The sequence below is a fragment of the Cellulomonas sp. NS3 genome (assembly GCF_024757985.1).
Taxonomy (GTDB): domain Bacteria; phylum Actinomycetota; class Actinomycetes; order Actinomycetales; family Cellulomonadaceae; genus Cellulomonas_A.
Map to the genome: position 1 here is coordinate 1,761,128 of NZ_CP103289.1, position 115,343 is coordinate 1,876,470.

The 115,343-nt window shown below is 74.6% G+C and carries 103 protein-coding genes, 2 tRNA genes and 1 riboswitch (2 of these 106 running past the window's edge); of the genes, 67 read left to right on the top strand and 38 right to left on the bottom strand.

The genetic code is table 11. The features are described from left to right. The 3 genes from NXY84_RS08115 to NXY84_RS08125 all read left to right on the top strand — a co-directional run. Positions 1-1,123: the 3' portion of a GTP-binding protein HSR1 gene (locus tag NXY84_RS08115; RefSeq protein WP_258726587.1), read on the top strand. Its footprint begins 701 nt before the window's first position; only the last 1,123 of its 1,824 coding nucleotides appear in the window; its start codon lies beyond the left edge, outside the window; it ends in the stop codon at positions 1,121-1,123. 235 nt (positions 1,124-1,358) lie between these two features. Further along, positions 1,359-1,844: an acyl-CoA thioesterase gene (locus tag NXY84_RS08120; RefSeq protein ID WP_258726588.1), complete on the top strand. Its 486-nt coding sequence runs from the start codon at positions 1,359-1,361 to the stop codon at positions 1,842-1,844. A 97-nt stretch (positions 1,845-1,941) separates the two neighbouring features. Then, positions 1,942-2,619 (top strand): DUF4190 domain-containing protein, encoded by a 678-nt coding sequence (locus NXY84_RS08125; RefSeq protein ID WP_258726589.1) that lies wholly within the window; start codon positions 1,942-1,944, stop codon positions 2,617-2,619. Positions 2,620-2,669: 50 nt separating this feature from the next. Here NXY84_RS08125 and NXY84_RS08130 read toward each other — a convergent pair whose 3' ends face one another. The 4 genes from NXY84_RS08130 to NXY84_RS08145 all read right to left on the bottom strand — a co-directional run bounded on the left by NXY84_RS08130 (position 2,670) and on the right by NXY84_RS08145 (position 6,775). Beyond that, a complete protein-coding gene (locus NXY84_RS08130; RefSeq protein WP_258726590.1) occupies positions 2,670-4,295 on the bottom strand; it encodes an SDR family oxidoreductase in 1,626 nt (541 codons plus the stop codon). Positions 4,296-4,334: 39 nt separating this feature from the next. Then, positions 4,335-5,333 (bottom strand): DNA topoisomerase IB, encoded by a 999-nt coding sequence (locus NXY84_RS08135; protein WP_258726591.1) that lies wholly within the window; start codon positions 5,331-5,333, stop codon positions 4,335-4,337. Between the two features lie 145 nt (positions 5,334-5,478). Further along, positions 5,479-6,354 carry an acyl-CoA thioesterase gene (locus NXY84_RS08140; protein ID WP_258726592.1) on the bottom strand — a complete coding sequence of 292 codons (876 nt, stop codon included), beginning with the start codon at positions 6,352-6,354 and terminating at the stop codon, positions 5,479-5,481. Between the two features lie 4 nt (positions 6,355-6,358). Next, on the bottom strand, positions 6,359-6,775 hold the full coding sequence (locus NXY84_RS08145) for a globin (protein ID WP_258726593.1): 417 nt from the start codon (positions 6,773-6,775) through the stop codon (positions 6,359-6,361). A gap of 143 nt (positions 6,776-6,918) precedes the next feature. Here NXY84_RS08145 and NXY84_RS08150 point away from each other — a divergent pair, with 143 nt between their 5' ends. After that, positions 6,919-7,149 carry a glucose PTS transporter subunit EIIB gene (locus NXY84_RS08150; protein WP_034624861.1) on the top strand — a complete coding sequence of 77 codons (231 nt, stop codon included), beginning with the start codon at positions 6,919-6,921 and terminating at the stop codon, positions 7,147-7,149. 57 nt (positions 7,150-7,206) lie between these two features. Here the strand turns inward: NXY84_RS08150 and NXY84_RS08155 are convergent, their stop codons facing one another. The 4 genes from NXY84_RS08155 to NXY84_RS08170 are packed head-to-tail and all read right to left on the bottom strand — an operon-like array spanning position 7,207 to position 12,500. Beyond that, positions 7,207-8,358 (bottom strand): mechanosensitive ion channel family protein, encoded by a 1,152-nt coding sequence (locus NXY84_RS08155; RefSeq protein WP_258726594.1) that lies wholly within the window; start codon positions 8,356-8,358, stop codon positions 7,207-7,209. Further along, on the bottom strand, positions 8,355-10,610 hold the full coding sequence (locus tag NXY84_RS08160; protein ID WP_258726595.1) for a prolyl oligopeptidase family serine peptidase: 2,256 nt from the start codon (positions 10,608-10,610) through the stop codon (positions 8,355-8,357). Before NXY84_RS08160 ends, NXY84_RS08155 begins: the two co-directional genes overlap by 4 nt. Positions 10,611-10,647: 37 nt before the next feature. Continuing rightward, complete coding sequence (locus tag NXY84_RS08165; RefSeq protein ID WP_258726596.1) at positions 10,648-11,397, bottom strand: hypothetical protein; 750 nt, start codon at positions 11,395-11,397, stop codon at positions 10,648-10,650. Between the two features lie 29 nt (positions 11,398-11,426). Then, entirely contained in the window at positions 11,427-12,500 is a 1,074-nt protein-coding gene (locus NXY84_RS08170) for a hypothetical protein (RefSeq protein ID WP_258726597.1), read from the bottom strand. A 141-nt stretch (positions 12,501-12,641) separates the two neighbouring features. Between NXY84_RS08170 and malQ the strand changes: the two genes are divergently transcribed. Then, on the top strand, positions 12,642-14,783 hold the full coding sequence (gene malQ / locus NXY84_RS08175; protein ID WP_258726598.1) for a 4-alpha-glucanotransferase: 2,142 nt from the start codon (positions 12,642-12,644) through the stop codon (positions 14,781-14,783). Between the two features lie 146 nt (positions 14,784-14,929). Here the strand turns inward: malQ and pepN are convergent, their stop codons facing one another. Then, a complete protein-coding gene (gene pepN / locus NXY84_RS08180; RefSeq protein ID WP_258726599.1) occupies positions 14,930-17,551 on the bottom strand; it encodes an aminopeptidase N in 2,622 nt (873 codons plus the stop codon). Between the two features lie 192 nt (positions 17,552-17,743). Between pepN and NXY84_RS08185 the strand changes: the two genes are divergently transcribed. Then, the gene (locus tag NXY84_RS08185) at positions 17,744-18,334 is read left to right on the top strand and encodes a DsbA family protein (protein ID WP_258727153.1); all 591 of its coding nucleotides are present in this window, start codon (positions 17,744-17,746) and stop codon (positions 18,332-18,334) included. A 168-nt stretch (positions 18,335-18,502) separates the two neighbouring features. Further along, complete coding sequence (locus tag NXY84_RS08190; protein WP_258726600.1) at positions 18,503-19,060, top strand: DUF6636 domain-containing protein; 558 nt, start codon at positions 18,503-18,505, stop codon at positions 19,058-19,060. 112 nt (positions 19,061-19,172) lie between these two features. Here NXY84_RS08190 and NXY84_RS08195 read toward each other — a convergent pair whose 3' ends face one another. Then, the gene (locus NXY84_RS08195; RefSeq protein WP_258726601.1) at positions 19,173-21,158 is read right to left on the bottom strand and encodes a M13 family metallopeptidase; all 1,986 of its coding nucleotides are present in this window, start codon (positions 21,156-21,158) and stop codon (positions 19,173-19,175) included. A 203-nt stretch (positions 21,159-21,361) separates the two neighbouring features. Between NXY84_RS08195 and NXY84_RS08200 the strand changes: the two genes are divergently transcribed. Continuing rightward, on the top strand, positions 21,362-21,811 hold the full coding sequence (locus NXY84_RS08200) for a ribose-5-phosphate isomerase (protein ID WP_258726602.1): 450 nt from the start codon (positions 21,362-21,364) through the stop codon (positions 21,809-21,811). Positions 21,812-21,883: 72 nt separating this feature from the next. Here NXY84_RS08200 and NXY84_RS08205 read toward each other — a convergent pair whose 3' ends face one another. Then, positions 21,884-23,149, bottom strand: a complete 1,266-nt coding sequence (locus tag NXY84_RS08205) for a GNAT family N-acetyltransferase (RefSeq protein ID WP_258726603.1) — start codon at positions 23,147-23,149, stop codon at positions 21,884-21,886. Positions 23,150-23,243: 94 nt separating this feature from the next. On the opposite strand from NXY84_RS08205, the gene NXY84_RS08210 reads away from it, so the two are divergent. Beyond that, entirely contained in the window at positions 23,244-24,341 is a 1,098-nt protein-coding gene (locus tag NXY84_RS08210; RefSeq protein ID WP_258726604.1) for a PP2C family protein-serine/threonine phosphatase, read from the top strand. A gap of 16 nt (positions 24,342-24,357) precedes the next feature. After that, positions 24,358-24,693: an MGMT family protein gene (locus NXY84_RS08215; RefSeq protein WP_258726605.1), complete on the top strand. Its 336-nt coding sequence runs from the start codon at positions 24,358-24,360 to the stop codon at positions 24,691-24,693. A 92-nt stretch (positions 24,694-24,785) separates the two neighbouring features. Here the strand turns inward: NXY84_RS08215 and NXY84_RS08220 are convergent, their stop codons facing one another. The 12 genes from NXY84_RS08220 to NXY84_RS08275 all read right to left on the bottom strand — a co-directional run bounded on the left by NXY84_RS08220 (position 24,786) and on the right by NXY84_RS08275 (position 38,281). Continuing rightward, entirely contained in the window at positions 24,786-25,367 is a 582-nt protein-coding gene (locus NXY84_RS08220; RefSeq protein WP_258726606.1) for a CoA-binding protein, read from the bottom strand. Continuing rightward, on the bottom strand, positions 25,364-26,674 hold the full coding sequence (locus NXY84_RS08225) for an O-acetylhomoserine aminocarboxypropyltransferase/cysteine synthase family protein (RefSeq protein WP_258726607.1): 1,311 nt from the start codon (positions 26,672-26,674) through the stop codon (positions 25,364-25,366). Before NXY84_RS08225 ends, NXY84_RS08220 begins: the two co-directional genes overlap by 4 nt. After that, positions 26,671-28,782, bottom strand: a complete 2,112-nt coding sequence (gene acs / locus NXY84_RS08230) for an acetate--CoA ligase (protein ID WP_258726608.1) — start codon at positions 28,780-28,782, stop codon at positions 26,671-26,673. Before acs ends, NXY84_RS08225 begins: the two co-directional genes overlap by 4 nt. After that, on the bottom strand, positions 28,779-29,726 hold the full coding sequence (locus NXY84_RS08235; RefSeq protein WP_258726609.1) for an ABC transporter permease: 948 nt from the start codon (positions 29,724-29,726) through the stop codon (positions 28,779-28,781). The genes acs and NXY84_RS08235 overlap by 4 nt, the downstream gene beginning before the upstream one ends. Before the next feature lie 107 nt (positions 29,727-29,833). Then, the gene (locus NXY84_RS08240; protein WP_258726610.1) at positions 29,834-30,883 is read right to left on the bottom strand and encodes an aliphatic sulfonate ABC transporter substrate-binding protein; all 1,050 of its coding nucleotides are present in this window, start codon (positions 30,881-30,883) and stop codon (positions 29,834-29,836) included. A 55-nt stretch (positions 30,884-30,938) separates the two neighbouring features. Continuing rightward, a complete protein-coding gene (locus NXY84_RS08245) occupies positions 30,939-31,793 on the bottom strand; it encodes an ABC transporter ATP-binding protein (RefSeq protein WP_258726611.1) in 855 nt (284 codons plus the stop codon). 524 nt (positions 31,794-32,317) lie between these two features. Beyond that, on the bottom strand, positions 32,318-33,346 hold the full coding sequence (locus NXY84_RS08250; protein WP_258726612.1) for an LLM class F420-dependent oxidoreductase: 1,029 nt from the start codon (positions 33,344-33,346) through the stop codon (positions 32,318-32,320). 107 nt (positions 33,347-33,453) lie between these two features. Beyond that, entirely contained in the window at positions 33,454-34,038 is a 585-nt protein-coding gene (epsC, locus tag NXY84_RS08255) for a serine O-acetyltransferase EpsC (RefSeq protein WP_258726613.1), read from the bottom strand. Between the two features lie 2 nt (positions 34,039-34,040). Further along, a complete protein-coding gene (gene cysK, locus NXY84_RS08260; RefSeq protein WP_258726614.1) occupies positions 34,041-34,976 on the bottom strand; it encodes a cysteine synthase A in 936 nt (311 codons plus the stop codon). Positions 34,977-35,599: 623 nt separating this feature from the next. Further along, entirely contained in the window at positions 35,600-36,562 is a 963-nt protein-coding gene (locus tag NXY84_RS08265; RefSeq protein ID WP_258726615.1) for a hypothetical protein, read from the bottom strand. Positions 36,563-36,576: 14 nt separating this feature from the next. After that, positions 36,577-36,651: riboswitch (cyclic di-GMP riboswitch) on the bottom strand. Positions 36,652-36,973: 322 nt separating this feature from the next. After that, on the bottom strand, positions 36,974-37,603 hold the full coding sequence (locus NXY84_RS08270) for an SGNH/GDSL hydrolase family protein (protein WP_258726616.1): 630 nt from the start codon (positions 37,601-37,603) through the stop codon (positions 36,974-36,976). A gap of 63 nt (positions 37,604-37,666) precedes the next feature. Then, complete coding sequence (locus tag NXY84_RS08275; protein ID WP_258726617.1) at positions 37,667-38,281, bottom strand: LysE/ArgO family amino acid transporter; 615 nt, start codon at positions 38,279-38,281, stop codon at positions 37,667-37,669. A gap of 98 nt (positions 38,282-38,379) precedes the next feature. Between NXY84_RS08275 and NXY84_RS08280 the strand changes: the two genes are divergently transcribed. Then, positions 38,380-39,264 carry a LysR family transcriptional regulator ArgP gene (locus NXY84_RS08280; RefSeq protein ID WP_258726618.1) on the top strand — a complete coding sequence of 295 codons (885 nt, stop codon included), beginning with the start codon at positions 38,380-38,382 and terminating at the stop codon, positions 39,262-39,264. A gap of 7 nt (positions 39,265-39,271) precedes the next feature. On the opposite strand, the gene NXY84_RS08285 is transcribed toward NXY84_RS08280, so the two are convergent. Beyond that, positions 39,272-39,345 (bottom strand) — tRNA-Gly (locus NXY84_RS08285). A gap of 125 nt (positions 39,346-39,470) precedes the next feature. Between NXY84_RS08285 and NXY84_RS08290 the strand changes: the two genes are divergently transcribed. From NXY84_RS08290 to NXY84_RS08320, 7 genes are all read left to right on the top strand, one after another. Beyond that, positions 39,471-39,544 (top strand) — tRNA-Pro (locus NXY84_RS08290). 211 nt (positions 39,545-39,755) lie between these two features. Further along, positions 39,756-41,147, top strand: a complete 1,392-nt coding sequence (tig, locus tag NXY84_RS08295; RefSeq protein WP_258726619.1) for a trigger factor — start codon at positions 39,756-39,758, stop codon at positions 41,145-41,147. A gap of 207 nt (positions 41,148-41,354) precedes the next feature. Beyond that, a complete protein-coding gene (locus NXY84_RS08300) occupies positions 41,355-41,978 on the top strand; it encodes an ATP-dependent Clp protease proteolytic subunit (RefSeq protein ID WP_309485068.1) in 624 nt (207 codons plus the stop codon). Between the two features lie 39 nt (positions 41,979-42,017). Then, complete coding sequence (locus NXY84_RS08305) at positions 42,018-42,734, top strand: ATP-dependent Clp protease proteolytic subunit (RefSeq protein ID WP_309485069.1); 717 nt, start codon at positions 42,018-42,020, stop codon at positions 42,732-42,734. 199 nt (positions 42,735-42,933) lie between these two features. Continuing rightward, positions 42,934-44,223: an ATP-dependent Clp protease ATP-binding subunit ClpX gene (clpX, locus tag NXY84_RS08310; RefSeq protein WP_258726620.1), complete on the top strand. Its 1,290-nt coding sequence runs from the start codon at positions 42,934-42,936 to the stop codon at positions 44,221-44,223. A gap of 159 nt (positions 44,224-44,382) precedes the next feature. Further along, on the top strand, positions 44,383-44,697 hold the full coding sequence (locus NXY84_RS08315) for a chorismate mutase (RefSeq protein WP_258727155.1): 315 nt from the start codon (positions 44,383-44,385) through the stop codon (positions 44,695-44,697). 357 nt (positions 44,698-45,054) lie between these two features. After that, a complete protein-coding gene (locus tag NXY84_RS08320; protein ID WP_258726621.1) occupies positions 45,055-46,257 on the top strand; it encodes a hypothetical protein in 1,203 nt (400 codons plus the stop codon). Positions 46,258-46,343: 86 nt separating this feature from the next. On the opposite strand, the gene NXY84_RS08325 is transcribed toward NXY84_RS08320, so the two are convergent. The 5 genes from NXY84_RS08325 to valS form a co-directional block, all read right to left on the bottom strand. Continuing rightward, entirely contained in the window at positions 46,344-48,164 is a 1,821-nt protein-coding gene (locus NXY84_RS08325) for an AMP-dependent synthetase/ligase (RefSeq protein WP_258726622.1), read from the bottom strand. 45 nt (positions 48,165-48,209) lie between these two features. Further along, complete coding sequence (locus tag NXY84_RS08330; protein WP_258726623.1) at positions 48,210-49,049, bottom strand: amino acid ABC transporter ATP-binding protein; 840 nt, start codon at positions 49,047-49,049, stop codon at positions 48,210-48,212. Beyond that, positions 49,046-49,888, bottom strand: coding sequence for an amino acid ABC transporter permease (locus NXY84_RS08335; RefSeq protein WP_258727156.1), 843 nt, complete (start codon positions 49,886-49,888; stop codon positions 49,046-49,048). The genes NXY84_RS08330 and NXY84_RS08335 overlap by 4 nt, the downstream gene beginning before the upstream one ends. A 10-nt stretch (positions 49,889-49,898) precedes the next feature. Then, positions 49,899-50,708: a transporter substrate-binding domain-containing protein gene (locus NXY84_RS08340; protein WP_258726624.1), complete on the bottom strand. Its 810-nt coding sequence runs from the start codon at positions 50,706-50,708 to the stop codon at positions 49,899-49,901. Positions 50,709-50,848: 140 nt separating this feature from the next. After that, the gene (valS, locus tag NXY84_RS08345) at positions 50,849-53,557 is read right to left on the bottom strand and encodes a valine--tRNA ligase (protein WP_258726625.1); all 2,709 of its coding nucleotides are present in this window, start codon (positions 53,555-53,557) and stop codon (positions 50,849-50,851) included. Between the two features lie 192 nt (positions 53,558-53,749). On the opposite strand from valS, the gene NXY84_RS08350 reads away from it, so the two are divergent. The 3 genes from NXY84_RS08350 to cofC are packed head-to-tail and all read left to right on the top strand — an operon-like array spanning position 53,750 to position 56,300. After that, positions 53,750-54,769: a TIGR03557 family F420-dependent LLM class oxidoreductase gene (locus NXY84_RS08350; RefSeq protein ID WP_396126378.1), complete on the top strand. Its 1,020-nt coding sequence runs from the start codon at positions 53,750-53,752 to the stop codon at positions 54,767-54,769. Then, positions 54,766-55,569, top strand: a complete 804-nt coding sequence (locus NXY84_RS08355) for a coenzyme F420-0:L-glutamate ligase (protein WP_258726626.1) — start codon at positions 54,766-54,768, stop codon at positions 55,567-55,569. Before NXY84_RS08350 ends, NXY84_RS08355 begins: the two co-directional genes overlap by 4 nt. Before the next feature lie 32 nt (positions 55,570-55,601). Continuing rightward, positions 55,602-56,300: a 2-phospho-L-lactate guanylyltransferase gene (gene cofC / locus NXY84_RS08360; protein ID WP_258726627.1), complete on the top strand. Its 699-nt coding sequence runs from the start codon at positions 55,602-55,604 to the stop codon at positions 56,298-56,300. Positions 56,301-56,387: 87 nt separating this feature from the next. Here cofC and cofD read toward each other — a convergent pair whose 3' ends face one another. The 6 genes from cofD to NXY84_RS08390 all read right to left on the bottom strand — a co-directional run bounded on the left by cofD (position 56,388) and on the right by NXY84_RS08390 (position 63,770). Next, positions 56,388-57,389, bottom strand: a complete 1,002-nt coding sequence (gene cofD / locus NXY84_RS08365; protein WP_258726628.1) for a 2-phospho-L-lactate transferase — start codon at positions 57,387-57,389, stop codon at positions 56,388-56,390. Then, a complete protein-coding gene (locus tag NXY84_RS08370) occupies positions 57,386-58,282 on the bottom strand; it encodes an ABC transporter ATP-binding protein (protein ID WP_258726629.1) in 897 nt (298 codons plus the stop codon). Before NXY84_RS08370 ends, cofD begins: the two co-directional genes overlap by 4 nt. Next, a complete protein-coding gene (locus NXY84_RS08375; protein WP_258726630.1) occupies positions 58,273-59,304 on the bottom strand; it encodes a putative F420-0 ABC transporter permease subunit in 1,032 nt (343 codons plus the stop codon). The genes NXY84_RS08370 and NXY84_RS08375 overlap by 10 nt, the downstream gene beginning before the upstream one ends. A 19-nt stretch (positions 59,305-59,323) precedes the next feature. After that, positions 59,324-60,385: a putative F420-0 ABC transporter substrate-binding protein gene (locus NXY84_RS08380; protein ID WP_258726631.1), complete on the bottom strand. Its 1,062-nt coding sequence runs from the start codon at positions 60,383-60,385 to the stop codon at positions 59,324-59,326. Between the two features lie 194 nt (positions 60,386-60,579). Then, positions 60,580-62,232: a GGDEF domain-containing protein gene (locus tag NXY84_RS08385; protein ID WP_258726632.1), complete on the bottom strand. Its 1,653-nt coding sequence runs from the start codon at positions 62,230-62,232 to the stop codon at positions 60,580-60,582. 131 nt (positions 62,233-62,363) lie between these two features. After that, the gene (locus NXY84_RS08390; protein WP_258726633.1) at positions 62,364-63,770 is read right to left on the bottom strand and encodes an aminotransferase class I/II-fold pyridoxal phosphate-dependent enzyme; all 1,407 of its coding nucleotides are present in this window, start codon (positions 63,768-63,770) and stop codon (positions 62,364-62,366) included. 266 nt (positions 63,771-64,036) lie between these two features. Between NXY84_RS08390 and NXY84_RS08395 the strand changes: the two genes are divergently transcribed. From NXY84_RS08395 to NXY84_RS08435, 9 genes are all read left to right on the top strand, one after another. Beyond that, a complete protein-coding gene (locus NXY84_RS08395; protein WP_258726634.1) occupies positions 64,037-64,885 on the top strand; it encodes a nitrilase-related carbon-nitrogen hydrolase in 849 nt (282 codons plus the stop codon). A 52-nt stretch (positions 64,886-64,937) separates the two neighbouring features. Continuing rightward, positions 64,938-66,356: a dihydropyrimidinase gene (hydA, locus tag NXY84_RS08400; protein ID WP_258726635.1), complete on the top strand. Its 1,419-nt coding sequence runs from the start codon at positions 64,938-64,940 to the stop codon at positions 66,354-66,356. A gap of 17 nt (positions 66,357-66,373) precedes the next feature. Next, positions 66,374-67,405: a TIGR03842 family LLM class F420-dependent oxidoreductase gene (locus NXY84_RS08405; protein ID WP_258726636.1), complete on the top strand. Its 1,032-nt coding sequence runs from the start codon at positions 66,374-66,376 to the stop codon at positions 67,403-67,405. Beyond that, the gene (locus NXY84_RS08410) at positions 67,402-68,316 is read left to right on the top strand and encodes an ABC transporter permease (RefSeq protein WP_309485070.1); all 915 of its coding nucleotides are present in this window, start codon (positions 67,402-67,404) and stop codon (positions 68,314-68,316) included. The genes NXY84_RS08405 and NXY84_RS08410 overlap by 4 nt, the downstream gene beginning before the upstream one ends. Continuing rightward, the gene (locus NXY84_RS08415) at positions 68,313-69,122 is read left to right on the top strand and encodes an ABC transporter ATP-binding protein (protein WP_258726637.1); all 810 of its coding nucleotides are present in this window, start codon (positions 68,313-68,315) and stop codon (positions 69,120-69,122) included. Before NXY84_RS08410 ends, NXY84_RS08415 begins: the two co-directional genes overlap by 4 nt. After that, on the top strand, positions 69,119-69,913 hold the full coding sequence (locus NXY84_RS08420; RefSeq protein WP_258726638.1) for an ABC transporter permease: 795 nt from the start codon (positions 69,119-69,121) through the stop codon (positions 69,911-69,913). Before NXY84_RS08415 ends, NXY84_RS08420 begins: the two co-directional genes overlap by 4 nt. 123 nt (positions 69,914-70,036) lie before the next feature. After that, positions 70,037-71,176, top strand: coding sequence for an ABC transporter substrate-binding protein (locus NXY84_RS08425; protein WP_258726639.1), 1,140 nt, complete (start codon positions 70,037-70,039; stop codon positions 71,174-71,176). Between the two features lie 147 nt (positions 71,177-71,323). After that, positions 71,324-72,673, top strand: coding sequence for an aspartate aminotransferase family protein (locus NXY84_RS08430; RefSeq protein ID WP_258726640.1), 1,350 nt, complete (start codon positions 71,324-71,326; stop codon positions 72,671-72,673). Positions 72,674-72,747: 74 nt separating this feature from the next. Next, positions 72,748-73,494, top strand: coding sequence for an SDR family oxidoreductase (locus tag NXY84_RS08435; protein ID WP_258727159.1), 747 nt, complete (start codon positions 72,748-72,750; stop codon positions 73,492-73,494). 25 nt (positions 73,495-73,519) lie between these two features. Here the strand turns inward: NXY84_RS08435 and NXY84_RS08440 are convergent, their stop codons facing one another. Further along, positions 73,520-74,167 (bottom strand): hypothetical protein, encoded by a 648-nt coding sequence (locus NXY84_RS08440; protein ID WP_258726641.1) that lies wholly within the window; start codon positions 74,165-74,167, stop codon positions 73,520-73,522. Beyond that, entirely contained in the window at positions 74,164-74,853 is a 690-nt protein-coding gene (locus NXY84_RS08445; RefSeq protein ID WP_258726642.1) for an HAD family hydrolase, read from the bottom strand. Before NXY84_RS08445 ends, NXY84_RS08440 begins: the two co-directional genes overlap by 4 nt. A 100-nt stretch (positions 74,854-74,953) precedes the next feature. Between NXY84_RS08445 and NXY84_RS08450 the strand changes: the two genes are divergently transcribed. The 31 genes from NXY84_RS08450 to whiG all read left to right on the top strand — a co-directional run bounded on the left by NXY84_RS08450 (position 74,954) and on the right by whiG (position 109,330). Further along, positions 74,954-75,217: a hypothetical protein gene (locus tag NXY84_RS08450; protein ID WP_258726643.1), complete on the top strand. Its 264-nt coding sequence runs from the start codon at positions 74,954-74,956 to the stop codon at positions 75,215-75,217. A 333-nt stretch (positions 75,218-75,550) separates the two neighbouring features. Beyond that, positions 75,551-78,772 (top strand): isoleucine--tRNA ligase, encoded by a 3,222-nt coding sequence (gene ileS / locus NXY84_RS08455; protein WP_258726644.1) that lies wholly within the window; start codon positions 75,551-75,553, stop codon positions 78,770-78,772. Next, positions 78,769-80,190 carry a bifunctional folylpolyglutamate synthase/dihydrofolate synthase gene (locus NXY84_RS08460; RefSeq protein WP_258726645.1) on the top strand — a complete coding sequence of 474 codons (1,422 nt, stop codon included), beginning with the start codon at positions 78,769-78,771 and terminating at the stop codon, positions 80,188-80,190. Before ileS ends, NXY84_RS08460 begins: the two co-directional genes overlap by 4 nt. A 169-nt stretch (positions 80,191-80,359) precedes the next feature. Continuing rightward, entirely contained in the window at positions 80,360-81,355 is a 996-nt protein-coding gene (gene dhaK, locus NXY84_RS08465; protein ID WP_258726646.1) for a dihydroxyacetone kinase subunit DhaK, read from the top strand. A 34-nt stretch (positions 81,356-81,389) separates the two neighbouring features. Further along, positions 81,390-82,067, top strand: coding sequence for a dihydroxyacetone kinase subunit DhaL (gene dhaL / locus NXY84_RS08470; RefSeq protein ID WP_258726647.1), 678 nt, complete (start codon positions 81,390-81,392; stop codon positions 82,065-82,067). Next, on the top strand, positions 82,064-82,813 hold the full coding sequence (dhaM, locus tag NXY84_RS08475) for a dihydroxyacetone kinase phosphoryl donor subunit DhaM (RefSeq protein WP_258726648.1): 750 nt from the start codon (positions 82,064-82,066) through the stop codon (positions 82,811-82,813). Before dhaL ends, dhaM begins: the two co-directional genes overlap by 4 nt. 58 nt (positions 82,814-82,871) lie before the next feature. Continuing rightward, a complete protein-coding gene (locus NXY84_RS08480; protein WP_258726649.1) occupies positions 82,872-83,510 on the top strand; it encodes a TetR/AcrR family transcriptional regulator in 639 nt (212 codons plus the stop codon). Positions 83,511-83,586: 76 nt separating this feature from the next. After that, complete coding sequence (locus NXY84_RS08485) at positions 83,587-85,335, top strand: MDR family MFS transporter (RefSeq protein WP_258726650.1); 1,749 nt, start codon at positions 83,587-83,589, stop codon at positions 85,333-85,335. After that, the gene (locus NXY84_RS08490) at positions 85,332-85,781 is read left to right on the top strand and encodes a DUF4233 domain-containing protein (protein ID WP_258726651.1); all 450 of its coding nucleotides are present in this window, start codon (positions 85,332-85,334) and stop codon (positions 85,779-85,781) included. The genes NXY84_RS08485 and NXY84_RS08490 overlap by 4 nt, the downstream gene beginning before the upstream one ends. A 32-nt stretch (positions 85,782-85,813) precedes the next feature. Next, positions 85,814-86,266 carry a nucleoside-diphosphate kinase gene (ndk, locus tag NXY84_RS08495; protein ID WP_258726652.1) on the top strand — a complete coding sequence of 151 codons (453 nt, stop codon included), beginning with the start codon at positions 85,814-85,816 and terminating at the stop codon, positions 86,264-86,266. 147 nt (positions 86,267-86,413) lie between these two features. Continuing rightward, positions 86,414-89,986: a chromosome segregation protein SMC gene (gene smc, locus NXY84_RS08500; RefSeq protein ID WP_258726653.1), complete on the top strand. Its 3,573-nt coding sequence runs from the start codon at positions 86,414-86,416 to the stop codon at positions 89,984-89,986. A 233-nt stretch (positions 89,987-90,219) separates the two neighbouring features. Then, positions 90,220-90,549 carry a hypothetical protein gene (locus tag NXY84_RS08505; RefSeq protein ID WP_258726654.1) on the top strand — a complete coding sequence of 110 codons (330 nt, stop codon included), beginning with the start codon at positions 90,220-90,222 and terminating at the stop codon, positions 90,547-90,549. A gap of 93 nt (positions 90,550-90,642) precedes the next feature. After that, positions 90,643-91,902: a signal recognition particle-docking protein FtsY gene (gene ftsY, locus NXY84_RS08510; protein WP_258726655.1), complete on the top strand. Its 1,260-nt coding sequence runs from the start codon at positions 90,643-90,645 to the stop codon at positions 91,900-91,902. 156 nt (positions 91,903-92,058) lie between these two features. Then, the gene (locus tag NXY84_RS08515; RefSeq protein ID WP_258726656.1) at positions 92,059-93,360 is read left to right on the top strand and encodes an ammonium transporter; all 1,302 of its coding nucleotides are present in this window, start codon (positions 92,059-92,061) and stop codon (positions 93,358-93,360) included. Beyond that, the gene (locus tag NXY84_RS08520) at positions 93,360-93,701 is read left to right on the top strand and encodes a P-II family nitrogen regulator (protein WP_258726657.1); all 342 of its coding nucleotides are present in this window, start codon (positions 93,360-93,362) and stop codon (positions 93,699-93,701) included. The genes NXY84_RS08515 and NXY84_RS08520 overlap by 1 nt, the downstream gene beginning before the upstream one ends. 22 nt (positions 93,702-93,723) lie before the next feature. After that, positions 93,724-95,523: a [protein-PII] uridylyltransferase gene (locus NXY84_RS08525; protein WP_258726658.1), complete on the top strand. Its 1,800-nt coding sequence runs from the start codon at positions 93,724-93,726 to the stop codon at positions 95,521-95,523. A 28-nt stretch (positions 95,524-95,551) separates the two neighbouring features. Beyond that, on the top strand, positions 95,552-97,159 hold the full coding sequence (gene ffh, locus NXY84_RS08530; protein WP_258726659.1) for a signal recognition particle protein: 1,608 nt from the start codon (positions 95,552-95,554) through the stop codon (positions 97,157-97,159). A gap of 33 nt (positions 97,160-97,192) precedes the next feature. Then, positions 97,193-98,290, top strand: coding sequence for an amidohydrolase family protein (locus NXY84_RS08535; protein ID WP_258726660.1), 1,098 nt, complete (start codon positions 97,193-97,195; stop codon positions 98,288-98,290). A gap of 190 nt (positions 98,291-98,480) precedes the next feature. Next, the gene (gene rpsP / locus NXY84_RS08540; RefSeq protein ID WP_258726661.1) at positions 98,481-98,909 is read left to right on the top strand and encodes a 30S ribosomal protein S16; all 429 of its coding nucleotides are present in this window, start codon (positions 98,481-98,483) and stop codon (positions 98,907-98,909) included. Beyond that, entirely contained in the window at positions 98,909-99,148 is a 240-nt protein-coding gene (locus tag NXY84_RS08545) for an RNA-binding protein (RefSeq protein ID WP_034628495.1), read from the top strand. Before rpsP ends, NXY84_RS08545 begins: the two co-directional genes overlap by 1 nt. A 150-nt stretch (positions 99,149-99,298) precedes the next feature. Beyond that, entirely contained in the window at positions 99,299-99,865 is a 567-nt protein-coding gene (gene rimM, locus NXY84_RS08550; RefSeq protein ID WP_258726663.1) for a ribosome maturation factor RimM, read from the top strand. A gap of 1 nt (position 99,866) precedes the next feature. Beyond that, a complete protein-coding gene (gene trmD, locus NXY84_RS08555) occupies positions 99,867-100,727 on the top strand; it encodes a tRNA (guanosine(37)-N1)-methyltransferase TrmD (RefSeq protein ID WP_258726664.1) in 861 nt (286 codons plus the stop codon). Between the two features lie 239 nt (positions 100,728-100,966). Then, positions 100,967-101,332 carry a 50S ribosomal protein L19 gene (rplS, locus tag NXY84_RS08560; protein WP_258726665.1) on the top strand — a complete coding sequence of 122 codons (366 nt, stop codon included), beginning with the start codon at positions 100,967-100,969 and terminating at the stop codon, positions 101,330-101,332. Between the two features lie 197 nt (positions 101,333-101,529). After that, complete coding sequence (gene lepB / locus NXY84_RS08565; protein ID WP_258726666.1) at positions 101,530-102,294, top strand: signal peptidase I; 765 nt, start codon at positions 101,530-101,532, stop codon at positions 102,292-102,294. Further along, complete coding sequence (locus tag NXY84_RS08570) at positions 102,291-103,265, top strand: ribonuclease HII (protein WP_309485071.1); 975 nt, start codon at positions 102,291-102,293, stop codon at positions 103,263-103,265. The genes lepB and NXY84_RS08570 overlap by 4 nt, the downstream gene beginning before the upstream one ends. Before the next feature lie 73 nt (positions 103,266-103,338). After that, entirely contained in the window at positions 103,339-103,662 is a 324-nt protein-coding gene (locus tag NXY84_RS08575; RefSeq protein ID WP_034628486.1) for a DUF2469 domain-containing protein, read from the top strand. Between the two features lie 194 nt (positions 103,663-103,856). After that, positions 103,857-104,216: a YraN family protein gene (locus NXY84_RS08580; protein ID WP_258726667.1), complete on the top strand. Its 360-nt coding sequence runs from the start codon at positions 103,857-103,859 to the stop codon at positions 104,214-104,216. Further along, the gene (locus NXY84_RS08585; protein WP_258726668.1) at positions 104,213-105,751 is read left to right on the top strand and encodes a YifB family Mg chelatase-like AAA ATPase; all 1,539 of its coding nucleotides are present in this window, start codon (positions 104,213-104,215) and stop codon (positions 105,749-105,751) included. Before NXY84_RS08580 ends, NXY84_RS08585 begins: the two co-directional genes overlap by 4 nt. Continuing rightward, a complete protein-coding gene (gene dprA, locus NXY84_RS08590; protein WP_258726669.1) occupies positions 105,748-106,947 on the top strand; it encodes a DNA-processing protein DprA in 1,200 nt (399 codons plus the stop codon). Before NXY84_RS08585 ends, dprA begins: the two co-directional genes overlap by 4 nt. A gap of 488 nt (positions 106,948-107,435) precedes the next feature. Further along, positions 107,436-108,368: a tyrosine recombinase XerC gene (locus NXY84_RS08595; RefSeq protein WP_258726670.1), complete on the top strand. Its 933-nt coding sequence runs from the start codon at positions 107,436-107,438 to the stop codon at positions 108,366-108,368. Then, the gene (gene whiG / locus NXY84_RS08600; RefSeq protein WP_258726671.1) at positions 108,365-109,330 is read left to right on the top strand and encodes an RNA polymerase sigma factor WhiG; all 966 of its coding nucleotides are present in this window, start codon (positions 108,365-108,367) and stop codon (positions 109,328-109,330) included. The genes NXY84_RS08595 and whiG overlap by 4 nt, the downstream gene beginning before the upstream one ends. A gap of 186 nt (positions 109,331-109,516) precedes the next feature. On the opposite strand, the gene NXY84_RS08605 is transcribed toward whiG, so the two are convergent. Then, entirely contained in the window at positions 109,517-110,146 is a 630-nt protein-coding gene (locus tag NXY84_RS08605) for a M23 family metallopeptidase (RefSeq protein WP_258726672.1), read from the bottom strand. A gap of 400 nt (positions 110,147-110,546) precedes the next feature. On the opposite strand from NXY84_RS08605, the gene rpsB reads away from it, so the two are divergent. The 6 genes from rpsB to rlmN all read left to right on the top strand — a co-directional run. Continuing rightward, the gene (gene rpsB, locus NXY84_RS08610) at positions 110,547-111,563 is read left to right on the top strand and encodes a 30S ribosomal protein S2 (RefSeq protein WP_258726673.1); all 1,017 of its coding nucleotides are present in this window, start codon (positions 110,547-110,549) and stop codon (positions 111,561-111,563) included. Positions 111,564-111,606: 43 nt separating this feature from the next. Further along, the gene (tsf, locus tag NXY84_RS08615) at positions 111,607-112,446 is read left to right on the top strand and encodes a translation elongation factor Ts (RefSeq protein ID WP_258726674.1); all 840 of its coding nucleotides are present in this window, start codon (positions 111,607-111,609) and stop codon (positions 112,444-112,446) included. A gap of 98 nt (positions 112,447-112,544) precedes the next feature. Then, complete coding sequence (gene pyrH, locus NXY84_RS08620; protein ID WP_258726675.1) at positions 112,545-113,288, top strand: UMP kinase; 744 nt, start codon at positions 112,545-112,547, stop codon at positions 113,286-113,288. A 64-nt stretch (positions 113,289-113,352) separates the two neighbouring features. Further along, positions 113,353-113,910, top strand: coding sequence for a ribosome recycling factor (gene frr, locus NXY84_RS08625; protein ID WP_258726676.1), 558 nt, complete (start codon positions 113,353-113,355; stop codon positions 113,908-113,910). Next, a complete protein-coding gene (locus NXY84_RS08630) occupies positions 113,910-114,779 on the top strand; it encodes a phosphatidate cytidylyltransferase (protein ID WP_258726677.1) in 870 nt (289 codons plus the stop codon). The genes frr and NXY84_RS08630 overlap by 1 nt, the downstream gene beginning before the upstream one ends. Positions 114,780-114,818: 39 nt before the next feature. Then, positions 114,819-115,343, top strand: partial view of a 23S rRNA (adenine(2503)-C(2))-methyltransferase RlmN gene (gene rlmN, locus NXY84_RS08635; RefSeq protein ID WP_183297783.1) — the 5' portion only. Its footprint extends 603 nt past the window's final position; the window shows 525 of its 1,128 coding nt (coding positions 1-525); its start codon is at positions 114,819-114,821; its stop codon lies beyond the right edge, outside the window.

Sequence of the window (115,343 nt, forward strand, 5' to 3'; positions counted from 1 at the left end):
CCCGCAGAAGTACGCCGACGCCGCGCTGCACGTGCGCTACCTCCGCCCGCTCGCGGGGCACTCCTCGGTCGTCGTGCTCGTGCTCAACCACGCGGACCGGCTGACGCCCGACGAGCGCGAGCGCTGCCTGGCCGACCTGCGCCGGCTCGCCGCCGAGGACGGCCTCCGCGACGTCCCCGTGCTCGCCGTCAGCGCGCGCACGGGCAACGGTGTCCCTGACCTCCAGGCGCTGCTCGCCGAGGCGGCGCGGCGGCGTGAGGCCGCGACCGAACGCGTCCGGGCCGACGTCCGCCGTGCTGCGCGCGAGCTGCTCGCCGCCTGCGGCGAGGCCCCCGCGAACCGCGCGGCCAAGCAGGCGCGCGCCGAGCTCGTCTCGGCGCTCGAGGAGGCGGCCGCCGTCCCGACGGTCGTGGCGGCGGTGCGGCGCTCGGCGGCGCGGCAGGCCCGCGCTGCGACGGGGTGGCCCGCCACGCGCTGGCTCGCGCGCTTCCGGCCGGACCCGCTGCGGCGGCTCGGCCTCGGCTCCGGGCGCTCGGACGAGCAACGCCCCGACCTCGCCCGCACGTCGCTCCCGACGCCGGGACCCGCCGCACGCGCCCGCGCGGCGACCGCGGTGCGGACCTACGCGGACGCGGCCACGGCCGGGGCGCCCGACGACTGGGTCCTCGCGGCGCGCCGGCGGGCCACGACCGACGGTCTGCCGGACGCGCTCGACCAGGCGGTGGCCGGGACGCGGCTCGAGGCGGAGCGTCGTCCGGTGTGGTGGGGGGTGCTCGGTGCCCTGCAGTGGGTGCTGTTCGCGGCCCTCGTCGCGGGGCTGCTGTGGCTCGCGCTGCTCGCCGGTGCGGCGTACCTCCAGCTGCCCGCACCCCCCACGCCCGTCTGGTGGGAGCTGCCCGCGCCGACGGTGCTCGCGGTCGGCGGCGCGCTCGCCGGGCTGCTCGTGGCGCTGCTCGGGCGGGTCGCCGGGGGAGTCGGAGCCCGGCGGAGGGCGACTCGGGTGCGGCGACGGCTGCGCGAGGCGATCGACGCGGTCGCGGGACGGCTCGTCGTCGAACCCGTCACGTCGGAGCTCGCCGCGCTCGAGCGGTGCCGCGACGGAGCACGCCGCGCCGCTCGCTGACCCCGTCCGCCCCGTGCCGTGACGGTGGGCGAGCCGTCGGCCGTCCAGCCCCGTCCTCCGTGCGGCCCCGTCCTCCGTCCGGCTCCGTCGGCCGCCTGGTCAGTCGGCCGTCCGGTCCCGTCCGCTGCCCCGCCCTGTCCGCCGCCTGCGCGCACGAAGTGCACGTCCCCGGTTCCCGACTTCCGACCCCCACCCCCGACCCCACCCCCGACCCCGCTCGTCGAAGGAGATCCCCGTGACCCGACTCGTGGTCCCGGTCCAGCTGCGCTGGTCCGACATGGACGCGTACGCGCACGTCAACAACGTCGCCATGCTGACGCTGCTCGAGGAGGCGCGGATCCAGGCGTTCTGGCGCCAGGTGCCGTCCGCCGACGTCCCCGAGGGGACGTGGCCCACGGCGGTGCTCGACGCGGGACCGGGCGCCGAGCTGTCGACGCTCGTCGCGCGCCAGGAGATCGAGTACCTGCGGCCGCTGGGCTACCGGCGCACGCCGGTCCTCGTCGAGATGTGGATCGGGCACCTCGGCGGCGCGAGCCTCGACGTCTGCTACGAGGTGCGGGACGCACCCGCGGACGACGGCGGCACGGTGTTCGCCCGCGCGCTCACGACCGTGGTCCTCGTCGACGCTGCGACCGGGGGGCCGCGGCGCATCGGCCCCGAGGTGCGCGCCGCCTGGGAGGTCTACCTCGAGGCGCCCGTCCAGCTGCGTCGCCGCCGCTGAGCCGTCCGGGGGCCGGTCGGGTATTCCCCGCCGGGCAGACCGGGCGGAACGCGACAGCCGCAGGACGGCCGCCCGGTCCGCTCACTACCGTGCCCGCGTGACGATCCCGCCCACGTGGCCGACCGATGACGACGCTCGACCGCCCGTGGCGTGGACCCCTGACCCGGCCGCGCTGCCCGACAGCGCGTCCGTGCCCGCGGCCTCGGTGCCGGCCCCCGCCGGGCTGCCGTACGCACCGGCGGTCCAGGAGCCCGCGGCGTCGGGCCACGCCCCGACCGGCGAGAGCCCGGCGGTCCGCGGTGGGTACGCCGCGTACCCCACGCAGGGCGGGTTCGACGGGCAGTCGGTGCAGGGCGGGTTCGACGGGCAGTCGGTGCAGGGCGGCTTCGCCGGGCAGCCGGTGCCGGGCGGGTTCGCCGGGCAGCCGGTGCCGGGCGGGTTCGGCGGGCAGCCGGTGCAGGGCGGGTTCGGCGGGTACCCCGCGCAGGGCGGGTTCGCCGGCTACCCCGCGCAGGGCGGGTACGCCGGGCACCCTGCGTACGGCGCGCCGGACGCGCGGGTCCGCGCCCGGAAGAAGGCGAGCTGGTCGCTGGTCTGGGGTGCCGTGAGCCTGCTCCTCGGCGCGGTCCTGGCCGCGGTCGCGGCGCTGTGGCTCGGGATCGAGGCGCGGCGGCTCCAGCGGGCGAACGGTGAGACGGCGACCGGGGTCGCGACCGCGGGCATCGTGACGGGTGCGCTCGGGCTCGTCTCGCTGCGGGCGACCGGGACGCTCTGAGCACGACGTACGCGCCCGCCGCAATGAGGAGCGTCGCGGCGGGTCCGGGTTCAGCTGCGCGAGCGGACGTCCTCGCCGGCCGGCCGGCGGTCAGTGCGCGCGCGCTCGGCGGTCTCGGCGGCGCGGGCGATGTTGCGCTGCATCCCGCCGAACACGACGCCGTGGAACGGGTAGACCGCACCCCAGTAGAGCTGGCCGGCGAGCCCGTGCGGGTGGAACAGCGCGCGCTGCGCGAAGACCGTGCGGTGGTCGTCGCCCTCGACCGGCTCGACCCGCAGCTCGAGCCACGCGAGGCCGGGCACCCGCATCTCGGCGCGCAGCCGCAGCAGCGCGCCCGGCTCGACCTCCTCGACGCGCCACCAGTCGACCGCGTCGTCCACGAGCAGCCGCCCCGGCCGGCGCCCACGACGCAGGCCCGGGCCGCCGACGAGCTTGTCCGCGAGCCCGCGCAGCTGCCACGCCAGGGGCCAGGAGTACCAGCCGCTCTCGCCGCCGATCGTCTCGATGACGCGCCACAGCGACTCGGGCGAGGCGTCCACCTCGACGCGCCGCTCGTCGACGTACATCGAGCCGCCCGCCCAGTCGGGGTCGCCCGGCAGCGGGTCGCTCGGCGCTCCCGTGACCGACGCCGAGGACCAGCGCGTCGTGACGTCGGCGTCCTGGATGCGCTGGAGCGCGAGGCGCACGGCCCGGTCGAAGCCGATGAGCCCGCCGGGCGGGTCGGGGACGTGCTCGGCGATGTCGTGCTCGTCGCACACGACCTCGTGCACGAGCGACTCGACGAGCGGGCGGGCGAGGCCCGACGGCACCGGGGTGACGAGCGAGACCCACAGGCTCGACAGCCGCGGGGTGAGCACGCCCACGCCGACGATGATCCGGCGGGGGAGCCCGGCGGCCTGCGCGTAGCGCTGCATCATCTCGCGGTAGGTGAGGACGTCGGGGCCGCCGATGTCGAAGCCGCGGCTCACGTCGGGCGGCATCGCGGCGGAGCCGACCAGGTAGCGCAGCACGTCGCGGATCGCGATCGGCTGGATGCGGTTCTCGACCCAGCGCGGCACGGTCATCGCGGGGAGCCGCTCGGTCAGGTAGCGCATCATCTCGAACGACGCCGAGCCCGAGCCGAGGATCACTGCGGCGCGCAGCACGGTCGTCGGGACGCCCGACGCGAGCAGGATCTCGCCGACCTCGGTGCGCGACGCGAGGTGCGGCGACAGCTCCTCGCCCTCGGGATAGAGCCCGCCGAGGTAGACGATGCGCTCGACGCCGGCCTCGCGCGCGGCCTGCGCGAACGTCAGCGCGGTGCGCCGGTCGCGGGCCTCGAACGTCGGGCCGGTCCCGAGCGCGTGGATCAGGTAGTAGGCGATCCGCACGCCGCGCAGCGCGGCCCGGATCTCCTCGAGCTCGCCCGCGTCGGCCTGCGCGACCTCGACGTCGGCGTACCAGGACCTCCCGCGCAGCCGCTCGGGGTTGCGGGCGAGCGCACGCACGCGGTACCCCGCGGCGAGCAGCTCGGGGACGAGCCGACCGCCGACGTAGCCGGTCACGCCGGTCACGGCCACGAGAGGCGCGTCGGGCGCCGGTCGACCGTCGGCGTCCAGCCCTGGCACGAGCCCCGGGAGGGAGGGCGCGACGGGCTCGGGCAGCAGGTCGGGCGAGGGCCGGGGGTCGTCGGTCATGTCGCAGTCTGAGCCCGGCGGGGTCCGGTCCGCATCCGCTCAGGCGAGCAGCGCGAGCGTCTCCTTCTCGGCGACGAGCCGGGAGCGCGTCGGGCGGATGGTGTGCCCCCGCTCCCAGAGGTCGATCACGCGCGGGTCGATGTACGACGCGCGGCACACGGCCGGGGTGTTCCCGAGCTCTCCCGAGACGTCGCGGACCACCTCGGTGACGACCTTGCGGCGCGCGCGCTCGGACCGGGGTGGCGGGCCGGCGTCGGCCAGGGCGCGCGCGGCGAGCACCGTCGCGTGCCACGTGCGGAAGTCCTTGGGGCTCGCGTCGGACCCGAGCCGGTCCTTGACGTAGGCGACGACGTCGGCGCTCGTGACGTCGTGCCACGTGTCGCCGTCGTCCTGCCAGGCGAGCAGGTCGCCCGCGTCGTCGCGGCGGCGCACGAGCCGGCGCAGGAGCGTCGCGACCTCGTCGTCCTCGATCACGACGTCACGGACCTGGCCGGACTTCGCGGGGTAGTGGAAGTGCACGCGTCCCTCGCCGTCGGGGGTCTCGGGGCGCAGGATCCGCACGTGCTCCTTCTGGAGCGTCGCGAGCCCGTACGAGCCGTTCTTCGCGGCGTACCCCTCCCCGCCGGCGCGGAAGTAGGCGAGGTCGAGCAGCCGGAACGCGAGGGCGAGCACCTTCTCGCGCGGCATGCCGTCGAGGTCGAGGTCCTTGCGCACCCGGCGCCGTGCCGCGGGCAGGCTGCGGGCGACCTGGAGCACCTTGTCGTGCTTGAGGCGGTCCCGGCGCAGCCGCCACTGCGCGTGGTACAGGTACTGGCGCCGCCCGGCGTCGTCCATCCCCGTCGCCTGGATGTGCGCGTTCGCGTGCGGGCTGATCCACACGTCGCGCCACGCGGGCGGGATCGCGAGCGAGGCGATCCGGTCGAGGTCGTCCTCGTCGGTGATCCGCTCGCCGTGGGCGTCCAGGTAGAAGAAGCCCCGGCCGGCGCGGCGACGCGTCCAGCCGGGACCGTCGACACGTGCGCGGCGCAGCCTGGGCATGCCGGAAGTCTCACCCCGCGACGCGCCGACCGCGCGGCGAGCCGCCGAGCGGTGGAACGGCACCACTCGGGCGCGCCCGTCGGACGGGTGCCCGGGCTGCCGGCGAGCCGGTCGGTCCGGGACCGCGACCGTGCCGGAGAGCCCGTCAGTCGGGGACCCGGACCATGCCCTCCTGCGCGATCGACGCGACGTGCGTCCCGTCGCGCGTGAACACCCGGGCCGCCCCGAGGCCGCGGCCGCCCTGCGCGCTCGGCGCCGTCTGCGTGTAGAGCAGCCAGTCGTCGACGCGCACGTCCCGGTGCCACCACATCGCGTGGTCGAGGCTCGCGATCGACAGCCCGCGCGTCGCCCAGCTGTGCCCGCTCCGGCGCAGGACCGGCTCGAGCATCACCTGGTCGCACGCGAAGGCGAGCAGCGCGCGGTGCAGGAGCTGGTCGTCGGGGAGGGCCTCGCGCGAGCGGACCCACACCATCTGCTGGCCCGCCGGCTCGCCCGAGCCGCCGAGGTAGATCGCGCCCTCGACGTGCCGGACGTCGAACGCGCTCTCCTGGCTCCAGAACCGCGCGACGGGGTGGTCGATGCCGGCGAGGTGGGTGTCCGCGGAGACGACGTCCTCCGGGTCGGGGGCGTCCGGCATCGGCTCGGCGTAGTCGAGGCCGGGCTGCTCCTCCTGGAACGACGCGATCATCGACAGGATCGGGGCCCCGCCCTGGAGCGCGTGCGTGCGCCGTGCGGTGAACGACCGCCCGTCGCGCAGCCGCTCGACCGCGAACGAGATCGGCTCGCGGACGTCGCCCGCCCGCAGGAAGTAGCCGTGCAGCGAGTGCGGCAGCCGCGTCACCGGCACGGTGCGCCCGGCGGCGAGCAGGGCCTGCGCGAGCACCTGGCCGCCGAAGACGCGACCGCTGGGCTGGGGGAGGCTCGTGCCGGTGAAGGCGTCGGGGTCCGCGGCGTCCGGGCCCAGGTCGAGCACGTCGAGCAGGGCCCGCGTGGGGGTCACGGCGGTGGGTTCGGTCGTCATGGGCTCAGTCCTCGAACGTGTTGAGCATCGAGTGGGCGGCGCGCTCGAGGTAGTCCCACAGCTGCGCCTCGTGCAGCGGGGCCAGCCCGAGCTCCATGACCGCCTCGCGCATGTGCGCGAGCCAGCGGTCGCGGGCGTCGGGGTTGACCTTGAACGGCGCGTGCCGCATGCGCAGGCGCGGGTGCCCGCGCTGGTCCGAGTACGTCGTCGGGCCGCCCCAGTACTGCTCGAGGAACAGCGTGAGGCGCTCGGCCGCGGGGCCGAGGTCCTCCTCGGGGTACATCGGCCGCAGCACCGGGTCGTCGGCGACTCCGCGGTAGAACGCGTCGACGAGCCGGACGAACGTGTCGTGGCCGCCGATCACGGCGTAGAACGAGTCGGCGCGGTGGGCCGGGCCGGGCTCGGGAGCGGGGGAGGTCACGCGCCCCAGTCTCGCACCGCCACGCACCAACACGGCTGTCCACGCCGCGACCTGGGCGCGCCGGGCGGCACGGCCGGGACTAGGCTGGACGCCTGTGCGCCTCCACCAGCGCACGACGGCGCAGGGACGAGCTGAGGAGTTCGATGAGCAAGGCAGAGCAGATCCTCGCGGCGCTGGGCGGCGACGCGAACGTCGTCGATCTGGAGCCGTGCATCACCCGTCTGCGCGTCGAGGTGACGGACCCGCAGCTCGTCGACGAGACGGCGCTCAAGGCGACCGGCGCGTTCGGCGTGGTCCGGTCCGGTCGCGTCGTGCAGGTCATCGTCGGCCCCGAGGCCGACAACCTCGCCGCGGAGCTCGACACCCTCCGCTGAGCGGACCCACGCGACTGCCCAGGGCCCGCACCGCCAGGCGCGGGCCCTGGGACCGCGTCAGCGCCCCGCGCGGCCCGGGTCGGCGGGCGGCGCCGTCGTGTCGAGCGAGTCCGACTCCCGCCGCGTGTCCGTGACCGGCGCCGGCTTGCCGCCCTCCCCGGTCGCCTCCGGGGCAGCGGCGCCCTCGTCGGGCACGCGCACCGCCGCGTCGAGCTGCGCCCGGTAGGCCTCCAGCAGGTCGCGCTGACCGCCGAGCGGGATGCCGGCCTCCTCGAGCGCGCGGCGCACCGCGGCGCGCAGGGCCCGGGCGACCTCCCACTGCATCGCGGGCGCGGTCTTGACGGTCACCTGGAGCGTCACGGCGTCGAACGCCAGGTCCTCGATCCCGGTGACCGACGGCTCGCCCTCGAGGTACGTGCCGAGCACCGGGTCGGCGGCGACGCGCCCGACGGCCTCCTCGAGCACGTGCCGCACCTCGTCGAGGTCCGCGAAGTAGTCGACCTTGACCTCGACGACCGCCTTGGCCCATCCCTGGGTCTTGTTGCCGACGCGGACCATCGTCCCGTTGGGGACGTACCAGAGCGTGCCCGAGCTGTCGCGGATCTTGGTCACGCGCAGCGCGACGGCCTCGACGGTCCCGGTCGCGTGCCCCACGTCGACGACGTCGCCGACGCCGTACTGGTCCTCGAGGAGCATGAACATGCCCGAGAGGAAGTCCTTGACGAGGCTCTGGGCGCCGAAGCCCAGCGCGACGCCGACGATCCCCGCGGACGCGATGAACGGCGCGATGTTGGCGCCGAGCGCGTCGAGCACCATGAGCACCGCGAGCGTCCCGACGACGATCGTCGCGGTCGAGCGCAGGACCGAGCCGATGGTGCGCGCGCGCTGCGCCCGGCGGGCCGTGACGATCGGGCTCGCCCGCCGCAGGGCCGCTGCGACCTCGGAGTCCCCGAGCCGGCCGCGCTCGAGCAGCGGGGTGCCCTCGGCGATGTGGTTGGTGACGGTGCGGATGACCCGCCGCAGCGCGAGCAGCACCAGGCCGGCGACCGTGAGGATCACGGCGACGCGGAGGCCGGTGCTGAGCAACCACGGGAGCCCGGTCTCGAGCAGCCAGCGCATCGCGGCGTTCGCCTCGCGCACGACGTCGGCGGGCGTCGTCTCGGTGGGCTCCGGCGTGGCCCCGGCCGCCAGCAGCGTCCGGGCGCTCACCGCTCACCGCCCGCCGCGCGCAGCCCCGTCCGGTCGGCGACGAACTGCAGCTGCTCGACCGTGAGCCCGACGGTCCGGGAGAGCGCCCGCCCGCCGTGCCCGACGCCGGTCTCGCGGCGGACCAGCACGGGTGCCGCCTCGGGGTCGGCGCTCGTGGCGGCCTGGAGCGCCGCCGCGAGCTTGCGCGCGTGCAGCGGGTCGACGCGCGAGTCGCCCTCGAACACCGTGAAGAGCGTCGCGGGGTAGGCCGTGCCGTGCGTGACGCGGTGGTACGGCGAGTACCCGAGCAGCCAGTCGAGCTCGCGCGGGTTGTCGGCGTCGCCGTACTCCTCGGTCCACGTCACGCCGAGCCCGAACCGCTGGTAGCGCACCATGTCGAGCAGCGGCGCGGAGCACACGACGGCCGCGAACAGGTCGGGCCGCTGCGTGAGCGCGGCGCCGACCAGCAGGCCGCCGTTCGAGCCGCCCCAGCACGCGAGCCGGTCGGGGGTGGTCCACCCGTCCGCGACGAGTCGCTCGCCGACCGCGTGGAAGTCGTCGAAGACGTTCTGCTTGGCCCCGCGCATGCCGCTGCGGTGCCACTCCTCGCCCTCCTCGCCGCCGCCCCGCAGGTTGGTCACGACGTAGACCCCGCCGGCCTCGACCCACGCGAGCGTCGTCGCGGAGTAGGCCGGGTCGAGCGAGATCTGGAAGCCGCCGTAGCCGTAGAGGATCGTCGGCGCCGGTGCGAGCGGGCGCCCGTCCGCGTCGAGCGCGTCGGCCCGTGCGACGACGAACGCCCGCACGGTCGTCCCGTCGGCGCTCGGGGTCGCGAGCTGCTGCACCCGCACGTCGGGCAGGTCGGCGAGGAGCCCGGGCGGTGCGGCCCACACGGACGTGGTGCGGGTCCGGGCGTCGAAGCGGTGGACCGTCGAGACCGTCGTGTGGTCGGTGTAGGAGAACCACAGCTCCGGGCCGCCCTCGGGCCGCGTCGCGAGGCCGCCGATCGAGCCGAGCCCGGGCAGCACGAGCGTGCCGTCGTCGCCGGGGAGCCGCTCGCCCGTGCGCGGGTCGTGCAGCGTCACCTCGCTCACGGCGTGCCGGCGCCACGCGGCCACGAGCAGCTCGGGCTCGACGACGTCCCCGGGACCGCCGCCGGCGTCGGTGAACGCCACGTCCTCGAGCACCGCCTCGGGGTCCTCGGCGAGCAGCGTGCGCCAGTGCGGGACCCCCGGCGACGTCGGGTCGGTGACCGCGACGCGGCCGCGCGGGGCGTCGAGGTCGGTGTGCAGGTAGAGCCGCCCGTCGCGCCCGACCCACGCGTGCGTCTGCGCGTCGACGCCGACGACGACCGGGACGAGCTCCGGCGCCTCGACGCCCGCGGTCAGGTCGGCGATCCACACGTCGGAGCGCGGTGCGGTGCCCGCGGACGCCGAGACGACGAGCCAGCGCCCGTCGCGCGAGACGGTGACGCCGTAGTAGCTCGTGCGGTCCAGGCCCGCGCCGAACACCTCGACGTCCTGCGCGGCGTCGGTGCCGAGCCGGTGCAGCCAGACGCGCCGGTGGTACTGCTGCTCGCCCTCGGGCAGCTCCTCGGGCGGGAGCCGGCGCACGTAGTAGAACGCCTCACCGCCCGGCAGCCACGCGACGGGCGAGTAGCGCGCGCGGTCGATCGGGCCGTCGACCAGGGCGCCGGTCGCGACGTCGAGCACGTGCAGGACGCTCTCCTCGGTGCCGCCCGAGGACACCTGGTACGCGAGCAGGTCGCCCTCCTTGCTCGGCTGCCACGCGTCGAGCGTCGTGGTTCCGGCGGGGTCGAGCGCGACGGGGTCGAGCAGCACGCGCTCGACCGTGCCGCCGTCGGGTCCCGGCTCGGCGACGACGACGACCGCGTGCTCCTGGTCGCCCGAGCGACGCGAGAAGAACCGGCGCTCGCCGCGCCACGCGGGGGTCCCGACGAAGCCCGCGCCGAGCAGCTCGCGCAGCCGCGCGGTGAGCCGGGCGGTGGACAGGGCGCCGTCCGCGGGAGCCCCGGGGGTCGGGCCGTCGCCCGCCGGGTCGCGGTGCACGAGCCGAGCACGGTAGGCGGCGTAGAGCGCGTCCTGCGCGTCCGACCACGCCTGCGTGCGCGGGTCGTGCGGGTCCTCGAGCCAGCGGTACGGGTCGGCCACCCGGCGCCCGTGCAGGTCCTCGACGAGGTCCAGCCGCTCGGCGGGCGGGTAGGGCGGCAGCGCGGTGCCGTGCGGGGTCGGGAGGGGAACGGAGGAGCTCATGGTCGGCAAGGCTACGTCGCCCGCACGGCCGCCATGCTCAGGGCGAGACGGGCACCGGGAGGTCGCTCGCCTCGACCGTCGGGGAGTCCGTGACGGTGAGGTCGCTGCCGATCCGCACGACGTGCCGGACGAGCGTCGAGCCGTCGACCGTCCAGGCCTCGACGGCCCACGCCGAGCCGTCCGGCGCCGCCACCGGGGGACCGACGCGCTCGCGGAAGCCCGTGAGCACCGCATCCCGTGCGGCCGTCCCCGCCTCGTCGAGGGTCGGCAGCCAGCGGATGTCGTCGACCGAGCGGACCGGGTACGAGAGCTGCCGGAACGTGCGCGTGGTGTCGAGGAACGCCGCCGCGACCGCCTCGGCCGTCGCCTCGTCCGCGACGTCGACCCTGTCGTCCTCGAGCACCGCGGAGAACTCCTCGGGGCGCCCGGTGAGCACACGGACCTCGCCGTCGGCCGTCCACGCGACGAACAGCCGCGTCGGGTGCGCCCCGTGTCCGAGGACGTCCGCCACGCGCCACCGGTCGAGGAAGTCGAGCTCGACCTCGGTCACGTCGGTGGTGGGGTCCGCCACGAGCCTCGCCGTCGCCGCGCTGAGCGGCTCGAGGCCGCGGGCCAGGATGTCGCGCACGTCCGGCTCACCTTCGTCCGTCGTCGTCGGCGCCGAGGTGGCGCTCGCCGTGGGGTCGGGCTCCGTGCCCGGGTCGCTGCACGCCGTGAGGGTCAGGGCGCCGAGCGTGACGCCCGCGGCGAGGGACAGCAGCCGTCGCCGGGCGCGGTTCGTGGTCATGGGATGAAGTCTCCCCTGCTCGGTGCCCATCAGTTGTTGTCCTCCCACGAGTCGCCGTAGTAGTCCTCGTAGCTCTCGCCCGTCGTCGAGGTGACGAACGTCCCGTCCGTGAACATCTCGCGCACCGCGGCGAAGCCCGCGTCCTCGGCCTGCGCCCTCGACCGCCCTGCGGCGATCGCGGCGTCGTACGCGGCGCCGTACCGGGACTCCGCGGCCGACACCGGCACCTCCGTGCCGGTGTCGCGGAGCTCCCGGGCGCCGAGGACCTCCTGGACGACGCCGTCGGTCTCCTCGTCGAGCATCCCGCCCACGTACTCGTCCCTCGGGAGGTCGCCGATGTCGTCGCCGACCGAGCGGCCCTCGCGGTCGTACCTCGCGTGGTTCGCCTCGTGCAGGATCGTGAGCGCCGCCTGGACCGGGTCGTCGTAGCCGGTGCCCAGCGTGACGGAGGTGCCGTCCCACCACGCGCCACCGGCGACGGAGTCGAACACGACGGGGATCCCGTGGTCGGCGAGCCACTGCAGCGTCTGGCGCCCGCGCTCCGTCGCGAGCAGCGTCTGCACCGTCTCCGAGCTCGGGATCAGCCCTTCGGGGATCGTGACGCCGTCGACGACGTAGGTGCCGTCGCTCGGCTCGTCGGCGCCCGAGTCCTCGGTCTCCTCCTCGTCCTCGTCCTCGCCCTGCGTCCCGTCGTCGTCGCACCCGATGCCGAACCAGTCGCAGTGCCACGGCTGGTCCTCGTCGTCGCCGCCCTCGTCTGCGCTGTCACCCTCGTCGTCCGAGCTGCCGCCCTCGTCGTCCGACCCGGTGTCCTCGCAGCCGATCCCGAACCAGCTGCAGTGCCACGGGTCGTCGCGGTCCTCCTCGCCGTCCGGCGCCGGGAGCGTGCAGTCGCCGCCGCCGAACGTCGAGATCGTGCACAGGGCCGAGCGCAGCGTGCTGTGGAACCTCGGGTTGGCCGCGGCGACCGCGGCGACGACGCCGAGCACGAGGACGGCGGCGAGGCAGACGATGCCGAGGTACTCGAGCGTGCCCTGGCCCGCGTCACGGGACGGGCGCCAGGTGCCCCGGCGAGGGGCGCCGGCCGAGGTGCGGGAGGACATGGGAGGAGCCTCGCGCACGCCCGGTTCGTCCCGCTGGGTCCGTGGACCCGCTCCTGGGCCCACCGTGCCCGGGCGGCGGGACGCCGTCGTGTCCCCCTTCTCGTCCTGCGGTCCTCCGGGGGGCTCTGGCAGGATCGACGCGTGGCAGCCGATACCCTTGAACCCTCCCCGGACCTGCTACGTCTCGCCGCCGCCTACGGGATCGTGCCCGACTACTGGGCGCACGACGGCACGCAGCACCGGGTCACCGCGTCGACGCTCGTCGGCGTGCTGCGCGCGCTCGGCGTCGACGCGTCGTCGCCCGAGCGGGTCGCGCTCGCGATCGCCCACGTCGAGGACATGCCGTGGCGGCGCACCCTCCCGCCCGTCACGGTGGTCCGCGAGGGCCGGAACGCGCACGTGGCGGTGCACGTCACGCACGGAGACCCGGTGCGCGTGTGGCTCGAGCTCGACCCCGAGGCGGGCGGGGGGCGGCGCGACCTGCCGCAGGCGGACGTCGTGATCGACCCGCGCAGCGTCGACGGCCGGCTCGTCGGGCGCGCGACGTTCACGCTCCCGACGGACCTGCCCCTCGGCTGGCACGAGCTGCACGCGGACGGGCCCAGCGCCCGCGCCCGCTCGACCGTGGTCGTGACCCCGAACGCCCTCGAGCTCCCGGAGCAGCTGCGCGACGGCCGCGCGTGGGGCTTCATGACGCAGCTCTACTCGGTGCGCTCGCGGGCGTCCTGGGGCGTCGGGGACCTCGCCGACCTCGCCGACCTCGGCTGGCTCGCGGGCCGCACGTGCGGCGCCGACTTCCTGCTCATCAACCCGCTGCACGCGGCCGAGCCGGTCACCCCGCTGACGCCGTCGCCGTACCTGCCGACGACGCGCCGGTTCGTGAACCCGGTCTACATCCGCGTGGAGGACGTCCGCGAGACGGCGTACCTCTCGGCGGCGGACCGCGCGCTCGTCGAGTGGGCGTCCGAGCCGGCCCGGGCCCTCGACACCGACGCCGGCCCGATCGACCGCGACGTGGCGTGGGACGCGAAGCGCTCGGCGCTCGAGGTCGTGTTCGCCGCACCCCGCTCGGCGGCGCGTCAGGCGGCGTTCGAGGACTACCGCGAGGACGAGGGGCAGGGCCTCGAGGACTTCGCGCTGTGGTGCGCGCTCGTGGAGAAGTACGCCGGGGAGCCGTGGCCGCCCGGCGCGCAGGACCTGTCCTCCGCTTTCGTCGAGCGGGCACGGACGGAGCTCGCGGACCGCGTCGACTTCTACTGCTGGCTGCAGTGGGTCGCGGACTCCCAGCTCGCAGACGCCCAGCGCGCCGCGCACGAGGGCGGCATGACGATCGGGATCATGCATGACCTCGCCGTGGGCGTGCACCCCGAGGGCGCGGACGTCTGGGCGCTCGGCGACGTGCTCGCGACCGGCGCGACCGTCGGCGCGCCGCCCGACATGTACAACCAGCAGGGCCAGAACTGGTCGCAGCCACCGTGGCACCCCGAGCGGCTCGCGCGCGTCGGCTACCGGCCCTACCGGGACATGCTGCGCACGGTGCTGCGGCACGCGGGCGCCATCCGGATCGACCACGTCATCGGCCTGTTCCGGCTGTGGTGGATCCCGGAGGGCGCGCCCGCGGACCAGGGCGCGTACGTGCGCTACGACCACGAGGCGCTCGTGGGCATCCTCGCGCTCGAGGCCCACCGCGCGGGCGCGGTCGTGATCGGGGAGGACCTCGGCACGTTCGAGCCGTGGGTCCGCGACTACCTGAGCGACCGCGGCGTGCTCGGCACGTCGGTGCTGTGGTTCGAGAAGGACCACGCCGGCAAGCCCCTGGCGCCCGAGGAGTACCGCCGCCTCACGCTCGCGAGCGTCACGACGCACGACCTGCCACCGACCGCCGGCTACCTCGCCGAGGAGCACGTGACGATCCGCGACCGCCTCGGGCTGCTCTCGGAGCCGGTCGAGCAGGTCCGCCGGGCCGCGCGCGCCGAGCGCGAGCAGATGGTCGAGGCGCTGCGCGGACGCGGGCTCGTCGGCCCGCAGCCGTCCGAGCGCGAGACCGTCGAGGCGCTGCACGCGTGGGTGCTCGAGAGCCCGGCCGCGCTCGTCGGGGTCTCGCTCGCGGACGCCGTGGGGGAGCGGCGCGCGCAGAACCAGCCGGGCACCGACCAGGAGTACCCGAACTGGAAGGTCCCGCTGGCGGACGGCGCCGGGCAGGTCGTGCTTGTCGAGGAGCTCTTCGACAACGCGCGCCTGCGGTCCCTCGCCGCGGTGCTGAACCGCCTCGACCGCGGCTGACGCCGCAGGGCGCCGGGACCGGCCGGCCGAGCCCGTCAGGTCCGGGCCGGCCCTCGGTGCGCACGGACGACGACGCGCCGCCCCGCACGGACGACGACGGCCCGGTCCCCACGCGGGGTCCGGGCCGTCGCCGTCGTACCCGGTCGTCAGCCGCGGGCGCGGTCCGCCTCCTGCGCGGCCAGCGAGCGACGCACGCCGTCGCGGGACTCCACCACGAGCCGGCGCAGCGCGGGGGCCGCGTCGGGGTGGGCCGCGAGCCACGCGTCCGTGGCGCCGAGCACGTCGACGCGCGTGTCGTCGGCGAGGTCCGTCGGGTAGAGGCCGAGCACGATGTTCTGTGCGATCTCGTTGGTCCGGTTCTCCCAGACGTCTTCGATCGCCGCGAAGTACGGCTCGACGTAGGGCACGAGCAGGCCGCGGTCGTGCACGCGCCCGAAGCCGCCGATCGTGGCCGCCTGCAGGGCGTTGGCGAGCTCGTCGCTCTCGACCGCCGAGCGCCACGCCGCCGCCTTCGCCTCGGGCGTCGGGATCGCGGCGCGCGCGGCGGCAGCCGCCCGGTGACCGGTGGCGGTCGGGTCGGCCTCGAGCTGACGGGCGATCTCCGGCTCCCCGGCGCGCCCGCCCGTGACGAGCGCGGTCAGGAGCTCCCAGCGCAGGTCGGTGTCGATGGTCAGGCCGTCGAGCGTGCGCGAGCCGTCGAGCAGCGCGGCGACGACGTCGAGGTGCTCCGCGGTCACGGAGCGGCCCGCGAACGCCTTGAGGAGCTGCAGCTGGGTGTCGGAGCCGTCCGTCGCCTGCTCGGCGAGCACGAGCAGGCGGTCCGCCGCGGCGACCTCGGTGGCCTGGCGGTGCTCGGGTGCGACGTAGAGGTCGAGCGCGGTCGAGAGCTGGCGCAGCAGCACCTGGACGACCGACGAGTCGGACTCGCGCGCGAGGTTGCCGAGCACGAGGTCGACGAAGTCGCGTGCCGGGGTCTCACCGTCGCGGGTCGCGTCCCACATCGCCGTCCACACGAGGGTGCGCGGGAGGGAGTCGGTGAACGCGCCGAGGTGCTCGAGCGCGGTCGCGTGCGAGCGGCCGTCGAGCCGGACCTTCGCGTAGGCGAGGTCGCCGTCGTTGACCAGGACGAGGTCCGGTCGCTGCTCCCCGACGAGCTGCGGCACCTCGGTGCGCGGGCCGTCGACGTCGAGCTCGACGTGCAGGGTGCGCTCGAGGGCCGTGCTGCCGTCGGGCTGCTCGACGACGTCGTAGCCACCGATCGCGAGGCGGTGCGGGCGCTGCACGGGGTGCTCGGCGGGCACCTCCTGCAGGACGGCGAACGACGTGATCGTCTCGACGCCGTCCTCGCCGGGCGCGGACTCGATCGCGGGCCGCAGGAGCGTCACGCCCGAGCGCTCCAGCCACAGCCCGGACCAGGCCGACAGGTCGCGCCCGCTCGTCGCCTCGAGCTCGCGCAGCAGGTCGGCGAGCTCGGTGTTGCCCCACGCGTGCTTGGCGAAGTAGCTCCGCACGCCCGCGAAGAACTCGTCCTTCCCGACCCACGCGACGAGCTGCTTGAGGACGCTCGCGCCCTTCGCGTACGTGATGCCGTCGAAGTTGACCTCGACGTCCTCGAGGTCGCGCATGTCCGCGACGATCGGGTGCGTCGAGGGCAGCTGGTCCTGGCGGTACGCCCAGTTCTTCTCCATCGAGGAGAACGTGCTCCAGGCGCTCGTCCAGCGCGTCGCCTCGGCGGTCGCGAGCGTCGAGACGTACTCGGCGAACGACTCGTTGAGCCAGAGGTCGTCCCACCAGCGCATCGTGACGAGGTCGCCGAACCACATGTGCGCGAGCTCGTGCAGGATCGTGACGGCGCGGCGCTCGACGGTCGCGTCGGGCACCTTGGAGCGGAAGACGTAGTTCTCGAGGAACGTCACCGCCCCCGCGTTCTCCATGGCGCCGGCGTTGAACTCGGGCACGAAGAGCTGGTCGTACTTCGCGAACGGGTACGGGACGCCGAACGCCTCCTCGTAGAACGCGAAGCCGGCACGCGTGATGTCGAGGATGTTCTCGGTGTCGAGGTGCTGCGCGAGCGAGCCGCGGCAGTACACCCCGAGCGGCACGGTGCGCCCGTCGCTGCTCGTGAGCTCGCCGTGCTCCGCGTGGTACGGGCCCGCCACGACCGCGGTGATGTAGCTCGAGATGCGCGGGGTGCGCTCGAACGTCCACGTCGCGGTGCCGGCGTCGCGGCCGCCGTTGCGGTTCGTCCCGCCCTCGACGGCGACGGGCTCCCCGGCGGCGGGGTAGTTCGACACCACGGTCCAGTGCGCCGGCGCGGTCACGGTGAACGCGAACGTGGCCTTGAGGTCGGGCTGCTCGAACACCGCGAAGACGCGGCGCGAGTCGGCGACCTCGAACTGCGAGTACAGGTAGACCTCGTCGTCGACCGGGTCGACGAACCGGTGCAGGCCCTCGCCGGTGTTCATGTAGGCGCAGTCGGCGAGCACGACGACCTCGTTCTCGGCGGCGAGGTCGTCGAGCCGGATGCGGGACTCGGCGACGACGTCCGCGACGTCGAGCGCGCGGCCGTTGAGAGTCACCTCGTGGACCGTCGGGGCGATCAGGTCGAGGAACGTGCCGGCGCCGGGCGTCGCGGTGAACCGCACGACGGTGCGCGAGGAGAACGTGGCCGGGCCCGTGGTGAGGTCGAGCGCGACGTCGTACGACTCGACGGCGACGACGCCCGCGCGCTCGCGCGCCTCGTCACGGGTGAGGTTCTCAGCAGGCACGCGGTGTCTCCTTCAGGCGCGGGGGCGGCTCGTGGCCGACCCGATCATTTCACGGGCGGAATGCCCGCGCGGCTGATGTGGTTGCCCCGAAGAACCTGATTCGACCCTCGAGGAGACGACGTGCCGCAGACCGCCGAGACGACCGCGACCGAGACCGCCGCGACGGCCGCCGACGGGGCGACCCGCACGACCGTGGACTTCTGGTTCGACCCGGCGTGCCCGTGGGCGTGGATGACCTCGCGCTGGATGGTCGAGGTCGAGAAGGTGCGCGACGTCGACGTGCGCTGGCACGTCATGAGCCTGTCCGTGCTGAACGAGGGCCGCGACCTCCCGGAGAGCTACCGGACGCTCATGGACGACTCGTGGGCGGCGGTCCGTGTGCTGGTCGCCGCCGCGGAGCAGCACGGCCCGCAGGTGCTGCGGCCGCTGTACGACGCGCTGGGCTCGCGCCGGCACCCGGGCGGCCGGCGCGACACGGCCGAGATCATCGCGGAGTCGCTCGCCGAGGTCGGCCTGCCCGCGGAGCTCGCGGAGGCCGGCTCGACCGACGCCCACGACGCGCAGCTGCGTGCGTCGCACCAGCGCGCGATCGACCTCGTGGGCGACGAGGTCGGCACGCCCGTCGTCGCGATCGACGAGACCGCGTTCTTCGGCCCGGTCATGACCCCGGCGCCCAAGGGCGAGGCCGCGGGCCGGCTCTTCGACGGCTTCGTGCTCGTGACCAGCGTGCCCGGCTTCTACGAGATCAAGCGCACCCGCACCCAGGGGCCCGTCTTCGACTGACGGGACGCGGCTGCCGGCCCCCCCGCGCCCTCGCCGCCCGCCTCGCCCCGCGGCACCCGACCCCGCGCCCCGTCCGACCGGCGGGTGCGCGGGGTCACCCGTGTGGAGCAGCACGCCCGGCTCGTGTGATGCTGGGCGCCGCACGCACGGCCGACGGAAGGGTGCGAGGTGGGTCTGTCGTCACGCATGGCGGGGCTGAGCCGGGGGATGAGGGCGTTCCTGCTGATCGACCTCGTGCTCGTGCTCGCCCTGGTCGTCGTCGCCGCCGTCGTCCTGAGCGGCGTGCTCCGCGGCTCGGGCCCACGTGACGCCGCGCCGGGCACGGAGCCGGGCGCGTCGGCGTCCGCCTCGCCCGGGACCCCGTCCGCCCGACCGACGGGCGTCGAGACGTTCGCGAGCCCGACGGGGAACATCTCCTGCGCCATGGCGGACGACGGCGTGACCTGCTCGATCGCGAGCATCACGTTCACCCCGCCGGGCGCGGAGGCGTGCGCCGCGGGAACCCTCGGCCATGTCGTGGTCGCGGGTGCCGACGGGGTCGAGCTGCCGTGCGCCGACGGGCCGGTGCCGGCCGTGGCCGCGGACGACGTCCCGCGGCTCGAGTACGGGGCGACGTCGACCGTGGGCGGGTGGACGTGCACGAGCGCCACGAACGGCGTGACGTGCGTCGACGAGTCCGGGACCGGCTTCAGGCTCGCGCGCGCGGAGCTCGTCGAGCTCGGCTGACCGCGGAGCTCGTCGAGCTCGGCTGACCGCACCGTCGCCCGCCGCGGCTCCTCGCACGGCCCGCGCGGCCGAGCCGGGCCCCTGCGTCGCGGCAGGGGCCCGGCTCGTCGCCTCACCAGATGCGCACGCGCTCCTCCGGCGCGAGGTACAGCGCGTCGCCGGGCTGCACGTCGTACGCCGTGTAGAACTCGTCGAGGTTGCGCAGCACGCCGTTGCAGCGGAACTCCGCGGGCGCGTGCGGGTCGACCGCGAGGCGACGGACCGCCTCCTCGTCGCGCGCCTTGGTCTGCCAGACCTGCGCCCAGCCGAGCAGCACGCGCTGCACGCCGGTCAGCCCGTCGATCACCGGGGCCTTGTCGAGCGGGCGCCCGAGCGCGAGGCGGTACGCCTTGAGCGCGATCGTGAGCCCGCCGAGGTCGCCGATGTTCTCGCCGACCGTCAGGGCGCCGTTGACGCGGTGCTCGTCGCCGAGCTGGGCCGGGGAGAACGCCGAGTACTGCGCGACGAGCGCGGCCGCCCGCTCCTCGAACTCGGCGCGGTCCTCGGCCGTCCACCAGTCCTCGAGCCGGCCGTCGCCGTCGTACTTCGAGCCCTGGTCGTCGAACCCGTGCCCGATCTCGTGCCCGATGACCGCGCCGATCCCGCCGAAGTTCACCGCGTCGTCGGCCTCGGCGTCGAAGAACGGCGGCTGGAGGATCGCGGCCGGGAACACGATCTCGTTCATGCCCGGGTTGTAGTACGCGTTGACGGTCTGCGGCGTCATGAACCACTCGTCGCGGTCGATCGGCTTCCCGATCTTCGCGAGCTCGCGGTCCTGCTCGAACGCGTTGGCGCGCCGCACGTTCCCGAGGAGGTCGTCGGGCTCGACGACGAGCGCCGAGTAGTCGCGCCACCGCGCCGGGAAGCCGATCTTGGGCGTGAACGCGTCGAGCTTCGCGAGCGCCTTGACCCGCGTCTCCTCGCCCATCCAGTCGAGCTCGCCGATCGACTCGCGGTACGCCTCGACGAGGTGCCCGACGAGCACCTCCATGCGCTGCTTGTGCTCCGCGGGGAAGTGCCGCTCGACGTAGACCTTGCCGACGGCCTCGCCGAGGGCCGCCTGGACGAGCGCGACGCCGCGCTTCCAGCGGTCCCGCAGCTCCTGGGCGCCGGTCAGCGTGCGGCCGTAGAAGTCGAAGTTCGCCTCGACCACCTCGGCCGGCAGGTACGGCGCGCGGGCGGAGACGAGGTGGTACGCCAGCCAGGCCTTCCAGTCCTCGAGCGGCAGCTCGGTCCACAGGCGCGCGAACACCTCGGCGAACGACGGCTCACGCACGACGAGCTGCTCCATCGCCGCCTCGGGCGCGCCGAGCGCGCGGGCCCACGCGTGCCAGTCGAAGCCCGGCGCCGCCGCCGCGAGCGCGTCGAGCGTCGTCGGGTTGTAGGTCAGGTCCGCGTCGCGGTCCTTGACGACGTCCCAGTGGCCGGCGGCGAGCTGTGTCTCGAGCGCGACGACCCGGCCCGCGAGCTCGTCGGCCCGGTCCGCGTCGGCCACCGCGCCCCCGAGGCGCAGCATCCGGGCGACGTGGGGGCGGTACGCCGTGAGCACCTCGGCGTACTGCGCGTCCCGGTAGTACGACTCGTCGGGCAGCCCCAGGCCCGACTGCACGAGGTAGACGACGTACCGCGTCGGGTCCTTGGCGTCGTTGTCGACCCAGAAGCCGACCGCGCCCGCGCCGCCCGTGCGCTGGAGCGCGCCGAGGGCCTCCGTGAGCTCGGCCGCGGTGGTCGCGCCGTCGACGAGCGCGAGGTCCGCGCGCAGCGGCTCGACGCCGGCGGCCTCCACCCGGTCCTCGTCCATGAAGCTCGCGTACAGCGCGCCGACCTGGGCCTCGACACCCTCGCCCTCGCCCGCGGCGGCCCGCGCCGCGGCCTCCTCGATGATGACGCGGACCTGCTCCTCGGCGCGGTCGTGCAGCGCGCGGAACGCGCCGTCCGTCGCCCGGTCCGCCGGGATCTCGTGCGACGCGACCCACCGGCCGTTGACGTGCGCGTAGAGGTCGTCCTGGGGGCGGACGTCGGTGTCGAGCGCGGTCAGGTCGATGCCGCTGCGTGCCATGCGTTCTCTCGCTCTCCTCGGGCGTCCCACGAGCTCTCCTCGTGCGGGGCGCACCCAGCGTAGGCGTGGGGTGCTCACCGGCGACGGGCCGCGCCGCGGTGTTCGCTGGAGGCGTGCAGCCCGCCGGGCGTCCGCGGGCGTGGGCGCGGACCGGGCCCGGACGGCTCCCGCGCGGCCGGTCCGGGATGCGGCAGAATCGCCCCATGCGCATCCACGTCGCCGCCGACCACGCCGGTTTCGAGCTCAAGTCCGCCCTCACCGAGCACCTCCGGGCCGCGGGGCACGAGGTCGTGGACCACGGTGCGCACGAGTACGACGCGCAGGACGACTACCCCCCGGTGTGCTTCGCGGCGGGCGAGGCCGTCGTCGCGGAGCCGGGCTCGCTCGGCATCGTGATCGGCGGGTCGGGCAACGGCGAGCAGATCGCTGCGAACAAGGTGCCCGGCGTGCGTGCGGTGCTCGCGTGGAGCACCGAGACCGCGCAGCTGGGCCGCCAGCACAACGACGCCAACGTGATCGCGATCGGTGCGCGGCAGCACCCGGTCGACGACGCCGTCGCGCTCGTCGAGGCCTTCGTCGCCGAGCCCTTCAGCGGCGACCCGCGCCACCAGCGCCGCATCGACCTGCTCACGGCGTACGAGGCCGCTCGCTGACCCTCGGGCGACCGAGCCTCCGTCGACCGGCGGCGCGCCCGCAGCTCGACCCGCGTCGCGACCGGCCGCGGGTCAGAACGCCCAGCTGCACACCGGTGCGAGCGGCCACGCGAACGCGGTCGACGCCCGGTGCAGCGTCCCGGGCACGAGCTCGGTGACCAGGCCGGCCTGGCCCAGCGCACCGAGCGCGCGGCCTCCGAGGTAGGCGGCCCCGAGCTCGCGCACGTCGAGCGCGAGATCGGCCGGGTCGTCCGTCGGCTCGACACGGGCGTCCCAGGTGCCGTCGGTGCCGACCTCGCCGGTGGTCACCCGCCACCGCCCGGCGTTCGCGGGCAGCCGGGCGTCCTGCACGTCGAGCACGACGTCGACCGGAGCGCTCCACCGGCGGGCGGTGAGGGCCGCGCGCACGTCGAGGACGCGCAGCCACAGGTTGTCGGCGACGCGCGGTCGCGCGCCCCGCGGGTCGAGGAGCAGCTGCACGAGCGCGTCGTCCACCGCGAGCATCGGGGTCTCCACGACCGAGGTCAGGTCCAGGTCGAGCACGACCGACCACAGGCGGTGCGCGGCGGCCGCGTCGAGCGCGGCGAGGTCGTGCATCCGCACGACCATCGAGGGCTGCCCGTCCGTCCAGACCTCCTTCCGGCGCAGGAGCGCGTAGCCGCGGGGCTCGTCGCCGTCGAGGGCCGTGACGACGCGCAGCGGCTCGGCGCCGTCGCGCCACGCGGGCGGGTCCGCCAGGTGCTTGCGCCGCAGGGCGTCGGTGTCCCGGGTGATCCAGCCCGGCCGGCCCGCGCCCGCGGCGACGTGCACGCGCTGCACGAGCGGTCCGTGCACGTCCGGGTCGAGCTTCTCGTACCGCACGCCCAGGGCGTCCGAGCCCGGGACGGGGCGCAGCGCGGCGCCGCGCGGGACGTTCAGCCGCACGTTCTGGGCGGCGCTGCCGTAGCCGAACCGGCCGTAGATCGCCGACTCCGCGGCGTACAGCGCGGACACCGGCTCGCCGCGGGCCAGCGACCGCGCGAAGTGGGCGTCGACCATCGTGGACAGCAGCCCGCGCCGGCGCTGGTCCGGCCGCGTGCCGACCCACGTCAGCCCCGCGCACGGGACGGAGCCGCCCGGCACGGGCAGGACGAGGCGGAACGAGCCGTGCACGGCGGCGAGCGAGCCGTCCGGTGCCTCGACGCCGACGGTCCGGTCCCACTCGAGGGTCATCGGGACCTGCGCGGACGTCTCGGCGTCGGGCTCGAACGCGAACGCGAGGTGGTCGACCTCGAGGAGCTCGTCCTTGCGCGACTCCGGGATCTCGACGACGCGGTAACCAGCGGGAGCAGACGTCATGCCCCCATCCTCGGGTGGAGCGGCGGCGCAGGTCACGTGCAATTCCGGCCGCGTCCGCCTGTCCCTGGACGTGCGCCCTGGATACCCTCACGACGTGACGACATCGGGGGGCCGCGTCCGGGGCCGCGCGCCCGCCCGGGCCCGGTTCAGCGCGCTGCAGCGCCGGCTCGGGCTGCAGTCGCAGGTGGTCCTGACCGCTGCGCTCAGCGGCGTCAGCATCCTCGTCGTGCTGGGCGCGCTCACGTTCCCCGACTGGGTGCCGCCCGCGACGTTCCTGCTGCTCCTGCTCGTGAGCGCGTTCCTGCTGCGCTTCGGCGGGATGGCCGTGCTGTGCGGCTTCGTCCTCGCGGAGATCGTGCTGCTGTGGTCGAGCGGTCTGCGGACCCTCGTCCCGGGGGTGCTCGTGGTGCTCGCGATCTCGGTGGTCGCGGTGCTGTCGTTCGCGCGGGCCCGGGCGCGGCTCGGCCTCCAGGGCGCGCCGGGCGAGCTCATGCTCGTCGACCTGCGCGACCGCCTCGCGGCGCACGGCCGCATCCCGCCGCTCCCGCCGGGCTGGCGCGTCGACACCGCGCTCCGGTCGGCGCACGCCGAGGCGTTCTCCGGGGACTTCATGGTCGCCACGAAGCGCGAGCGCGGGGACCAGCTCGAGATCGTGCTCGTCGACGTCTCCGGCAAGGGGCAGGACGCGGGGGTGCGGTCGCTGCTGCTGTCCGGCGCGTTCGGCGGGCTGCTCGGCTCGATGCCGCGCACGGAGTTCCTCGGGGCAGCCAACGAGTACCTGCTCTCCCAGGAGTGGGACGAGGGGTTCGCGACCGCGGTGCACGTCGCGGTGCACCTCGGGACGGGCGAGTACTGGATCGCGTCGGCGGGGCACCCGCCCGCGGTGCACCTGCACGCCGGCTCGGGGCGCATCGAGGTCGTCGACACGGTCGGCAGCCCGGCTCTGGGGGTCGTCGGCAGCGTGACCTACACGGCACGGTCGGGCCGGCTCGACCACGGGGACGTCCTGCTGCTGTACACCGACGGCCTCGTCGAGATGCCCGGCTACGACCTCGACCTGGGCATCGACCGGCTCATGGGCGCCGCGGAGCAGCTCCTCGCGACCCGGCGCGGAGGCGCGGAGGCCGTGCTCGCCGAGGTGCGCGCGGGCGAGAACGACGACCGGGCCCTCGTGCTCGTGCACCGCGACTGAGCGGGGGAGGCGCACCGTGGACGAGGAGTACCTCGAGGCCGTCCTCGACCTGGTGGAGCGGATCCCGGCCGGCCGGGCGATGACCTACGGCACGATCGCCGAGGTCGTCGCCGACGGGCTCGTGGCGTCGGGCGGCACGGCGCGCGGCGGTCCGCGCCAGGTCGGTCAGGTGCTCGCGCGCGCGGGCAGCGGCGTGCCGTGGTGGCGCGTCGTGAACGCCGCGGGCCGGCCGCCCGTGCACGCGACCCGGCGGGCGCTCGACCAGCTCGGCGCCGAGGGCACGCCCCTCACGGCCGACGGCACCCGCGTCGCGCTGCGCCGGGCGATCTGGTTCCCCGATGACGACGACTGACGCCCGCGCCTCTGCGGCGCGGGCGTCGGTCGAGGGGTCGGGCCGTGTCGTGCGCGCGGTCGTCGAACCCGCCCGCCGCCGGACGTCGACCGTCAGGACGTGGCGCGCCGCGAGCTGATGACGCCCGTGTCGAAGCCCGCGAGGTGCAGGCCGCCGTGGAAACGCGCGTGCTCGATCTTCAGGCACCGGTCCATGACGACCTGGACCCCGGCGGCCTCGCCCCGCCGCGCGACGTCCTCGTGCCACGAGCCGAGCTGGAGCCACAGGGCCTTCACGCCGACTGCGAGCGTCTCGTCGAGCACGCTCGGGAGGTCGTCGTGGCGGCGGAACACGTCGACGAGGTCGGGCACGACCGGCAGCGCCGCGAGCGACGGGTAGACCGGGCGGCCGAGGATCTCGCTCGCGCGCGGGTTGACGAAGTACACCTCGTACGGCGAGCTCGACAGCAGGTATGTCGAGACGAAGTAGCTCGCGCGCGCCGGGTTCGTCGACGCCCCGACGATCGCGACCGTACGCGTGCGCCGCAGGAGCGCGAGCCGCTCCTGCGCGCCCGGACCCGTCCACGTGCGGGCCGGCTGCGCGGGCGCTCCGGCGTCGGCGGGCGCGGCTGTCGCGGTGGTGGACGGCACCGCGCAGGCGTCGCCGCCCCCGGCCGGGGGGATCACGGTGCTCATCGGGTCGCTCCGCTCGCCTCGGTGAGGGCCTGGTCGAGGTCCCACAGGATGTCCTCGACGTCCTCGATGCCGACGCTGAGCCGCACGAGGTCCACGGGGATGCCCGCGGCGACGAGCTGCTCGGCGCTCAGCTGCTGGTGCGTCGTGGACGCGGGGTGGATGACGAGCGTGCGCGCGTCGCCGATGTTCGCGAGGTGGCTCGCGAGCTGCAGGGCCTCGATGAACCGGCGGCCGACCTCGCGGCCGTCCCGCTCGGGCGTCGCGGCCAGCCCGAAGGCGAAGACCGAGCCCGGTCCCTGGGGCAGGTAGTGCGCGGCGCGCTCGTGGTGCGGGTGGCTCGGCAGCCCCGCCCAGTTCACGTAGGACACGCGAGGGTCCTCCTCGAGCCACCGGGCGACCGCGTGGGCGTTCGCGAGGTGCGCGTCGAGGCGCTGCGGCAGGGTCTCGACGCCCTGGAGCAGCTGGAACGCGGACTGCGCGGACAGCGCGGGGCCGATGTCGCGGAGCTGCTCGCTGCGCAGCTTGGTGAGGAAGCCGTACTCCCCGAAGTTCTCCCACCAGCTCACGCCGCCGTACGACGGCACGGGCTCGGTCATCTGCGGGAAGCGCCCGTTGCCCCAGTCGAACCGCCCCGACTCGACCACGACGCCGCCGAGCGTCGTGCCGTGCCCGCCGAGGAACTTGGTCGCGGAGTGGATGACGATGTCCGCGCCGTGCTCGATCGGCCGCAGGAGGTACGGCGTCGCGAGCGTCGAGTCGACGACGAGCGGGACCCCGGCGGCGTGCGCGACCTCGGCGAGCCCGGCGAGGTCGGCGATCTCGCCCGACGGGTTCGCGATGGACTCGACGTACACGACCTTGGTCTCGGGGCGGATCGCCGCGGCGAAGTCCGCGGGGTCGGTGCCGGGCACGAACGTCGTTTCGACGCCGAACCGGCGCAGCGTCACGTCGAGCTGCGTGACGGTGCCGCCGTAGAGCTGGGCCGCCGCGACGACGTGGTCGCCGGCCCCGACGAGCGCCGCGAAGACGATGAACTCGGCGGCCATGCCGGACGCGGTCGCCACGGCGCCGATCCCGCCCTCGAGCGAGGCGATGCGCTCCTCGAACGCGGCGACCGTGGGGTTGCCGATGCGGGAGTAGATGTTGCCGTACTTCTGCAGCGCGAACAGCGTCGCGGCGTCGGTCGTGTCCTGGAACACGAACGACGTCGACTGGTAGATCGGCACGGCGCGCGCGCCGGTCGCGGCGTCGGGGATGGCCCCGGCGTGCAGCGCGCGCGTGCGGAACCCGAAGCGGTGGTCGGTCATGCGGTGCGGGCCTCCTCGGCCTCGGTCGTGCGGGGGTGGGTCGCGTCGTCAGCCGGCGTGCCCGGCTGCACGGTACCCAGGATCCGGGCGATGTCCTCGACGGCCCACGGGTTCTGCAGCGACGTGGTGTCGCCCAGTGTCTCGCCGTCCCACAGCTGGGCGAGCAGGCGGCGCAGGATCTTGCCCGAGCGGGTCTTGGGGACCTCGGGGACGACGACGACGTCGCGCGGCTTGGCGATCGGGCCGATGGCCGTCGCGACGTGCGCGCGGAGCTCGTCGCGCAGCGCCGCTGCCGCCGCCTGCCACGCCGCGACGTCCTCGACCGGCCCGGGCGGGGTCGTGGGCACGACGAACGCGGCGATGCCCTGCCCGGTGAGCGCGTCCAGCACTCCCGTCACGCCCGCCTCGCCCACGGCCGCGTGCGCGACGAGCGCGGACTCGATCTCGATCGTCGAGAGCAGGTGGCCCGAGACGTTGATCGCCTCGTCGACCCGGCCGAGCAGCCAGATGTCGCCGTCCTCGTCGTACCGCGCGCCGTCGCCCGCGAAGAACCAGCCCTGCGCGGCGTACCGGGACCAGTACGCGTCGCGGTACCGCTCGGGGTCGTTCCAGATGGTGCGGGCCATCGCCGGCCAGGTGCGGTCCAGCACGAGGAAGCCCTGCTCGCCCGGCGCGCTCCGCTCGCCCGCCTCGTCGACCACGCGGGCCGAGACCCCGAGCGACGGCCGGGTGGCCGAGCCGGGCTTGAGCGTCGACACGCCGGGCACGGGAGCGACGATCGCCGCGCCCGTCTCCGACTGCCACCACGTGTCGACGACCGGCGCCTCGCCGCGGCCGAGGTTGCGGTGGAACCACGCCCACGCCTCGGGGTTGATCGCCTCGCCGACGCTGCCGAGCAGCCGGACCGAGGACAGGTCGTGCCCGGCGGGCACGTCGTTGCCGAACCACGTCATGAACGTCCGGATCAGGGTCGGCGCGGTGTAGTACACCGTGACGCCGTAGCGCTCGATGATCTCGAGGTGGCGCTCCTGGTGCGGGGCGTTCGGGACGCCCTCGTAGATCACCTGCGTCAGGCCGTTGGACAGCGGGCCGTAGATCTCGTACGTGTGCGCGGTGACCCAGGCGAGGTCCGCGGTGCACCAGTGCACGTCGTCGTCGCGCGCGTCGAAGTGCAGCCAGTGCGACCACGACGCCTGCGTGAGGTAGCCGCCCGCGGTGTGCACGAGCCCCTTGGGCCGCCCGGTCGTGCCGGACGTGTAGATGATGAAGAGCGGGGTCTCCGAGTCGAACGACTCGGCCTCGTGGACGTCGCTCGCCGCGCCGACCACGTCGTGCCACCAGACGTCGCGGCCCTCGGTCCACGGCACGTCGGGCGTCGCGTCGCCGGTGCGGCGCACCACGAGCACGTGCTCGAGGGTGTCGAGCCCCTCGGCGGCCCGGTCCGCGGTCGCCTTGGTCGGCGTCGCGACGCCGCGGCGGAACTGGCCGTCGGACGTCACGAGCAGCTTCGCGCCGGTGTCCTGGAGCCGGAACCGCACGGCCTCCGCGGAGAACCCGCCGAAGACGAGCGAGTGGATCGCGCCGATCCGGGCGATCGCGAGCGTCACGACCACGGTCTCGACGAGGACGGGCAGGTAGACGACGACGCGGTCGCCCGTCCCGACGCCGAGCGCGGTGAGCGCGTTCGCCGCGCAGGCCACCTCGCGCTGCAGCTCGGCGTAGGTCACCGCCCGGCGGTCGCCCGGCTCGCCCTCGAAGAACAGCGCGACCTTGTCACCCTTGCCGGCGGCGACGTGCCGGTCGACGCAGTTCACCGCGACGTTGAGCGTCCCGCCGAGGAACCAGCGCGCCTCGGGGACGCTCAGCGGCGCGTCGGGGTCGTCGCTCGTGGGGACGGCCGGCGACCACGTGTGCGCGGTGTGCCACGGGGTGTCCCACTGCAGCCGCCGGGCGGCGTCCTCCCAGAACGCGACCGGGTCCGCGTCGGCGGACTCGGCGAGCCGGGCGTGCTCGGCCGGGCCGACCTGGGCATGCGCGGAGAACGACGCCGGGGCGGGGTAGGAGCGCTCGCGCGCGTGGGTCGTCACGGTGTCGGTGCCGGTCGTCACGACCACCTCCGGAGCAGGTGCTTCTCGGCGAGGCCGAGCAGCGAGTCGGTGATCTTCCCGAGCACGGCGAGCAGGACGATCGCGAGCAGCAGCCGGTCGATCCGGCCGTTGTTGCCCGAGTCCATCAGCAGGAACCCGAGCCCCATCGACGACGCGATGAGCTCCGCGGCGACGAGGAAGAGCCAGGACTGCGCGAGCGCGAGGCGCAGCCCCGAGACCATCGACGGCAGCACCGCGGGCAGCTGGACCCGGCTGAAGAGCGACACCGCGCGCAGGCCGTACGCGCGACCGACCTCGACGAGGTGCGGGTCGACGTGCCGCAGCGCGGCCGCGACGGTCGTGTAGACGGGGAAGAACGCCCCGATCGCGATGAGGGTGATCTTGGACTCCTCGCCGATCTTCATCCAGAGGATGAGCAGCGGGATCCAGGCGAGCGACGGCACGGCGCGGACGGCGCCGATCGTGGGCGCGAGCAGCGCGCTCGCGACGCGCGAGAGGCCGACGAGCGCGCCCACCAGGAGCCCGAGGCTGCCGCCGATCGCGAAGCCGAGCAGCACCCGCTGCGTCGAGATCGCGGTGTACTGCGCGAGCTGACCGCGCTCGGCGAGGTCGACCGCCGCCGTCCACACCGACGCCGGGGCCGGCAGCTGGTAGGCGGGCACGAGGCCGGTCGTCGTCACGGCGTGCCAGACGCCGAGCAGCGTGAGCGGGAGCACGGCGCCCAGGGCGGCGCGGACCCAGGCCCGCGAGAGCGCGGGACGGCGGTGCGCGCGCGCCGGCGAGGCACCCGCGAGCGCGACGCCGGAGCCCGCGCCGACCGGTCCGGGCGCGTCCGGGCGGGACGTGCCCGCAGCAGGGGAGGACGGGAGCGGGTCGAGGCGCGCGCGGGGCCCGTCCTCGTCGTCGGTCACCGGTCCCGTCCCGAGGCTGCCGGGGATGGTCATGAGTGCTCCTGGTGGTGCGGGTGCGGGGTCGTGCACGGGTGCGGCCCGGGGGTCGCGAGGAGGGCCGTCCGCGCGCCGCTGCGGCGGCGCGGGGACGGCCCCGACGGTCAGTCCGCGATCGTGCTCGGGTCGGCCTTCTCGGCGAACGCCGGCTCGAGGAGCGCGTCGAGCGCGTCGTCGATGAGGTCCTGGCTCGCGACGTCGCCGGACTCGACGAAGATCGGGCCGACGACCTCGAGCACCTCACGCTGCGCGTCGCCGGGGACCGGGTCGACCGCGAGGTTGGTGCGCTCGGTGATGACCGTCGTGGCGACGGCCGGGTCGATCGCGGCGACCTCGGCGAGGATCGCGGCGACCTCCTCGGGGTTCTCCTCGGCCCACGCGCGCGCCTTCTCGTACGCGTCGACGACGACCTGCGCGAGGTCCGGGTTCTCGGTGAGGAACTCCTCGGTCGCGTTGAGGAAGCCGTAGGTGTTGAAGTCGATGTTGCGGTAGATGAGCTTCGAGCCGGCGGTCGCCTCGCTCGCGGCCATGAGCGGGTCGAGCCCGGACCACGCCTGGACGCTGCCGTTCTCGAGGGCGGCCTTGCCGTCGGCGTGCTGGAGGTTCTGCACCTCGACGTCGGCGAGCGGGACGCCGGCCTCCTCGAGCGACTGCAGCAGGAAGAAGTACGGGTCGGTGCCCTTGGTCGCGGCGACCGACTTGCCGGCGAGCTGCTTCACGTCGGTGATGTCCGAGCCCGCGGGCACGACGATGGCCGCCCACTCGGGCTGGGAGTAGATGTCGATGACCTTGATCGGCGAGCCGTTCGCGCGGGCGAGCAGCGCCGCGGAGCCGGCGGTCGAGCCGACGTCGACGGCACCGGCGCGCAGCGCCTCGTTGGCCTTGTTCGAGCCGGCCGACTGGACCCAGGTGACGGTCACGTCGTCGCCGAGGGTCTCCTCGATCCAGCCCTGCTCCTTGATGACGAGGCTCAGCGGGTTGTAGGTCGCGAAGTCGAGGGTGAGCTCGGTGTCGCTCCACCCGGCGTCGGCCGCGGGCGTGCCCGCGTCGTCGGGCTCGGCGGCGGCGCCCTCGCCCGCGACGCAGCCGCTCAGCACGCTCGTGGCCAGCACGGTGACGAGGGCGGCGGCGGGCAGTGCGGTACGGATCTTCATGGTCTCTCTCTCGGGTGGTGCGCCGCGGGGGACGGCGCCGGTGGGGGAGCGGGGGTCAGATGGAGTGGTGCAGGTCCGGGTCGCCGGGCGCGCGGTGGTGGGTCGGGACGCCGAGGCCCTCGAGCAGCTCGGCGCGCAGCTCTGCGAGCACGTGGTCGGCGCGGTCGCGCGGCCGCTCGCCGGGCACGGTGATGACCGAGCGGACGGAGCCGGTCCCGGCGTCCGCGGCGGCGAGGGTCGCGAGCAGCACGACCCGGTCGGCGAGGTAGAGGGCCTCCTCGACGTCGTGCGTCACGAGCAGCACGGTCGTCGGCTCGGCGGCGTGGACCTCGAGCAGGAGGTCCTGCATCTTGAGGCGGGTCAGGGCGTCCAGGGCGCCGAACGGCTCGTCGAGCAGGAGCACCCCGGGGTTGCGGGCGAGCGCCCGGGCGAGCGACGCGCGCTGCGCCATGCCGCCCGAGACCTGACGTGGCCGCAGCCCCGCGGAGGACGCGAGCCCGACGAGGTCGAGCAGCTCGGCGACCCGGCGGGCGCCCGCCGCCCGCTCGGTGCCGCGCGGCAGCCCGAGCGCGACGTTCTGGCTGAGCGTGCGCCAGGGCAGCAGGCGCGGTTCCTGGAAGGCCACGGCGGTGCGGGTGTCGACGCCCGCGACGGGGCTGCCGTCGAGCAGGATCTGACCGGCGTCCGGCACGTCGAGCCCGGCCACCTGGCGCAGGAGGGTCGACTTGCCGCAGCCCGAGGGGCCGATGATGGCGACGATCTCCCCGGCGGCGAGCTCGAGGTCCACGGCGTGCAGCACGACGCGCGGGCCGGTCGCGGTGGGGAAGGTGCGGCTCACGCCGCGCAGCGCGACGGGGTGGGCGCCCGCGGCGCGGGGCGCGCGGCTCGCGAGGGAGGCGGTGAGGGCCATGACCGTCCTGGGGGAGTCGGGCACGGGCTCCGGGACGGGTGGGGCGCCGGCCGGGTGCACGCGTGCTGGGGAGCTGCGGGCTGTGGTGCACCGGCGGGCGCGCCGGTCGGGGACCGGGAGGGTCTGGGCGGGCGGACCCGTCAGGCGCGGCTGCGGTGCGGCTGCGGACAACAGCACGCGCGACAGCTCGTCGCGGCGACGTGCGACGGGACGGGCATGGTGCGCTGCGCCACGAGCCTGCCTCTCGTCGTCGTCGGGTGTCCACATGTTGGGACACCCTTCCCACACAGTGGGAACGGCCCGACAGTAGCGCCCCTTCGCCCCCGCGGCCAACCCGGTCCACGCGGGCCGCTGCCGACATCACCCGCTCGGGTGGCGTCGCGAGGGGTGCGTCCGGAGGGCAGCACCGATCGGCCGTGACGGTCTCCGTCACGGCGCAGGGGTCCCCGGGCGGCGTGGTCGGCGGCCCGGGCCGCAGCCCGGCACACGCACGCGGCTCGCACGCCCGACCGCGTGCGCGCAGGTCAGGCGAGCAGCGCCGCGATCTCCGCGAGCGCGCGCGGGTCCGCCTGCACGAGCAGAGTCGTGATCGCGGTGCTCCGCCACGACGGCAGCCGGTCCCGGATCTCCTCCGCCGGCCCGACGAGCGCGACGTCCTGCACGAGCTCGAGCGGCACGGCCGCCGTCGCCCGCGCGCGGTCGCCGGCGAGGAAGTGCGCCTGGATCTCGTCGCACGCCTCCGCGTACCCGAGCCGGTCGAGCACGTCACGGTGGAAGTTCGCGCCCTTGGCGCCCATCCCGCCCGCGTAGAGCGCGATGAACGGCCGGACCCGGTCGGCCGCGCGCTCGACGTCGTCGTCCAGCACGACGGGCACCGTCGCGGTCACCTCGAACTCCTCGGCGGGACGCGACCCCGCCCTGCGCCGCGCGAAGCCGTCCGCGAGCAGCTCGCGGTAGGTCGCGTCCATGCGCGGGGAGTAGAACAGCGGCAGCCAGCCGTCCGCGATCTCGGCGGAGAGGGCGACGTTCTTCGGCCCCTCGGCGGCGAGGTGGACCGGCAGGTCGGCGCGCAGCGGGTGCACCGTGGAGCGCAGGGCCTTGCCGAGGCCCGCGCCGCCCTGGAGCGGCAGCTGGTAGAACGCGCCGTCGTAGGTCACCGGCGCCTCGCGGGCGAGCACCTGGCGGACGACCTCGACGTACTCGCGGGTGCGGGCGAGCGGGCGGGGGTAGGGCTGGCCGTACCAGCCCTCGACGACCTGGGGCCCGGACGCCCCGAGGCCGAGCGTGAACCGCCCACCGGACAGGTGGTCGAGCGTGAGGGCCGCCATCGCGGCCGCGGTCGGGGTGCGCGCCGAGATCTGCGCGATCGCGGTGCCGAGCCGGATGCGCGAGGTCCGGGCCCCCCACCAGGCGAGCGGGGTCAGGGCGTCCGACCCGTACGCCTCTGCCGTCCAGACCGAGTCGAACCCGAGCTGCTCGGCTGCGAGCACCGCCTCCTGCGCGCCCGGGGGCGGACCCGCCGACCAGTAGCCCGTGTGGTAACCCAGTCGCATCGCGTCCCTCGTCCCTGCCTCGTGCGGGCGCCTCGTCGCGCCCGGGGAGGAGTCTGTCAGGTCGCGACCGGCCAAATCAGGTGCCGGTCAGGTGCGCCACGACGCCGTCAGATGTAGATCGCCGGGTCGTCCACGATCTCCTCGGTCGTCCACGCCGCGGGCCGGCGACGCACCTCGGCCGGGACGCCGACGGCGACCGAGCCCGCCGGCACGTCCTTGACCACGACCGCGTTCGCGCCGATCTGCGCGCCGTCGCCGATCCAGACCGGGCCCAGGATCTTGGCGCCGGCGCCCACCACGACCTCGTTGCCGAGCGTCGGGTGCCGCTTGCCGACGCGCATCGTGCGGCCCCCGAGCGTCGCGCCGTGGAAGAGGACGACGTCGTCGCCCACGACCGCCGTCTCGCCGATCACGACACCCATGCCGTGGTCGATGAACAGCCGGCGCCCGAGCCGCGCGCCGGGGTGGATCTCGATGCCCGTGGCCGCCCGCGTCGCCTGCGAGAGCAGGCGCGCGGGCAGCCTCAGGCCGGGCTCGCGCCACATGCGGTGGAACAGCCGGTACGCCCACACCGCGTGCACCCCCGGGTAGCCGAGGGCGACCTCGGCGAGCGAGCGGGCCGCGGGGTCACGGCGCCGCGCGACGTCGAGGTCCTCGCGCAGGACACGGAGGAAGCGGGTGAGCGAGGGCACGGTCAGTCCAGCAGGTCGGCGTAGAGGATCGACGTCAGGTAGCGCTCGCCGAACGACGGGATGATCGTCACGATCAGCTTGCCGGCGTTCTCGGGGCGCTTGGCGACCTGGACGGCGGCGTAGAGCGCCGCGCCGGAGGAGATGCCGACGAGGAGCCCCTCCTCCTTCGCCGCGCGGCGCGCCCACTGGACGGCCGTCTCGGCGTTGACGTCGAACACCTCGTCGTAGACCGACGTGTCGAGGATCTCGGGGACGAAGTTCGCGCCGATGCCCTGGATCTTGTGCGGCCCCGGCTGGCCGCCGTTGAGGATCGGCGACTCCTCCGGCTCGACCGCGATGATCTGGATGTCGGGGTTGCGCTCCTTGAGCACCTGGCCGACGCCCGTGATGGTCCCGCCCGTGCCGATCCCGGCGACGAAGATGTCGACCTTGCCGTCGGTGTCGGCCCAGATCTCCTCGGCGGTCGTCGCGCGGTGGATCGCCGGGTTGGCGGCGTTCGCGAACTGGCGGGCGAGCACGGCGCCCGGACGCTCCGCGGCGATCTCGTTCGCGCGGTTGACCGCGCCCTTCATGCCCTCGGAGCCGGGCGTCAGGATGAGCTCGGCGCCGTACGCCCGCAGCAGCGCCCGGCGCTCCTTCGACATGGTCTCGGGCATCGTCAGGACGACCTTGTACCCGCGAGCCGCGCCGACGAACGCGAGCGCGATGCCGGTGTTGCCGCTGGTCGCCTCGACGATCGTGCCGCCCGCGGGCAGCTCGCCCGACGCCTCGGCGGCGTCGATGATCGCGACGCCGATGCGGTCCTTGACCGAGCTCGCCGGGTTGTAGAACTCGAGCTTGCCGACCACCGTGGCACCGGCGCCCTCGGTCAGCTTGTTGATGCGGACCAGGGGGGTGTTGCCGATGAGCTGCGTCGCGTCGTCGTAGATGCGGGCCATGTCGTCCTCGTCTGTGCGGGGCCACGGGGGGCGTGGCGGGGTGGGGGAGGTGAGCCGGGGGACCGGGAGGGCTCCGGGGTCGCGCGCCGGGGGGTGGGCTCGTCGTCCGGCCGGGCGGCAGGGCGCAGGGCACGCTGCCGGGGAACCGCCGAGCGCCGGGAACAACCGGGGCGGCGCGTGGGGCGAGCGCTGGCGCGGGGGGATGTGCCCGTGCGGGCCTCCCGCTGCCGGGGCAGCGGGAGCGGCCAGCGCTCTAGTGACAGCGACAGCAGGCGGCGGCGACCCGGTCGAGCCGGGCGCACGAGGCCTCGCACGGGACCAGGGCGGTGACGGACGCGCGGCGGAGCAGCACGGTCACCTCTCCTCCCGGTCGGTCATGGACGCGCTGACGCTATCGACAACGTCCCCGCGGTGCAAAGCATGCCCGAGGCGCGGGACATCACCCGCGACGGTGCCGCGACACAGACGCACGACTCGCGGCGCACGGCGCACGACGCACGACGCACGACGCACGACGCACGACGCACGACGCACGACGCACGACGCACGACGAGCGGTGCACGGGAGACCCGTGCACCGCTCGCCGTGCGTGCCCCCTCAGCGAGAGGCCGTGCCGTCCTGCGTCAGCCGCGGGAGATCTTCACCGCCGCGCCGTCCGTGAAGTAGTTGTCGACGTTCCCGATCGTGTTCGTGCTCGGGGCGATGATCGCGCAGCGCGTGTGCCGCGTGTCGAGCCGGAAGACGTTGTTCGTGACGGCGAGACCCACGATGGCCGGGCGGCTGCCGTACGCCACGTTGACGGTGCACCCACCGCCGCCGATCCGGTTGTCGCGGATGGTCACGTCGGACACCGCGGCGCGGTCCTGCGTCGTCTGGACGGCGGAGGAGTACGCACCCTCGATGTTGTTGCGCACGATCCGGATGTTCGAGCCGCCCTGGATCTGCACGCTGTCGGCGTGGCTCGGGCCGCCCTTCTGGTTCGGGTCCTGCGCGTAGAACAGGTTGGCGTGGAGCCACGAGCTCTCGACGAGCACGTTCGAGCCGGTGATGTGGACCGAGTCGATGACGTTGGCGATCTCGGTGCGGCGGACCGTGAAGTTGTGGCCGATGATCCCGTTGATCCACGGCGAGGCCTCGGTCGCGACCAGCTCGCTGTCCTCGACCGTGAAGGGGTGCGCCCCGAGATCGTTGGTGATGAGGCCGAAGCTGCCGGTGATCGGGCGGCCGCGGACGATCGAGCGCTTGATCGTGACGTTCGGCGCCTTGACCTTGATGAACCCGCGGACGTCGACCGCGTCGACGACGGCGCCCGGCGTGGTGACGACCAGGTCACCGGTGACGACCTTGAGGACCGTGCCGGCCGGCACGCCCGTCGTGTCGGGACCGGCGTTGCTGAGGACCGGGATGTCGAGCGCGGTCGGCGCGACGCCGACGGCCGACGCGGGGACGGTCGCGGCGAGCGTCGCGGCGACGCTCAGGCCGGCGACGAGGGCGAGCGAGCGGGCCCGGCGGCGGGACGTGCGGCGGTCGTCACGACCGGCCGTGGCGTCGATGGGCGCGCGGAAGCTACGGACTGCATTGAGCACTGGATTCTCCGTCGTTCGGCAGCCTGGCGAACCTCGTGGGTCCCATGGCTTTGCGTCACTGCCTCGCGGCAGCTTTGCCTTTTCGTGGACAGGAGGACCGTATGCGGTCGCGACCGCGTGCGACAAGAGTCACAGCGCACGGCAGGCGGGTGAAAGATCGCCGACCGGGCGGCGGCGCTCCGGTGTCGGTGATATCGGCCCGTGCGGATCGGGGCGATCGTGCAGGTCACGGGCGTGAGAATGCGCAAGAAGGCGTTGTTTTCGACAAGTTTCGGAACGGCTCCACGCCGCGGTCGCGAGGAGTCCGGAACATCCGTTTGCGGTCGATATCGACAGCGCCGTCGCATTCACGGACGGGTGCACCCGGAGGGGTGGTGCGGGCGCTCGTCCGCCGGTGCCCCTGCAGGGCCCTCAGCGGAGCCCGAGGGCGTCGAGCCACGCCTGGGCGAGCAGGCCGTGCCCGGCGGGGGTGGGGTGCACGCCGTCGTACGCCCACGCGGCCGGCGTGGTGCGGACGGAGGCTGCGGCGAACAGGCCGTCGGCCGGCACGAGCGTCGCGCGGAACTCCGCGGCGAGCCGGCGGACGACCCCGATGCGCGGGTCGAGGTCCTCGCGCCAGCCGTGCTGCGCCTCCTCGACGGGCACGACGAACGGCTCGACGAGCACCAGACGTGCGCCGAGGCGGTCGCGCGCGGAGTCGAGCATCGCGCGGTAGTCCTCCTCGTACGCGTCGACCGACGTGGAGCGACCCGCGTCGTAGCGGCGCCACGTGTCGTTGATGCCGACGAGCACCGAGATCACCGTCGGCTCGAGCGCGAGGGCGTCGGCCTCCCAGCGGTCCCGCAGCTGGCGCGCGGTGTCCCCGCCGACCCCGCGGTTGAGGAACGTCAGGCCCAGGTCGGGCCGCCGCGCGCCGGCGAGCGCGGCGACGAGCATCGCGTACCCGTGCCCGAGGCTCGCCGGGTCGCGGCGGTCGCGGCCCCCGTCGGTGATGGAGTCGCCGGTCAAGAGGATGCGGTCGCCCGCCTCGAGAAGCGTCATGCCCGGAGTGCAGCACAGGCGCCCGGGACGGACAAGCCGGTCGGGCGCCGTCGACGAGGCCGGTCAGGCGGCGACCACGAGCGAGACCGCGAGCGCCGCCATCACGACCGCGACGAGGGCGTCGAGGACCTGCCACGCGCGCGGCCGCGCGAACAGCGGGGCGAGCCGGCCCGCCCCGAAGCCGAGCGTGACGAACCAGCCGATGCTCGCGGCGACCGCCCCGGCGGCGAAGGCCCACGGCCGGTCCTGCTGGTGCGCGACCGAGCCGAGCAGCACCACGGTGTCGAGGTACACGTGCGGGTTGAGGAACGTCAGGGCGGCGCACGTGAGCAGCACGCGGGCGCGTCCGCCCGGGGCGTCGTCCGCGGCGGGCTGCAGCGTCGCGGGCCGCAGCGCGCGGCGTGCGGCGCTGATCGCGAACCAGCCGAGGAACGCCGCACCGCCGTACCGCACGGCGGTCATGACCGTCTCGTGAGCCGTGAGCACCGGTCCCAGTCCGGCGACGCCCGCGGTGACGAGCGCGGCGTCGGCGAGCGCGCACACCAGCACGACGCCGAGCACGTGCTCGCGGCGCAGGCCCTGCCGGAGCACGAACGCGTTCTGCGCGCCGATCGCCACGATGAGGCCGAGGCCCGTCACGAGGCCGACGAGCGCGTCGGCGGGCGCGGAGGCGCTCACGGGTGGGCCCGGAGGTGCGAGGAAGCCATGGCCCGACGGTAGGCAGCCTGGCGCGTGCAGACCAGCGAATCATCCGCACGGATCGTTAGCATCGCTTCATGGACCTGGACCCCGCGCAGCTCAAGGCGCTCGCCGCCGTGGTCGACGAGGGCAGCTTCGAGGGCGCGGCGCGGGCGCTGAACGTCACGCCGTCCGCCGTGAGCCAGCGCATCAAGGCGCTCGAGCGGGCCGCCGGCCACGTCGTCGTGCGGCGGGCCCGGCCGTGCGAGCCCACCGTCCCGGGCCGCGCCCTGCTCCGCCTCGCGCGCGAGTGGAGCGTGCTGGAGGCGGAGGCCGCGGGCGTCCTCGGGGGCGACGACCCGGACGCGCACGTCCGGCTCGCGATCGCCGTCAACGCCGACTCGCTGTCCACGTGGTTCCCGCCGGTGCTCGCGGGCCTCCCGGCGCACGTCCTGCTCGACGTGCGCCGCGAGGACCAGGACCACTCGGCGGCGCTGCTGCGCGAGGGCTCGGTCATGGCCGCGGTGACGACCGACAGCGCCCCCGTGCAGGGCTGCCGCGTGCACCACCTCGGCGACATGCGGTACCTCGCCGTCGCCGCCCCGGGCTTCGTCGCGCGGTGGCTCCCGGACGGGCCGGCGCCCGAGGCGCTCGGGCGTGCCCCGCTGCTCGCATTCACCGGCAAGGACGCGCTGCAGGACCGCTTCGCGGCGCAGGTCACCGGGCGCCGCGTCGACCCGCCGCGGCACCTCGTGCCGTCGAACCACGCGTTCGTCGAGCTGGTCGCGCGCGGTCTGGGCTGGGGGATGGTGCCCGAGCAGGCCGCACGGGCCGGCGTCTCGCGGGGCGACCTCGTCGAGCTCGCCGCGGGGCACCACCTCGACGTGCCGCTGTACTGGCAGCACTGGAAGGTCGGCTCGCACTGGCTGGGGGTGCTGACGGGGCGCGTCGTCGACCACGCGGGCGTCGAGCTGCGCCGGTAGGCAGGGGTGGAGCGGGTGACGAGAATCGAACTCGCGTAGCCAGTTTGGAAGACTGGGGCTCTACCATTGAGCTACACCCGCACGGCCGGCTCACGCCGGACCAGCGGCCCCAGGTTAGCGGCTCCGCGCAGCGCCGTGCGACGCGCCCGTCCCGCCCCGGCCCGCGCGGCCCTGCCCGCCCGCGGCGCCACTAGACTCGGCCCGCACGGGATGTGGCGCAGGTTGGTAGCGCGTCCGCTTTGGGAGCGGAAGGTCGTGGGTTCGAATCCCGCCATCCCGACTCGTGCGGCCGGCCAGGCCCGCGACGTCCTGCGCCGACCGGGCGGTCCGCGCGCGTGACCTGGCGGCTTGGGGCGTCGGAGCGGGTGACGTAGGATCGAGGGTCGCCAGCGTGCGGTCACCTGCCGGGCTGCCTGGCGCGGGGCCGCGCGTCGGCCCCGGAGATCGCCGGAGTCGCCGGCGCCCGCCCCGACCAGTTGGAGATCATCGAAGTGAAGAGCGCCGTCGAGACCCTGGACGCCACCAAGGTCAAGCTGACCGTCGAGGTGCCGTACGACGAGCTCAAGCCGAGCATCGACCACGCCTACCAGCACATCGCTGAGCAGGTCACGGTCCCCGGCTTCCGCAAGGGCAAGGTGCCCCCGCGCATCATCGACCAGCGCGTCGGTCGCGTGGCCGTGATCGAGCACGCCGTCAACGAGGGCCTCTCGGGCTTCTACGCCGCGGCCGTCCGCGAGAACAAGCTGCGCCCGCTCGGCCAGCCCGAGGTCGAGGTCACCAAGGTCCCCGCGCTGACCGCCGCCCCCGCGGGCGAGGAGGGCGAGCTGCACTTCACCGCCGAGGTCGAGGTCCGGCCCGAGATCACCGTCCCCGAGCTCGACTCCCTGACGATCTCGGTCGACGACGTCACCGTCACCGACGAGGACGTCGCGACCCGCCTCGACGCGCTGCGCGAGCGCTTCGGCACGCTCGTCGGCGTGGACCGCCCGGCGGCCGAGGGCGACTTCGTCGTGCTCGACCTCGAGGCGACCATCGACGGCGAGCAAGTCGACTCGGTTAGCGGCATCAGCTACCAGATCGGCTCGGGCAACATGCTCGAGGGCCTCGACGAGGCGCTCGCCGGCCTCTCGGGCGGCGAGACCACGACGTTCGAGACGACCCTCGCGGGCGGCGACCACGCGGGCGAGAAGGCCCAGGTCACGGTCACGGCCACGACGGTCAAGACGCGTGAGCTCCCCGCCGCGGACGACGACTTCGCCCAGCTCGCGAGCGAGTTCGACACGCTCGCCGAGCTCGAGGCGGACCTGCGCGAGCAGGCCGCGAAGAACAAGGCGTCGGGCCAGGCCGTCCAGGCGCGCGACCTGCTCCTCGAGCAGCTCCTCGCCGCCACGGAGATCCCGGTCCCGGCCGGTGTCGTCGAGGCCGAGGTGCACCGTCACCTCGAGAACGAGGGTCGCCTGGAGGACGCCGAGCACCGCGCCGAGGTGGGCGAGCAGGCCGAGACGGCGCTGCGCAACCAGATCCTGCTCGACACGCTCGCCGAGCAGCTCGAGGTGAAGGTCAGCCAGAACGAGCTGCTCGACTACCTCGTGAGCGCGTCGCGCCAGTACGGCATGGACCCGAACACCTTCATCCAGACCGTCGACCAGCAGGGTCAGATCCCCGCGATGGTCGGTGAGGTCGCGCGCTCGAAGGCGCTCGCGATCGCGCTGCGCCGCGTCTCGGTGACCGACGCGAGCGGTGCACCCGTCGACCTGTCGGAGTTCATCGGGTCCGACGAGGAGGACGCGATCGAGGACGCCGCCGTGCAGGCGAGCGTCGGCGCCGACGACTCGGACATCGTCTTCGACGACGAGGCGCCCGCCGAGGACGCCAAGGCCTGACCCCGGTCGGTCCGTCGACGCAGGGCCCCGCACCTACCCGGTGCGGGGCCCTGCGTGCGTCCGGGTGAGGGGCGCCGGGCCGGGTGCGCCGTCAGCGAAAACGCGTGTCCGCGGGACGTTCGCCGTCGCACGTGCGCGTTAGGGTCCTTGCACATGCAGGTCTGCCCCCGGTTCCGGGAGCGGACGCAGTCTGACGAGGGAGCCTTCGTGAACGACCAGATGCCGGCGATCGCCCGGGCCGATTCCCCCGGTTTCGGCCTCAACGACCACATCTACAACCGGCTCCTGCGGGAGCGCATCATCTGGCTGGGCTCCGAGGTGCGCGACGAGAACGCGAACGCCATCTGCGCCCAGATGATGCTCCTGGCCGCAGAGGACCCGGACAAGGACATCTTCCTGTACATCAACTCGCCCGGCGGCTCGATCACGGCCGGCATGGCGATCTACGACACCATGAAGTACATCCAGCCGGACGTGGCCACGGTCGCGATCGGCATGGCGGCGTCGATGGGGCAGTTCCTGCTCTCCTCGGGCACCAAGGGCAAGCGCTACGCGACCCCCCACACCCGCGTGATGATGCACCAGCCCTCGGGCGGCATCGGCGGCACGGCGACGGACGTGCGGATCAACGCCCAGCTGATCATGCACATGAAGAAGGTCCTCGCGGACCTGATCGCGGAGCAGACCGGCAAGACGCCCGAGCAGATCAACGCCGACTCGGACCGCGACCGCTGGTTCACCGCGGACGAGGCCCTCGAGTACGGCTTCGTCGACCACGTCGTCACCCACGCCGGATCGGTCTCCGGCGGTGGCGGGACCACGGCGTCCTGACCGCGTCCCGACCGACCACCGAGACCTGAGGAGAACCCAGTGAGCATCGAGTCCCAGTTCATCGCCCGCGCCGGGCGCCTGGCAGGGCCGGGCGCGTCCGGCTGGCCCGGGCAGGGGCCCGCGTCCCCGAGCAGCCGGTACGTGCTGCCGCAGTTCGAGGAGCGCACGGCCTACGGCTTCAAGCGCCAGGACCCCTACACCAAGCTCTTCGAGGACCGCATCATCTTCCTCGGGGTGCAGGTCGACGACGCGTCGGCCGACGACATCATGGCCCAGCTGCTCGTGCTCGAGAGCACGGACCCGGACCGTGACATCACGCTGTACATCAACTCGCCCGGTGGCTCGTTCACCGCGATGACGGCGATCTACGACACGATGCAGTACATCAAGCCGCAGCTCGTCACGGTCTGCCTCGGGCAGGCCGCGTCGGCGGCGGCCGTGCTGCTCGGCGCCGGCAGCCCGGGCAAGCGCCTCGCGCTGCCGAACGCCCGCGTGCTGATCCACCAGCCCGCGATGGAGGGCGGCGGCTACGCCCAGGCGTCCGACATCGAGATCCACGCCAACGAGCTCATCCGCATGCGCGAGTGGCTCGAGGCGACGCTCGCGAAGCACACCGGTCGCGACGTCGAGCAGGTGCGCAACGACATCGAGCGCGACAAGATCCTGACCGCGGCCGAGGCGCACGAGTACGGCCTCGTCGACCAGGTGCTCGCGTCCCGCAAGGGCGTCGTGACACCGGTCGTCCAGCCGGTCTGACGGGTCCCGCCGGGCCCGCAACCTGCGGGCCCGGCGGACAGTCGGGCGTCCACCGGCCCGGCGGGCTGACATGTCGGCCCAGGTGGTGTGCAATGGTGGGGAGCACGGGGGAACGCCGAGGTCGGCGACCGGAGAGCTCTGCGCAGGACCGACGCGCCGCCCGACCGGGCGGAGAGCGACACCGAGGAAGGGGACGCACGTGGCTCGCATCGGGGACGGAGCCGATCTCCTCAAGTGCTCGTTCTGCGGGAAGTCCCAGAAGCAGGTCAAGAAGCTCATCGCGGGCCCAGGGGTGTACATCTGCGACGAGTGCATCGACCTGTGCAACGAGATCATCGAGGAGGAGCTCGCCGAGGCGACCGAGGTCGGCATGGTCGAGCTGCCCAAGCCGAAGGAGATCTTCGCCTTCCTCGAGCAGTACATCATCGGGCAGGAGCCCGCGAAGCGGTCGCTCGCCGTCGCGGTGTACAACCACTACAAGCGCATCCAGGCCGGCGAGCTCGGCCGCCTGGGTCCCGGGTCCGGCGGCGAGCAGCCGATCGAGATCGCGAAGTCGAACATCCTGCTGATCGGCCCCACCGGGTGCGGCAAGACGTACCTCGCGCAGACCCTCGCCCGCATGCTCAACGTCCCGTTCGCGATCGCCGACGCGACCGCGCTGACCGAGGCCGGGTACGTCGGCGAGGACGTCGAGAACATCCTCCTCAAGCTCATCCAGGCCGCGGACTACGACGTCAAGAAGGCCGAGACGGGCATCATCTACATCGACGAGGTCGACAAGATCGCCCGCAAGAGCGAGAACCCGTCGATCACGCGCGACGTGTCGGGCGAGGGCGTCCAGCAGGCGCTGCTGAAGATCCTCGAGGGGACGACCGCGTCGGTCCCGCCGCAGGGTGGGCGCAAGCACCCGCACCAGGAGTTCATCCAGATCGACACGACGAACGTGCTGTTCATCGTCGCGGGCGCGTTCGCGGGGCTCGACGAGATCATCACGTCGCGCTCGGGCCGCCGCGGGATCGGGTTCGGTGCGCCGCTGCACTCGGCCGACGACACGGACGTCTACGGCGAGGTCATGCCGGAGGACCTGCTGAAGTTCGGGCTCATCCCGGAGTTCATCGGCCGCGTCCCCGTCATCACGACCGTCTCGCCGCTCGACCAGTCGGCACTCATGCGGATCCTCACCGAGCCGCGCAACGCGCTGATCAAGCAGTACCAGCGGATGTTCGAGATCGACGGCGTCGACCTCGAGTTCTCCGACGACGCCATCGCGGCGATCGCCGATCTCGCCCTCCTGCGCGGCACGGGCGCGCGCGGGCTCCGGGCGATCATGGAGGAGGTGCTCCAGCAGGTCATGTTCGAGGTGCCGAGCCGCGACGACGTGGCCCGGGTCGTCATCACCCGCGAGGTCGTCCTCGAGAACGTCAACCCGACGCTCGTCCCGCGCGACGCGAGCACCCCGAAGCGCACACCGCGCGAGAAGTCGGCCTGAGCGGACGGTCCCGGCACGCGCGGCACGACGACACCTAGGATCGGCCGCGTGACCGAGGACAGCCGCACCCTGCCGACCGAGACCGCCGCCCCGCCTGCGGACGGCGCGCGACGGGACGACCCGGCGCTGCCCGCCGAGCCGGCCTCGACGGGCGCGCCCCTGGCCGCTCCAGGCGCGGGTCTGCCCGCGGAGCTCGTCCGGCTGCGCGGGAGCATCGACAACATCGACGCCGCCCTCGTGTACCTGCTCGCCGAGCGGTTCAAGGCCACCCAGCAGGTGGGCGTGCTCAAGGCGTCGCGCGGCCTGCCGCCGTCCGACCCCGCCCGCGAGGCCCGCCAGGTCGCCCGGCTGCGCACGCTCGCGCACGAGGCCGAGCTCGACCCGGTCTTCGCGGAGAAGTTCCTCGCGTTCATCGTCGACGAGGTGATCCGCCACCACGAGGCGATCGCGTCGGACGCGCGTACCGCCGGCTGACCGCCGCCGTACCGCCGGCCGGGTGCCGCGGTACTGCTTGCCGCCCGCTGCGCTACCGCCTGCCGACCGCTGGGAGGTCGCGTCCCGCACCCGCCTGACCGCCGGGGGCGGACGTGAGCGGACGTGCCGCCAGGCCGGACGCGCGCTGGCCTCGAGGAGGAGGCGGCGGCCGCGCGTCCCGGTCGGCGCGGGCTGTCCGGACATGTCCGGACAGCGGCAGCCCGCGGGCGGAACCGTGCGCGATCAGGACGCCCGACCGGGTGGCGGACCCCCGCGGGGTGACCCATGGTGGAGAGGTCAGCACCCGGCAGAGCACCGCGCCGGGTCAACTCCACGACGTCTCCGGAGGCGCTGCCCATGAAGCTCGACTGGCTCAAGCCGTTGCTCGGACGCCCGGGTCCTTTCACGACCGTCTACGTCGACGCCACGCGCGCCGACCCTGCGGGCGAGACGGAGGTGCTCGACCGGTGGAAGGGGCTGCGGCGCGACCTCGAACGCCAGGGCGCACCCGCTCGGATCCTCGACGAGATCGAGGACGTCGTGGCCCGGCCCACCCACCTGCCCGGACCGCACGGCCGTGTCCTGATCGCGGACTCCGAGGGCGTGCGCATCGACAAGGTCCTCGCCGACCCGCCGGACCGGAACTCCGCCGTGCACGGCCCGGTGCCGTCGCTGCTCCCCGCGGCCCGCGCGGCCGACGAGGCCGTGAACTTCCTCATCGTCGAGGTCGACCGTCAGGGCGCCGACCTGTACTGGAGCGGCGACACCGGACGTATCCAGGGTGGCGACCACGACGTGGTCGAGGGGGACCACGACGAGATCCGCAAGGTCCGCACCGGCGGCGGCTGGCACCACGACCACTCGCAGATGCGGGCCGAGGACTCGTGGGAGCGCAACGCGGAGATCGTCGCGGCGGACATCGACCGGCAGGTCGTCGAGCGCAACCCCGAGCTGGTCATCCTCACCGGGGACGTGCGCGAGGTCCCGCTCCTGCACGCGGCGCTCGGCCACCGCGCGAAGGAGCTCGTCGTCGAGGTCCCCGGCGGCTCGCGTGCCGACGGCGTCAAGCAGGACGCGTTCAACGAGCGGGTCGACGCGACGCTCCTGGCCTTCCGTGCGCGCCGGCGTGAGGCGGTCCTGGAGAAGTTCCGTCAGGAGCAGGGGCGCGGCGGTGCGGCGGTGACGCAGCTCGGCGACGTCATCGAGGTGCTGCGCCGCGGTCAGGTCGCCGAGCTGGTGCTGCACGAGTCCGTCACGACGCCGGCCTCACCGCTCGCGGACCGCATGGTGTGGGTCGGTGAGGACCCGATGCAGATCGCTCTCACGAGGTCCGAGCTCGAGGCGATGGGGGTCACGGACGGAGCGCGCGAGCTGCGGTCGGACATCGCCCTCGTGCGCGCCGCGCTCGGGCAGGACTCGGGGCTGACGTTCGCGGACGACGGCAGCGTCGACCTCATCGACGGCGTGGGCGCCGTGCTGCGCTGGCACGACCCGTCGACGCCGAGCGAGTCGGTCCTGTCGCAGTCGGCTGACCGCACCCGCGTGCACGACGTCGTCTGACCTGACGCGGTCCCCGGGCGTCCGCCCACCGGCCCGACGCAACGCCCCGGCCCCGCGGTCGGGGCGTTCGTCGGACCTGGGACCGGTCACTGCCCGCCGGTGTCACGGGTGTCGACGTACAGGGCGTCGATCTCGCCGGCGAAGTCACGCAGCACGACGGCGCGCTTGACCTTCATCGACGGGGTCAGGTACCCGTTCGCCTCGGTGAAGTCGAGCGGCAGCACGCGGAGCTTGCGGATCGACTCGGCGCGGGACACCGACTCGTTCGCCCGCTCGGCGGCGCGGTCGAGCGCGGCGAGCACCTCGGGGTGGACCGCGGCCGCGGCGACGTCCATCACGGGGAGCCCGTGCGACGTGAGCCAGCCGGGCAGCAGCTCGGCGTCGAGCGTGACGAGCGCCCCGATGAACGGGCGGGCGTCGCCGACCACGACGACCTGGCTCACGAGCGGGTGGCCACGCAGCCGGTCCTCGAGCACGGCCGGCGCGACGTTCTTGCCGCCCGCGGTCACGATGATCTCCTTCTTGCGGCCCGTGATCCGCAGGCAGCCGTCCTCGTCGAGGGTCCCGAGGTCGCCCGTGCGGAACCAGCCGTCCTGCAGCGCCTCCGCGGTCGCCTCGGGGTTGCCGTGGTAGCCGCGGAAGACGTGCGGGCCGCGCACGAGGATCTCGCCGTCGTCCTCGACCCGCAGCGACGCACCGGGGTACGCCGGGCCGACCGTCCCGATCTTGGTGAGCTCGGGGCGGTTCACCGCGGTGGCGGAGGTCGTCTCGGTCAGGCCGTAGCCCTCGAGCACGATCAGGCCGATGCCGCGGTAGAAGTGCCCGAGCCGCTCGCCGAGCGGGGCACCGCCCGACACGGCGTAGCGCGCGCGTCCGCCGAGAGCCGCGCGGAGCTTGCGGTGGACGAGCGCCTCGGCGACGGCCTTCTGCGCCCGGAGCGCCGCGCCCGGTCCGCCGGGCTGCTCGAGCGCGCGCGAGTACGTGATCGCGACCTTGGCGGACCAGCGGAAGATGCGCAGCTTCGTGCCCGTGCCGGCCTTCTGCTCGGAGGAGTTGTAGACCTTCTCGAAGACGCGCGGGACCGCGAGGATGAACGTCGGCTGGAACGTCCCGAGGTCGGCGAGCAGGTTGCGGGTGTCCGGCGTGTGGCCCAGGACGGCGCCGGACGGGATGCACAGGACCTGGATGAAGCGCGCGAACACGTGCGCGAGCGGCATGAACAGCAGCGTGCGCGAGCCCGGGGAGGCGACGACGTCGGTCAGGCCGGCGACGCCGTTGAGCGTGATCGCCGCGAAGTTGCCGTGGGTCAGCTCGACGCCCTTGGGGCGCCCGGTCGTCCCGGACGTGTAGATGATCGTGGCCAGGTCGTCGGCGACGGTCGCGCTGCTCCGGCGCTCGACCTCGGCCGCGGGGACGTCGGTCCCCGTCTCGGCGAGCCGGTCGAGCGCGCCCTCGTCGATCACGAGGACGTCGCCGAGCTCGGGCAGCTCGTCGCGGACCTGCGCGACGACGGCGGCGTGCGCCGCGGTCTCGACGAGCACGAGCCGGACCCGCGCGTCCGAGAGGATCCACCGGACCTGCTCGGCCGAGGACGTCTCGTACACGGGGACGCTCACGCCCCCTGCGGCCCAGACCGCGAAGTCGGCGACGGTCCACTCGTAGCGGGTGCGCGACATGATGGCGACGCTGTCGCCCGGCTGGATGCCGCGGGCCACGAGACCGCGCGCGACGCCGGCGACCTCGTCGGCGAACGCGGCGGCGCTCACGGGTCGCCAGGCGCCGCCGAGCCCGGTCGAGCGCTCGACGAGGGTGCCGTGCGGGTCGCGGGCGACGCGCTCAGCGAGCAGTCGCGGGATGCTCCACGCCGCGTCGGGCTCGACGAGGGCGGGGGAGTGGGTCTCGGGCATCGGTGCTCCTGTCGGCGGGCCGGACACCCAGACCCTAGACCGCTCTCAGCGGGACGTCCCGGGACCACCGGCCGCCTGGTCGTCGTGCCGGTGCGTCGGGTCGAGCACGCGCTGGAGGAACTCGCGCGTGCGCTCCTCGCGCGGTGCGCCGACGACCTCGTCCGCGGGGCCGTCCTCGACCACGACGCCGCCGTCCATGAAGACGACCCGGTCACCGACCTCACGCGCGAACGCCATCTCGTGCGTCACGACGATCATCGTCATGCCGCCCTCGGCGAGGTCCCGCATGACGCCCAGGACGTCGCCCACGAGCTCGGGGTCGAGGGCCGACGTCGGCTCGTCGAACAGCATGAGCTGCGGGTCCATCGACAGGGCCCGCGCGATCGCCACGCGCTGCTGCATCCCGCCCGAGAGCTGCGCGGGCATCAGCGCCTCGGTGCCGGCGAGCCCGACCCGCGCGAGGTTCTCCCGCGCGACCCGCTCGGCCTCGGCACGGGAACGGCGCAGCACGGTGCGCTGGGCCATCGTGCAGTTGTCGAGCACCGTGCGGTGCGTGAAGAGGTTGAACTGCTGGAAGACCATGCCGACGTGCGTGCGGACGTGGTCGATGTCGACGTCCGGGTCGGTGACCTCGGTGCCGAGCACCTCGATGCTCCCGCCCGAGGGCTCCTCGAGGAGGTTGACGCAGCGCAGGAGCGTCGACTTGCCGGAGCCCGAGGGCCCGATCACGCAGACGACCTCGCCCGAGCGGACCTCGAGGTCGATCCCACGGAGCACCTGCTTGTCGCCGAACGACTTGTGCAGGGCGTCGATGCGGACGACGACGTCGTCGCCGCCGGTGCGGGTCGTGGCGGCGCCGGTGCTGGCCTCGGGGGACACGGTCATGGGCGTGAGCCCCCTCCGGTGCGGCGCTCGAGCCAGCGTGCGACGAGGCCGAGCGGGATGGTGATGACGAGGTAGCACGCGCCGACGACGAACAGCGCGGTGAGGCCGCCGGTGGCGCTGTTGAGCATGTCGCGCCCGACCTTGGTGAGGTCGAACTGCGTCGGCAGCAGGCCGACGACGGAGATGAGCGAGGTGTCCTTGGTCAGGAGGATCAGCTCGTTCGTCATCGGGGGCAGCACGATCCGGAACGCCTGCGGGATCACGACCTGCACGAGCGTGCGCGTGGGCGACATGCCGAGCGAGCGCGCCGCCTCGACCTGGCCCGTCGGCACCGCCTGGATGCCCGCGCGCAGCGTCTCGGCGATGTAGGCGGCCGACACCATGCCGAGCGCGAGCCCGGCCTTGGCGACGACCGACTCGATCCGCACGCCGAGGGCGATCGGGACGGCGTACCCGAACGCGATGACGACGAGCAGCGCGGGGATGCCGCGGAAGAACTCGATGTAGAGCGTCGCGATCCAGCGGTACGGGCCGACGGACGACAGCCGCATGAGCGCGAGCACCGTGCCGAGGCTCAACCCGATCGCGAACGCGGCGATCGTGTAGACGACCGTGTTCTTCAGGGCGCCCGGGAGGGACGAGGCCATGTCGGCGGCGACCGCCGGGTTGAAGAGCTGCGTGCCGACCCGCGCCCAGTCGGTCGCGACGACGATGACGACGAGCGCGACGAGCAGCACCCCGTACTGCACGCCGCGGATGATCCGCTGGCGGCGGCGCGGGCTCGTGCGCCGCCGCGCCGCCGGGAGCCGCGGCGGGACGGCGGCGTCCGGACGGGAGATCGCCGTCACGTCAGTCGGCCGTCGGGATGTCGCCGATGCGCTCGGTGTAGATCGCGTCGTAGGTGCCGTCGCCCTGGATCCGCTCGAGCGTGCCGTTGACCGCGTCGAGCAGCGCGGTGTTGCCCTTCTTGACCCCGAAGCCGTACTGCTCGCCCGTCGTGAACGTCGCGCCGAACGTGTAGCCGTCCTCGACGAACGGCCCGAGCACCGCGACGTCGTTGATGATCGCGTTCACCTGACCGTTCTCGAGCGCCTGCACCTGGAGCCCGAGGTCCTCGAACTCGATGGTCGTCAGCCCGTTCTCGGTGGCCCAGGCGGCGCCGGTCGTCTCCTGCTGCACGCCGATCGTCGAGCCCTCGAGGGACGCGAGCGCCTCCTCCTCGTCCATCGGCTCGACCCCGGCGGCCGCGGGGAGCAGCAGGCCCTGGTCGGCGTCGAAGTACGGCTCCGAGAAGTCGATGCGTGCGGCGCGCTCCTCGGTGATGGTGATGGCCGAGGCGACGAGGTCGCAGTTGCCGGTCTCGAGGTCGGCGCCCGACTGGATGCCCTCGAACTGCGCGACCTTGATCTCGGGCTCGACGCCGAGGTCGCTCGCGATCTCGTTCACGATGTCGATGTCGAGCCCGACGATCTCGCCGGAGTCGTCGGTGAACTCGAACGGCTCGTACGGCGGGTTGGTGCAGACGGTGAGCTTCCCCTCGGCGACGAGCGGGACGCCGCTGTCGGACGTGGCGGCGGGCGTGCCGTCGCCGCCGCTGCACGCGGAGAGCAGCAGCGTCACGGCGAGCCCCAGGGGGACGAGGCGGGTGGTGCGGGTCATGACGGCTGTCCTCTCACGATGGGCGTTCGTGCATGAGTATGCGCAATACAAAGTAATCATGCAAAGCGGCGCAGGATAGGACCGTGGTCCCATCCTGCGCCACGTTGCGCGCGAGCGAGGTGCCGCGCACGCCGGAGCGGTCAGCCCTGCACCTTCGGCTCGGGCGGGAGGAGCTCGGCGTCGCGTGCGACGACGGTCTCGCCGTCCTCGGCCACCAGGTCGAGCGGGCCCGTCACGCGGCCGGCCGACCGGACGTCGGCGAGCGCGGCCTCGACGCCGGCCGTGTGCGCGGCCGGGACCGCGAGCGTCACGCGGGTGATCTCGGTGCGCATCGAGACCTTCGCCTCGGACTTCACCTTGCGCAGCGCCGCGAGCGCGGCACCGGCGGCGCCCACCACGGCGGCGTCCGCGTCACCCGCGGCCGCGCGCAGCGGCCCGGCGACGGGCCACGGCGCGCGGTGCACCGAGCCCTCGCGCCACCAGGACCAGACCTCCTCGGTCGCGAACGGCAGCACCGGCGCGAACAGCCGCAGGAGGGTGTCGAGCGCGATGCCGAGCGCCGCGCGCGCCGAGGCCGACTCCGCGGGGACGTCCGCGTCGGCCGCGCCGCCCGCGTAGGCGCGGTCCTTGACGAGCTCGAGGTAGTCGTCGCAGAACGTCCAGAAGAACGTCTCGGTCAGCTCGAGGGCCCGCGTGTGGTCGTACGCCTCGAGCGCCGCGGTGGCCCGGTCGACGACGTCCGCGAGCCCCGCGAGCATCGCCCGGTCGAGCGTCTCGGTGACGAGCGTCGCGTCGAGCAGGCGCGCGCGGTCCTCGGGCGAGCCGAAGGTCAGCGCGAACTTGCTCGCGTTGAGCACCTTGATCGCGAGCCGGCGGCCGATCTTCATCTGGCCGACCTCGAACGCCGCGTCGGTGCCGAGCCGCGCCGACGCCGCCCAGTACCGCACGGCGTCGGAGCCGTGCTCCTCGAGCAGGCCCATGGGCGTCACGACGTTGCCCTTGGACTTGCTCATCTTCTTGCGGTCCGGGTCGAGGATCCAGCCCGAGATCGCGGCGTTGGCCCACGGGAGGCTGCCGTGCTCGAGGTGCGCTCGCACGACCGTCGAGAACAGCCACGTCCGGATGATGTCCTGGCCCTGGGGGCGCAGGTCCATCGGGAAGACGCGTGCGAACAGGTCGGGGTCGGAGAGCCAGCCGCCCGCGATCTGCGGCGTCAGCGAGCTCGTCGCCCACGTGTCCATGATGTCGGGGTCGCCGACGAAGCCGCCCGGCACGCCGCGCTGGTCGGGGGAGTACCCGGGCGGGACGTCGGACGACGGGTCGATCGGCAGCGTCGCCTCGTCGGGCACGAGCGGGTGGTCGTAGTCGGGCTCGCCCTGCGCGTCGAGCGGGTACCAGACCGGGATCGGGACGCCGAAGAAGCGCTGGCGCGAGACGAGCCAGTCGCCGTTGAGGCCGCCGACCCAGTTCTCGTAGCGCACGCGCATGAAGTCGGGGTGGAACCCGAGCTCGGTGCCGCGCGCGAGCAGCTCCTCGCGGAGCGGGACGTCGCGCCCGCCGTTGCGGATGTACCACTGGCGCGACGTGACGATCTCGAGCGGCTTGTCGCCCTTCTCGAAGAAGTTCGCCTTGCGCTGCGTCGCGACGGGCTCGCCGTCCAGGTCGCCCGACTCGCGCAGCGCGTCGACGACGGCCGTCCGTGCCGAGAAGGTCGTCTTGCCGGCGATCTCGGCGAACAGCGCCGTGCCGCGCTCCGAGGTGATCCACTCCGGGACCTCGCGCGTCAGGCGGCCGTCGCGCACGAGGACCGAGCGCGTCGGGAGCTGGAGCTCGCGCCACCACTGCACGTCGGTCAGGTCGCCGAACGTGCAGCACATCGCGATGCCCGCGCCCTTGTCGGGCTCGGCGGCCGGGTGGGCCAGCACGGGGACCTCGACGTCGAACAGCGGCGAGCGGACCGTCGTGCCGAACAGGTGCTGGTAGCGCTCGTCGTCGGGGTGCGCGATCAGGGCGACGCACGCGGGCAGCAGCTCGGGGCGCGTCGTCTCGATGTAGACCGGGGTGTCACCGGCGTGGAACGCCACCTTGTGGAAGTGCCCCGGGTAGTCCCGGGCCTCGAGCTCGGCCTGCGCGACGGCGGTCTGGAACGTGACGTCCCACAGCCCGGGCGCCTCCGCGGCGTACGCCTCGCCGCGGGCGACGTTGCGCAGGAACGCGGTCTGCGCGACCTTCTGCGCCTCGCGCCCGATCGTCTGGTAGTGGTGCGACCAGTCGACGGACAGGCCGAGGTGACGCCACAGCGCCTCGAACTGGCGCTCGTCCTCCGCGGTCAGGCGCTCGCACAGCTCGACGAAGTTGCGCCGGCTGATGGGCTGCTGGTCGGCCGCCTTGACGCTCTTGCCGTCGCCGCCCGCGAACGGCGGCTCGTAGCCCTCGACGTAGGGCAGCGAGGTGTCGCAGCGCACGCCGTAGTAGTTCTGCACGCGGCGCTCGGTCGGCAGGCCGTTGTCGTCCCAGCCCATCGGGTAGAACACCGACTTCCCCCGCATGCGCTGGAACCGCGCGACGACGTCGGTGTGCGTGTAGGAGAACACGTGCCCCACGTGCAGCGAGCCCGAGACGGTCGGCGGCGGGGTGTCGATCGAGTAGACCTGCGTGCGCTCCGCGGTCCGGTCGAACGCGTACGTGCCCTGCTCGCCCCACGCCGTGTCCCAGCGCTGCTCGAGCCCGTCGAGCGAGACCTTGTCGGGTACGGGGCGGGCGGTCGTCGCTGCGCTGGTCGGGTCCGCGGTGCTCGCCGAAGGGCTGCCGGGTGCGGTCGGGGTCGGCTCGGGACGCAGGTCGGTCATGGTGCGACATCCTCCCAGATGCGCGGGCCTGCCGACGCGCCGCGGCCGGCGCCCGGCCCGAGGTCGGCCCCGCGCGGGCGTGCGGGAACATCCGCGAAACCCGGACTCGTTAGGCTCGACGAGGCACGCTCGTCCGAGGTGCTGGTGTGCGGGCGCCGACCGAGGTCAGGTCGGCCCGAGAGAGGTGGCGACGTGGCGCAGGGTGTGACGGCGGCCGGACTGACGGTCGGGTACGCGGCGATGCTGGAGCAGTTCCACCCGAGCGAGGTCGTGGACCTGTCCGCGTACGCCGAGGAGAACGGCTTCTCGGGCGTCATGGCGGCGGACCACTTCCAGCCGTGGGTCCCGGCCCAGGGGCAGTCCGCGTTCGTGTGGAACGTCCTGTCCGCGCTGGGCGAGCGCACCCGCGGCGACCTCGGCCCCGGGGTGACGGCACCGACGTTCCGCTGGCACCCTGCGATGGTCGCGCAGGCGTCGGCGACGCTCGCGGCGATGTACCCCGGGCGGCACTGGCTCGGGCTCGGGTCCGGCGAGGCGCTCAACGAGCACGTCGTCGCCGGGTACTGGCCGGAGGCGCCCGAGCGGATCAACCGCATGTTCGAGGCCATCGAGATCATCAACAAGCTGTTCACGGCGTCGCTCGCGGGCAAGGACGTCAAGCACTCGGGCACGTTCTACAAGCTCGAGTCGACCCGGCTGTGGACGATGCCCGAGGTCCCGCCGGAGATCCTCGTCGCGACCGCCGGGCCCGTGACCGCCAAGCGGACGGGCCGCCACGCCGACGGGCTCATCACGGTCGGCGCGCCGCTCGAGAAGATCTCCGGGCTGTTCGCCAAGTTCGCCGAGGGCGCGCGCGAGGCCGGCAAGGACCCCGACGCGATGCCCAAGGTGCTCCAGCTGCACCTGTCCTGGGCCGAGACCGACGAGCAGGCCCTCACGAACGCGATGACCGAGTGGCCCAACGGCGGCATGAAGTTCCCCAAGGCCGACATCCGCTCGCCTTTCGACTTCGAGCAGATGGCCAAGCTCGTGCGCCCCGAGGACTTCCAGGGCCGCATGGTCATCTCCGCGGACCCCGACGTGCACCGCGCCGAGATCCAGAAGTACGTCGACCTCGGCTTCGACCGCATCTACCTGCACAACGTGGGCCGCAACCAGCGCGAGTGGATCGACGTCTTCGGCCGCGACGTCCTGCCGAGCCTGGTGCGATGAGCGAGCTGCGCGTCTGGGCGCCCGACGGACTGCCCGAGGTCGTGCCCGGCGACGACCTCGTCGAGCTCGTCGCGGGCGCGCTCGCCGACCCCGCGCTGCCCGCGCCGGCGGACGGGGACATCGTGGTCGTGACGAGCAAGATCGTGTCCAAGGCCGAGGGGCGGGTCGTGCCGGCGGCGGACCGCGAGGACGCGATCACCGCCGAGACAGTGCGGGTCGTCGCGACGCGCGAGCACCCCGGCGGCGTGACGCGGATCGTCGAGAACCGGCTCGGCCTCGTGATGGCCGCCGCGGGGGTCGACGCGTCGAACACGCCCGAGGGCACCGTGCTGCTGCTGCCGCTCGACCCCGACGCGTCCGCGCGGCGCCTGCGGGACGGCCTGCGCGCGCGGTTCGGGGTTCGGCTCGGCGTCCTGCTGACCGACACCGCGGGCCGGCCCTGGCGGCACGGGCAGACCGACCTCGCGATCGGTGCCGCGGGCGTGCGCGTGCTCGACGACCTGCGCGGGCGGCCCGACGCGCACGGGCGTGCGCTGCAGGTCAGCCAGGCCGCGGTCGCCGACGAGATCGCGGGCGCCGCGGAGCTCGTCAAGGGCAAGGCCACCGGGCGGCCCGTCGCGGTCGTGCGCGGCCTCGCCGAGCACGTGACCGACGAGGAGGGCCCGGGCGCGCGCAGCCTGGTACGGCTCGGCCCGGAGGACATGTTCGAGCAGGGCAGCGCGGAGGCGTACGCGCAGGGCTGGAAGGACGCGGCCGACGGGCGCGGCGGTCCCCAGCGCGGGGGCCGGGCACCCGCGTGAGCCGGGGCGGCACGGCGACCGGCGACGGCGGCGTGGCGACGGAGGGCGGCTGCGTGCCGGACGGCAGCGCGGCGGCGGAGGTGCGCTGGACCGTCGTCGTCCCCGTCAAGGCCGCGCGGCTCGGCAAGACCCGGCTCGCGGGGGACCTCGGGCCGGATCAGCGCGTCGAGCTCGTGCGGGCCATGGCCTCGGACACCGTGCGCGCGGCCGCGCAGGCGCGCGCGGTGGTGCGCGTCGTCGTGGTCACGGGCGACGAGGTCGTCGCGGCGGAGGCCTTCGCGACGCCCGGGGCGGGCGTCGACGTCGTCCCCGAGCCGTTCCCCGGGGGGCTCGGCGCGGCGGTCCGGGCCGGGGTCGACCGGGCACGCGGGCTCGACGCGGGGACGGGCGTCGCCGTGCTGCTCGGCGACCTCCCGGCGTTGCGCCCCGCGGACCTCGACGCCGCGCTCACCGCCGCCGCGGCCCACCCCCGCGCGCACGTGGCGGACGCCGCCGGCACCGGGACGACGCTGCTCACCGTCGTGCCGCACGTCGCGCCGCGTGCGCGGTTCGGCCGGGGCTCGGCCGCCGCGCACGCGGCCGCGGGTCACGTCGCGCTCGACGTCGGCCCCGGGTCGAGCCTGCGTCAGGACGTCGACGTGCGCGCCGACCTCGACGCGGTCGCCCGGCTCGGTGCCGGCCCCCGGACCGCGGAGGTCCTCACCGCGTGGGGACGGCTGCCCGCGGCCTGACGGGATGGGCGCATCCACCGCCCGGACGCCGGACGGTGCACGCGCCTCCACGGCTCCGACGCCGACGGGCGCGAGCGCGTGCGTCGCTCAGACGCCGACGAGCGCGAGCGCGTCCGCGGCGATCCGCGCCGTGGTGGGCACGTCGGTCATGAGCGTCGGGACCGCCCGGGCGGCCCAGCCCTCGGTGGCGAGCGCCTCGGCCGCACCCGCGTCGACCGAGTCGACGAGCCACGCGTCGAGCACGCCGCCGTCCGGCCGCCGGCCGTAGTGCCGGGCGACGGCGGCGGCGCTCGTCTCGACGCCGATCGCGCGCAGGCACGCGTCGGCCATGCCGCGCACGGGAGCCCCGCCGATCACCGGGCTCACGCCCACGACCGGCGCGCTCGTCGCCCGCAGCGCCTCGCGCACCCCCGGGACCGCGAGGACCGTGCCGACCGAGACGACGGGGTTCGACGGCGGGACGACCACGACGTCGGCGTCGCGGAGCGCGTCCAGGACCCCGGGGCCCGCGGCCGCCCGCTCGAGGCCGACCTGCACGAACCGCCGCGCGGGCAGCGCGGCGCGGTGCCGCACCCACCACTCCTCGAAGTGCAGCAGAACGGGCGCGCCGTCGGGGCCGTCGACCTCGACGTGCGTCTCGACCTCCTGCTCCGTCATCGGGAGCAGGCGGGCGCCGGGCGACCAGCGCCCGCACAACCGGGCGGTCACGTCGGCGAGCCCGAGCCCGGCGCGCAGCAGCTCGGTGCGGGCCAGGTGGGTCGCGAGGTCCAGGTCGCCGAGGGTGAACCACTCGCCGCCGAGCCCGTACGCGGCGAGGTCGGTGCTCGTGCGCGTCGTCTCCTCGCGCCGGCCCCAGCCCTGGTCCTCGTGCACCGCCCCGCCGAGCGTGTACATCAGCGTGTCGAGGTCGGGGCACACCCGCACGCCCCGGAACCACATGTCGTCGCCGGTGTTCGCGACGACGGTGACCTCGGCGGTCGTGCCCGCGGGGTCGTCCGGTCCGCCCGGGAACCGCGTGCGCAGCAGGGCCAGCAGCCCGCGCGTGAACCGCGCGCCGCCGACGCCGCCCGAGAGGACCGTGACCTTCATGCGTGTGCTCCGTCGGTCGGGGGTGCGGGGGACGCGGGCGCCCGCTCGCTCGTCGGTTCGGCGAACGCGATGACCGGGCGACCCGTGCGCGGGTGCGTCAGCACGTCGCAGTCGACGCCGTAGACCTCGCGCAGGAGCGCGGGACGCAGCACGTCGCGCGGGTGCCCCGCGGCGGCGAGCCGCCCGCCGGAGAGCACGAGCACGTGCTCGCAGAACGCCGCGGCGAGGTTCAGGTCGTGCAGCGCCGCGACCGTCGTCGTGCCGAGGTCGCGGACGAACGCGAGCAGGCTCAGCTGCGTGCTCACGTCGAGGTGGTTCGTCGGCTCGTCGAGCAGCAGCAGCTCGGGCTCCTGCGCCAGCGCGCGGGCGACGTGCACGCGCTGGCGCTCGCCGCCCGACAACGACGACCAGGGGCGCTCCGCGAGGTGCCCCGCGCGGGCGTGCTCGAGCGCGCGCGTCACCGCCGCGGGGTCCGGGTCGGTGCCCCACACGGTGCGGTAGGGGATCCGTCCGAGCGCGACGACGTCGTGCACCGACAGCGGCACGGTGCTCGACGACTCCTGCTCGAGCAGCGCGATCCGCTGCGCCCGCGCGCGGCGAGGGAGCTCGTGCACGGGCACCCGCGCGGCGGTGCGGTCGGGGGTCGCCGGGCCGGTCGGGGTCGTGGCGACGCCCGCGTGCGCGTCGGCGCCCGCGTCCGCCCCGGGGTCGACGAGCACCGCCCCTCCCTCGGGCACCAGGAGCCCGGCGACGAGCCGCAGCAGCGTCGTCTTGCCGGCGCCGTTGGGCCCGAGCAGCCCGGTCAGGCGACCCGGGGGTGGCGTCGCGTCGATCCCGTCGACGACCCAGCGCCCGCCGAGCCGCGTCCGCACGCCCGTCAGCGTCAGCTCCACGCGACCCCCCGACCGCGGCGCAGCAGCACCGCGAAGACCGGGACACCGATCAGCGCGGTGATGATCCCGACGGGCAGCTCGCGCGGGTCGAACACCGTGCGCGCGAGCGTGTCCGCCCAGACGAGGAAGACAGCGCCGGTGAGCGCCGCGACGGGCAGCAGCCGGCGGTGCGCGGGCCCGGTGACCACCGAGACCGCGTGCGGCAGGACGAGCCCGACGAAGCCGATGGCGCCGCTCACCGCGACCATCGCGCCCGTGAGCAGCGCGACGAGCGTCATGAGCGTCCACCGCGTGCGACCCACGTCGATGCCGAGGGCCGCGGCCGACGTGTCGCCGAACGCGAACGCGTCGAGCCGCAGCGCGCTGAGCACCAGGACGACGCCCACGGCCGCGAGCGCGCCGCCCGCGATCCACACCGAGGACCAGGTGGCGCCCGCGAGCGAGCCCATGAGCCAGCTGAGGATCTCGCGGTAGGAGTCCCCGGTCGCGGTCCAGAAGATGACGAACGACGTGCCGGCCGCGGCGAGCTGGGAGACCGCCAGGCCGGCGAGCACGGCCCGCCCCGGGGTCAGCACGCCGCCGGTGCGCGCGAGCGCGAGGGTCGCGACGAGCGCGGCCAGCGCGCCCGCGAACGCCGCGACGGGCAGCAGCAGGCCGACGCCGACGACGAGCACCGCGACCGCACCGAGCGAGGCGCCCGAGGACAGCCCGAGCAGGTAGGGGTCGGCCAGCGGGTTGCGGGTGAGGCTCTGCATCACGGCCCCCGCGAGCGCGAGCCCGGCACCGACCGCCGCGGCGGTGAGCACGCGGGGCAGGCGCAGCTCCCACACGATCGCGTCGAGCAGGCGCGGCACCGGGGCGGCGCCCGGGAGCCCGAGGTGGGCGGCGATGCTGCGTCCGACGTCGGCGACCGCGATGTCCGCGGGTCCGATCGTCACGGTGACGAGCACCGTGGCGACGAGCAGCGCGCCGCCGACCGCGAGGAGCACGGGCAGCGGCGGGCGCCAAGGGGCTCGGTCCATGCCGGGGGCCGCCCGCCCGTCAGCGCGCGGCCGGCAGCGCGGCGAGCTGCTCGGCGAGGTCGACGACCGCGTCGGCGTTGCGCACGCCCGCCTCGGCCGCGGGGAACGGCAGGGTGAGGTAGCGCTGCTCGCGCACCGCGGTGAGCTCGCGCGTCGCCGGGTTGGACTCGAGGAGCTCGATCTTGGACTCGGCCGTGTTCCACGCGGCGTCGACGAGGACGATCACGTCGGGGTCCGCGGCGACGACCTGCTCCCAGCCCGCGGAGGTCCAGGTGTCGTGCACGTCCGCGAAGACGTTGGTCAGGCCCACCGCCTCGAGAATCATCTGCGGGGCGCCGATGCCCGCGCCCACGTAGGGCGTGTCGGTGCCCGAGCTGTACCAGAGCGCGGTCGTCTCCTGGGCGGGCGGGGTCACGGACGCGAGCGCCGCCTCCTGCTCGGCGACGAGCTCCTCGGCCCGGTCGGTCACGCCGAACAGCGACGCGACCTCGCGGATCTCGTCGAAGAGCTCCTCGAACGTCAGCGGGTCGGGCATGTACTCCTCGCCCTTGCACGCCGCGGGCGCGACGTACGTCGCGATGCCGAGCGCGGCGAGCGCCTCACGGTCGCCGGCGCCGTCCGGGGAGAAGTTCGACTCCCAGCCGCCGTACACGAGGTCGGGCTGCACCTCGAGCAGCGCCTCCTGGCCGGGGACCTTGTCGGAGAGCACGGGGATGCCGGCGGCGGCGTCGGCGTACTGCTCGGGGACGGGGCCGTCGGCGAACGCGGTGCCGACCAGGACGTCCTCCAGGCCGAGCGCGAGCAGCATCTCGGTCGCGGTCGACTTGATGGTCACGACCCGCTCGGGCGGCGCGTCGAGGCTGACCTCCGTCCCGCAGTTGTCGAGCGTGACGGGGGAGAAGCCGCCGGAGGGCGAGGGTGGCGCCGTCACGGGCTCCTCGGTCGCGGGCGACGGCGCGCACGCGGCGAGCGCGGCACCGAGGGACAGCGCGAGGGTGAGGGCGCCGACGGGGCGGCGGCGCACGGCCGTGCGGGCGGACCGGCGGGCGGACGCGCCTGCGTCGGGGGCAGGGCGGGACATGGGGGCGCTCCTGGGGTGCGGTGCTGGGTGCGGCTCGGGGCGCAGCGTCGGGCCCGCGACGTCAGGTGGTCGGCGCAGCTCGCCGACGTCGAACCCGGGCCCATGTCCAGGCCCTCGCTCCGAGCCAAGTCCAGCCCGGGATCCAGCGTCATCGTAGCCCCGGCGCACCGGGTCGCCGCGCGCGAGCGGACCCCTCAGAGCGCGACGTGCACCGCGTCCCGGCCGTTGCGCTTGACGTGGTACAGCGCCTCGTCGGCGCGCGTGAGCATCGACGCCACCGTCTCGTCCGGGCGGTGCACGGCGACGCCGACGCTGACGGTCAGGGTCCCGCCCGGGATGAGGTCGTCCCACCGCTGCGCGACGATCACCCGGCGGATCCGCTCGCACGCGTCGGCGGCGTTCACGTCGGTCAGCCCGTCGAGCAGGATCGCGAACTCCTCGCCGCCGTAGCGCGCGGCGAGGTCGCTCGCCCGCACGACGTCGTGCAGGACCTCCCCGAGCCGGGCCAGCACCTGGTCGCCGACCTGGTGCGAGAACTCGTCGTTGACCCGCTTGAAGTGGTCGATGTCGAGCAGCACGCACGCGAACCGCCGGGACGGGTCGCCCGACCAGCGCGCGAGCGCGACGTCGAGCGCGCGGCGGTTCGGCAGCCCGGTGAGCGCGTCGTGCGTCGCCTCGTGCTCGAGGCGCGCGTTGTGCTCCTCGAGAGCCCGGGCCCGGGTGCGCTCCGCGTCGGCGGCCCGCTCCGCGCGCTCGACCTCGAGCCGCGAGCTGAGCAGCAGCGCGCGGCGGTCGGCGATGGCGTCGCCCTGCTGGAGCGTCAGCTCGTGGAGCTCGCGCAGGGCCGCCAGGGCCGACGGCAGGTCGCCGCGGCCCTCGTGCGCGTCGACGAGCGTCGAGAGCAGCTCGATGCGCTCGCCCGGCCGGTCGAGCTCGGCGCACAGGTCGAGGCCGTCGCACAGCGCGAGCACGGCCTCGTCGAGCCGCCCGGTGCGCACGAGCCAGCGTCCGCGCAGCCCGTGGTACTGCAGCTCCTGACGCGCCGAGGGGAACGTGCGGAGCATCGCGTGGGTGCCCTCGAGCGCCTGCCCGGCGGCCTCGAGGTCACCCGCGTGCATGTGGGCGCCGACCACGGCGAGCCGGGCGTCGATACCGGTCCGGGCGAGGCCCGCGGCGTCGGCCTCGTCGACGGACTGGCGCGCGATGCCGAGAGCGTGGCGGGCGGCGGCGAGCGCACCCCGGGGGTTCGCCGCGACGAGCCGCCCGCTCGTGACGACGTAGGCCTTCGCCAGGTTCGTCAGGGCCATCGACGCGTGGTCGGGGTCGTCGGCCGCGAGCCAGAGCCGGCGCGCCTCGGAGAGCACCTGCGCGGCCTGGGGGGCGAAGTGCGGCATGCCCATGTAGACCGTGCCGAGGCTGTTGAGCACCGAGGCGGTGCCGGCGTCGTCGTCGGTCTGCCGGCGCAGCCCGAGCGCGCGGTCGAGCTCGTCGATCGCGCCCTCGACGTCGCCGATCTCGTGGTGCACGAGCCCCTGGCAGACGAGCGCGCGCGACTCCCAGACGAGATCGCCGAGCTCGTGCGCGAGGTGCTGGGCGCGCTCGGCGGCGCGCAGCGCGTCGGCGTCCTGCGCGAGCACGTGGTGGGCGAACGCGACGCAGCACGACAGGCGCATCTCGGCGTGCTCGTCGCCGTGCAGCCGCGCGAGGTCCAGGTGCTCGCGCGCCCGCTCGACGCACGCGGGGGCGTCGGACTCCTGGAGGAGCTCGAGCTCGTCGACGAGCGCGTCCCAGTCCGGCGCGTCGACGGGGTGCGCGAACGTCGCGTGCGGCGCGTCGGTCACCGACATGCCACCACCTCCCCGCCGACGGCGCCGCCCGGGTGCGCGCGCTGATGGACGTCCTATCGGCGGATCCGGCGGGGACGTGAGCCAAGTCGTCGGACAGCCGTCCAGGTCGGCGAGCGCCCGGAGGGGAGCGGTCACGCGGCCGCGAGCGCGAGCGCCCGGGCGATCGCGTCGACATCGTCGCGCAGGACCCCCACCGTGACGCGCACATGCGCCGGGCGCTCGCCGTCCGCGTGGCCGGTGGACGCGACGAACGGCGAGCCGGGCGCGACCCGGATGCCTGCGGCCTCGAGCCGCACGAGCGCCGCGGCCTCGTCGGCGACGGGCAGCCACAGGTTGATCCCGTCGCCGGGCGGGACGTGCACCCCGTGCTGCGCGAGCGCGCCGGTGAGCGCGCGCTGCCGGGCGGAGTAGACGCGCCGTGCGTCGAGCACGGCCCCCATCGCGTCGCCGTCGGTCATGAGGTCGACGAGCACCTCCTGCAGCAGCCGGCTCGTCCACCCCGGCCCGAGCATCCGGCGCGCGACCAGCGGGTCGAGCACGGCCGCGGGCCCGCCGACGGCGGCGATGCGCAGGTCCGGCCCGTGCGACTTGGAGTACGAGCGCACGTGCACGGTGCGGTGCGGCAGGTGCTGGCCGAGGCTCACGTCGGGGGCGCGGCAGATGTCGCCCGAGTGGTCGTCCTCGACCACGTGCACGCGCGGCCCCTCGCGCGGTGCCCGCAGGACGCGGGCGAGCTCGCGCGCGCGGGTCGCGGTCATGCTCACGCCCGTCGGGTTGTGCGCGCGCGGCTGGAGCACCACGACGCTCGCGCCGGTGTCGAGCGCGGCCGCGAGGAGGTCGGGGCGCAGGCCCTGGCGGTCCAGGGCGACGGGCACCCGCTCGAGCCCGAGCTGGTCGAGCAGGTCGAGGATCGGCGGGAAGCAGGGGTCCTCGACGACGACGCGGTCCCCGAAGCGCGCGACCTGCTCGAGCGTGCGGCTCAGCGCGTCGACCGCGCCGTCGACGACCGTGAGGCGCTCCGGGGCGAACGGCCACGACGCGCGCAGCAGCCGCTCGAGCGGCTCGACGAGCGGCGCCGACAGGTACGTCCCCGTCCCGGCCGCGGGCGTGCGCTCCGCGACGCGGCGCAGCGCGGGCCCGAGCGCGGGCAGCAGCGCGGGGTCCGGGGTCCCGGCCGACAGGTCGAGGCGGGCGGCCGGTGCACCGGTCGCGAGGTCGCGGTACCGCGGCGGGAGCCAGCTCGCGGGCTCGGGCTGGACGTAGGTGCCGGCGCGGCCGCGGGAGACCACGAGGCCGACCCCCGCGAGCGCCTGCCAGGCGCCGCTCACGGTCGCGGGCGAGACCCCGAGCTCCGCCGCGAGCTCGCGCACGGTCGGCAGGCGGTCGCCCGGCACGAGCTCGCCCGACCGCACGAGGCGCGCGACGGTGGCGGCGATGCCCCGCGGGCTGCGGTCGTCGACGTGCGCGGCGAGGCGCGCCGGCGCGGTGGCGAGGGAGTCGCCGGCAGGGGCGGCGGCGTCGGGGGCGTCCTCGGGCATGGCGTCATGGTGCCGTGCCCGGGTCCGCCCGCGGTGCGGCGGGACGCACCCCCGGGGGACGAACCGGGCACGGGTGGCGAAGGTTTACCGGACCGTCACCGGGGTTCTCGACGGGGAAACACGCGGTTACGCCGCAGAAATGTTCAACGCCCACAGTCACATTCCTGGCGACGTGGCCCCGCGGCCCTCGCCGGCCCCGGGACCCCGCACCGGACCGCCGACCGGCACGCCCGGCGGCGACGACGGATCGACGAGGCGGAGGACCGATGAGCGTGGTGCGCGTGGCGCTGACCCAGACCGGCTGGACGGGCGACAGGGAGTCGATGACCGCCCTGCACGAGGACTTCACGCGGCAGGCCGCCGCGCAGGGCGCGCAGGTGATCTGCTTCCAGGAGCTCTTCTACGGCCCGTACTTCGGGATCACGCAGGACCCGGCGTACTACGAGTACGCGGAGTCCGTCCCCGGGCCGACGACCGAGCGGTTCGCGACACTCGCCGCCGAGCTCGGCATCGTCATCGTGCTGCCGGTGTACGAGGAGGACCAGCCGGGCGTGCTCTACAACACCGCCGCGGTCATCGACGCGGACGGCACCTACCTCGGCAAGTACCGCAAGCACCACATCCCGCACCTGCCGAAGTTCTGGGAGAAGTTCTACTTCCGCCCGGGCAACCTCGGCTGGCCGGTGTTCGAGACCGCGGTCGGGAAGATCGGCGTGAACATCTGCTACGACCGGCACTTCCCGGAGGGCTGGCGCACGCTGGCCCTCAACGGCGCCGAGATCGTGTTCAACCCCAACGCCACCGCGCCCGGCATCTCGAACAAGCTCTGGGAGATCGAGCAGCCCGCCGCGGCCGTCGCGAACGGCTACTTCGTCGCGGCGTGCAACCGCGTCGGCGCCGAGACCAACGAGTACGGCGACGAGGCCGTCGCGTTCTACGGCTCCTCGTACGTCGTCGGGCCCGACGGGAACGTCGTCGGCGACGTCGCGTCCTCGACCGAGGCCGGGCTGATCGTCCGGGACGTCGACCTCGACCAGGTCCGCGAGGTGCGCGAGCGCTGGCAGTTCTTCCGCGACCGCCGCCCCGACGCCTACGCCCCGATCGTCGCGCCGTGAGCGCGGGCCCCCGCGTGCCGGACCACCGACGCCCCCCGAAGGGAGGCCCCGCATGAGCACGACCCTCGTCACCGGCGGCACCGTCGTGAACGCGACCGGCCGCGGCGCCGCCGACGTGCTGGTCGACGGCGAGCAGATCGCCGCCGTCCTCGCGCCCGGCTCGACGCTGCTCGGCCACGACCTCGCCGCCTCGGTCGACCGCGTGATCGACGCGACGGGGAAGTACGTCATCCCGGGCGGCATCGACGCGCACACCCACATGGAGATGCCCTTCGGCGGCACGTTCGCCTCCGACACCTTCGAGACCGGCACCAAGGCGGCCGCGTGGGGCGGCACGACGACGATCGTCGACTTCGCCGTGCAGTACGCGGGCGAGAACCCGCTCGAGCAGTACGCGCTCTGGCAGGACAAGGCCGCGGGGGCGTGCGCGATCGACTACGGCTTCCACCAGATCCTCAGCGACGTCCAGGACTCCTCGCTCGACGCGATGGACGAGCTCGTCGCGGAGGGCGTGTCGAGCTTCAAGCTGTTCATGGCCTACAAGGGCGTGTTCCTGTCCGACGACGGCCAGATCGTCAAGGCCATGCAGAAGGCCGCCTCGAACGGCTCGATGATCATGATGCACGCCGAGAACGGCTCGGTCATCGACCTGCTCGTGCAGCAGTCCCTCGCCCGCGGCGACACCGACCCGGTGTTCCACGGGCTGACCCGGCCCTGGCAGGCCGAGGCCGAGGCGACGCACCGCGCGATCCTGCTCGCGAACCTCACGGGCGCCCCGCTGTACGTCGTGCACGTCTCGGCGAAGCAGGCCGCGCACCAGATCGCGCTCGCCCGCGACGAGGGCCAGAACGTGTTCGGGGAGACCTGCCCGCAGTACCTGTACCTGTCGCTCGAGGAGCAGCTCGGGGCACCCGGCTTCGACGGCGCGAAGTGGGTGTGCTCGACGCCGCTGCGCTCGCGGGCCGAGCACCACCAGGACCACATGTGGCGCGCGCTGCGCACCAACGACCTGCAGCTCGTCTCGACCGACCACTGCCCCTTCTGCCTGACCCAGAAGCAGCTGGGCGTGGGCGACTTCTCGAAGATCCCCAACGGGATCGGCTCGGTCGAGCACCGCCTCGACCTGCTCTACCAGGGCGTCGTGACCGGCGAGATCACGCTCGAGCGGTGGGTCGAACTCTGCTCGACGACGCCCGCGCGGATGTTCGGGATGTACGGCCGCAAGGGCGTGATCGCCCCGGGCGCGGACGCCGACCTCGTCGTCTACGACCCCGCCGGCCACACGTCGATCGGGCTCGGGAAGACCCACCACATGCAGATGGACTACTCGGCCTGGGAGGGCTTCGAGGTCGACGGGCACGTCGACACGGTCCTCTCGCGCGGGTCGGTCGTCGTCGACGGCGGCGAGTTCCACGGGCGGGCCGGGCACGGCCGCTACGTCAAGCGCGAGCTGTCGCAGTACCTCATCTGACCCGAACGGAGCACCCCATGGACTTCGGCGTCGTCCTGCAGACGAACCCCCCCGCCTCGCGCACCGTCGAGCTCGCGCGCCAGGCCGAGACGCACGGCTTCGACTACGTGTGGACGTTCGACTCGCACCTGCTGTGGCAGGAGCCGTTCGTCATCTACTCGGCGATCCTGGCCGCGACCCGCAAGGTCGTCGTCGGGCCCATGGTGACCAACCCCGCGACGCGGGACTGGACCGTGCTGGCCTCGCTGTTCGCGACGCTCAACGAGATGTACGGCAACCGGACCGTGTGCGGCATCGGGCGCGGCGACTCCGCGGTGCGCACGCTCAACGGGCGGCCGTCGAACCTCGCGACGCTGCGCGACTCGATCCACGTGATCCGCGAGCTCGCGAACGACCGCGCGGTCGAGGTCAACGGTGCGAAGGTCCGCTTCCCGTGGAGCCGGGGCTCCGCGCTCGAGCTGTGGGTCGCCGCGTACGGGCCGCTCGCGCTCAGGCTCACCGGCGAGGTGGGCGACGGGTTCATCCTGCAGCTCGCCGACCTCGACGTGGCCGCGTGGATGATCCGTACCGTCCGGGACGCCGCCGAGCAGGCCGGGCGGGACCCCGACACGGTGAAGTTCTGCGTCGCGGCCCCGATGTACGTCGGCAACGGCGACTCCCCGGCGGAGCGGGCGCACATGCGCGAGCAGTGCCGCTGGTTCGGCGGCATGGTCGGCAACCACGTCGCGGACATCGTCACGAAGTACGGCGCCGGGTCGACCGTGCCGAAGGCCCTCACCGACTACATCGAGGGCCGGCAGGGGTACGACTACAACCAGCACGGCCGCGCCGGGAACACCCACGCGGACTTCGTGCCCGACGAGATCGTCGAGCGGTTCTGCCTGCTCGGCAGCCCGCGCGAGCACGTCGAGAAGCTCGAGGCCCTGCGCGCGCTCGGCGTGACGCAGTTCGCCGGCTACCTCCAGCACGACAACAAGGAGGAGACCCTGCGGCTGTACGGCGAGCGCGTCATCCCTGCGCTGCGCGAGACCGTCGTGGCGACCGCGTGAGCGAGCGACGGGCGGCGGTCCGGCGGGCGGGCGCCGCGGCGGCGGGCCGGGCCCACCGCGTCGGCCTGGGTCTCGCGGCGCTCGCCCTCGTGGTCGCGGCGTGGGAGGGCTACAAGCTCCTCGGGCCCGACGACGGCTGGCTCGTCGGGGAGCTGCGGCTCCTGCCGCGCACGTCCGACCTCGCGATGCCGCACGTGGCCGACGTGCTCGCGCGGCTCGCCGAGCCCGTGACCGGCGCGGCCGGCGTCCCGGCGCTGTGGGTCGCCGTCGTGCGGGCGTGCGCGTCGAGCCTGCGGGTCGCGGCCGTCGGGTGGGTGCTCGGGGTCGGCGTCGGGCTGCTGCTCGCGGTGCTCATGCAGCGCGTGCGGCTCGCCGAGCGCGCGGTGCTGCCGTTCGTGGTGCTGAGCCAGACGGTCCCGCTCATCGCGCTCGCGCCGCTCGTGAAGTCGTGGGGCTCGAGGCTCGAGCTGGGCGCGTTCGAGTGGCAGGGCTGGATGTCGGTCGCGGTGATCGCGTCCTACCTCGCGTTCTTCCCCGTCGCGGTGGGGGCGCTGCGCGGCCTGCAGTCGCCCGACGCGATCCACCGCGAGCTCCTCACGAGCTACGGCGCGGGCTGGTGGCAGGCGCTCGTGCACCTGCACCTGCCCGCGTCCGTGCCCTACCTGCTCCCCGCGCTGCGCCTCGCAGCCGCGGCCGCCGTCGTCGGGACCGTCGTCGCCGAGGTCTCGACCGGACTCCCCGGAGGTGTCGGACGCATGATCCTCGAGCTGGCCAACTTCGCGAGCAGCGACCCCGCGAAGCCGTGGGCACCCATCCTCGGGGCGATCGCCCTCGGGCTCGTGGCGTCGGGCGTGGTCGCGCTGCTCGGCGCCCCGCTCGGCCGCTACCGCCGGGCGGAGGTGCCCGCGTGAGCGCCGTCGCAGTGGACGTCCGCGGCGTGAGCCGGGTGTTCCCCGGCAGCGGGGGCGCGAGCGTGACCGCGCTCGACGACGTCGACCTCGCCGTCGCCGCGGGGGAGTTCGTCTCGCTCATCGGCCCGTCCGGCTGCGGCAAGAGCACGCTCCTGCGGCTCGTGGCCGACCTCGACGCCCCGACGTCCGGGACCATCGAGGTCTTCGGTCGCAGCCCCGAGCAGGCGCGGCTCGCGCACGACTACGGCATCGCGTTCCAGCAGGCCGGCCTCCTGCCGTGGCGCACGGTCCGCGCGAACGTCGAGCTGCCGCTGGCGCTGCACGGGACCGGCAGGGCCGCCCGGCGGACCCGCGCGGAGGAGATGCTCGCGCTCGTCGGGCTCACCGACTTCGCGGACCACTTCCCCGACCAGCTCTCGGGCGGCATGCAGCAGCGCGTCGCGATCGCCCGCGCGCTCGCCGAGGAGCCGAGCCTGTTGCTCATGGACGAGCCGTTCGGCGCGCTCGACGAGATGACGCGCGAGCGGCTGCAGAACGAGCTCGTGCGGATCTGCGCCGAGACGCGGGCCGCCGTCGTGTTCGTCACGCACTCGATCCCCGAGGCGGTGTTCCTCTCGGACCGGGTCGTGGTCATGTCGCCCCGCCCGGGCCGGATCCGCACGGTGGTCGACGTCGGGCTCGGGCGGGCCGCGGGGCGTGAGGACGGCGTGCGCGAGGACACCGCCTACTTCGCGGCCGTGACCGCGGTGCGTGAGGCGCTGCACGGCGGGTCGCTCGTGCCGGCCCGCGGGGTGGACGTCCCGTGAGCGCGCGCACCGCCCCTGCACCCGGCGCCGGTGCCGACGTCGCGCAGCGCGTCCTCGCCCCGGTCCTGCTCGGTCTCGCGGTCCTCGCCGCGTGGCAGGCGGCCGTCACGCTCGGCGACCTCCCGGCGTACCTGCTGCCCGGCCCCGCGGCGATCGGCGCCGAGGTCCTCGCGTTCGGGCCCGCGATCGCCGCCGCCGCGCTCGTCACCGGTACGAACGCGCTCGTCGGGCTCGCGCTCGGGTCGCTCGCCGGGATCGGCCTCGCGGTCCTCGCGGCCCGCACCCGCGCGGTCGACGCGCTGCTCGGGCCGCTCGTCGCGGCGCTCGCGGTCGTCCCGATCGTCGCGCTCGCCCCGGTGCTCTACACGATGTACGGCGCGAGCTCGGAGGTCGCGCGCCAGCTCGTCGCGGCGCTCGCGGTGGGAGTCCCGGTGTTCGTGAACTCGCTGCGCGGGCTGCGCCAGGTCCGGCCGGTGCACCGGGACCTCATGCGGGTCCTCGCCGCGACGCCGCGCCAGGTGACGCGCACCGTGACGATCCCCGCGGCCGTGCCGTTCGTCTTCACCGGCCTGCGCCTCGCGTCGTCGCTGGCGGTCATCTCCGCGATCGTCGCGGAGTACTTCGGCGGACCGCGCTCGGGCATCGGCTCGTTCGTCACGACCGCCGCCGCGGGCAGCAACTATGCGCGCGCCTGGGCGTACGTCGTCGGCGGCATCGTCGTCGGGCTCGTCTTCTACGCCGCGACGCTCGCCGCCGAGCGGGCCGCGACCCGGCACCAGGCGCCGGGCTGACGCCCACCCCAGAGGTCCACCTGCCGACGTCGCCAGGTCGGTCGATCACCGCAGCACGCACGAACCCGCACGACCCCGCCCGGGGCAGGGGCGGCCCCACGCACACCGACGGAAGGCGATGACATGAGGGACACCACACGCGCACGGTGGGCCGCGCTCGGGCTCACGGCCGCGCTCACGCTCGCGGGCTGCGCCGGCGACAGCGAGCCCCAGGCGGGCGCCAGCGAGTCCGCGAACGGGATGACGCCCGTGAAGCTCCAGCTCCAGTGGCTCACGCAGGCGCAGTTCTCCGGCTACTACGCGGCGCTCGCCGAGGGGTTCTACGCCGACGAGGGCCTCGACGTCGAGATCCTGCCGAGCGGCGGCGACGTCGTCCCGCAGGACGCCCTCGCGAACGGGGAGGTCGACTACGCCGTGGCCTGGGTGCCCAAGGTGCTCGGCTCGATCGAGCAGGGCGCCGACATCGTCGACGTCGCGCAGATCTTCGAGCGGTCCGCGACACTGCAGGTCGCGTTCGCGGACTCGGGGATCGACTCGGTCGAGGACCTCGCGGGCAAGAAGATCGGCAGCTGGGGCTACGGCAACGAGTGGGAGCTGTTCGCGGGGCTCACCAAGGCCGGCGTCACGGACGTCGAGATCGTGCAGCAGGCGTTCGACATGAACGCGTTCCTCGCGGGCGACATCGACGCGGCGCAGGCCATGACCTACAACGAGTACGCGCAGCTGCTCGAGGCCGAGAACCCCGAGACCGGCGAGCTCTACCAGCCCGAGGACTTCACGGTCATCGACTGGAACGAGGAGGGCACCGCGATGCTCCAGGACGCGATCTGGGCGGACCAGGGCCGCCTCGCGGACGACGAGCAGTACGCCGAGACGACCGTGAAGTTCCTCAAGGCCACGATCCGCGGCTGGGTGTTCGCGCGGGACAACCCGCAGGAGGCCGCGGACCACGTGACCGAGGCCGGCTCGACCCTGGGCACGAGCCACCAGCTGTGGATGACCAACGAGGTCAACAAGCTCATCTGGCCGAGCACGGGCGGGATCGGGCACATCGACGAGGCCGCGTGGGACGCGACCGTCGAGATGTCGCTGAAGACCTCCAACGAGACGGGCGCGACGCTCCTCTCCGAGGAGCCCGCCGAGCCGGCGTTCACCAACGAGTACGTGGACCGGGCGCTCGAGGAGCTCGAGGAGGAGGGTGTCGACGTGACGGGCGCCGACTTCGAGCCCGTCGACGTGACGCTCGAGCCGGGCGGCGCCTGACCGTCCCGGGGGCGGGCTCGGGCGGGCCCGGGCGGTCTCCACGCCGTCCGCGCCCGCCCCGGCGCCGCACGTCCCCGGGGCACCACCCACCGCACGAGGCACCACGCACGAGGCACCACGCACCACGCGACCAGGAAGGCGCCCGCCATGACCGCTGCACCGCCGGCACCCCCGCCGGACCTCGCACCGCACCCCGACGACGTGCGCGCCGCCGAGCTCGACCGCGCGCACGTGTTCCACTCGTGGTCGGCGCAGGGCGCGCTCACCCCGTTCGTCGTCGCGGGCGGCTCGGGCTGCGAGGTGTGGGACCACGCCGGCCGCCGCTACCTCGACTTCTCGAGCCAGCTCGTCAACACCAATATCGGCCACGGGCACCCTGCGGTCGTGCAGGCGATCCAGATGCAAGCCGACCTCCTGCCGACCGTCGCACCGGCGACCGCGAACCTGACGCGGGGGCTCGCCGCCCGGGCGGTCGTCGGGCACGCGCCCGCGGGCATGCACAAGGTGTTCTTCACGAACGGCGGCGCCGACGCCAACGAGAACGCGATCCGGCTCGCGCGCCTGCACACGGGCCGCGACAAGGTCGTGTCGATGTACCGCTCGTACCACGGCAACACCGGCGCGGCGGTCGTCGCGACGGGGGACTGGCGCCGGGTGCCCAACGAGTTCGCGCGCGGTCACGTGCACGCGTTCGGCCCGTACCTGTACCGCAGCGAGTTCTGGGCGAGCACGCCCGAGGAGGAGTGCGAGCGCGCGTTGCACCACCTCGAGCGCGTGCTCCAGTGCGAGGGCCCGGACTCGGTCGCGGCGGTGCTGCTGGAGACGGTGGTCGGGACCGGCGGGGTGCTCGTGCCGCCCGACGGCTACCTCGCCGGGGTGCGCGCGCTGTGCGACCGCTACGGCGTGCTGCTGATCCTCGACGAGGTCATGTCGGGCTTCGGCCGCACGGGCGCGTGGCTCGCGCTCGACCACTGGGGGGTGCGCCCCGACCTCGTGACGTTCGCGAAGGGCGTCAACTCGGGCTACGTCCCCGCGGGCGGGGTCCTCATCGCCGACGAGATCGCGGCGACGTTCGACGACCGCGTGTTCCCGGGGGGCCTCACCTACTCGGGGCACCCGCTCGCGATGGCGGCCGTGGTTGCGACGATCGAGACGATGGAGCGCGAGCGCGTCGTCGAGAACGCCGCGCGCATCGGGACCGACGTGCTGGCGCCCGGGCTCGCCTCGCTCGCCGACCGCCACCCGGTGGTCGGGGAGGTCCGGGGGCTCGGGGTCTTCTGGGCGCTCGAGCTCGTCGCGGACCCGGCGACGCGCGAGCCGCTGGCCCCCGCGCTCATGGGCCGACTGAAGTCGGAGATGATGGCCCGCGACCTGCTGCCGTTCCTCGCGGACAACCGCCTGCACGTGGTGCCGCCGTGCGTGGTCACGGACGACGAGGTGGCGCGGGCGCTGGCCGTGTACGACGAGGCACTGACCGTGATCGAGGGAGAGCTGTGAGCACCACGGGTTCGGACGGCACGACGCAGGGCACGACCGGGGAGGGCGCGGACGGGGCACCCACCACGACGCGGCTGCGCGCCGTCGTCACCGGCGCCTCGTCGGGGATCGGCGCCGCGACGGTGCGCCGGCTGCGCGCCGAGGGCTGGGACGTCGTCGCCGTCGCGCGCCGCGCCGACCGGCTCGAGGCGCTCGCGGCGGAGACGGGCGCCGAGCCGTTCGCGTGCGACATCACGTCCGACGACGACGTCGCCCGGCTGACCGCGCACGTCGAGGCGACCGGCGGCCTGACGTCGCTGGTCAACAACGCGGGCGGCGCGCTCGGGCTCGACCGTGTCGAGAACGCCGACGTCGAGGGCTGGCGCTGGATGTACGAGACCAACGTGCTCGGCACCCTGCGCATCACGAAGGCGCTGCTCCCGGCGCTGCGCGCGAGCGGGCGCGGCGACGTGCTCGTCGTGACCTCGACCGCGGGCATCGCGCCCTACGAGGGCGGCGGCGGATACACGGGCGTCAAGCACGCCGAGCGGATGCTCACCACGACGCTGCGCCTCGAGCTCATCGGCGAGCCCGTGCGGGTCATCGACGTCGCGCCCGGGAACGTCGCGACCGAGGAGTTCTCGCTCGTGCGCTTCGGGGGCGACGCCGAGCGCGCCGCGAGGATCTACGACGGCTACGAGCCGCTGCTCGCCGAGGACGTCGCCGACGTCATCACCTTCGCCCTCACGCGCCCGCACCACGTGAACATCGACACGCTCGTCGTCCGGCCGCGGGCCCAGGTCTCGAACACGCAGATCGCGCGGCGACCCGCGGGGAGCTGAGCGCCGGCGTGCGGGAGCGTCGGCCTCAGAGCGCGCGCGCCCACCGCTCGCCGTCCCGCGCGAAACCGGCGCGGTGCAGGTACGGGCGCACGCTCGCGGCGACGACCCCCGTGCTGACGACGCGCTGCGCCCCGCGTGCCCCGAACGGGCCGGCGGGGGAGTAGATGAGCGAGCCCGCGGTGTAGTCGCGGTAGCCCGGGATCACGTAGTCGACGAGCAGCTGCCACGTCCCGGCGCCGACGGCGTCGCGCTCCCGCACCGCCACGACGAGCCCCACCGTGACGTCGCCGTGCAGCACGAGCGCGCACAGCACGTTCGGTGGCGCCACGTCGAGCGTCGGCAGCGTGCGCGCGGCGGGCCAGAACCGCGCGACGTCCTCCCCGTGCTGGCTCAGGAAGCGGGCCACGAACGGGTCGTCGACGGCCGCGGCGACCCACTCGAACGCGGTCCCGGTGCTCCGACGCCGCAGCAGGCTCACGACGAACCACGCGTTGATGGCGCACAGCGCCACGTTCATCGCGACCATCGGCCACACGCCGATCAGCGCGTTGAACACCACGAGCGCCCCGGACGCGGCGAGGTTCAGCACGCGGAACCGCAGCATGCGCGACTGGAGGACCGAGTAGACGAGCAGCACCGACCCGGCCCAGCCGAGGACGTCGACGGCGCTCACGGGGCGGCCACCCCCGCCGGGGCCCCGCGGCCCGCGGTCAGCAGCGCGCGCAGCTCCGCGGGCGAGGAGACCGTCGCGAGCGGCGCCACGGCCTCGAGCTCCCCGGCCGGCGCGTACCCCCAGGTCACGGCGATGCACTCGACCCCGTGCGCGCGTGAGCCGAGCACGTCGTGCTCACGGTCGCCCACCATGACGACCTCCCCACGTGCGACGAGGACCCGCGCACCGAGCGAGTCCAGCGCGTGCGCGACGACGGCGGCCTTGCTCGCGCGGCTCTGGTCGAACGACGCGCCGAACACGCCGTCCACGAGGGCGTCGAGGCCGAAGTGCGCGGCGATGCGGCGCGCGGTCGGCTCGGGCTTCGAGGTCGCGACGGCCGTGCGCAGGCCCGCGGCGCGCAGCGCGGTCAGCAGCTCGACGATCCCGGGGTAGAGGACCGCGTCGCGCGTCGCCCGCTCGGCGTAGTCCGCGCGGTACGCCGCGATGCCGGTCTCGACGAGCTCCGGCGGGACGCCGTGGGCCCGGAAGTTGTCCCAGATCGGCGGCCCGACGAAGGTCCGCAGCGTCGCGGCGTCCGGTGCGGGGATCCCCATCGCGGCGTACGCGGCGCGCACCGAGGCGGTGATCGCGGGGGCGGAGTCGGTCAGGGTCCCGTCGAGGTCGAGCAGCGCGAGGCGGTAGGTCACGGGCGAGATCATCCCACCGCAGGACGCCCGGACCGGCGCTGCGTACAGTCGGCCGTGCGGCGCGGCCGTCGGTCGGTCCGCGCGAGGAGGGGGAGCGGCGATGCACGAGGAGCCCGACGTCGAGTCCCTGTGGCCGGAGCTGTTCGAGCCGCTCGACGAGCAGCAGCGCCGCTCCGTCGCGCAGTCGTTCGTGCGGGCGGCGGCGGGCGGCTGGGTGCCGAACCGAGAGGACGTCGAGAACCTGACCGCGCTCGAGAGCGGGGCGATCACGCCCGAGGAGTACGACCGCCGCGTCGACGAGTCCGCGACGCGGCACTGGGTCGACGAGGCCGTCTGGCGCCCGGGCGGCTCGGCCGTCGTCTGACGCGCCCCCGTGCCGGCACGCGCCGGCCCGACCGGCGGCATCCCGCTGGCGGACCCCACCGCACCGGCGTCTAGGATGGCGGGCACAGGCGTCGACCCGGCCATCACCGGCGAGCCTCCGGAAGAACAGCGGTGAACGCCCGGGTCACGGGGGGAGCGCCGCCCAGTAGAACCGGACGGGGCAGGCCCGTCACAGCCGTCGGAGAGTGGTCGCGCACCCGTTCGCGGGGCGTGGCAAGCGGGGTGGTACCGCGGTGGCGACCGGTGAGAGCCGGGGCCGTCGTCCTCGTGCAGGTGACGAGAGCGCACGACCGACCCCGGGAGCCCGAAGACCATGGCCTATCCGCTGCACCGCGTCGACGACGGTGTGCCCGCGAGCCCCGACCTGCCCGCCCTCGAGAAGGACGTGCTCGCCCACTGGGCGGCCGACGGCACGTTCCAGGCGTCGGTCGACCAGCGCCCCGCGGGCGAGAACGGCGCGAACGAGTTCGTCTTCTACGACGGCCCGCCCTTCGCGAACGGCCTGCCGCACTACGGCCACTTGCTCACGGGCTACGCGAAGGACCTCGTCGGGCGCTACCAGACCCAGCGCGGGCGCCGGGTCGAGCGCCGCTTCGGGTGGGACACGCACGGGCTGCCCGCCGAGCTCGAGGCCGAGCGCGTGCTCGGGATCACCGACAAGTCGCAGATCGACGAGATGGGCATCGCCGCGTTCAACGAGGCGTGCCGCACGTCGGTGCTCAAGTACACCGACGAGTGGCGCGAGTACGTGACGCGCCAGGCGCGCTGGGTCGACTTCGACAACGACTACAAGACGCTCGACCTGACCTACATGGAGTCGGTCGTCTGGGCGTTCAAGCAGCTCTACGACAAGGGCCTGGCCTACGAGGGCTACCGGGTGCTGCCGTACTGCTGGCGCGACGAGACCCCGCTGTCGAACCACGAGCTGCGCATGGACGACGACGTCTACCAGTCGCGCCAGGACCCCGCGCTGACGGTGGGCGTGCGCCTGGAGACCGGCGAGCTCGCGCTGATCTGGACCACGACGCCGTGGACGCTGCCCAGCAACCTCGCCGTGGCCGCCGGGCCGGAGATCGAGTACGTCGTCGTCGCGCCCGTCGAGGGCGCGCTCGCGGGCGAGCGCGTGCTGCTCGCCGCGTCCCGCCTCGCGTCGTACGCGAAGGAGCTCGGCGAGGACGCGACCGTCGTCGAGCACCTCACGGGCGCCGAGCTCGCGGGCCGCGCGTACACCCCGCCGTTCCCGTACTTCGCGGGCCGCGAGAACGCGCACCGCGTCCTGACGGCCGACTACGTGACCACCGAGGACGGCACCGGCCTCGTGCACCTCGCGCCGGCGTTCGGCGAGGAGGACATGGCGGCGTGCGCGGCGGCCGGCATCGCGACCGTCGTCCCGGTCGACAGCAAGGGACGCTTCACCACCGAGGTGCCCGAGTACGCGGGCCAGCAGGTCTTCGAGGCGAACCCGCACGTCATCGCGGACCTCAAGGCCGGCACGGGTGCGCTCGCGGCCGTGCACGCCGAGGACCGCGCGGTCGTCGTCCGCCACGAGACCTACCAGCACTCCTACCCGCACTGCTGGCGCTGCCGGAACCCGCTGATCTACAAGGCGGTGTCGAGCTGGTTCGTGCGCGTCACCGAGTTCCGCGACCGCATGGTCGAGCTCAACGACAAGATCACCTGGGTCCCCGACCACATCAAGGACGGCCAGTTCGGCAAGTGGCTCGCGGGCGCCCGCGACTGGTCGATCTCGCGCAACCGGTACTGGGGCACGCCCATCCCGGTGTGGGAGAGCGACGACCCGGCGTACCCGCGCCGCGACGTGTACGGCTCGCTCGCCGAGCTCGAGGCCGACTTCGGCGTCGAGGTCACCGACCTGCACCGGCCGTTCATCGACGACCTGACGCGCCCGAACCCGGACGACCCGACGGGCGCCTCGACGATGCGCCGCATCCCCGACGTGCTCGACGTGTGGTTCGACTCGGGCTCGATGCCGTTCGCGCAGGTGCACTACCCGTTCGAGAACGCCGACTGGTTCGAGCACCACTACCCGGGGGACTTCATCACGGAGTACATCGGGCAGACGCGCGGCTGGTTCTACACGCTGCACGTGCTCGCGACCGCGCTCTTCGACCGCCCGTCGTTCGGCACCGCGGTGTCGCACGGCATCGTGCTCGGGTCCGACGGCCGCAAGATGAGCAAGTCGCTGCGCAACTACCCCGACGTGTCCGAGGTCCTCGACCGCGACGGCTCCGACGCGATGCGCTGGTTCCTCATGGCCAGCCCGATCCTGCGCGGCGGCAACCTCGTCGTGACCGAGGAGGGCATCCGCGCCGAGGTCCGCCAGGTGCTGCTCCCGCTGTGGAGCACGTGGTACTTCTTCGCGCTGTACGCGGGCGCCGCGAACGGCGGCGAGGGCCTGACCGCGCGCCGCGTCACCGCCGAGGACCTGCCCGGGCTCGCGACGATGGACCGGTACCTGCTGGCCCGCACGCGCACGCTCGTGGAGAAGGTCACCGCGCAGCTCGACGCCTACGACGTCCCGGGCGCGTGCGAGAGCGTGCGCGAGCACCTCGACGTGCTGACCAACTGGTACGTCCGCACGTCGCGCGAGCGGTTCTGGGGCGAGGACGCGGGGGCGTTCAACACGCTGTGGACCGCGCTCGAGACGCTCACGCGCGTCATGGCCCCGCTCGCCCCGCTCGTCTCGGAGGAGGTCTGGCGCGGGCTCACCGGCGGGCGCAGCGTGCACCTGACCGACTGGCCCAGCCTCGTCCAGGGGTCGGTCGACGACGTCGCGCTGCCCGCGGACGACGAGCTCGTCGCGGCCGTCGACCGCGTCCGGGCGGTCGTCTCGACCGCGCTCGGGCTGCGCAAGGCGCACTCCCTGCGCGTGCGGCAGCCGCTGCGCGAGCTCCGGGTCGCGCTCGCGGACCCGTCGGCCGTCGAGCCGTTCGCGGACCTCGTGGGCGCCGAGCTCAACGTCAAGGGCGTCACGCTGCTGTCGCTCGACGACGCGGCGGCGACCGACGTGGGCGTCGAGACTCGCCTGTCCGTGAACGCGCGCGCCGCCGGGCCCCGGCTCGGCCGCGGCGTCCAGGACGTCATCCGTGCCGCGAAGGCCGGCGACTGGGAGCAGACCCCGGACGGCGACGTCGTGGTCCGGACCGCGGGCGGCGACGTGACGCTCGCCGAGGGCGAGTACGAGCTCGCGACCGTCGTGGCGGCGGGGGGAGCGGGTGACCTCGCCGCCGCGGTGCTGCCGGGCGGCGGCTTCGTCGTGCTCGACCTCGCGCTCGACGACGAGCTGCGCGCCGAGGGCTACGCGCGCGACGCCGTGCGTGCGGTGCAGGACGCGCGCAAGGCCGCGGGGCTGCGGGTCAGCGACCGCATCGTGCTCGAGCTCGACGTCCCCGCCGAGGGGCTCGCCGCGATCGAGACGCACCGGGAGTTCCTCGCGGCCGAGACGCTCGCGACCGAGATCGTGGTGACCCCCGGTGGCGGCACCGAGCTCGTCGTCCGGGTGGCCCGGGCATGAGCGCGGCGAAGCGGGGCAGCGGGCCGTCGGGGTACTCCGGCGAGCCGGGTGGCGCGGAGCACCTGCGCCGCGAGGCCGAGGCCGCCGCGCGCTCGGCGGCCGACGAGGTGTACGCCGCGATCCTCGAGCGCGCACCCGAGAACGACATCGAGCCGTCGCTCGACCGCGTGCGCGAGGTCTGCGAGCTGCTGGGCGACCCGCAGCACGCGTTCCGCACGGTCCACATCACCGGCACCAACGGCAAGACGTCGACCGCGCGCATGGTCGAGCGGCTCCTGCGCGAGCACGGGCTGCGCACGGGCCGGTTCACGAGCCCGCACCTGACGCGCGTGACCGAGCGGATCACGGTCGACGGCGAGCCGATCAGCGACCAGCGCTTCGTCGAGGTGTGGCAGGACGTCGCGCCGTACGTGCACCTGGTCGACACCCGCTCGCTCGAGCGCGGCGGACCGCGGCTGAGCTTCTTCGAGGTGTTCACCGTGATGGCGTTCGCGGCGTTCGCCGACGCGCCGGTCGAGGTCGCCGTGATCGAGGTCGGGCTCGGCGGCACGTGGGACGCGACGAACGTCGTCGACGGCGAGGTCGCGGTGATCACGACCGTCGCGCGGGACCACGAGCGCTACCTCGGCGACACGCTCGTCGAGATCGCGAGCGAGAAGTCCGGGATCATCAAGGACGGCGCCACCGCGGTGCTCGCGGCGCAGGACGAGGACGTCGAGGGCGTGCTGCTCCAGGCGGCGGCCGAGCGCGGCGCCCGGGTGCTGCGCGAGGGGGTCGACATCGAGGTCGTCGACCGCCAGGTCGCGGTCGGCGGGCAGCTCCTCGCGCTGCGGGGCACCGGGGCGGTCTACCAGGACGTGTTCCTGCCGCTGTACGGCGAGCACCAGGCGCACAACGCGCTGCTCGCGCTCGTCGCGGTCGAGAGCCTGCTCACGGGCGGCGCGGCGCTCAGCGGCGAGGTCGTCGAGGCGGCCTTCGCGGACATGTCGTCCCCGGGCCGGCTCGAGGTCGTCCGGACGAGCCCGACGATCCTGGTGGACGCGGCGCACAACCCCGCGGGCGTCGCGGCGCTCGTGTCGGCGGTCGAGGAGGCCTTCGAGTTCACGCGGCTCGTCGGCGTCGTCGGCGTCATGGCGGACAAGGACCCCGAGGGCATCCTCGCGGGCCTCGAGCCGCTGCTCGCGGAGGTCGTCGTGACCCGCGCCGCGTCGTCGCGGGCCCTCGAGGTGCCGGACCTCGCCGAGGTCGCGGTCGACGTGTTCGGCGAGGACCGCGTGCACGTCGCCGAGCGGCTCGACGAGGCGATCGCACTCGCGTCGAACCGGGCCGAGAGCGAGGCGCAGTACGGCGCGGGCGTCCTGATCACGGGGTCGGTCGTGCTCGTCGCCCAGGCACGGACGCTGCTCGGCCGCGACTGACGGCCGCAGCCGCGGGCCCCGGCGCACGAACGTGCGACGGGGCCCGCGCGCGCACCGCCTGCGCTTGACGCTCGTCCAGGGCGCGGCGAGTGTGAGGGGACCCCGGCGCCGCTGCCGGTGGCTGCCGCCGGGCGCCCGCAGGTGCCCGGCAGAGGAGGAGAGGTCCCCGGTGAAGAAGCTCATCAACGACCCGCAGAACGTCGTCACGGAGTCCGTGCAGGGCTTCGGGCTCGCGCACGCCGACCTCGTCGCGGTGCGCACCGACCCGCTGCTCGTGGCCCGCGCGGGCGGGGCCGTGCCGGGCAAGGTCGGGCTCGTGAGCGGCGGCGGCAGCGGGCACGAGCCGCTGCACGCGGGCTTCGTCGGCCACGGCATGCTCGACGCGGCCGTGCCGGGGGCGATGTTCACCTCGCCGACCCCTGACCAGATCGCGCCCGCGTTCACCGCCGCCGACGGGGGTGCCGGGGTCCTCGCGATCGTCAAGAACTACACGGGCGACGTCCTCAACTTCGAGACCGCGGTCGAGCTCGCCGAGGCGGACGACCTCGTGGTCCGCACGGTCCTCGTCAACGACGACGTCGCGGTCGAGGACTCGCTGTACACCGCGGGGCGCCGCGGGGTCGCGGGAACCGTCGCGGTCGAGAAGATCGCCGGCGCCGCGGCCGAGCGCGGCGACGACCTGGACGCCGTGACGGCCGTCGCCGAGCGCGTCGTGGCGAACGTGCGGACCATGGGCGTCGCGCTGACCGCGTGCACCGTGCCGCACGCCGGCCGGCCGAGCTTCGACCTGCCCGAGGACGAGGTCGAGATCGGCATCGGCATCCACGGCGAGCCGGGCCGGCACCGGATCCCGCTCGCGAGCGCCGACGCGATCACCGAGATGCTCGTGACCGCGGTGGCGGACGACCTCGCGCTGGCCGACGGCGAGCGGGTGCTGCTCCTGGTCAACGGCATGGGGGGCACCCCTGCCTCGGAGCTGTACGTCGTCTATGGTCAGGCACGCAGGTTGCTCGAGGCGCGGGGGGTCGAGGTGTCCCGGTCGCTCGTCGGCAGCTACGTGACATCACTGGAGATGCAGGGCGCCTCGGTGACCGTTCTCCGGCTGGACGACGAGCTGACCGCCCTGTGGGACGCACCGGTGCACACCGCCGCTCTCCGGTGGTGAGGCGGCGGTCCGGACGGCTGAGGCGGGAGCAGGCATGACGGTGGACGTGGCGTGGGCGACGGCGTGGGTCCGCACGTCGGCGGCGGCGGTGCTCGAGCACCGCGACGAGCTCGTGGAGCTCGACCGGCAGATCGGCGACGGGGACCACGGCGAGAACCTCGCGCGTGGCTTCAGCGCGGTCCTGGCCCGGCTCGACGCCCTCGACGGGCCGCCCGCCGAGATCGGCGAGGTGCTCAGGCTCGTCGCGACGACCCTCATGTCGAGCGTCGGCGGCGCCGCCGGTCCGCTCTACGGCACCGCGTACCTGCGTGCCGCGAAGATCACGGGCGCGCCGACCCTCGACAGCGCGGGCGTGGTCGCGATGCTCGAGGCCGCGCTCGAGGGCATCGTCGTGCGGGGCAAGGCGTCGCCCGGCGAGAAGACCATGGTCGACGCGTGGACCCCGGCGGTCGAGGCGGCCGTCGCGGCGGCGCACGCGGGCGCCGGGCCGGCCGAGGTCCTCGCCGCGGCCGCGGACGCCGCCGAGCGCGGGTCGGACGCGACCGTGCCGCTCGTCGCGACGAAGGGCCGCGCGAGCTACCTCGGTGAGCGGTCCGCAGGCCACCGCGACCCGGGTGCGACGTCGAGCGCGCTGATCCTGCGGGCGGCCGCGCAGGCGGCGTCGAGCGGGGCGGGCGCGCCCGGCGGCGCCGGGGAGGGTGGCGCGGCGTGAGCGTGTCCGCCGCCGGCAGCCGGGAGCAGCCCGGCGTGCGGGTCGGTCTCGTGCTCGTCTCGCACTCGCGCCGGCTGGCCGACGGGACGGTCGAGCTCGCCCGGCAGATGGCTCCCGACGTCCCGCTGATCGCCGCGGGCGGTGACGGGCACGGCGGGCTCGGGACGAGCTACGACGAGGTCGAGCGGGCGGTCGTGGCCGCGACGGACGGGGGCCGGTCGGCCGTCGTGCTCGTCGACCTCGGGTCCGCGCTCCTGACGACCGACTCGGTGCTCGAGCTGGCCGACGGGGACGTCGCCGCGCGTGTGCGGGTCGCCGACGCGCCGTTCGTCGAGGGCGCCGTCGCCGCGGCGGTCCGTGCGCAGACGGGCGGGTCGGCGGACGAGGTGCTCGCGGCGGCCGAGCAGGCCCCGGTCGGGCGGGGCCGCGCCGGGGACGCGGTGCCGGATCCGGTGCCGGTGCCGCCCGCCGGGGTGCACGAGCCGCGGGCGCACCTGACGGCCCAGGTGACGCTGCGCAACCCGCTGGGCCTGCACGCCCGCCCGGCCGCCGTGCTCGCGCGGCTCGTGGGCGGCTTCGAGGCGGTGGTCACGGTCGACGGGGTCAACGCCTCGAGCGTCCTCGAGCTCATGAAGCTCGGCGTCACCGGCGGGCAGTCCGTCACGGTCGCGGCGAGCGGTCCGCAGGCCCGGGCCGCGCTCGACGCGCTGGCGGCCGCGGTCGAGGGCGGCTTCGGCGAGGTGTGACCCGCGCCGCACCAACCTTCACCCGCTGCAATTCTGCAGAGGGTGTAATCTTGCAGTCGTGCAGAAAGTCGATTCCGCCCCGGCGGCCGCTCTCGACGCGGCCGACCTGCCCGTCGGGCTCCGCGAGCGCAAGAAGCGCGCGCGCCGCGAGGCGCTGATCGACTCGACCCATCGCCTCGTCGCCCAGCACGGGCTCGACGCCGTGACCGTCGACGCGATCTGCGCCGACGCCGGCGTCTCGCCGCGCACGTTCTTCAACTACTTCGAGTCCAAGGACGACGCCGTGCTGGGCATCCAGCCGTGGTCGCTCGACCCCGCGATCGCCGAGACGTTCGCCACCGGCGGGCCCACGGGTCGCCTCGGCGCCGACCTCGAGGTCCTCGTGGCCGCGATGCTCGAGAGCCCGATGATCAGCCACGACCGGCTCGCGACCGTCATGGAGCTCGCACGCCAGGAGCCCCGGCTCCTCGTGCGGCAGATGGCGTGGATGGAGAGCCACCGCGGCGCGGTCCAGGAGCTCATGCAGCGCCGCCTCGCCGACGCGGACCCCGCCCGCGTCGAGCTCCTCGGGATGCTGTTGATGATCCTCACGCGCGCGACGTTCGTCCGCTGGGACTCCGCGGGCGGCGCCGGCGACGCGCGCGAGCACCTGCCCGACGTGATGCACGACCTGCGCACCGTCCTCGCGGACGACTGACCCCCGGCACCGGCCCACCAGGGCCGGCCGCCGTGCCCCGACCCGCCCCCCCGCACGCACCCACGAAGAGGTCCGCATGTCCACCGCACCCCCGTCGACGGCGCCCGACAAGCCGCTCGTCGTCCTCACGCAGCGCACCGTCTGGCTGATCTTCGGCGCGCTCATGGCGAGCATGTTCCTGTCCTCGCTCGACCAGTCGATCGTCGGCACCGCGATGCCCACGATCGTCGGCGAGCTCGACGGGGTCGAGCACCAGGGCTGGGTCGTGACCGCGTACATCCTCGCGATCGCGATCGTCATGCCGCTCTACGGCAAGTTCGGCGACCTGTGGGGCCGCCGGTACCCGTTCCTCGTCGCGATCGGGCTGTTCACCGTCGCCTCCGCCGGCGCCGGGTTCGCCGGCTCGTTCGCCGAGCTCGTGTTCTGGCGCGGGGTCCAGGGGCTCGGCGGCGGCGGGCTCATGATCCTGTCGCAGGCGATCATCGCCGACATCGTGCCCGCCAAGGAGCGCGGCAAGTACATGGGCCCGATGGGCGCCCTGTTCGGGATCGCCGCCGTCATCGGCCCGCTGCTCGGCGGCCTGTTCACCGACCACCTCGACTGGCGCTGGTGCTTCTGGATCAACATCCCGATCGGCATCGCGGCGTTCGTCACCGCGTGGTTCACGCTCAAGCTCCCGAGCCACCGCTCGGGCAAGAAGATCGACGTCGCCGGGATCTTCCTCATGGTCGTCGCGACCTCGGGGCTCGTGCTGCTCACGAGCTGGCAGAGCTGGAGCGGCAACCGCACCTACGACTGGTCCGACGCCGGGCTGCTCGGCCTGACCGCGCTCACGCTCGTCTCGGCGGTCGTCTTCGTGCTCGTCGAGCAGCGCGCCGCCGAGCCGCTGCTCCCGCTGCACCTGTTCCGGAACCCGACCTTCACGATCGCGACGACGGTCGGCCTCATCATCGGCATGGGCATGTTCGCGGCCCTCGCGTTCCTGCCGACGTTCCTGCAGATGTCCACCGGCGCCGGCGTCACCGAGTCGGGCTTCCTCATGCTGCCGATGATGGTCGGCGTCATGATCACCGCGATCGGCTCCGGCATCGCGATCACGCGCACCGGGCGCTACCGCGCCTACCCGATCGTCGGCATGGCCGTCGCGACGCTCGGCCTGATCTGGCTCACGCGGCTGACCGGGAACATGTCGATGTGGCTGTTCGGCGCCATGATCTTCGTGCTCGGCGCGGGCCTCGGCCTCGTGATGCAGACGATCGTGCTCGCGGTGCAGAACTCGGTCGACCCGCACGAGATCGGCACGGCGACGAGCGCGAACAACTTCTTCCGCGAGATCGGCGCGGCCGTCGGCACGGCGCTGTTCAGCACGATCTTCACGACGCGGCTCACCGAGCGGCTCGTGCCCGTGCTGGGCGAGGCCCCGGCCGGCGGGGGCGGGGGCGCGCACGGTGCCGAGTCCTCGCTGACGCCCGCGGTCGTCGCGCAGCTCCCGGAGGCCGTGCGGGACGGCGTGGTCGACGCCTACGCCGACGCGCTCGCCCCCGCGTTCTGGTACCTCGTCCCGCTCGTGGCGCTCGCGTTCGTCCTCACGCTGTTCCTGCGCGAGGTGAAGCTCTCCGACGTCGCCGGCATGGTGGCGCGCGGCGAGGCGATCGAGGACCCGGCGAAGGCCGCCGTGCTCGACGCGGCCGCCGCGCCGTCGGCCCAGACGGTCACCGAGCCCGACGGCTCCGTCGAGCCGCACCGCGGCGACGGCACCCGCGGGACCGACGCCGACCCCGCCGCGCGGGCCGAGCACGAGGACGCCGGTAACCTGGCGCGATGACGTCCCCGGAGCCGACCCTCCCGGACTCGACCCCGGCGCAGCCCGCTGCGCCGGGGTCGATCCGTCGCAAGCGACCCGCGCGCCAGCAGTTCGCCTCGACGATCCTGCTGCTCGAGGCGTTCCTCGTGCTGTTCGCGACGCTCGTCGCGTACGGCCTCGCGAATGCGGGCTCCGGCCCGCTCCCGCCCTCGGCGGTGTGGCTCGCGGGCGGGGTGCTCATGCTCGTCCTGGTCGTGCTGTCCCGGCTGCCCGGGCGCCCCGGCGGGTACGTCGCGGGGTCCGTCGTGCAGGTCGTCGTGCTCGCGATGGGCTTCGTCGTGCCGATGATGTTCGTGGTCGGCGGCGTGTTCGTGGTGCTGTGGTTCGTCAGCCTGCGGCTCGGCGGCCGCATCGACCGCGAGCGCGCCGAGTGGGACGCCGCGCACCCCGGCCAGGTCAGCGGGTGAAGCGCGCGGGCGGCGCCCGTTAGGGTCGCACCATGACGCAGACCGCATCCCAGGCCGACGCCCCGCAGACCGAACGCACCCTCATCCTCGTCAAGCCCGACGGCGTGCGCCGGGGCCTCGCGGGGGAGATCCTGCGCCGCGTCGAGGCCAAGGGCTACACGCTCGTCGCCGTCGAGCTGCGGACCGCCGACGACGCGCTGCTCGGCGCCCACTACGCCGAGCACGAGGGCAAGCCGTTCCTCGCCCCGCTCGTCGACTTCATGAAGTCGGGCCCGGTGCTCGCGGTCGTCGCCGAGGGCCAGCGGGTCATCGAGGGCTTCCGGACCCTCGCCGGCGCGACCGACCCGACCGTCGCGCCCCCCGGCACGATCCGTGGGGACCTCGGGCGCGACTGGGGCCTCAAGGTCATCCAGAACCTCGTGCACGGCTCGGACTCCGTCGAGTCGGCGCAGCGCGAGATCGCGCTGTGGTTCCCCTCGCTCTGACGCCTCTCCTCCCGGCGCCCTGACGCGCCGACGCCGCCTGGCCGCTGCTCGACGGGCCGGTCCGCACCTCCACGCCGGGGGAGCGGGCCGGCCCGGCGCGTCGACGGGGTCCCCGGGGGTCCGCCCCGGAGCACCTAGGCTCGGCTCGTGCACCTCAAGACGCTGACCCTGCGCGGGTTCAAGTCGTTCGCCTCGGCGACGACGCTGAGCTTCGAGCCCGGCGTCACGTGCGTCGTCGGCCCCAACGGCTCGGGGAAGTCGAACGTCGTCGACGCCCTCGCGTGGGTCATGGGGGAGCAGGGCGCCAAGTCGCTGCGCGGCGGCAAGATGGAGGACGTCATCTTCGCCGGCACCGCCGGTCGCGCCCCGCTCGGCCGCGCCGAGGTCGCGCTCACGATCGACAACACCGACGGCGCGCTGCCGATCGAGTACTCCGAGGTCACGATCTCCCGGACGCTGTTCCGCAACGGCGGCTCCGAGTACGCGATCAACGGCCAGGGCTGCCGCCTGCTCGACATCCAGGACCTGCTGTCCGACTCGGGGCTCGGCCGCGAGATGCACGTCATCGTCGGCCAGGGCCAGCTCGACGCGGTCCTGCGCGCGACGCCCGAGGAGCGCCGCGGCTTCATCGAGGAGGCCGCGGGGGTCCTCAAGCACCGCAAGCGCAAGGACAAGGCGCTGCGCAAGCTCGAGGCGATGCAGGCGAACCTCACGCGGCTCGGCGACCTGACCGCGGAGATCCGCCGCCAGCTCGGCCCGCTGGGCCGCCAGGCCGAGGTCGCGCGCAAGGCGCAGGTCGTGCAGACGGACCTGCGCGACGCGCGCGCCCGGCTCCTCGCCGACGACCTCGCACAGCTGTCCGCGACGCTCGAGCAGGAGATCGCGGACGAGTCGGCGCTGCGGGCCCGGCGCGCCGAGGTCGAGGCGACGCTCGCGGAGGCCCGTGCGCGGCTCACGACGCTCGAGCGCGAGGCCGCCGAGGCCGCCCCGGCGCTGAGCGAGGCGAGCGAGGTCTGGTACCGGCTGTCGTCGCTGCGCGAGCGCCTGCGGGGCACCGCGACGCTCGCGGGCGAGCGGGTCCGCCTGCTCGGCAGCGCCGGACCGGAGCGCGCGGGTGGCTCGGACCCCGACGACCTCGCGGCCCAGGCCGAGCGGGTGCGCGCCGCGGAGGCCGAGCTGGTCGCGGAGGTCGAGCTCGCGCGCGCGGCGCTCGACGCGGCGACGCGCGACCGGGCGGAGACCGAGGCCGCCGCCACGGTGGCGGAGAAGCAGCTCGCGACCGCGCTGCGCGGCGCGGCGGACCGCCGGGAAGGGCTCGCGCGTCTCGCCGGCCAGGTCGCGGCCCGTCGCAGCCGGCTCGAGGCGACCGAGGCCGAGATCGGGCGCCTGCGCACGACGCTCGCCGAGGCGGAGCGGCGCGGGCACCAGGCGACGACGGAGTTCGCGGCGCTCGAGACCCAGGTCGCGGGCGTCGAGGAGGGCGAGGAGGGGCTCGACGCGGAGCACGAGGCCGCGGCCGACGCGGTCGAGGAGGCCGCGGCGCGCCTCGCCGCCCTCGAGGAGGCGGTCACGGCGGCGGACCGTGAGCGCACCGCGCTCGACTCGCGGATCGAGACCCTCGAGCTCAGCCTGCTGCGCAAGGACGGCGCCGGTGCGCTGCTCGCCGCCGACGGACTGCCCGGCACGATCGGGTCCCTCGCGGCGCTGCTCGAGGTCGCCGCGCGCGACGAGGACGCGGTCGTGGCCGCGCTCGGCCACCTCGCGGACGCGGTCGCGGTCGAGTCGGTCGACGCGGCGGTCGACGCGATCCGCCGCCTGCGCACCGACGACGCCGGGCGGGCGACGCTCGTCGTCGGGGGAGCCCCGGGGCCGGAGCGCCCGCTCGCGCCGGCGGACGTGCCCGAGGGCACCGACCGTGCGGTCGACCTCGTCACGGCGCCGGCGAGCGTGCGCTCGTCGCTCGACCGCCTGCTCGCGGACGTCGTCGTCGTCGACGACCTGGCCGCCGCCCGGGCCGTCGTGGCGGCGCACCCGCACCTCGTCGTCGCGACCCGCACGGGCGACGTCCTCGCCCGCGACCGCGCGTCCGGCGGCTCGGCCACGGCCCCGAGCGCCCTGCACCTGCAGCAGGCGCTCGACGAGGCCCGCACCGGCTCGGCGTCCGCGACCGCCGCGGGCGAGCGCGCACGCTTCGAGCTCACCGCGGCCCGCGAGGCGCACGCCACGGCGCAGGCCCGCTACGACGAGACCCTCGACCGCCTCAACCAGTCCGACGCGGCGCTCGCGGCGGTCGCCGAGCAGCTCGGCCACCTGGGCGCGACCGCCCGCGCCGCGCGCGCCGAGGCCGAGCGGGTCCAGGCCTCGCTCGACGCGGCGACCGCGACGCTCGCCGCCGGCGCGGACGAGCTCGCGGAGCTCACCGAGCGGCTCGCCGCCGCCGAGACCGAGCCCGCCGAGACCGAGGCCGCGATCGCCGAGGGCACCGCCGACCGCGACCGCCTGGCCGGGCTCGCGACCGCCGCGCGCGCACGGGAGACCGAGGCGCGCCTCACGCTGCGCACGAGCGAGGAGCGGGCCCGGGCGCTGTCGGGCCGGGCCGAGTCGCTCGAGCGTGCCGCGCGGGCCGAGCGCGCCGCGCGCGAGCGGGCCGCCGAGCGCGAGCGGGCGCGGGTGCGGCAGGCGCGCCTCGCCCAGGCGGTGCGCACGGGTGCCGAGCAGGCGCTCACCGCGCTCGAGGGCTCGCTCGCGCGGGCGGCCGACGAGCGTGCGGCGGCGGAGGCGGCACGCACCGAGCGCGAGGCGGCGCTCACCCAGGTCCGCGCCGAGGTCGAGCAGCGCGCGCGCGAGCTCGCCGAGCTGACCGACGTGGCCCACCGGGACGAGGTCGCCCGCGCCCAGCAGCTCCTGCGCATCGAGCAGCTCCAGACCCGGGCGGTCGAGGACCTCGGGCTCGACCCCGCCGTGCTGCTCGAGGAGTACGGGCCGCACCGGGGGGTTCCGGTCGTGCTCGCGCCCGGCGTCGAGCCGGACCCCGAGGCACCGACCGAGGTGCCGTACGTGCGCGAGCAGCAGGAGAAGCGGCTGCGGGGCGCCGAGCGCGCGCTGTCGCTGCTCGGGCGCGTCAACCCGCTCGCGCTCGAGGAGTTCGCCGCGCTCGAGGAGCGCCACAAGTTCCTCGTCGAGCAGCTCGCGGACCTCAAGAGGTCCCGGGCCGACCTGCTCGAGATCGTCCGCGAGATCGACGAGCGCGTCGAGCAGGTCTTCACGGACGCGTACCGCGACACCGCGGCGGCCTTCGACGTCGTGTTCCCGCGGCTGTTCCCGGGCGGCGAGGGACGCCTCGTGCTCACCGACCCGGCGAACATGCTCACGACCGGCATCGAGGTCGAGGCCCGGCCCGCGGGCAAGAAGGTCAAGCGCCTGTCGCTGCTCTCCGGCGGCGAGCGCTCGCTCACGGCGGTCGCGCTGCTCGTCGCGATCTTCAAGGCGCGCCCGAGCCCGTTCTACGTCATGGACGAGGTCGAGGCCGCGCTCGACGACGCGAACCTGGGCCGGCTCCTGGAGATCTTCCGGGAGCTCCAGGAGGACTCGCAGCTCATCGTCGTGACGCACCAGAAGCGCACGATGGAGATCGCCGACGCGCTGTACGGGGTGACCATGCGGGGCGACGGGGTCACGACGGTGATCAGCCAGCGGATGCGGGAGGACGTCTCCGCCTGAGCGGGTCCGCGGGCGAGGACGTCTCGGCCTGAGCGGTCCGCGGCTGAGGACGCCCCCGAGGCCGAGGCCGATGCCGAGACGGGCCGGCCGACGTCGTGCCCCGCGGCGCCACGACGCGTCCGGCGGCGTCCCGGGCCCCGGCGTTGCGCCGGTCGCGTGAAGGTCGTGTGGCGTTGCGCACAGCCTGCGCGGCACCCGGGGACGAGCCGCCGCAAGGAGCCGATAATGATCCCATGACTGCTCTGATCATCTGGACCCTCGTCGCGCTCGTCGCCGCAGGCGTCGTCGCGCTCGTGGCCAGCGCGACGAGCAACGGCTCCGACGCCTCCTTCGTCCGCGACCTGCGCGCCGGCCTCGCCGCGCGGCGCGACCCCGCGTCCGCGCGCCTGGGCGCCGAGCTCCTCGACGCCGAGCCCGTCGACGTCCCGCTCGACGAGTTCCTGCTCGCGACCCAGGTCGACGACGACGGCTACCTGCACGTCGACGAGCTGCGCGACACCCTCGGGAAGGCCCGGCAGAAGGCCGTCCGGTCGGTGCACGAGCTCACGCGCCGCCCCGGCTGACCCCGACGCGCCGGGTGCGACGCCCGACCGCCACGGTGCGCGCCGGGCGCCGGCGTCGCGCCACAGCCGTGCCTGTGCTGAGAGACTGATCCGGTGGACAACGAACTCCTCACAGCCCTGCTCGTCGGCGTGCCCGCCCTCGCGGCCGTCGTCGGCGTGCTCGTCGCGCGCCGCCGGCGCCCCGGGACGGGCGGCGGGTCCGGCGCGACCGACGACGGGGCGCGTGCCGCACGCGGCGGGACCGCCGGCGAGCCGTCCGGGGGAGCGGGCACCGCGACGCTCGAGCGTCCGCCGGTCGCCCCCGGCACCACCACGGCCGCGGAGGACGTCGAGGTCGTCCCCGACCTCGACGAGGTCGTCGGCTTCGAGGTCCCGGCGCCCGCCGTCGGACGGCTCGCCCGCCTGCGCGACCGCCTCGCGCGCTCGGGGTCGCCTCTCGGCACCCGCCTCCTCGCCGTCCTCTCGCGCGACCACCTCTCCGAGGACGACTGGGACGAGCTCGAGGAGACGCTGCTCCTCGCCGACATGGGCGCGGGCCCCGCGGGCGAGCTGATCGACGCGCTGCGCACCCAGGTCCGCGTGCAGGGCGTCAAGGACCCGGTCCAGGTCCGCGCGCTGCTGCGCGAGCAGCTCGTCGCGCTCGTCGACCCGTCGCTCGACCGCTCGCTCGCCACGACGCCGCCCTCGGCGCTCGCCGCGGACGGCACGGGCGAGGAGCCCGACGGCGCCGCGCTCCCGCACGTACCGGCGGTCGTGCTCGTCGTGGGCGTCAACGGCACCGGCAAGACGACGACCGTCGGCAAGCTCGCGCGGGTCCTCGTCGCGGAGGGCCGCACCGTCGTCCTCGGCGCCGCCGACACGTTCCGGGCCGCCGCGGCGGACCAGCTCGAGACGTGGGGCTCGCGCGTCGGCGTGCCGACCGTCCGCTCCGACCGCGACGGCGGCGACCCGGCCGCGGTCGCGTTCGACGCGGTGCGCACCGGCGTGCGCGAGCAGTTCGACGTCGTCCTGGTCGACACCGCGGGCCGCCTGCAGAACAAGGCCGGCCTCATGGACGAGCTCGGCAAGATCACGCGCGTGATCACCCGCGAGGCCCCCCTCTCGGAGGTCCTGCTCGTGCTCGACGCGACGACGGGCCAGAACGGCCTCAACCAGGCCAAGGTCTTCGCCGAGGTCGCGGGCGTCACCGGCATCGTCCTGACCAAGCTCGACGGGACCGCCAAGGGCGGCATCGTCGTGGCCGTCCAGCGCCAGCTCGGGGTGCCCGTCAAGCTCGTCGGCCTCGGCGAGGGGCCCGACGACCTGGCGCCGTTCGACCCCGAGGACTTCGTCGACGGGCTCCTCCAGGTCTGACCCGGTTCCTGGACCCGCGCCCAGCACGAAACGCAACGTTTACGTGGCGGGCGCCGCTGTCACGCGCGCGTAACCCGTCCGGCCTCCCGGTGAAACTCCCCTCCCCGAAGGTTGTGCCCGACCCGGCCGCCCGGCTGGCGAAGGAAGGCAATCCAGATGGAAGAGTTTGTGCTGGACACGGGCAACACAGCATGGATGCTGACTGCCGCGTCGCTGGTGCTGCTGATGACGCCGGGTCTGGCGTTCTTCTACGGCGGCATGGTGCGGGGCAAGAGCGTCCTCAACATGATGATGATGAGCTTCGGCGCGATCGGCGTCGTCTCCCTCATCTGGGTCCTCTACGGCTACTCCGGGACCTTCGGCACGGACGTCGCCGGGTTCTTCGGCAACCCGCTCGACTTCTTCGGCCTCGCCGGCATGACCGACGAGGACAGCCTGATGAAGGCGACCGGCGTGCCGGCGCTCGTCGCGGTCGGGTACCAGGCCACGTTCGCGATCATCACCGTCGCGCTGATCTCCGGCGCCATCGCGGACCGCACCAAGTACTCGACGTGGCTCGCGTTCACCGCGGTCTGGGTCACGGTCGTCTACATCCCGCTCGCGCACATGGTGTGGGGCGGCGGCCACCTCGGCGCCGAGGGCATCACGAGCGCGCTCTCGACCCCCATCGACTTCGCCGGCGGCACGGTCGTGCACATCAACGCCGGTGTCGCGGGCCTCGTGCTCGCCCTCGTGATCGGCAAGCGCCGCGGCTTCGCCAAGGAGCCGATGCGCCCGCACAACCTCCCGTTCGTGATGCTCGGCGCCGCGCTCCTGTGGTTCGGCTGGTTCGGCTTCAACGCGGGCTCCGAGTTCGGCGCGGACAACGTCTCCGGCCGGGCCTGGGTCAACACGCTCGTCGCCACCGCGGTCGCGATGCTCGCCTGGCTCCTCACCGAGAAGTTCCGTGACGGCCACGCCACGTCGCTCGGTGCCGCGTCCGGCGTCGTCGCGGGCCTCGTCGCCATCACCCCGGCCGCGGCGGCCGTCGACACGTTCGGCGCGATCGCGATCGGCCTCGTCGCGGGTGTCCTGTGCGCCCTCGCGGTCGGCCTGAAGTACAAGTTCGGCTACGACGACTCGCTCGACGTCGTCGGCGTCCACCTCGTCGGCGGCCTCGTCGGGACGGTGCTCATCGGCCTGTTCTCGACCGACGCCAACTCGACCTGGTACCCCGACGGCGCGCTCAACGGCCTGTTCTACGGCGGCGGCCTCACGCAGCTCGGCACACAGATCATCGTGGCCGTCGTGGCGATGGTGTTCAGCGGCCTCGCGACCCTGGTCATCGCCCTGATCCTCAAGGCCACGATGGGCTGGCGCGTGAGCGACGAGGCCGAGGTCGGCGGCGTCGACCTGGCGGTGCACGGCGAAACGGCGTACGAGACCCTGGGTGCCCGCATCATTACGGAGGTGAAGTGATGACCAAGCTCGTCACAGCAGTCATCCAGCCGCACCGGCTGGACGACGTGAAGTCGGCGCTCGAGGCGGCCGGTGTCCGGGGCCTGACGGTGAGCGAGGCGAGCGGCTACGGCCGGCAGCGCGGCCACACCGAGGTCTACCGCGGTGCGGAGTACACGGTCGACCTGGTCCCCAAGGTCAAGATCGACGTCCTGGTCTCCGACGAGGACGCCGCGACGGTCACGGAGGTCATCGTCAAGGCCGCGCAGACCGGCAAGATCGGCGACGGGAAGGTCTGGACCGTGCCGGTCGAGGACGTCGCGCGGGTCCGCACCGGCGAGCACGGCGCGGACGCGCTCTGAGCCGGGCAGCAGACTCCCGCCGATGACGCAGTCACGGTCGCCCGCAGGGGGCGCGGCCGGCGACGGGTCGCCCGAGGCCCCGCGCCCCACGACAGGGGTGCGGGGCCTCCGGGCGGAACGGCTCGAGCTCGCCGCCGGGCTCACGGGCCCGGGCAGCGACGGGGTCGCGCGCCGTCTCGCCGGCGTCACCCTGGTCCACCGGCGCCTCGCCGAGCTCTGGGACGAGGCCACCGCGGGGCGCGACGTCGGCGGCATCGCGCTCGGCGCGGTCGGCAGCGTCGGCCGAGGTGACGCGAGCCCGGTCAGCGACCTGGACCTGCTCCTGGTCCACGAGGGCCGGGGGCACTCGGCCGAGGAGGTCTCGGCGCTCGCACAGCGCCTCTGGTACCCGATCTGGGACGCGGGGCTCGACCTCGACCACTCGGTGCGCTCGCTCGCGCAGTGCCGTCAGGTCGCGTCGAAGGACCTCCCGGCCGCGGTCGGGCTGCTCGACCTCGTGCCCGTCGCCGGCGACCACCTCGTGGTGCACCGGGCGAAGTCCGCGCTGCTGGCGGACTGGCGCTCCGCGGCGCGCCGTCGGCTGCCGGAGCTCCTCGCGTCGACCAAGCAGCGCGCGGAGCGGCACGGCGAGCTCGCCTACCTCATCGAGCCGGACCTCAAGGAGGCCCGGGGCGGCATCCGTGACGCGGTCGTGCTCTCGGCGCTCGCCGCCACGTGGCTCACGGACCGCCCGCACGGCGCGGTCGACAACGCGTACGCCCACCTGCTCGACGTGCGCGACGCGATCCAGGTCGCGACGCGTCGGCACACCAACCGGCTGCTCGCCGCGGACCAGGACGAGGTCGCGGCGCTCACGGGCTTCGACGACCGCGACGACCTGCTCGCGAGCCTCGCGGAGGCCGGCCGGATCATCTCCTACGCGCTCGACTCGACGGTCCGCAACGCGCGCCAGGCGCTCCAGCGCCCGCTCGTGCGCCGTCCGGTGCTCGTGCGCGGCCGGCGCGGGGCCCCACTCCTGCGGCCCATCGGGGAGGGCCTCGTCGAGCACGACGGCGAGATCGTGCTGGCCGTCGACGCGCGCCCGGCGCTCGACCCGATCCTGTCGCTGCGCGCCGCGGCGACGGCCGCCCGCACCGGGCTCCCGCTCTCGCCGGTCACGGTCGCGAGCCTCACGCAGACCCCGCCGCTGCCCACCCCGTGGCCCAAGGCGGCACGCACGTCGCTGCTCCAGCTGCTCGGGTCCGGGCACGCGCAGGTGCCCGTCTGGGAGGCGCTCGACCTGGCTGGCGTCGTGACGACCTGGATCCCCGAGTGGGCGGGCGTCCGCAACCGCCCGCAGCGCTCCGCGATCCACCGCCACACCGTCGACCGCCACCTCGTCGAGACGGTCGCGCTCGCGAGCCGGGACAAGCGCAGCGTCGAGCGCAGCGACCTGCTGCTGCTCGCGGCGCTGCTGCACGACATCGGCAAGCGCGCGGGCGCGGGCGACCACTCGACCGAGGGTGCCCGGCTCGCCGGGCCGATCGTGCTGCGGATGGGGTTCGGGGAGCAGGACGCCGACGACGTGGCTCGGCTCGTCCGGCACCACCTGACGCTCGCCGACCTCGCGACGACGGCGGACCCGGACGACCCCGCGACGACGGAGCGCCTGCTCGAGGCGGTCGACCACCGGGCCGACCTGCTCGGGCTCCTGCGCTCGCTCACGGAGGCCGACGCGACCGCCGCGGGGCCGACCGCGTGGAGCGCCTGGCGCGAGCGGCTCGTCGACGACGCGACGGCGCGGGCGGGCGACCGGCTGGCAGGTACCCTGGACCGTCCGTGATCGGCGAGGAGAGCGTGAGGATCGAGCGGTGTTCGCCACCCTGTCCGACAGACTGACATCCACCTTCAAGAACCTGCGCACCAAGGGCAAGCTGTCCGAGGCGGACATCGACGCCACCGTGCGCGAGATCCGCCGCGCGCTGCTCGACGCCGACGTCGCCGTCCCCGTGGTGCGTGCGTTCACCGGCGCGGTGCGCGAGCGTGCGCTCTCGGCCGAGGTCTCGGGTGCCCTGAACCCGGCGCAGCAGGTCGTGAAGATCGTCAACGACGAGCTCGTCGCGATCCTCGGCGGGCAGAACCGCCCGCTGCGCCTCGCGAAGACCCCGCCGAGCGTCATCATGCTCGCGGGCCTCCAGGGCGCGGGCAAGACGACCCTCGCCGGCAAGCTCGCGCTGCACCTGCGCTCGCAGGGGCACACGCCGCTGCTCGTCGCGGCGGACCTCCAGCGCCCCAACGCCGTCACGCAGCTCGAGGTCGTCGGCGAGCGCGCCGGCGTGCCGGTCTTCGCCCCGCACCGTGGCAACCAGGGCAGCGAGGACCTGTCGGGCCTCGCGGGCGGCGACCCGGTCGCGGTCGCGCGCGAGGGTCTGGCCACGGCGCGCGCCCGCCAGCACGACGTCGTCATCGTCGACACCGCCGGCCGCCTCGGTGTCGACGCGGACCTCATGCAGCAGGCCGCGGACATCCGCGACGCCGTCGGCCCCGACGAGATCCTGTTCGTGATCGACGCGATGATCGGCCAGGACGCGGTCGCGACCGCACAGGCGTTCGCCGAGGGCGTCGACTTCACGGGTGTCGTGCTCTCGAAGCTCGACGGCGACGCACGCGGTGGCGCCGCGCTCTCGGTCGCGAGCGTGACGGGCCGGCCGATCCTGTTCGCGTCGACGGGCGAGAAGCTCACCGACTTCGAGGTCTTCCACCCGGACCGCATGGCGTCGCGCATCCTCGACATGGGCGACGTGCTCACCCTCATCGAGCAGGCCGAGAAGGCGTTCGACGCCGAGCAGGCCGAGGCGATGGCCGGCAAGCTCGCGAGCGGCGAGGACTTCACGCTCGAGGACTTCCTGCAGCAGATGCAGGCCATGAAGAACATGGGCTCGATGAAGAAGATGCTCGGCATGCTGCCGGGCATGGGCCAGATGCGTGAGGCGCTCGACAACTTCGACGAGCGCGAGGTCGACCGCATCGAGGCGATCATCCGCTCGATGACCCCCGCGGAGCGCCGCAGCCCCAAGATGATCAACGGCTCGCGCCGTTCGCGCATCGCGCGCGGCTCGGGCACCACGGCGACCGACGTGAACCAGCTCCTCGACCGGTTCGAGGGCGCGCAGAAGATGATGAAGCAGATGGCTCGCGGCGGCGGGATGGGCGTCCCCGGCATGGGGAACCTGCCCGGCATGGGCGGCAAGAAGTCGCGCGGGCGCGTCGCGCCGCCGCCCCGCAAGGCCAAGGGCAAGTCGGGGAACCCGGCGAAGCGCGCCGAGCAGGAGCGGCTCGCGGCCGACCGCGCGGCCGGCCTGACGCCGCGCGCGCCGCAGGGCTCGGCGTTCGGCCTCGGTCAGCCCGCGGCCCCGGAGCAGGTCGACCCCGGCGCGCTCCAGCTGCCGCCCGGCCTGGACAAGCTCCTCGGGCGCTGACGTGCACCCCGCGCCGACGTGGGCCGGGCGCCCGTGACCGCCGGGCCGGTGCTGCACCTGCGCGGGACCGTCGTCCTGGACGACGAGCGCGAGGTGGGGGAGGCCTGGGTCGTCGGTGGGCGGCTCACGCTGACACGTCCGTCGGCGACGGACGTCCGGGTGCTCGACGGGGTCGTGCTGCCCGGGCTCGTGGACGTGCACTGCCACATCGGCCTCGCGGCGGACGGGCCCGTCGACGCGGCGACCGCGGAGCAGCAGGCCCTGGCCGACCGCGACTCCGGGGTGCTGCTCGTCCGCGACGCGGGGTCCCCGGCGGACACGTCGTGGGTGCACGCGCGCACGGACCTCCCGCGGCTCATCCGGTCCGGCCACCACCTCGCCCGTCCCAAGCGCTACCTGCGCCACTACGGCCGCGAGCTTGCGGACGTCGCGGAGCTGCCCGCGGCCGTCGCCGAGGAGGCCCGGCGCGGCGACGGGTGGGTCAAGCTCGTGGCCGACTGGATCGACCGCGACCTGGGCGCCGACGGCGACCTGCGCCCGCTGTGGCCGGCGGACGTGCTCGCCGAGGCCGTCGCCGCCGCGCACGCCGAGGGGGCGCGGGTCACGGCCCACACGTTCGCGACCGAGTCGGTCGACGCGCTGCTCGACGCGGGGGTCGACTGCCTCGAGCACGCGACGGGCGCGACGCCCGAGCAGGTGGCGCGCCTCGCGGCCGACGGCGTGCCGGTGACCGCGACGCTGCTCCAGGTCGCCCAGTTCGAGGCCATCGCCGCCCAGGCGGTGCGCTACCCCCTGTTCGCCGCGCGCATGCGCCGTCTGCACGCCCGCCGGTACGACCAGGTCCGCGACCTGCACGACGCCGGCGTCCGGGTCCTCGTGGGGACCGACGCGGGCGGGACGATCGCGCACGGGCGGATCGCGGACGAGGCCCGCGAGATGGTGCTCGCGGGGATCCCCGCGGCCGAGGTCGCCGCCGCCGCGAGCTGGCGGACCCGGGCGTGGCTCGGCGTCGAGGCGCTCGACGAGGGCACGAGCGCCGATGTCGTGGTCTACCCGGCGGACCCGCGCACCGACATCGAGGTGCTCGCGGCGCCGTCCGCGGTCGTGCTCCGGGGCGTCCAGGTCCGCTGACGGCGTCGCGGCACGGTCCCGTCGCGGCCCGGTTGGGAGCGGGGCCCCGCGTCTGGCAGAATGCTTCCCTGTACTCGGCGCGCCCGGACCCTCTAGCCGGCCGCGACCGTGTCCTTCCGGTCGGACGAGCCCCTCTCCCCACGTGCGGGCGCGCCTGACCACCACAGCAGAAACCAGGAGAGACCACACTGTGGCCACCAAGATCCGTCTGAAGCGCATGGGCAAGATCCGCGCGCCGTACTACCGCGTCGTCGTCGCGGACTCGCGCACCAAGCGTGACGGCCGCGTCATCGAGGAGATCGGCAAGTACCACCCGACCGAGGAGCCGTCGCTCATCGACATCTCCTCCGAGCGTGCGCAGTACTGGCTCGGCGTCGGCGCGCAGCCGAGCGAGCAGGTCCTCGTGCTCCTCAAGGTCACGGGTGACTGGCAGAAGTTCAAGGGCCTCCCGGGCGCCGAGGGCACGCTGCGCGTGAAGGCCCCGAAGGTCGACCCGAGCTCGGCCATCGAGGCCGCCGCGAAGGACGCCGAGAAGGTCAAGGCGAACGCGTCCGAGAAGAAGGCTGCCGCCAAGGCCGAGGCGCCCGCCGCCGACGCCGCCGAGGACGAGCAGGCCTGATGCTCGACGACGCGCTCGAGCACCTCGTGCGGGGCATCGTCGACCACCCGGACGACGTGCAGGTCCGCACGAAGACGCTGCGTCGCGGTGAGCTGCTCGAGGTCCGGGTGCACCCCGACGACCTCGGCCGGGTCATCGGGCGCGGCGGTCGCACGGCGCGTGCGCTGCGCACCGTCGTCGGCGCCCTCTCGACGGAAGGCCCGGTCCGGGTCGACGTCGTGGACGTCGACCGCCGCTGAGCTGTCGACCACCGTCGACCACACCGAGAGGCCCGGCCCCTACCCTGGGGCCGGGCCTCTCGGCGTCCCGCCCGTCGTCCCCGGCCGCCGCGCCGCTCCGCGTAACCCGTGCCGTCGACCGCCGGCCCGCCCGCCCTGGAAGGAACCCCGATGCTGCTGACCGTCGCGAGGATCGTGCGCGCCCACGGGCTGCGCGGCGAGGTCGCGCTCGACCTGCGCACCGACGCGCCCGAGGAGCGGCTGGCAGCCGGGACCGTCCTCGTCACCGAGCCCGCGTCGGCCGGCCCGCTCACGGTCGCCCGGACGCGCGTGCAGCACGACCGCTGGTTCGTCACGTTCGCCGAGGCGTCCGACCGCACCGCCGCGGAGGCGCTGCGCGGCGTCGACCTGCTCGCCGAGGAGGACGCCTCGGACGACGAGGACGCGTGGTACCCGCACGAGCTCGCGGGCCTGCGCGCCGAGCACGTCGACGGCACGCTGCTCGGCGAGGTCGTCGGCCTCGAGCACCTGCCCGCGCACGACCTGCTCGTGGTGCGCGAGCCGTCGGGGGAGCGCACGCTCGTGCCGTTCGTCCGGGCGATCGTGCCGGTCGTCGACGTGCCGGGGGGCCGCGTGGTGCTCGACCCGCCGGCGGGGCTCATGGCGTCCGACGCGGAGAACATGGTCGTGAGCGACGAGACGAGCGGCGCGCCGGAGCCGTCCGGCGACGAGGGCTGACGTGCGCATCGACGTCGTCACGATCTTCCCCGAGTACCTCGCACCGCTCGACCTCTCGCTCGTCGGCAAGGCGCGCAGCGCCGGGATCCTCGACCTGCGGGTGCACGACCTGCGCACGTGGACGACCGACCGCCACCGCACCGTCGACGACACGCCGTTCGGCGGGGGCGCCGGCATGGTCATGCGCCCGGACGTGTGGGGGACCGCGCTCGACGAGGTGCTCGCCGGGGGCGGTCACCTGCTGGTGCCGACGCCGTCGGGCGCGCCGCTGACCCAACGCACCGCGGAGCGCCTCGCGGGCGAGGACCACCTCGTCCTCGCCTGCGGCCGCTACGAGGGCATCGACGCGCGGGTCGCCGAGCACTACCGCACCGTCCCCGGCGTCCAGGTCAGCGAGTTCTCGCTCGGCGACTACGTGCTCAACGGGGGAGAGGTCGCGGCGCTCGTGCTGGTCGAGGCGGTCGCCCGCCTGCTGCCGGGCGTCGTCGGGAACCCCGCCTCCCTGGTCGAGGAGTCGCACGGCGCGGCGGGGCTGCTCGAGTACCCCGTGTACACCAAGCCGCCGCGCTGGGCGGGCCTCGACGTGCCCGAGGTGCTGCTCTCGGGCCACCACGCGCGCATCGAGCGGTGGCGGCGCGACGAGGCGCTCGCCCGCACGGCCGAGCGCCGGCCGGACCTCGTGCGGGTGCTCGACGTCGGGCTGCTCGACGCGCGCGACCGGGCGGTGCTCGCGGAGGCCGGGTGGGTCGTGGCCGACGGGCGGCTGACGCCCGTGGCTGCGGTCGAGGCCGAGGCCCACCCCGAGGCCGACCATGATGCCGACACGGAGCCGGACCTTCCCGCGGGCGCGCCGCAGGGCTGAGTGCCGGGCGGTTTCCGGTCGCTGACGGGCGTGTGGCAGACTGGTCCGTTGGTGCGCACCGGCTGCGTCTCTGCCACAGGGGAGACGACCACGGCCGCTCGTCCCCGGTCCGCCGGGTCCGACGCACCGTCCATGAGCCATCGGGACGCCCGCGCGGTCCGGTCAGACCACGTCTGACGGGTCGGCGGAGCGCCCTCGACGACGCGCCTGACCTGTGGCAGCGCGAGAGAGTGAACACCATGCACACGCTCGACCCCGTCGACGCAGCCTCGCTGCGCTCCGACATCCCCGCCTTCCGCCCGGGCGACACCCTCAAGGTGAACGTCAAGGTCGTCGAGGGCAACCGCTCCCGCATCCAGGCGTTCCAGGGCGTCGTCATCTCGCGTCACGGCGGCGGCGTCGGCGAGACCTTCACGGTCCGCAAGGTCAGCTTCGGCGTCGGCGTCGAGCGCATGTTCCCCGTGCACTCGCCCAGCCTGGAGTCGATCGAGGTCGTCACCCGTGGTGACGTCCGCCGCGCGAAGCTCTACTACCTGCGCGCCCTTCGCGGCAAGAAGGCGAAGATCAAGGAGAAGCGCGACTCGGTGCCGGCCAAGAAGGCCTGACGCACCTCGCACGGCTCGCACGGGCGGTCACCGGTCTCGGTGGCCGCCCGTCGGCGTCCCGGCGCTCGCGCGAACGTGCTGCAGCCGCTCCGCGGACGGCCGTCGCCGCGTGGTCGGGCGCGACCGGTCGGTGGTCGGGCGCGACCGGCCGGTGGGACGTCGCGCCCGTACCGGCCGAGGCATGGAAGAGTGGTCGGGTGACCGACCAGGACGCCGCGGAGCGTGACGACACGACCTTCCCCGAGGGCAGCCGACCCGAGCGCCGCGGGCAGGCGCGCAAGCCCGCGCGGAGCTCGGGGCTCGCGTGGCTGCGCGAGTCGGTGATCATCCTGGTCAGCGCGCTCCTGCTGTCGCTGATCGTCAAGACGTTCCTCGTGCAGGCGTTCTTCATCCCGAGCGAGTCCATGCACGAGACGCTCATCGAGGGCGACCGCGTGCTGGTGAGCAAGCTGCGCCCGGGTCCCTTCGACCTGCGCCGCGGCGACATCGTCGTGTTCAAGGACCCCGGCGGCTGGCTGAGCGGGGCCACGGCGCCCCAGCCCAGCGAGGCGCGCAAGGTCGTCAACGAGGCGCTCACCTTCGTGGGCCTCCTGCCGCAGGACGCGGGCGAGCACCTGATCAAGCGCATCATCGGCCTGCCCGGCGACCAGGTCGCCTGCGAGGGCGACGGGGCCCCGGTCACGGTCAACGGCGTGCCGCTCGACGAGCCGTACCTGGCCCCGGGCGCCGTCCCGAGCATCAGCGCGTTCGACATCACCGTCCCCGAGGGCACGCTGTGGCTCATGGGCGACAACCGCGGCGCCTCCGCCGACTCCCGCGCGAACATGGGCTCCCCGGGCGGGCCGTACATGCCCGTCGAGAACGTCGTCGGCACGGCGTTCGTGACCGTCTGGCCCTTCGACCGCGCCGGGACGCTCACGAACCCCACGGACACGTTCGCGGCCGTGCCGGACCCCGCATGACGCTGCTCGACCTCACAAGCACGGCGCCCGTGCTCTCGGCGGCTCCGCGCGACGAGCCGGACACCGCGGCGCACGGGGCCGGGTCCGCCCGCGCGGGCTCCACCGGCAGCACGTCGGCCGGCGCCGCACCGGCCGCAGACGCGGCGACCGGCACCGCTCCTGCTCGCACGGCGCCGACGCGTGCGGCACCGACCCGCACTGCACCGACCCGCACCGCACCGACACTGCGGCACGAGCGCACGCTGCTGCGCTCGGGCGCGCTGCTCGTCGCCGGGATGGACGAGGTCGGTCGGGGCGCTCTCGCCGGACCGGTCAGTGTCGGGGTCGTCGTGGTGGACGCCCGCACGCGGGCCTGCCCGCCCGGCGTCACCGACTCCAAGCTCCTGAGCCCCGCGGCGCGGTCCGCGCTCGTGCCGGCGCTGCAGCGCTGGGGGACCGCACGCGCCGTCGGCCACGCCTCGGCGCAGGAGATCGACGCGATCGGCATCATCGCCGCCCTGCGCCTCGCGGGGTCCCGGGCGCTGCGTGCCGTCGCGCAGGACGTCGGCCCCGTGGACGCCGTCGTGCTCGACGGCTCGCACAACTGGCTCACGCCCCCCGCGCAGGGTGCGCTGTTCGACGCCGACGCCGACGCCGACGCCGACGCCGAGGCCGAGGACGACCGCGAGGCGAGGGAGCGTCGGGCGGCCGCCGACGACGAGATCGCGGCGCTCGGCTTCGTGCCGCGGGTGCGCATGATGGTCAAGGCAGACCGCACGTGCGCGAGCGTCGCCGCCGCGAGCGTGCTCGCCAAGTGCGAGCGCGACGAGACCATGACCACCCTCGCGCGCGAGCACCCGCGCTACGGCTGGCACGCCAACAAGGGGTACGGCTCGAGCGACCACGTGGCCGCGCTGCGCGTGCACGGACCGAGCCCGCTGCACCGGGTGAGCTGGCGGCTGCCGCTCGACGAGTGCGCAGCGGGCGGGTGAACCTCGCGGCGGGTGCGGTCGCGAGCCGGCCTCCGCGCGCGGGACGGGCTCGACGATGGGGGATGATGACCGGGTGAGTGCGGAAGACCTCGAGAACTACGAGACCGACATGGAGCTCGCGCTCTACCGCGAGTACCGGGACGTGGTCGGGCTCTTCTCGTACGTCGTGGAGACCGAGCGCCGGTTCTACCTCGCCAACCAGGTCGACCTGCAGGTGCGGTCGGCCGCGGGCGAGGTGTACTTCGAGCTCGCGCTCGCCGACGCCTGGGTGTGGGACGTCTACCGCTCCGCACGGTTCGTGAAGTCGGTGCGTGTCGTGACGTTCAAGGACGTCAACGTCGAGGAGCTCGCGAAGGCGGAGCTCGACCTGGGTGGCGGACCCGGCTTCTCCCGCTGACCCGGCCCTGCGAGCCCTGCCTCGAGCCCAGCCCCGGCGGGACGACCTCGAGGCGCACCGCGGCGCCCTGACCTCTCGGCGGTCCCCTCCGCCCACCCACAGCCCCGCGCGGTCGCCGGGCGGCCGCCGGTCCGCGACGCGCGCCCTCCGACGGCGTCGACGGTCCGCGAGCATCTCCCGCGGAGGTGGTCGCCATGCGGGCGAAGGACGCGGTCGGCAGGTACGGGGAGGACGTCGCGGCGGCGTGGGCGTGCGACGCCGGGTGGACGGTGCTCGACCGGAACTGGCGGGGCGACGGCGGCGAGCTCGACCTCGTCGCGCTCGACGGCGACGAGCTGGTGGCCGTCGAGGTCAAGACCCGGCGCAGCACCGCGTTCGGGCACCCGGCGGAGGCCGTGACCGCGCGCAAGCTCGCGCGCATCCGTCGCCTGACGGCGCAGTGGCTCGCCACGCACGACACCCGCCCGACGTCCGTGCGCATCGACGTGATCGCGATCCTGCTGCGGCGGGGCGAGCCGCTCGTGCTCGAGCACCTCGCGGGCGTGGTCCGGTGACGCTCGGGCGCACGGTCGCCGTCGCGCTGCGCGGCCTGACCGGCCACGTCGTCGAGGTCGAGGCGCACCTGGCTGCGTCGCTGCCGGCGTTCACGCTCGTCGGGCTGCCCGACGCCGCGCTCGCCGAGGCACGCGACCGCGTCCGGGCAGCCGTGACGTCGAGCGGGCTCGCGTGGCCCAACCGGCGGATCACGGTGAACCTGTCACCCGCGACGCTGCCGAAGTCCGGCTCGGCGTTCGACCTCGCGATCGCCGTCGCGACGCTCGCCGGGGCAGGGCTCGTGCGTCCCGAGGCGGTGTCCGGGGTCGTGCACCTCGGCGAGCTCGGCCTCGACGGACGCCTGCGGCCCGTCCGCGGCGTCCTGCCCGCCGTGGCCGCCGCGGTGCAGGCCGGCCACCCCCACGTCGTCGTCCCCGTCGCCAACGAGGCCGAGGCCCTGCTCGTCCCGGGCGCCCGCGTCGTGGGTGCGCGCAGCCTCGCGGAGGTCGCCCACCGGTACGGCGCCGACCTGGACGTCCCGGACGTCGTCGCGGTCGGTGCCGAGCACCTGGAGCCCGGATCGCCCGGGCCGGCGGCGGACCTCGCCGACGTCCTCGGGCAGGACGACGCCAGGGTCGCGCTCGAGGTCGCGGCGGCGGGCGGGCACCACCTGCTCATGGTCGGACCGCCGGGCGCGGGCAAGACGATGCTCGCCGCCCGGCTGCCGGGGCTCCTGCCCGACCTCACGGAGACGGAGGCGGTCGAGGTCACCGCCGTGCACTCGGTCGCCGGCACGTTCGACCCGCGCGGCGGACTCGTGCGGCGGCCGCCGTACGAGGACCCGCACCACACCGCGACGCCGGCGAGCATCGTGGGTGGCGGCTCCGGCGTCCCCCGGCCCGGTGCCGCGTCCCGCGCACACCGCGGGGTGCTCTTCATGGACGAGGCGCCCGAGTTCTCGACCGCCGTGCTCCAGACGCTGCGCCAGCCGCTCGAGCACGGGGAGCTGGTCCTGCACCGCGCGGCCGGGGTCGCGCGCTACCCGGCCCGCTTCCAGCTCGTCATGGCCGCCAACCCGTGCCCGTGCGGGCGGGCCGTCGGCAAGGGGCTCGACTGCACGTGCCGCTCCGAGCAGCGCCGCCGGTACTTCAGCAAGCTGTCGGGCCCCCTGCTCGACCGCGTCGACCTCCAGGTCGACGTGCAGCCTGTGCCCCGGGCGGCCCTCGCCGGAGCGTCCGTCGCCGAGAGCACCGCCGTGGTCGCCGCCCGCGTCGCACGCGCCCGCGAGGCGCAGACGGAGCGCCTGGCCGGGACCACGTGGCGCACCAACGCCGACGTGCCGGGCCGCTGGCTGCGCGCGCGGCTCGGGCCCGACCGCGTGCTGGTGCTCGACCTCGACCGCGCGTTCGACCGCGGGCTGCTGAGCCTGCGCGGCGTGGACCGTGTCCTGCGGGTCGCGTGGACCCTCGCCGACCTCGCGGGCCGGGACGCGCCGAACCGCACGGACATCGGTCACGCGCTGCTGCTGCGCACCCGTGGGCAGGCGGCCGGATGACGGCCGCGCGGGGGAGCGGCACCGAGGAGATGCTCGCGCGCGCCGCCTGGAGCCGGCTCGTGGAACCCGGAGACGCGGTCGCCGGGGCGCTCGTGCACGCCCTGGGAGCGCGTGAGTCGCTCGACTGGATCCGCTGGGCGGCGACCAGCGGGCGCGCGGAGTCTGCCGTCCAGACGCTCGTCGCACGCGAGGACGAGGCGCTCGCGCCGCTGCGACGGCGCCTCGGCGCGGCGCTCGCACGCTGGGAGCCGCGGCTCGCCGCCCTCGAGCCGGCGCAGGAGATCGAGCACGTGCACCGGCTGGGCGGGCGGTTCCTCCACCCGGGCGCTCCCGGCTGGCCAACCGGCCTCGACGACCTCGGCGCGGCCGCACCGCTGGGCCTCTGGCAGCGTGGCCGGCCGGAGCTCGACCGCCTGCTGACCCGCTCCGTCGCGCTCGTCGGCGCTCGCGCCTCGACCGCCTACGGCGACCGGGTCGCGGTCGACCTCGCCGACGGGCTCGCCGGCAGCGGCGTGTGCGTCGTGTCCGGCGGCGCGTACGGGATCGACGCCGCTGCGCACCGCGGGGCGCTCGCGGGTGGGGGCGCGACCGTCGCGCTGCTCGCCGGCGGGGTCGACCGCGCCTACCCGGCCGGCAACGCGCCGCTGCTCGAACGCGTCCTGGAGCAGGGCGGCTCGGTGCTCAGCGAGGTGCCCCCGGGCGGCGTCCCAAGCCGCAGCAGGTTCCTGATGCGGAACCGGCTGATCGCCGCGGTCAGCAGGGCGACGGTCGTCGTCGAGGCCGCGTGGCGCTCGGGGGCGCTGAGCACCGCGCACCACGCCGCAGCCCTCCTGCGCCCGCTCGGTGCCGTCCCGGGGCCCGTGACGTCCGTCGCGTCCGCCGGATGTCACCGCCTGCTGCGCGAGGGCGCGGCGATCTGCGTGACGGACGCCGCGGAGGTGCTCGAGCTCGCCGGACCGCTCGGCACGGCGCCCGAGGAGCGGCACGAGCAGGCCCGCCCGCATGACGGTCTGGACTGGGTCGCGGACCGCGTGCTCGACGCGCTGTCCCTGCGGTCCGCGGCCGACGTCGACACGCTCGCGCGTCGCGCCGGCCTGTCGCCGGGGGACGTCCGCGGTGCGCTCGGGACCCTCGAGCTCGCACGTCTCGCCGAGCTGCGGGCGACCGGGTGGCGCCGGACGCGCGCGGTCACGTGACGCTTCGTCCGGCGCCGGCGCCGGCGCCGGCGTCGCAGCCGTCACCGTCACCGCCCGTCACCGCCCGTCACCGTCCGTGAGTGCCTTCGCCGCCCACCGCCCACCGCCCACCGCCCACCGCCCACCGCCCACCGCCCACCGCCCACCGCCCACCACTGCCCACGGCCGCTGCCGCCGCCGCTGCCGTCGCCGGGCGGCGTCGCGACCCCGATCCCGACCGGGCGCGCCGGCCGGCCGTGCCAGGTGTCCGGACGAGCTTCTCGGGAGTGCCCGTCGGTGAACGGCCTGACCCGTCCGGGGGGGCCGTCCACCCCGTCGCGGGCGGCCCCCGCGTCCGCCTCCTGAGACCGCTCACATCGACGCGACGGGTCGAACTGGACAGATGCCCATCTTCAAATCCGGACAAGTGCGACGGTTGAGCCGCGCAGAGGGTGAACTGTGTGCGGGCCCGCTTGTGGGCCAGCCGTGTGACCCGTCACGGTAGGGACATGCAGACGGCGACGGGGGTCACGGAGGCGGCTCCGGCCGTCCGGCTCACGGCCGACTTCGCACTCCACCTCCGCGCTCAGCGAGGGCTCTCGGACCACACCGTCCGGGCCTACGTGGGCGACGTCGAGCACCTGCTCGCCCATGCCGCGCGCCACGGCCGCGCCGACCTCGGCGACATCGACCTGACGGTGCTGCGCGGCTGGCTCGCCGCCATGTCGACGGCCCAGCGCAGCCGGGCGACGCTCGCCCGTCGGGGCGCCGCGGTCCGCACGTTCTTCGACTGGGCGGTGCGTACCGGCCGCGTCGCGACCGACCCCGCGCTGCGGCTCGCGAGCGCGCGCCCCACCGTCGCGCTCCCCACGGTCCTCGGGGTCGACGACGCGGCCCGCCTGCTCGAGGTCGCCCGCACGCGTGCCGACGACGCCGACCCGGTGCACCTGCGCGACTGGGCCGCGCTCGAGCTGCTCTACGCCACGGGCGCCCGCGTCGGCGAGCTCTGCCGGGCCGACGTCACCGACGTCGACGTCACCGAGCGCACGCTGCACGTCGTCGGCAAGGGCGACAAGGAGCGCGTCGTCCCGTTCGGCCTCCCCGCCGCGGAGGCCGTCGCAGCCTGGCTCTCGACCGGCCGACCCGTCCTCGCGGAGGGCGGCACCGAGCCGGCGCTGTTCCTCGGCCGCCGCGGGGGCCGCGTCGACCAGCGCCAGCTGCGCGCGGTCGCCCACGACCTCGCGGCGCTCGCGGGTGTCGACGACATCGCCCCGCACGCCCTGCGCCACAGCGCCGCGACCCACCTCCTCCAGGGGGGTTCCGACCTGCGCAGCGTCCAGGAGGTGCTGGGTCACGCGAGCCTCGCGACGACCCAGCGGTACACCCACGTCACGGCCGAGCGCCTCCGCTCGTCGTTCGAGCAGGCACACCCACGAGCATGACGGAATCGGAGAGCACGATGACGGCACAGGCCGAGACGGTCGCGTCCCTCGCTGAGCGCGCCCGGAGCGTGACGGCCCCGGACGGCGTCGTCCCCCAGCCGCACGCCGCCGCGGTCGTCCCCGCGCACCGGCGGTTGAGCTCGGTGCCTGCGCCGGCGATCCCGGCCGCCGTCCCCGGCGACGTGGACCTGCTCGAGGTCGACCCGATCGAGGCCGCGTGGCGCGAGTTCAAGGCGACCGGCGACCGCCTGCTGCGCGAGCGGCTGATCCTGCACTACGCCCCGCTCGTGACGTCCGTCGCCTCGCGCGTCGGCATGCGCCTGCCCAGCACCGTCGAGCAGGCGGACCTCGTCTCGTACGGGATGTTCGGCCTCATCGACGCGATCGAGAAGTACGCGCTCGACCGCGCCGTGAAGTTCGAGACGTACGCGAGCGCGCGCATCCGCGGGGCGATCATCGACGAGCTGCGGGCGATGGACTGGATCCCGCGCTCCGTGCGCACCAAGGCCCGCGCGGTCGACCGTGCGTACGCCGAGCTCGAGGGGGAGCTGCACCGCACGCCCAGCGAGCAGGAGGTCGCCGGGCGGCTCGAGATGGGTATCGGCGAGCTCCGCGGCGTCTTCACCCAGCTCTCGACGGTCAACGTCGTCGCGCTCGACGAGCTCCTCGGCGCCGGTTCGGAGCGCTCGGACAAGGTGAGCCTCGTCGACACGCTCGGCGACCACCGTGCCCAGGACCCGGCGGGGTCGTTCGAGGCGCAGGAGACCAAGTTCCTGCTGGCGCGGGCGATCGAGCAGCTCGGTGAGCGCGAGAAGATCGTGCTGGTCCTCTACTACTACGAGGGCATGACCCTCGCGGAGATCGGCCGCGTGCTCGGTGTCACGGAGTCGCGGATCTCGCAGATGCACACCGCGGCGATGCTGCGGCTGCGCACCAAGCTCACGGAGTCGGACCGCGTCTGACGGCGTGGCGCGCGCTGCCCCGTCGCCCGTGGTGCCGCGTCACTCTGCACACGCCGTCACCCTGCGGCGCCCTGTCACCCGGCGCCCCGAGCTGCCTCGCTGTGCGACGAGGCTCCATCGCCCGTCGCCTCGCTGCCCGGCGCCGTCCCGTACGGTGACGCGCTGCCGCCCTGACCCCGGCCCGCGTCACGGCGCGTCCGGCAGCAGCACCACCGGCCCTCGTCCCGCCAGCAGCATGAGCGGGTCGACGTACGCGTCGTCCGACGTCCGCACGCCCCAGTGCAGGCACGTGGCGGGCGCGCAGTGGCTCGCGTCACCGGCGACCTGACCGACGACCGCGCCCTGCTCGACCACGTCACCCGTCGCGACGCCCGGGGTGACCGGCTCGACGCTCGACCGGCGACCGTCCGGGTGCCGCAGCGTCAGGACGACGCGCCCCGCGACGGGTCCCGCGAACGTCACGACGCCCGGGGCAGGCGCGAGCACGGGGTCACCGGGCGCGGCTCGCAGGTCGACGCCGCGGTGCCCGCTGAGCCAGCGCTCCTCGGGTGCGTCGAACTCGCGCACGACCTCGACCGGCTCGCGCAGGGGGAACGTGTAGCCGGGCTCGACCCCGGTACCCGCGCCGACGGCAGGCCCCGCCGCGACGTGCCCGGCAGCGACCGCGGCGAGCAGCACCGCGAGCACGGTCGCGACGAGCGCTGCCCGCAGCGCGCTCCTGGGGGCGAGCCGGGGGAGCGGACCGGAGGTGCGCTCGGGTACGTCTCGGGGCCGGCGGCGGGTCGTCCGGCCGAGGGGCGCGCTCAGGCTGTCCATGGCGGCGACCCTGCCCGCGCACGGCGCTCCGGAGGCCGGGCGCCTCGTCCCACCTGGGCGCCGGCGCGCGGTGTCCGGGCTGGGGGTGGTGCAGGCCACCGGGCGTGTGGCCGAGACCTCGGCGACCGTCCGCTAGACTGACGCTCGCGACCGGTACGTGCCGGTCGACATCGCGCGTCATCATCTCCGCCCCGCAGGCACGCACCCGTTCCGGGTGCGGTCACGCACGGGCACGAGGGTCGGCGCTGGCACCGGTCCGGGCTCGCAGCCCGGCGCCAGCAGCGACGTGGCGCCAGGGGCAACGACCGACCGGTCGGGGCCGACAACCGAGAACGCGGGTCCCCGGCGTGGGACCCGCCCAGACGCGCGTGCCCACGGGTGCGCGCCGGAAGGACGTGCCATGGCCGTCGTGACCATGCGCCAGCTGCTCGAGAGCGGTGTCCACTTCGGGCACCAGACCCGCCGCTGGAACCCCAAGATGAAGCGCTTCATCTTCACCGAGCGCAACGGCATCTACATCGTCGACCTGCAGCAGTCGCTGACGTACATCGACAGCGCCTACAACTTCGTCAAGGAGACGGTCGCGCACGGCGGCACGATCCTCTTCGTCGGCACGAAGAAGCAGGCGCAGGAGCCCGTCGCCGAGCAGGCCGCGCGCGTGGGCATGCCCTACGTCAACCAGCGCTGGCTCGGTGGCATGCTCACCAACTTCCAGACCGTCAACAAGCGGCTCCAGCGCCTCAAGGAGCTCGAGCTCGTCGACTTCGACGACGTCGCGGGCAGCGCCTTCACCAAGAAGGAGCTCCTCATCATGCGTCGCGAGCGCGACAAGCTCGCCAAGACGCTCGGCGGCATCCGCGACATGACGAAGGTGCCCTCGGCGATCTGGATCGTCGACACGAACAAGGAGCACCTCGCGGTCGACGAGGCGCGCAAGCTCGGCATCCCGATCGTCGCGATCCTCGACACGAACTGCGACCCGGACGTCGTCGACTACAAGATCCCGGGCAACGACGACGCGATCCGCGCCGTCTCGCTGCTGACCCGCGTCATCGCGGACGCCGCGGCCGAGGGCCTCATGCAGCGTCACTCGGGCCGCAGCGGCGGCACGGACGCGGCTGCTGCCGACGCCGAGCCGCTCGCCGAGTGGGAGCGCGAGCTCCTCGCCGGTGCCGAGGCCGACCTCGCGGGCGGGGCGACCACCCCGACCGAGGCCGCCCAGGCCGAGACGACCGAGGCCACCGCCGAGCCCGTCGTCGCCGCCACGGACGCTGCCGCGCAGGACGCCGCTACCGTCGGGGACGACTCCACGCCGGCCGGCGAGGCTGCCGAGGCCCCGGGCCAGGACGCCGCTCCCGCGATCGACGTCCCGGACGTCGCCACGCCCGCCGACGAGGGTGACGCCGCGTCCAAGTGACGCGCACCCATCCCCATCTGACGACAAGGACGGACACAGACTGATGGCGAACTACAGCCTCGCTGACATCAAGGCGCTCCGCGAGAAGACCGGCGCGGGGATGCTCGACGTCAAGAAGGCGCTCGAGGAGGCGGAGGGCGACGCCGACAAGGCGCTCGAGATCATCCGCGTCAAGGGCCTCAAGGGTGTCGGCAAGCGTGAGGGCCGCTCGGCCTCCGACGGTCTCGTCGCGGCGAACGTCGCGGCCGACGGCCAGGGCCGGACGGGCGTGCTCGTCGAGGTCAACTCGGAGACGGACTTCGTCGCGAAGAACACGACGTTCATCGCGCTCGCCGACAAGGTCCTCGCGGCCGCCGTCGCGTCGGGTGCCGCGGACGCCGAGGCGCTCCTCGCCTCGGACGTCGACGGCTCCTCGCTGCAGTCGGTCGTCGACGAGACGGCCGCGACGCTCGGCGAGAAGGTCGTCGTGCGCCGCGTGGCGCGCGTCACCGGCGAGCACGTCGAGGTCTACCTGCACAAGGTCAACAAGGACCTGCCCCCGCAGGTCGGCGTCCTCGTGGCGACGGACGCGGCCGGAGCCTCGGTCGCGCGCGACATCGCGACGCACATCGCGGCGTACTCCCCGACGTTCCTCACGCGTGACGAGGTCGCCGAGGAGACGGTCGCCTCGGAGCGTCACATCGCCGAGGAGACCGCGCGCAACGAGGGCAAGCCCGAGGCCGCGCTCCCGAAGATCATCGAGGGTCGCCTGAACGGCTACTTCAAGGAGAACGTCCTGCTCGAGCAGGCGTTCGCCAAGGACCCGAAGAAGACGGTCGGCCAGGTCCTCACCGAGGCCGGCGGCACCGTCACGGCGTTCGTGCGGTTCCGCGTCGGCGCCTGAGCACCGACGCGACCCCCGGTGGCCCCGGCCCGACCACGGGCCGGGGCCACCGGTACGAGCACCCCAGACCGAGCACGTCGAGCACAGCAGGAGGCACCGTGGGCCAGGACGTGACCGCACCGGACCAGGACGGCGTGCTTCCTCGCCGGGTCCTGCTCAAGCTCTCGGGCGAGATGTTCGGCGGCGGCGCCGTCGGCCTCGCTCCCGACGTCGTCCAGCGGGTCGCGGCCGAGATCGCCGTGGCGGTCCGCAGCGGCGTGCAGGTCGCGATCGTCGTCGGCGGCGGCAACTTCTTCCGCGGCGCCGAGCTCGCGCAGCGCGGCATCGACCGCGCCCGGGCCGACTACATGGGCATGCTCGGCACGGTCATGAACTGCCTCGCGCTGCAGGACTTCCTCGAGCAGGCCGGCGTCAGCACGCGCGTGCAGACCGCGATCACGATGGGTCAGGTCGCCGAGCCGTACATCCCGCTGCGGGCGATCCGGCACATGGAGAAGGGCCGCGTCGTCATCTTCGGCGCCGGCGCGGGCATGCCGTTCTTCTCGACGGACACGGTCTCCGTGCAGCGCGCGCTCGAGACGCACTGCCAGGAGGTGCTCATGGGGAAGAACGGCGTGGACGGCGTCTACACCGCGGACCCGCGCACCGATCCCACGGCGGTCAAGCTGGACCACCTGACCTACACGGACGCGCTCGTCAACGACCTCGGCGTCATGGACGCCACGGCGATCAGCCTGTGCCGTGACAACGACGTGCGGATGCGCGTGTTCGGCATGGAGCCCGGCAACGTCACGCGCGCGCTGCAGGGTGAGAAGATCGGCACGCTGGTCACCGTCGACTGACGGGCGTCCGCGCCGCACGACCACCCCGCACGACCGCACCCCCCGAGCACATGAAGGAGCACCGGTGATCGACGAGACCCTCCTCGAGGCCGAGGACAAGATGGACAAGGCGATCGAGGTCGCCAAGGAGGACTTCGCGACGATCCGCACGGGCCGGGCGAACGCCGCCATGTTCTCGAAGATCTTCGTCGACTACTACGGCAGCCCGACCCCGCTGCAGCAGCTCGCGTCGTTCAACGTGACCGAGGCGCGCACGATCCTCATCACGCCGTTCGACAAGTCGTCGTCGAGCGCCGTCGAGAAGGCCCTGCGCGACTCCGACCTCGGTGTGAACCCGACGAACGACGGCAACGTCATCCGCGTCGTGCTGCCCGCGCTCACGCAGGAGCGCCGCAAGGACTACGTCAAGCTCGCCCGCACCAAGGCCGAGGACGCGCGCATCTCGGTGCGCAACATCCGCCGGCGTGCCAAGGAGGAGCTCGACCGCATCGCGAAGGACGGCGAGGCGGGCGAGGACGAGGTCGGTCGTGCGGAGAAGGAGCTCGAGCAGCTGACCAAGCGGCACGTCGACGCGATCGACACGGTTCTCGCCGCCAAGGAGAACGAGCTGCTCGAGGTCTGATGCCCCAGAACGCCGCCCGCCTCGCCGCCGCCAGCGCACCCCGCACGCCCGGGGTCTCGCGCACGGGCCGCGACCTGCCCGTCGCCGTCGTGGTGGGGCTGACGCTCCTCGCGATCGTCGGTGCCTCGCTGTTCGTGCGCAAGGAGGGCTTCCTCCTGCTCACGGTGCTCGCCGTGGGCGCCGGGTTGTGGGAGCTGGCGCAGGCCTTCGCGCGGCGCGGGATCCACCTGCCGCTGCTGCCGCTGCTCGTGGGCGACGTGGGCATCCTCGTGTCGGCCTACATGGCCGGCGCCGAGGCGCTGTTCGTCGCGTTCCTGCTCACGGTCGGCGGTGCCGTCGTCTGGCGGGTGCTCGACGGCAGCGGTGCGCCCGCGCTGCGCGACGCGACCGGTGCGGCGTTCGCGGCGGCGTACCTGCCGTTCCTCGCGGGCTTCGTCATGCTCCTGCTCGCGCAGCCGGACGGCGCGTTCCGTGTGCTGCTGTTCATCCTGCTGTGCGTCGCGAGCGACACCGGCGGCTACGTCGTCGGGGTCCTGATCGGCCGGCACCCGCTCGCGCCCTCCGTCAGCCCGAAGAAGACGTGGGAGGGGCTGATCGGCTCGCTCGTCCTGGCGTGCCTCGTCGGAGTCGTGGGGATCGGCGCGATGTTCGACGGCGCCCCGCTCGTCGGTGTGGCGCTCGGCGTCGCGACGGTCGTCACGGCCTCGCTCGGCGACCTGTCCGAGTCGCTGCTCAAGCGTGACCTCGAGCTCAAGGACATGGGCTCGTTGCTCCCGGGCCACGGCGGTCTGCTCGACCGCCTGGACTCGATGCTCCTCACGGCCCCGGTCGTGTACCTGATCCTCACCGTGCTCCAGCCGGTCGTCTGAGCGGCGCACCACCCCGAACCCCGAGAGGGGGTGCCCGTCATGAGCGGGACACCCGTCACCCTGAACATGTCTGCGCCGACGCGCGGCGCCCGCGGCAAGCCGCCGCGCCACTTCGTCGACCTCACGCCCGAGCAGCGGGTCGAGGCCGTCACCGCCCTCGGCGAGAAGCCGTTCCGCGCCAAGCAGCTCGCGACGCACTACTTCACGCACCTCACGTCGGACCCGGCGGAGATGACCGACCTGCCGAAGGCGAGCCGCGACACGCTGGCCGCGGAGCTCTTCCCGCAGCTGCTCACGGCGGCGCGTACGCTCCAGGCCGACGGCGGCACGACCGTCAAGACGCTGTGGCACCTGTTCGACGGCGCGAAGGTCGAGTCGGTGCTCATGCGGTACCCCAACCGGTCGACGCTGTGCGTGTCGAGCCAGGCCGGCTGCGGCATGGCGTGCCCGTTCTGCGCGACGGGACAGCTCGGTCTGACCCGCAACCTGTCGACCGCGGAGATCGTCGAGCAGGTCCGCGCGGCGGCGCGCTCGCTCGCGGACGGCGAGATCCCCGGCGGCCCG

What these genes read in the sequence shown, in the direction of transcription:
- NXY84_RS08130 (WP_258726590.1), bottom strand. Translation starts at nt 4,295, where the DNA reads ATGACCGACGACCCCCGGCCCTCGCCCGACCTGCTGCCCGAGCCCGTC.
- NXY84_RS08135 (WP_258726591.1), bottom strand. Translation starts at nt 5,333, where the DNA reads ATGCCCAGGCTGCGCCGCGCACGTGTCGACGGTCCCGGCTGGACGCGT.
- NXY84_RS08140 (WP_258726592.1), bottom strand. Translation starts at nt 6,354, where the DNA reads ATGACGACCGAACCCACCGCCGTGACCCCCACGCGGGCCCTGCTCGAC.
- NXY84_RS08150 (WP_034624861.1), top strand. Translation starts at nt 6,919, where the DNA reads ATGAGCAAGGCAGAGCAGATCCTCGCGGCGCTGGGCGGCGACGCGAAC.
- NXY84_RS08160 (WP_258726595.1), bottom strand. Translation starts at nt 10,610, where the DNA reads ATGAGCTCCTCCGTTCCCCTCCCGACCCCGCACGGCACCGCGCTGCCG.
- NXY84_RS08165 (WP_258726596.1), bottom strand. Translation starts at nt 11,397, where the DNA reads ATGACCACGAACCGCGCCCGGCGACGGCTGCTGTCCCTCGCCGCGGGC.
- NXY84_RS08170 (WP_258726597.1), bottom strand. Translation starts at nt 12,500, where the DNA reads ATGTCCTCCCGCACCTCGGCCGGCGCCCCTCGCCGGGGCACCTGGCGC.
- NXY84_RS08195 (WP_258726601.1), bottom strand. Translation starts at nt 21,158, where the DNA reads ATGGCACGCAGCGGCATCGACCTGACCGCGCTCGACACCGACGTCCGC.
- NXY84_RS08200 (WP_258726602.1), top strand. Translation starts at nt 21,362, where the DNA reads ATGCGCATCCACGTCGCCGCCGACCACGCCGGTTTCGAGCTCAAGTCC.
- NXY84_RS08205 (WP_258726603.1), bottom strand. Translation starts at nt 23,149, where the DNA reads ATGACGTCTGCTCCCGCTGGTTACCGCGTCGTCGAGATCCCGGAGTCG.
- NXY84_RS08220 (WP_258726606.1), bottom strand. Translation starts at nt 25,367, where the DNA reads ATGAGCACCGTGATCCCCCCGGCCGGGGGCGGCGACGCCTGCGCGGTG.
- NXY84_RS08225 (WP_258726607.1), bottom strand. Translation starts at nt 26,674, where the DNA reads ATGACCGACCACCGCTTCGGGTTCCGCACGCGCGCGCTGCACGCCGGG.
- NXY84_RS08235 (WP_258726609.1), bottom strand. Translation starts at nt 29,726, where the DNA reads ATGACCATCCCCGGCAGCCTCGGGACGGGACCGGTGACCGACGACGAG.
- NXY84_RS08240 (WP_258726610.1), bottom strand. Translation starts at nt 30,883, where the DNA reads ATGAAGATCCGTACCGCACTGCCCGCCGCCGCCCTCGTCACCGTGCTG.
- NXY84_RS08245 (WP_258726611.1), bottom strand. Translation starts at nt 31,793, where the DNA reads ATGGCCCTCACCGCCTCCCTCGCGAGCCGCGCGCCCCGCGCCGCGGGC.
- NXY84_RS08250 (WP_258726612.1), bottom strand. Translation starts at nt 33,346, where the DNA reads ATGCGACTGGGTTACCACACGGGCTACTGGTCGGCGGGTCCGCCCCCG.
- cysK (WP_258726614.1), bottom strand. Translation starts at nt 34,976, where the DNA reads ATGGCCCGCATCTACGACGACGCGACGCAGCTCATCGGCAACACCCCC.
- NXY84_RS08270 (WP_258726616.1), bottom strand. Translation starts at nt 37,603, where the DNA reads ATGACGCTTCTCGAGGCGGGCGACCGCATCCTCTTGACCGGCGACTCC.
- NXY84_RS08280 (WP_258726618.1), top strand. Translation starts at nt 38,380, where the DNA reads ATGGACCTGGACCCCGCGCAGCTCAAGGCGCTCGCCGCCGTGGTCGAC.
- NXY84_RS08320 (WP_258726621.1), top strand. Translation starts at nt 45,055, where the DNA reads ATGAAGCTCGACTGGCTCAAGCCGTTGCTCGGACGCCCGGGTCCTTTC.
- NXY84_RS08325 (WP_258726622.1), bottom strand. Translation starts at nt 48,164, where the DNA reads ATGCCCGAGACCCACTCCCCCGCCCTCGTCGAGCCCGACGCGGCGTGG.
- NXY84_RS08330 (WP_258726623.1), bottom strand. Translation starts at nt 49,049, where the DNA reads ATGACCGTGTCCCCCGAGGCCAGCACCGGCGCCGCCACGACCCGCACC.
- NXY84_RS08340 (WP_258726624.1), bottom strand. Translation starts at nt 50,708, where the DNA reads ATGACCCGCACCACCCGCCTCGTCCCCCTGGGGCTCGCCGTGACGCTG.
- valS (WP_258726625.1), bottom strand. Translation starts at nt 53,557, where the DNA reads ATGACCGACCTGCGTCCCGAGCCGACCCCGACCGCACCCGGCAGCCCT.
- NXY84_RS08355 (WP_258726626.1), top strand. Translation starts at nt 54,766, where the DNA reads ATGAGCGAGCTGCGCGTCTGGGCGCCCGACGGACTGCCCGAGGTCGTG.
- cofD (WP_258726628.1), bottom strand. Translation starts at nt 57,389, where the DNA reads ATGAAGGTCACGGTCCTCTCGGGCGGCGTCGGCGGCGCGCGGTTCACG.
- NXY84_RS08375 (WP_258726630.1), bottom strand. Translation starts at nt 59,304, where the DNA reads ATGGACCGAGCCCCTTGGCGCCCGCCGCTGCCCGTGCTCCTCGCGGTC.
- NXY84_RS08380 (WP_258726631.1), bottom strand. Translation starts at nt 60,385, where the DNA reads ATGTCCCGCCCTGCCCCCGACGCAGGCGCGTCCGCCCGCCGGTCCGCC.
- NXY84_RS08385 (WP_258726632.1), bottom strand. Translation starts at nt 62,232, where the DNA reads ATGTCGGTGACCGACGCGCCGCACGCGACGTTCGCGCACCCCGTCGAC.
- NXY84_RS08390 (WP_258726633.1), bottom strand. Translation starts at nt 63,770, where the DNA reads ATGCCCGAGGACGCCCCCGACGCCGCCGCCCCTGCCGGCGACTCCCTC.
- NXY84_RS08395 (WP_258726634.1), top strand. Translation starts at nt 64,037, where the DNA reads ATGAGCGTGGTGCGCGTGGCGCTGACCCAGACCGGCTGGACGGGCGAC.
- hydA (WP_258726635.1), top strand. Translation starts at nt 64,938, where the DNA reads ATGAGCACGACCCTCGTCACCGGCGGCACCGTCGTGAACGCGACCGGC.
- NXY84_RS08405 (WP_258726636.1), top strand. Translation starts at nt 66,374, where the DNA reads ATGGACTTCGGCGTCGTCCTGCAGACGAACCCCCCCGCCTCGCGCACC.
- NXY84_RS08425 (WP_258726639.1), top strand. Translation starts at nt 70,037, where the DNA reads ATGAGGGACACCACACGCGCACGGTGGGCCGCGCTCGGGCTCACGGCC.
- NXY84_RS08430 (WP_258726640.1), top strand. Translation starts at nt 71,324, where the DNA reads ATGACCGCTGCACCGCCGGCACCCCCGCCGGACCTCGCACCGCACCCC.
- NXY84_RS08450 (WP_258726643.1), top strand. Translation starts at nt 74,954, where the DNA reads ATGCACGAGGAGCCCGACGTCGAGTCCCTGTGGCCGGAGCTGTTCGAG.
- ileS (WP_258726644.1), top strand. Translation starts at nt 75,551, where the DNA reads ATGGCCTATCCGCTGCACCGCGTCGACGACGGTGTGCCCGCGAGCCCC.
- NXY84_RS08460 (WP_258726645.1), top strand. Translation starts at nt 78,769, where the DNA reads ATGAGCGCGGCGAAGCGGGGCAGCGGGCCGTCGGGGTACTCCGGCGAG.
- dhaL (WP_258726647.1), top strand. Translation starts at nt 81,390, where the DNA reads ATGACGGTGGACGTGGCGTGGGCGACGGCGTGGGTCCGCACGTCGGCG.
- NXY84_RS08485 (WP_258726650.1), top strand. Translation starts at nt 83,587, where the DNA reads ATGTCCACCGCACCCCCGTCGACGGCGCCCGACAAGCCGCTCGTCGTC.
- NXY84_RS08490 (WP_258726651.1), top strand. Translation starts at nt 85,332, where the DNA reads ATGACGTCCCCGGAGCCGACCCTCCCGGACTCGACCCCGGCGCAGCCC.
- ndk (WP_258726652.1), top strand. Translation starts at nt 85,814, where the DNA reads ATGACGCAGACCGCATCCCAGGCCGACGCCCCGCAGACCGAACGCACC.
- NXY84_RS08505 (WP_258726654.1), top strand. Translation starts at nt 90,220, where the DNA reads ATGACTGCTCTGATCATCTGGACCCTCGTCGCGCTCGTCGCCGCAGGC.
- NXY84_RS08515 (WP_258726656.1), top strand. Translation starts at nt 92,059, where the DNA reads ATGGAAGAGTTTGTGCTGGACACGGGCAACACAGCATGGATGCTGACT.
- NXY84_RS08520 (WP_258726657.1), top strand. Translation starts at nt 93,360, where the DNA reads ATGACCAAGCTCGTCACAGCAGTCATCCAGCCGCACCGGCTGGACGAC.
- NXY84_RS08525 (WP_258726658.1), top strand. Translation starts at nt 93,724, where the DNA reads ATGACGCAGTCACGGTCGCCCGCAGGGGGCGCGGCCGGCGACGGGTCG.
- NXY84_RS08545 (WP_034628495.1), top strand. Translation starts at nt 98,909, where the DNA reads ATGCTCGACGACGCGCTCGAGCACCTCGTGCGGGGCATCGTCGACCAC.
- rimM (WP_258726663.1), top strand. Translation starts at nt 99,299, where the DNA reads ATGCTGCTGACCGTCGCGAGGATCGTGCGCGCCCACGGGCTGCGCGGC.
- rplS (WP_258726665.1), top strand. Translation starts at nt 100,967, where the DNA reads ATGCACACGCTCGACCCCGTCGACGCAGCCTCGCTGCGCTCCGACATC.
- NXY84_RS08570 (WP_309485071.1), top strand. Translation starts at nt 102,291, where the DNA reads ATGACGCTGCTCGACCTCACAAGCACGGCGCCCGTGCTCTCGGCGGCT.
- NXY84_RS08580 (WP_258726667.1), top strand. Translation starts at nt 103,857, where the DNA reads ATGCGGGCGAAGGACGCGGTCGGCAGGTACGGGGAGGACGTCGCGGCG.
- dprA (WP_258726669.1), top strand. Translation starts at nt 105,748, where the DNA reads ATGACGGCCGCGCGGGGGAGCGGCACCGAGGAGATGCTCGCGCGCGCC.
- NXY84_RS08595 (WP_258726670.1), top strand. Translation starts at nt 107,436, where the DNA reads ATGCAGACGGCGACGGGGGTCACGGAGGCGGCTCCGGCCGTCCGGCTC.
- whiG (WP_258726671.1), top strand. Translation starts at nt 108,365, where the DNA reads ATGACGGAATCGGAGAGCACGATGACGGCACAGGCCGAGACGGTCGCG.
- NXY84_RS08605 (WP_258726672.1), bottom strand. Translation starts at nt 110,146, where the DNA reads ATGGACAGCCTGAGCGCGCCCCTCGGCCGGACGACCCGCCGCCGGCCC.
- rpsB (WP_258726673.1), top strand. Translation starts at nt 110,547, where the DNA reads ATGGCCGTCGTGACCATGCGCCAGCTGCTCGAGAGCGGTGTCCACTTC.
- tsf (WP_258726674.1), top strand. Translation starts at nt 111,607, where the DNA reads ATGGCGAACTACAGCCTCGCTGACATCAAGGCGCTCCGCGAGAAGACC.
- NXY84_RS08630 (WP_258726677.1), top strand. Translation starts at nt 113,910, where the DNA reads ATGCCCCAGAACGCCGCCCGCCTCGCCGCCGCCAGCGCACCCCGCACG.